The organism is Nonomuraea sp. NPDC049709 (assembly GCF_040674815.1).
Lineage (GTDB): Bacteria > Actinomycetota > Actinomycetes > Streptosporangiales > Streptosporangiaceae > Nonomuraea.
In genome coordinates, this window is the sequence record NZ_JBFANM010000018.1 from 56488 (window position 1) to 169377 (window position 112890).

109 protein-coding genes and 1 pseudogene (2 of these 110 cut by a window edge) are annotated in these 112890 nt (G+C 70.9%); 47 read left to right on the top strand and 63 right to left on the bottom strand.

The annotated features are described in order from the left end of the window. Window positions 1–671, top strand: partial view of an alpha/beta fold hydrolase gene (locus tag AB0J69_RS19715; protein WP_364118765.1) — the 3' portion only. The gene continues 790 nt to the left of window position 1, outside the view; the window shows 671 of its 1461 coding nt (coding positions 791–1461); its start codon lies beyond the left edge, outside the window; its stop codon occupies window positions 669–671. A gap of 343 nt (window positions 672–1014) precedes the next feature. Here AB0J69_RS19715 and AB0J69_RS19720 read toward each other — a convergent pair whose 3' ends face one another. Next, window positions 1015–1458: a MarR family transcriptional regulator gene (locus tag AB0J69_RS19720; protein WP_364118767.1), complete on the bottom strand. Its 444-nt coding sequence runs from the start codon at window positions 1456–1458 to the stop codon at window positions 1015–1017. Between the two features lie 64 nt (window positions 1459–1522). On the opposite strand from AB0J69_RS19720, the gene AB0J69_RS19725 reads away from it, so the two are divergent. After that, complete coding sequence (locus AB0J69_RS19725) at window positions 1523–2401, top strand: MBL fold metallo-hydrolase (RefSeq protein ID WP_364118769.1); 879 nt, start codon at window positions 1523–1525, stop codon at window positions 2399–2401. Window positions 2402–2648: 247 nt separating this feature from the next. Continuing rightward, complete coding sequence (locus tag AB0J69_RS19730) at window positions 2649–2951, top strand: hypothetical protein (RefSeq protein WP_364118771.1); 303 nt, start codon at window positions 2649–2651, stop codon at window positions 2949–2951. 143 nt (window positions 2952–3094) lie between these two features. Here AB0J69_RS19730 and AB0J69_RS19735 read toward each other — a convergent pair whose 3' ends face one another. The 4 genes from AB0J69_RS19735 to AB0J69_RS19750 all read right to left on the bottom strand — a co-directional run bounded on the left by AB0J69_RS19735 (window position 3095) and on the right by AB0J69_RS19750 (window position 8022). Next, window positions 3095–4852: an ABC transporter ATP-binding protein gene (locus AB0J69_RS19735; protein ID WP_364118773.1), complete on the bottom strand. Its 1758-nt coding sequence runs from the start codon at window positions 4850–4852 to the stop codon at window positions 3095–3097. Between the two features lie 7 nt (window positions 4853–4859). Next, window positions 4860–5069: a hypothetical protein gene (locus tag AB0J69_RS19740; RefSeq protein ID WP_364118774.1), complete on the bottom strand. Its 210-nt coding sequence runs from the start codon at window positions 5067–5069 to the stop codon at window positions 4860–4862. Window positions 5070–5100: 31 nt separating this feature from the next. Continuing rightward, window positions 5101–6789, bottom strand: coding sequence for an ABC transporter ATP-binding protein (locus tag AB0J69_RS19745; RefSeq protein ID WP_364118776.1), 1689 nt, complete (start codon window positions 6787–6789; stop codon window positions 5101–5103). Between the two features lie 66 nt (window positions 6790–6855). Next, a complete protein-coding gene (locus AB0J69_RS19750; protein WP_364118778.1) occupies window positions 6856–8022 on the bottom strand; it encodes an MFS transporter in 1167 nt (388 codons plus the stop codon). A gap of 45 nt (window positions 8023–8067) precedes the next feature. Between AB0J69_RS19750 and AB0J69_RS19755 the strand changes: the two genes are divergently transcribed. From AB0J69_RS19755 to AB0J69_RS19780, 6 genes are all read left to right on the top strand, one after another. Next, window positions 8068–11559 (top strand): nitrate reductase subunit alpha, encoded by a 3492-nt coding sequence (locus AB0J69_RS19755; RefSeq protein WP_364118780.1) that lies wholly within the window; start codon window positions 8068–8070, stop codon window positions 11557–11559. Next, a complete protein-coding gene (gene narH / locus AB0J69_RS19760; RefSeq protein ID WP_364118782.1) occupies window positions 11559–13160 on the top strand; it encodes a nitrate reductase subunit beta in 1602 nt (533 codons plus the stop codon). Before AB0J69_RS19755 ends, narH begins: the two co-directional genes overlap by 1 nt. Beyond that, the gene (narJ, locus tag AB0J69_RS19765; RefSeq protein ID WP_364118783.1) at window positions 13157–13711 is read left to right on the top strand and encodes a nitrate reductase molybdenum cofactor assembly chaperone; all 555 of its coding nucleotides are present in this window, start codon (window positions 13157–13159) and stop codon (window positions 13709–13711) included. The genes narH and narJ overlap by 4 nt, the downstream gene beginning before the upstream one ends. Then, entirely contained in the window at window positions 13708–14439 is a 732-nt protein-coding gene (gene narI / locus AB0J69_RS19770; RefSeq protein ID WP_364118784.1) for a respiratory nitrate reductase subunit gamma, read from the top strand. Before narJ ends, narI begins: the two co-directional genes overlap by 4 nt. Beyond that, window positions 14436–15056, top strand: a complete 621-nt coding sequence (locus tag AB0J69_RS19775) for a phosphotransferase (RefSeq protein ID WP_364118787.1) — start codon at window positions 14436–14438, stop codon at window positions 15054–15056. The genes narI and AB0J69_RS19775 overlap by 4 nt, the downstream gene beginning before the upstream one ends. A gap of 169 nt (window positions 15057–15225) precedes the next feature. After that, window positions 15226–16029 carry an NAD(P)H-binding protein gene (locus AB0J69_RS19780; protein WP_364118789.1) on the top strand — a complete coding sequence of 268 codons (804 nt, stop codon included), beginning with the start codon at window positions 15226–15228 and terminating at the stop codon, window positions 16027–16029. A gap of 90 nt (window positions 16030–16119) precedes the next feature. On the opposite strand, the gene AB0J69_RS19785 is transcribed toward AB0J69_RS19780, so the two are convergent. From AB0J69_RS19785 to AB0J69_RS19815, 7 genes are all read right to left on the bottom strand, one after another. Further along, a complete protein-coding gene (locus AB0J69_RS19785) occupies window positions 16120–16788 on the bottom strand; it encodes a phosphotransferase (RefSeq protein ID WP_364118792.1) in 669 nt (222 codons plus the stop codon). 9 nt (window positions 16789–16797) lie between these two features. Next, on the bottom strand, window positions 16798–17334 hold the full coding sequence (locus tag AB0J69_RS19790; RefSeq protein WP_364118795.1) for a DUF305 domain-containing protein: 537 nt from the start codon (window positions 17332–17334) through the stop codon (window positions 16798–16800). A gap of 61 nt (window positions 17335–17395) precedes the next feature. After that, window positions 17396–18238: a DUF1996 domain-containing protein gene (locus tag AB0J69_RS19795; protein WP_364118797.1), complete on the bottom strand. Its 843-nt coding sequence runs from the start codon at window positions 18236–18238 to the stop codon at window positions 17396–17398. 17 nt (window positions 18239–18255) lie between these two features. Then, the gene (locus tag AB0J69_RS19800; protein ID WP_364118800.1) at window positions 18256–19965 is read right to left on the bottom strand and encodes a discoidin domain-containing protein; all 1710 of its coding nucleotides are present in this window, start codon (window positions 19963–19965) and stop codon (window positions 18256–18258) included. Between the two features lie 415 nt (window positions 19966–20380). Beyond that, window positions 20381–21568: an RtcB family protein gene (locus AB0J69_RS19805; protein WP_364118803.1), complete on the bottom strand. Its 1188-nt coding sequence runs from the start codon at window positions 21566–21568 to the stop codon at window positions 20381–20383. A 111-nt stretch (window positions 21569–21679) separates the two neighbouring features. Then, a complete protein-coding gene (locus AB0J69_RS19810) occupies window positions 21680–21832 on the bottom strand; it encodes a hypothetical protein (protein WP_364118805.1) in 153 nt (50 codons plus the stop codon). After that, complete coding sequence (locus AB0J69_RS19815) at window positions 21829–22035, bottom strand: hypothetical protein (RefSeq protein WP_364118808.1); 207 nt, start codon at window positions 22033–22035, stop codon at window positions 21829–21831. Before AB0J69_RS19815 ends, AB0J69_RS19810 begins: the two co-directional genes overlap by 4 nt. 139 nt (window positions 22036–22174) lie before the next feature. Here AB0J69_RS19815 and AB0J69_RS19820 point away from each other — a divergent pair, with 139 nt between their 5' ends. Continuing rightward, on the top strand, window positions 22175–22423 hold the full coding sequence (locus AB0J69_RS19820) for a hypothetical protein (protein ID WP_364118810.1): 249 nt from the start codon (window positions 22175–22177) through the stop codon (window positions 22421–22423). Continuing rightward, window positions 22420–22827: a hypothetical protein gene (locus AB0J69_RS19825; RefSeq protein WP_364118813.1), complete on the top strand. Its 408-nt coding sequence runs from the start codon at window positions 22420–22422 to the stop codon at window positions 22825–22827. Before AB0J69_RS19820 ends, AB0J69_RS19825 begins: the two co-directional genes overlap by 4 nt. Here the strand turns inward: AB0J69_RS19825 and AB0J69_RS19830 are convergent, their stop codons facing one another. From AB0J69_RS19830 to AB0J69_RS19840, 3 genes are all read right to left on the bottom strand, one after another. Then, complete coding sequence (locus AB0J69_RS19830; RefSeq protein WP_364118816.1) at window positions 22828–24009, bottom strand: CU044_5270 family protein; 1182 nt, start codon at window positions 24007–24009, stop codon at window positions 22828–22830. It lies immediately after the preceding gene. Then, a complete protein-coding gene (locus tag AB0J69_RS19835) occupies window positions 24006–24623 on the bottom strand; it encodes a sigma-70 family RNA polymerase sigma factor (RefSeq protein ID WP_364118820.1) in 618 nt (205 codons plus the stop codon). The genes AB0J69_RS19830 and AB0J69_RS19835 overlap by 4 nt, the downstream gene beginning before the upstream one ends. 72 nt (window positions 24624–24695) lie before the next feature. Then, window positions 24696–26162, bottom strand: a complete 1467-nt coding sequence (locus tag AB0J69_RS19840; RefSeq protein ID WP_364118823.1) for an ATP-binding protein — start codon at window positions 26160–26162, stop codon at window positions 24696–24698. Window positions 26163–26518: 356 nt separating this feature from the next. Between AB0J69_RS19840 and AB0J69_RS19845 the strand changes: the two genes are divergently transcribed. Next, complete coding sequence (locus AB0J69_RS19845) at window positions 26519–27046, top strand: NUDIX domain-containing protein (protein WP_364118825.1); 528 nt, start codon at window positions 26519–26521, stop codon at window positions 27044–27046. Between the two features lie 109 nt (window positions 27047–27155). Here the strand turns inward: AB0J69_RS19845 and AB0J69_RS19850 are convergent, their stop codons facing one another. Genes AB0J69_RS19850 through AB0J69_RS19860 form a run of 3 tightly spaced genes read right to left on the bottom strand, consistent with a single transcriptional unit; the run spans window position 27156 to window position 30573 of the window. Then, the gene (locus tag AB0J69_RS19850; RefSeq protein WP_364118828.1) at window positions 27156–27896 is read right to left on the bottom strand and encodes a succinate dehydrogenase/fumarate reductase iron-sulfur subunit; all 741 of its coding nucleotides are present in this window, start codon (window positions 27894–27896) and stop codon (window positions 27156–27158) included. Further along, window positions 27893–29818, bottom strand: coding sequence for a fumarate reductase/succinate dehydrogenase flavoprotein subunit (locus AB0J69_RS19855; protein ID WP_364118831.1), 1926 nt, complete (start codon window positions 29816–29818; stop codon window positions 27893–27895). The genes AB0J69_RS19850 and AB0J69_RS19855 overlap by 4 nt, the downstream gene beginning before the upstream one ends. Then, on the bottom strand, window positions 29815–30573 hold the full coding sequence (locus tag AB0J69_RS19860) for a succinate dehydrogenase cytochrome b subunit (RefSeq protein WP_364118834.1): 759 nt from the start codon (window positions 30571–30573) through the stop codon (window positions 29815–29817). The genes AB0J69_RS19855 and AB0J69_RS19860 overlap by 4 nt, the downstream gene beginning before the upstream one ends. Window positions 30574–30706: 133 nt before the next feature. On the opposite strand from AB0J69_RS19860, the gene AB0J69_RS19865 reads away from it, so the two are divergent. The 7 genes from AB0J69_RS19865 (at window position 30707) to AB0J69_RS19895 (ending at window position 38034) form a co-directional block, all read left to right on the top strand. After that, the gene (locus AB0J69_RS19865; protein ID WP_364118836.1) at window positions 30707–31636 is read left to right on the top strand and encodes a LysR substrate-binding domain-containing protein; all 930 of its coding nucleotides are present in this window, start codon (window positions 30707–30709) and stop codon (window positions 31634–31636) included. A 30-nt stretch (window positions 31637–31666) separates the two neighbouring features. Continuing rightward, on the top strand, window positions 31667–32803 hold the full coding sequence (locus AB0J69_RS19870; RefSeq protein WP_364118839.1) for a fused response regulator/phosphatase: 1137 nt from the start codon (window positions 31667–31669) through the stop codon (window positions 32801–32803). Then, window positions 32800–33942 (top strand): ATP-binding protein, encoded by a 1143-nt coding sequence (locus AB0J69_RS19875; RefSeq protein ID WP_364118842.1) that lies wholly within the window; start codon window positions 32800–32802, stop codon window positions 33940–33942. Before AB0J69_RS19870 ends, AB0J69_RS19875 begins: the two co-directional genes overlap by 4 nt. After that, window positions 33939–34388, top strand: a complete 450-nt coding sequence (locus AB0J69_RS19880; protein ID WP_364118844.1) for a response regulator — start codon at window positions 33939–33941, stop codon at window positions 34386–34388. Before AB0J69_RS19875 ends, AB0J69_RS19880 begins: the two co-directional genes overlap by 4 nt. A 191-nt stretch (window positions 34389–34579) precedes the next feature. Further along, entirely contained in the window at window positions 34580–35365 is a 786-nt protein-coding gene (locus AB0J69_RS19885; RefSeq protein ID WP_364118847.1) for a hypothetical protein, read from the top strand. Between the two features lie 12 nt (window positions 35366–35377). Next, window positions 35378–37279: a fumarate reductase/succinate dehydrogenase flavoprotein subunit gene (locus tag AB0J69_RS19890; RefSeq protein ID WP_364118850.1), complete on the top strand. Its 1902-nt coding sequence runs from the start codon at window positions 35378–35380 to the stop codon at window positions 37277–37279. Beyond that, the gene (locus tag AB0J69_RS19895) at window positions 37276–38034 is read left to right on the top strand and encodes a succinate dehydrogenase/fumarate reductase iron-sulfur subunit (protein ID WP_364118853.1); all 759 of its coding nucleotides are present in this window, start codon (window positions 37276–37278) and stop codon (window positions 38032–38034) included. Before AB0J69_RS19890 ends, AB0J69_RS19895 begins: the two co-directional genes overlap by 4 nt. Before the next feature lie 55 nt (window positions 38035–38089). Here AB0J69_RS19895 and AB0J69_RS19900 read toward each other — a convergent pair whose 3' ends face one another. The 11 genes from AB0J69_RS19900 to AB0J69_RS19950 all read right to left on the bottom strand — a co-directional run bounded on the left by AB0J69_RS19900 (window position 38090) and on the right by AB0J69_RS19950 (window position 53313). Further along, window positions 38090–39424 carry a hypothetical protein gene (locus tag AB0J69_RS19900; RefSeq protein ID WP_364118856.1) on the bottom strand — a complete coding sequence of 445 codons (1335 nt, stop codon included), beginning with the start codon at window positions 39422–39424 and terminating at the stop codon, window positions 38090–38092. 98 nt (window positions 39425–39522) lie between these two features. Then, on the bottom strand, window positions 39523–40887 hold the full coding sequence (locus tag AB0J69_RS19905) for a hypothetical protein (protein WP_364118859.1): 1365 nt from the start codon (window positions 40885–40887) through the stop codon (window positions 39523–39525). A 64-nt stretch (window positions 40888–40951) separates the two neighbouring features. Further along, entirely contained in the window at window positions 40952–41347 is a 396-nt protein-coding gene (locus tag AB0J69_RS19910) for a (deoxy)nucleoside triphosphate pyrophosphohydrolase (RefSeq protein ID WP_364119075.1), read from the bottom strand. 5 nt (window positions 41348–41352) lie between these two features. Further along, window positions 41353–42447, bottom strand: a complete 1095-nt coding sequence (locus tag AB0J69_RS19915) for an NlpC/P60 family protein (RefSeq protein WP_364118862.1) — start codon at window positions 42445–42447, stop codon at window positions 41353–41355. Next, entirely contained in the window at window positions 42444–43070 is a 627-nt protein-coding gene (locus AB0J69_RS19920; protein WP_364118865.1) for a hypothetical protein, read from the bottom strand. Before AB0J69_RS19920 ends, AB0J69_RS19915 begins: the two co-directional genes overlap by 4 nt. Window positions 43071–43073: 3 nt before the next feature. Then, a complete protein-coding gene (locus AB0J69_RS19925; protein ID WP_364118868.1) occupies window positions 43074–45392 on the bottom strand; it encodes a type IV secretion system protein in 2319 nt (772 codons plus the stop codon). Then, window positions 45389–47866, bottom strand: a complete 2478-nt coding sequence (locus AB0J69_RS19930; protein ID WP_364118871.1) for an ATP-binding protein — start codon at window positions 47864–47866, stop codon at window positions 45389–45391. Before AB0J69_RS19930 ends, AB0J69_RS19925 begins: the two co-directional genes overlap by 4 nt. A gap of 47 nt (window positions 47867–47913) precedes the next feature. Continuing rightward, entirely contained in the window at window positions 47914–51288 is a 3375-nt protein-coding gene (locus tag AB0J69_RS19935) for a TcpE family conjugal transfer membrane protein (RefSeq protein WP_364118874.1), read from the bottom strand. 54 nt (window positions 51289–51342) lie between these two features. Next, the gene (locus AB0J69_RS19940; RefSeq protein WP_245642445.1) at window positions 51343–51588 is read right to left on the bottom strand and encodes a hypothetical protein; all 246 of its coding nucleotides are present in this window, start codon (window positions 51586–51588) and stop codon (window positions 51343–51345) included. A gap of 81 nt (window positions 51589–51669) precedes the next feature. Next, entirely contained in the window at window positions 51670–52437 is a 768-nt protein-coding gene (locus AB0J69_RS19945; protein WP_364118877.1) for a conjugal transfer protein, read from the bottom strand. A 576-nt stretch (window positions 52438–53013) separates the two neighbouring features. Next, window positions 53014–53313, bottom strand: coding sequence for a hypothetical protein (locus AB0J69_RS19950; protein WP_364118879.1), 300 nt, complete (start codon window positions 53311–53313; stop codon window positions 53014–53016). Window positions 53314–53507: 194 nt separating this feature from the next. Here AB0J69_RS19950 and AB0J69_RS19955 point away from each other — a divergent pair, with 194 nt between their 5' ends. Continuing rightward, the gene (locus AB0J69_RS19955; RefSeq protein ID WP_364118882.1) at window positions 53508–53771 is read left to right on the top strand and encodes a hypothetical protein; all 264 of its coding nucleotides are present in this window, start codon (window positions 53508–53510) and stop codon (window positions 53769–53771) included. Between the two features lie 70 nt (window positions 53772–53841). Here AB0J69_RS19955 and ychF read toward each other — a convergent pair whose 3' ends face one another. Together ychF and AB0J69_RS19965 are read right to left on the bottom strand one after the other, a co-directional pair. Then, window positions 53842–54918, bottom strand: a complete 1077-nt coding sequence (gene ychF, locus AB0J69_RS19960; protein ID WP_364118885.1) for a redox-regulated ATPase YchF — start codon at window positions 54916–54918, stop codon at window positions 53842–53844. Between the two features lie 11 nt (window positions 54919–54929). Then, window positions 54930–55658 carry a hypothetical protein gene (locus AB0J69_RS19965; protein ID WP_364118888.1) on the bottom strand — a complete coding sequence of 243 codons (729 nt, stop codon included), beginning with the start codon at window positions 55656–55658 and terminating at the stop codon, window positions 54930–54932. A gap of 87 nt (window positions 55659–55745) precedes the next feature. Between AB0J69_RS19965 and rmuC the strand changes: the two genes are divergently transcribed. Continuing rightward, on the top strand, window positions 55746–57011 hold the full coding sequence (gene rmuC / locus AB0J69_RS19970) for a DNA recombination protein RmuC (RefSeq protein ID WP_364119078.1): 1266 nt from the start codon (window positions 55746–55748) through the stop codon (window positions 57009–57011). A gap of 14 nt (window positions 57012–57025) precedes the next feature. Continuing rightward, window positions 57026–57538 carry a DUF6542 domain-containing protein gene (locus tag AB0J69_RS19975; RefSeq protein ID WP_364118890.1) on the top strand — a complete coding sequence of 171 codons (513 nt, stop codon included), beginning with the start codon at window positions 57026–57028 and terminating at the stop codon, window positions 57536–57538. On the opposite strand, the gene AB0J69_RS19980 is transcribed toward AB0J69_RS19975, so the two are convergent. After that, a complete protein-coding gene (locus AB0J69_RS19980) occupies window positions 57535–58500 on the bottom strand; it encodes a 4-hydroxy-3-methylbut-2-enyl diphosphate reductase (protein WP_364118893.1) in 966 nt (321 codons plus the stop codon). The two genes, AB0J69_RS19975 and AB0J69_RS19980, sit on opposite strands and share 4 nt — an antisense overlap. A gap of 140 nt (window positions 58501–58640) precedes the next feature. Between AB0J69_RS19980 and AB0J69_RS19985 the strand changes: the two genes are divergently transcribed. Genes AB0J69_RS19985 through AB0J69_RS19995 form a run of 3 tightly spaced genes read left to right on the top strand, consistent with a single transcriptional unit; the run spans window position 58641 to window position 61044 of the window. Next, window positions 58641–59411, top strand: a complete 771-nt coding sequence (locus AB0J69_RS19985) for a hypothetical protein (protein WP_364118896.1) — start codon at window positions 58641–58643, stop codon at window positions 59409–59411. A gap of 27 nt (window positions 59412–59438) precedes the next feature. Further along, the gene (gene xseA, locus AB0J69_RS19990) at window positions 59439–60662 is read left to right on the top strand and encodes an exodeoxyribonuclease VII large subunit (protein WP_364118899.1); all 1224 of its coding nucleotides are present in this window, start codon (window positions 59439–59441) and stop codon (window positions 60660–60662) included. Window positions 60663–60687: 25 nt separating this feature from the next. Continuing rightward, window positions 60688–61044 (top strand): VOC family protein, encoded by a 357-nt coding sequence (locus AB0J69_RS19995; RefSeq protein WP_364118902.1) that lies wholly within the window; start codon window positions 60688–60690, stop codon window positions 61042–61044. Here AB0J69_RS19995 and AB0J69_RS20000 read toward each other — a convergent pair. Continuing rightward, the gene (locus tag AB0J69_RS20000) at window positions 61041–61640 is read right to left on the bottom strand and encodes a TetR/AcrR family transcriptional regulator (RefSeq protein WP_364118905.1); all 600 of its coding nucleotides are present in this window, start codon (window positions 61638–61640) and stop codon (window positions 61041–61043) included. The genes AB0J69_RS19995 and AB0J69_RS20000 overlap by 4 nt on opposite strands. Before the next feature lie 82 nt (window positions 61641–61722). Between AB0J69_RS20000 and AB0J69_RS20005 the strand changes: the two genes are divergently transcribed. Continuing rightward, window positions 61723–62136, top strand: a complete 414-nt coding sequence (locus AB0J69_RS20005; RefSeq protein WP_364118908.1) for a nitroreductase family deazaflavin-dependent oxidoreductase — start codon at window positions 61723–61725, stop codon at window positions 62134–62136. Window positions 62137–62180: 44 nt separating this feature from the next. On the opposite strand, the gene AB0J69_RS20010 is transcribed toward AB0J69_RS20005, so the two are convergent. The 3 genes from AB0J69_RS20010 to AB0J69_RS20020 form a co-directional block, all read right to left on the bottom strand. After that, on the bottom strand, window positions 62181–62411 hold the full coding sequence (locus AB0J69_RS20010; RefSeq protein WP_364118911.1) for an exodeoxyribonuclease VII small subunit: 231 nt from the start codon (window positions 62409–62411) through the stop codon (window positions 62181–62183). 198 nt (window positions 62412–62609) lie between these two features. Beyond that, window positions 62610–63140 (bottom strand): DUF4245 domain-containing protein, encoded by a 531-nt coding sequence (locus AB0J69_RS20015; protein ID WP_364118914.1) that lies wholly within the window; start codon window positions 63138–63140, stop codon window positions 62610–62612. Window positions 63141–63151: 11 nt separating this feature from the next. Further along, window positions 63152–63760 carry a TetR/AcrR family transcriptional regulator gene (locus tag AB0J69_RS20020; RefSeq protein ID WP_364118917.1) on the bottom strand — a complete coding sequence of 203 codons (609 nt, stop codon included), beginning with the start codon at window positions 63758–63760 and terminating at the stop codon, window positions 63152–63154. A 171-nt stretch (window positions 63761–63931) separates the two neighbouring features. On the opposite strand from AB0J69_RS20020, the gene glpX reads away from it, so the two are divergent. Further along, window positions 63932–64966, top strand: a complete 1035-nt coding sequence (glpX, locus tag AB0J69_RS20025; RefSeq protein WP_364118920.1) for a class II fructose-bisphosphatase — start codon at window positions 63932–63934, stop codon at window positions 64964–64966. Window positions 64967–65006: 40 nt separating this feature from the next. Here glpX and AB0J69_RS20030 read toward each other — a convergent pair whose 3' ends face one another. Further along, complete coding sequence (locus AB0J69_RS20030; RefSeq protein WP_364118923.1) at window positions 65007–65657, bottom strand: DUF1707 domain-containing protein; 651 nt, start codon at window positions 65655–65657, stop codon at window positions 65007–65009. Between the two features lie 54 nt (window positions 65658–65711). After that, window positions 65712–65894: pseudogene (locus AB0J69_RS20035) on the bottom strand (TetR/AcrR family transcriptional regulator C-terminal ligand-binding domain-containing protein); the annotation flags it as partial. A gap of 182 nt (window positions 65895–66076) precedes the next feature. Between AB0J69_RS20035 and AB0J69_RS20040 the strand changes: the two are divergent. Next, window positions 66077–66745, top strand: a complete 669-nt coding sequence (locus AB0J69_RS20040; RefSeq protein WP_364118926.1) for a DUF998 domain-containing protein — start codon at window positions 66077–66079, stop codon at window positions 66743–66745. On the opposite strand, the gene AB0J69_RS20045 is transcribed toward AB0J69_RS20040, so the two are convergent. Further along, window positions 66746–67336, bottom strand: a complete 591-nt coding sequence (locus tag AB0J69_RS20045; RefSeq protein ID WP_364118928.1) for a TetR/AcrR family transcriptional regulator — start codon at window positions 67334–67336, stop codon at window positions 66746–66748. Window positions 67337–67430: 94 nt separating this feature from the next. Here AB0J69_RS20045 and AB0J69_RS20050 point away from each other — a divergent pair, with 94 nt between their 5' ends. After that, on the top strand, window positions 67431–68603 hold the full coding sequence (locus AB0J69_RS20050; RefSeq protein WP_364118931.1) for an MFS transporter: 1173 nt from the start codon (window positions 67431–67433) through the stop codon (window positions 68601–68603). A 54-nt stretch (window positions 68604–68657) separates the two neighbouring features. Here the strand turns inward: AB0J69_RS20050 and AB0J69_RS20055 are convergent, their stop codons facing one another. The 3 genes from AB0J69_RS20055 to AB0J69_RS20065 are packed head-to-tail and all read right to left on the bottom strand — an operon-like array spanning window position 68658 to window position 71956. Further along, entirely contained in the window at window positions 68658–69521 is an 864-nt protein-coding gene (locus AB0J69_RS20055; protein ID WP_364118934.1) for a deoxyribose-phosphate aldolase, read from the bottom strand. 33 nt (window positions 69522–69554) lie between these two features. Then, entirely contained in the window at window positions 69555–70493 is a 939-nt protein-coding gene (locus AB0J69_RS20060; protein ID WP_364118937.1) for a Gfo/Idh/MocA family oxidoreductase, read from the bottom strand. 50 nt (window positions 70494–70543) lie between these two features. After that, a complete protein-coding gene (locus AB0J69_RS20065; RefSeq protein WP_364118940.1) occupies window positions 70544–71956 on the bottom strand; it encodes a PLP-dependent aminotransferase family protein in 1413 nt (470 codons plus the stop codon). 236 nt (window positions 71957–72192) lie between these two features. Here AB0J69_RS20065 and AB0J69_RS20070 point away from each other — a divergent pair, with 236 nt between their 5' ends. Together AB0J69_RS20070 and AB0J69_RS20075 are read left to right on the top strand one after the other, a co-directional pair. Then, window positions 72193–72900: a DMT family transporter gene (locus tag AB0J69_RS20070; protein ID WP_364118943.1), complete on the top strand. Its 708-nt coding sequence runs from the start codon at window positions 72193–72195 to the stop codon at window positions 72898–72900. A 62-nt stretch (window positions 72901–72962) separates the two neighbouring features. Continuing rightward, a complete protein-coding gene (locus AB0J69_RS20075) occupies window positions 72963–74615 on the top strand; it encodes a fumarate hydratase (RefSeq protein ID WP_364118945.1) in 1653 nt (550 codons plus the stop codon). 350 nt (window positions 74616–74965) lie between these two features. On the opposite strand, the gene AB0J69_RS20080 is transcribed toward AB0J69_RS20075, so the two are convergent. Together AB0J69_RS20080 and AB0J69_RS20085 are read right to left on the bottom strand one after the other, a co-directional pair. Next, on the bottom strand, window positions 74966–75472 hold the full coding sequence (locus AB0J69_RS20080; RefSeq protein WP_364118948.1) for an N-acetyltransferase: 507 nt from the start codon (window positions 75470–75472) through the stop codon (window positions 74966–74968). Further along, window positions 75469–75657, bottom strand: coding sequence for a DUF5999 family protein (locus AB0J69_RS20085; protein ID WP_253757104.1), 189 nt, complete (start codon window positions 75655–75657; stop codon window positions 75469–75471). The genes AB0J69_RS20080 and AB0J69_RS20085 overlap by 4 nt, the downstream gene beginning before the upstream one ends. A gap of 615 nt (window positions 75658–76272) precedes the next feature. On the opposite strand from AB0J69_RS20085, the gene AB0J69_RS20090 reads away from it, so the two are divergent. From AB0J69_RS20090 to AB0J69_RS20100, 3 genes are all read left to right on the top strand, one after another. Continuing rightward, complete coding sequence (locus AB0J69_RS20090) at window positions 76273–76881, top strand: superoxide dismutase (protein ID WP_364118951.1); 609 nt, start codon at window positions 76273–76275, stop codon at window positions 76879–76881. A gap of 70 nt (window positions 76882–76951) precedes the next feature. Continuing rightward, window positions 76952–78061: a serine/threonine-protein kinase gene (locus tag AB0J69_RS20095; protein WP_364118954.1), complete on the top strand. Its 1110-nt coding sequence runs from the start codon at window positions 76952–76954 to the stop codon at window positions 78059–78061. A 35-nt stretch (window positions 78062–78096) separates the two neighbouring features. Next, entirely contained in the window at window positions 78097–80016 is a 1920-nt protein-coding gene (locus AB0J69_RS20100; RefSeq protein ID WP_364118957.1) for a protein kinase, read from the top strand. A gap of 83 nt (window positions 80017–80099) precedes the next feature. On the opposite strand, the gene AB0J69_RS20105 is transcribed toward AB0J69_RS20100, so the two are convergent. Next, window positions 80100–80357 carry a hypothetical protein gene (locus AB0J69_RS20105; RefSeq protein ID WP_364118960.1) on the bottom strand — a complete coding sequence of 86 codons (258 nt, stop codon included), beginning with the start codon at window positions 80355–80357 and terminating at the stop codon, window positions 80100–80102. Between the two features lie 471 nt (window positions 80358–80828). Here AB0J69_RS20105 and AB0J69_RS20110 point away from each other — a divergent pair, with 471 nt between their 5' ends. Continuing rightward, window positions 80829–82214 carry a class II fumarate hydratase gene (locus AB0J69_RS20110; RefSeq protein WP_364118962.1) on the top strand — a complete coding sequence of 462 codons (1386 nt, stop codon included), beginning with the start codon at window positions 80829–80831 and terminating at the stop codon, window positions 82212–82214. A gap of 3 nt (window positions 82215–82217) precedes the next feature. On the opposite strand, the gene trpD is transcribed toward AB0J69_RS20110, so the two are convergent. Then, a complete protein-coding gene (gene trpD, locus AB0J69_RS20115; protein WP_364118965.1) occupies window positions 82218–83267 on the bottom strand; it encodes an anthranilate phosphoribosyltransferase in 1050 nt (349 codons plus the stop codon). Window positions 83268–83507: 240 nt separating this feature from the next. On the opposite strand from trpD, the gene AB0J69_RS20120 reads away from it, so the two are divergent. Genes AB0J69_RS20120 through AB0J69_RS20140 form a run of 5 tightly spaced genes read left to right on the top strand, consistent with a single transcriptional unit; the run spans window position 83508 to window position 89599 of the window. Next, complete coding sequence (locus AB0J69_RS20120) at window positions 83508–84260, top strand: 3-hydroxybutyrate dehydrogenase (RefSeq protein ID WP_364118968.1); 753 nt, start codon at window positions 83508–83510, stop codon at window positions 84258–84260. Further along, window positions 84260–86152, top strand: a complete 1893-nt coding sequence (locus tag AB0J69_RS20125; protein ID WP_364118971.1) for a GAF domain-containing protein — start codon at window positions 84260–84262, stop codon at window positions 86150–86152. Before AB0J69_RS20120 ends, AB0J69_RS20125 begins: the two co-directional genes overlap by 1 nt. Before the next feature lie 31 nt (window positions 86153–86183). Then, on the top strand, window positions 86184–87458 hold the full coding sequence (locus tag AB0J69_RS20130) for an MFS transporter (protein WP_364118974.1): 1275 nt from the start codon (window positions 86184–86186) through the stop codon (window positions 87456–87458). After that, window positions 87455–88453, top strand: coding sequence for an alpha/beta hydrolase (locus AB0J69_RS20135; RefSeq protein ID WP_364118977.1), 999 nt, complete (start codon window positions 87455–87457; stop codon window positions 88451–88453). The genes AB0J69_RS20130 and AB0J69_RS20135 overlap by 4 nt, the downstream gene beginning before the upstream one ends. Next, window positions 88454–89599 (top strand): tannase/feruloyl esterase family alpha/beta hydrolase, encoded by a 1146-nt coding sequence (locus tag AB0J69_RS20140; protein ID WP_364118980.1) that lies wholly within the window; start codon window positions 88454–88456, stop codon window positions 89597–89599. Here the strand turns inward: AB0J69_RS20140 and AB0J69_RS20145 are convergent. Together AB0J69_RS20145 and AB0J69_RS20150 are read right to left on the bottom strand one after the other, a co-directional pair. Continuing rightward, on the bottom strand, window positions 89589–91586 hold the full coding sequence (locus tag AB0J69_RS20145) for a glycosyltransferase (protein ID WP_364118983.1): 1998 nt from the start codon (window positions 91584–91586) through the stop codon (window positions 89589–89591). The genes AB0J69_RS20140 and AB0J69_RS20145 overlap by 11 nt on opposite strands. 70 nt (window positions 91587–91656) lie before the next feature. Then, window positions 91657–92262, bottom strand: a complete 606-nt coding sequence (locus AB0J69_RS20150; RefSeq protein WP_364119081.1) for a lytic transglycosylase domain-containing protein — start codon at window positions 92260–92262, stop codon at window positions 91657–91659. A gap of 374 nt (window positions 92263–92636) precedes the next feature. Between AB0J69_RS20150 and AB0J69_RS20155 the strand changes: the two genes are divergently transcribed. The 3 genes from AB0J69_RS20155 to AB0J69_RS20165 are packed head-to-tail and all read left to right on the top strand — an operon-like array spanning window position 92637 to window position 95223. Further along, entirely contained in the window at window positions 92637–93311 is a 675-nt protein-coding gene (locus AB0J69_RS20155) for a response regulator transcription factor (protein ID WP_364118986.1), read from the top strand. After that, on the top strand, window positions 93308–94720 hold the full coding sequence (locus AB0J69_RS20160; RefSeq protein ID WP_364118989.1) for a HAMP domain-containing sensor histidine kinase: 1413 nt from the start codon (window positions 93308–93310) through the stop codon (window positions 94718–94720). Before AB0J69_RS20155 ends, AB0J69_RS20160 begins: the two co-directional genes overlap by 4 nt. After that, window positions 94717–95223, top strand: coding sequence for a hypothetical protein (locus AB0J69_RS20165; protein WP_364118992.1), 507 nt, complete (start codon window positions 94717–94719; stop codon window positions 95221–95223). Before AB0J69_RS20160 ends, AB0J69_RS20165 begins: the two co-directional genes overlap by 4 nt. Here AB0J69_RS20165 and AB0J69_RS20170 read toward each other — a convergent pair whose 3' ends face one another. The 13 genes from AB0J69_RS20170 to AB0J69_RS20230 all read right to left on the bottom strand — a co-directional run bounded on the left by AB0J69_RS20170 (window position 95224) and on the right by AB0J69_RS20230 (window position 107430). Further along, a complete protein-coding gene (locus AB0J69_RS20170) occupies window positions 95224–96492 on the bottom strand; it encodes a PhoH family protein (RefSeq protein WP_364119084.1) in 1269 nt (422 codons plus the stop codon). It abuts the gene before it with no gap. Between the two features lie 260 nt (window positions 96493–96752). Further along, on the bottom strand, window positions 96753–97514 hold the full coding sequence (locus tag AB0J69_RS20175) for an isoprenyl transferase (RefSeq protein ID WP_364118995.1): 762 nt from the start codon (window positions 97512–97514) through the stop codon (window positions 96753–96755). Between the two features lie 55 nt (window positions 97515–97569). Continuing rightward, the gene (locus AB0J69_RS20180) at window positions 97570–98118 is read right to left on the bottom strand and encodes a hypothetical protein (RefSeq protein WP_364118998.1); all 549 of its coding nucleotides are present in this window, start codon (window positions 98116–98118) and stop codon (window positions 97570–97572) included. Window positions 98119–98156: 38 nt separating this feature from the next. Beyond that, entirely contained in the window at window positions 98157–99038 is an 882-nt protein-coding gene (locus tag AB0J69_RS20185; protein ID WP_364119000.1) for a hypothetical protein, read from the bottom strand. Window positions 99039–99063: 25 nt separating this feature from the next. Then, window positions 99064–99537: a hypothetical protein gene (locus tag AB0J69_RS20190; RefSeq protein ID WP_364119002.1), complete on the bottom strand. Its 474-nt coding sequence runs from the start codon at window positions 99535–99537 to the stop codon at window positions 99064–99066. After that, window positions 99534–100349, bottom strand: a complete 816-nt coding sequence (locus AB0J69_RS20195) for a DUF692 domain-containing protein (protein WP_364119005.1) — start codon at window positions 100347–100349, stop codon at window positions 99534–99536. The genes AB0J69_RS20190 and AB0J69_RS20195 overlap by 4 nt, the downstream gene beginning before the upstream one ends. 1 nt (window position 100350) lies before the next feature. Then, the gene (locus AB0J69_RS20200; RefSeq protein ID WP_364119008.1) at window positions 100351–101250 is read right to left on the bottom strand and encodes a TIGR04222 domain-containing membrane protein; all 900 of its coding nucleotides are present in this window, start codon (window positions 101248–101250) and stop codon (window positions 100351–100353) included. A gap of 114 nt (window positions 101251–101364) precedes the next feature. Further along, a complete protein-coding gene (locus tag AB0J69_RS20205; RefSeq protein WP_364119011.1) occupies window positions 101365–102336 on the bottom strand; it encodes a TIGR04222 domain-containing membrane protein in 972 nt (323 codons plus the stop codon). A 74-nt stretch (window positions 102337–102410) separates the two neighbouring features. After that, complete coding sequence (locus AB0J69_RS20210) at window positions 102411–104276, bottom strand: phosphoenolpyruvate carboxykinase (GTP) (RefSeq protein WP_364119014.1); 1866 nt, start codon at window positions 104274–104276, stop codon at window positions 102411–102413. Window positions 104277–104525: 249 nt separating this feature from the next. Beyond that, window positions 104526–105047, bottom strand: a complete 522-nt coding sequence (locus AB0J69_RS20215) for a hypothetical protein (RefSeq protein WP_364119017.1) — start codon at window positions 105045–105047, stop codon at window positions 104526–104528. Window positions 105048–105118: 71 nt separating this feature from the next. After that, the gene (locus AB0J69_RS20220; RefSeq protein WP_364119019.1) at window positions 105119–106279 is read right to left on the bottom strand and encodes a C40 family peptidase; all 1161 of its coding nucleotides are present in this window, start codon (window positions 106277–106279) and stop codon (window positions 105119–105121) included. A gap of 122 nt (window positions 106280–106401) precedes the next feature. After that, window positions 106402–106902 (bottom strand): transcription elongation factor GreA, encoded by a 501-nt coding sequence (gene greA / locus AB0J69_RS20225; RefSeq protein WP_364119022.1) that lies wholly within the window; start codon window positions 106900–106902, stop codon window positions 106402–106404. A 108-nt stretch (window positions 106903–107010) separates the two neighbouring features. Beyond that, window positions 107011–107430 carry a DUF4307 domain-containing protein gene (locus AB0J69_RS20230; RefSeq protein ID WP_364119025.1) on the bottom strand — a complete coding sequence of 140 codons (420 nt, stop codon included), beginning with the start codon at window positions 107428–107430 and terminating at the stop codon, window positions 107011–107013. A 133-nt stretch (window positions 107431–107563) separates the two neighbouring features. On the opposite strand from AB0J69_RS20230, the gene mca reads away from it, so the two are divergent. The 3 genes from mca to AB0J69_RS20245 all read left to right on the top strand — a co-directional run bounded on the left by mca (window position 107564) and on the right by AB0J69_RS20245 (window position 109004). Further along, window positions 107564–108448 (top strand): mycothiol conjugate amidase Mca, encoded by an 885-nt coding sequence (gene mca / locus AB0J69_RS20235; RefSeq protein WP_364119027.1) that lies wholly within the window; start codon window positions 107564–107566, stop codon window positions 108446–108448. A 70-nt stretch (window positions 108449–108518) separates the two neighbouring features. Further along, complete coding sequence (locus AB0J69_RS20240; RefSeq protein ID WP_364119030.1) at window positions 108519–108719, top strand: hypothetical protein; 201 nt, start codon at window positions 108519–108521, stop codon at window positions 108717–108719. Continuing rightward, a complete protein-coding gene (locus tag AB0J69_RS20245; RefSeq protein WP_364119033.1) occupies window positions 108720–109004 on the top strand; it encodes a GNAT family N-acetyltransferase in 285 nt (94 codons plus the stop codon). A 12-nt stretch (window positions 109005–109016) separates the two neighbouring features. Here the strand turns inward: AB0J69_RS20245 and AB0J69_RS20250 are convergent, their stop codons facing one another. Continuing rightward, complete coding sequence (locus AB0J69_RS20250) at window positions 109017–110162, bottom strand: hypothetical protein (protein WP_364119086.1); 1146 nt, start codon at window positions 110160–110162, stop codon at window positions 109017–109019. A gap of 107 nt (window positions 110163–110269) precedes the next feature. Between AB0J69_RS20250 and AB0J69_RS20255 the strand changes: the two genes are divergently transcribed. Further along, the gene (locus AB0J69_RS20255; protein ID WP_364119036.1) at window positions 110270–112264 is read left to right on the top strand and encodes a thioredoxin domain-containing protein; all 1995 of its coding nucleotides are present in this window, start codon (window positions 110270–110272) and stop codon (window positions 112262–112264) included. 51 nt (window positions 112265–112315) lie between these two features. Here AB0J69_RS20255 and AB0J69_RS20260 read toward each other — a convergent pair whose 3' ends face one another. Next, window positions 112316–112890, bottom strand: the final stretch of a protein-coding gene (locus tag AB0J69_RS20260; protein ID WP_364119038.1) for a transglycosylase domain-containing protein. 1465 nt of this gene lie beyond the right edge of the window; the window shows 575 of its 2040 coding nt (coding positions 1466–2040); its start codon lies off the right edge, out of view; its stop codon occupies window positions 112316–112318.

The window sequence follows — 112890 nt, forward strand, 5'->3', positions numbered from 1 at the left end:
TCAACGACCAGATGATGCGGCGCTTCTTCACCTGGTGTACCTCCCACGCCTGCGCGGACGTGCCAGCCCTCTGGCGTGCGCTCGTCGCCCGAGCCGACCGCACCCCGATTCCCACCACAACAGAAAACGTCGCCTACAAGGCCCGCGACCTCCAGTCCTTCGCACTGGCCCTCGCCCGCCAGGGCGCCCCGGCCTGGCCCAAGTTGGCCGGCGCGATCCGCAAGGCGAGCAAGGGCGACGCCTCCGACTTCGTCCCTGCTCGTGGCGGCCGCTACCCCGACCAGGCCACCGGCGTGACGGAATGCACCGACTGGCCCCGCTTCGCCAACCGCAAGGAAATGACCGCGTTCATCAGCCGCCTGCGCAAGATCGCCCCCAACACGGGCACCGCCAACACCATCGCCGCGGGAACCCTCAACTGCATCGGCTGGCCCGTTCCGGTAACCAACCCACCCGCCGCCCTCCCCAAAGACCTGCCCCCCATGCTCGGAGCAGGCGCGTGGGGCGAGTCGGATGCGGTGGCCCGCGTGCTGTCCCAGGTGCCGGGCAGCGTCACCATCCACCACGACGGCCCCGGACACACCCTGTACGGAGTCAACACCTGCGCCCGCAACCACATCAACCGCTACTTCACCGACCGCACCCTGCCAGAACCAAAAACCCGATGCTGACGCCCCGCAGGCTCACCCACTGACCCCACAATCCACACCACCGGGTGCCGGAACCGGCCTACCACCACCGACACCTCCAGTACCGAACTGGCCTACCACCACCCACACCACCAGTACCGAACTAACCCACCACCACTCACACCACCAGTACCGAACTGACCCACCAACACCCACACCACCAGCATCGGAACCGGCCCATCAACCCCCGCACCACCTGTGCTGGGACCACCGAACCCCCACCATCACCAAACGTGCACTGAGAGCGGACGTGCCGCTATTAGGACCGGCGGACCGTGCCGGTATTGGACTGATTGACCTTGAGCCATCGGCGGGCCACAGCACCTCAATGCAATGCGCGCTGGAGCAACTCCTGCAGAGTGGTCTGCTCCTGCGGGGTGAGCCCGGCCATCGGCGAGCCCTCCGTGAGCTTCTCGATCAACCGCGCACGGAGTTCGACCCCTTCGGGGGTCAGGACGAGTTGCTTGGCCCGGCGATCGGTCGGGTGCGGCCGGCGTTCGACGATGCCCTGCTCCTCCAACCGGTCAACCACGAACGTGGCGTTGGACGGCTCGCATCCCATCCGATCGGCCAGATCACGCATGGTCAACGGCCCGGTGAGCTCGCGCAGCGCGGTCGCCTGGGGTGCGGTCAGGTCCAGCGCCGCCGCCCGTTCCCGGACGTGTCCCTCGATCTGTCTGGACAATGCGCTGACCAGCCCACACAGGTTCCGCTCGGCGATGGCCTGGGCCTCCGCTTCGGCAAGAGAACCCTCGAACGACGACGTCATACAGCCAGATTACCTCAAGTCATTATATTTGCAGCTTGAATAGTTCTATCTGTAAGTTCCTCGCATGAGCACCTACGAAGAGCGCCTGAACCGCCCGTCCCCCATCCGGTCGCTCCAGCTGGGAGACCTCAAACTCAGCTACGTGCCCGATGGGGTGGTGAGGCTGAAGCCGTACGGGTGGCTGCCCGCCGCGACCGAGCGAGACTGGGAGGACAACGCCGCCTTCCTCGACGACGGAGGAAACCTGGTGGCCACGATCGGCGGGCTGCTCGTCGAGCACGGCGAGAGAGCCCTGATGATCGACGTCGGTGTGGGGCCCGTGTCGCTGCCCGACGACCCAGGCAATCCGCTGATCGGCGCCCTGCGCGGGGGCGACCTGCTGGACAGCCTCGCCAAACTCGGCCGCCGCCCGGGGGACATCGAAGCAGTGGCCTTCACCCACCTGCACATCGACCATGTGGGCTGGGGCTACCACCCGGCGCCGGACAACGACCGGCCCGCCTTCACCGGGGCCGACTACCTGTTCTCCGAGCCCGAATGGTCACAACGTCATTTGAGCACCGCACACGGCACGACCGAGGAGATGCTCGCCACGCTGGCCACCCGGGCGCGCACGGTCACAAACGGCGAGGAGATCTTCCCGGGGGTGCGCCTGCTACTCACCCCAGGCCACACGATCGGTCACGCGAGCTACACGATCGAGTCCGGCGGCCGGCGCCTGATCGCATTCGGCGACGCCCTCCACTCCGCCGTCCAGATCCGCCACCCGGAGTGGTCGGCCGGCTCAGACCTGGACTCCGTCGAATCAGCCGTGCACCGGCGCCGGCTGGTCCAGGAACTGCAGGAACCGAACACGCTCGGCTTCGGCGTGCACTTCGCCGACGTGGCGTTCGGCCGCGTGGACACCACCGCCGACGGCCCGACGTGGCACCCCGTCGCCTGACCGCCCCACACCATCCATGGCCTGACCACCGCACCCCAATGGCGTGCCCTCCCCACCCATGGCCTGACCGCTCTACCCCACACCGTGGCCCGGCCACTCCAACCCCACTCCATGGCCTGACCACTCCAACCCCACCCCGCCGCAACCCCGGTCCCGCACACCGTGCACCGCTCGGCAACCGGACGCCCGGCCCGACCGGGTTCCGTCAGCGAGCGGCCCACCCCCCAGAGCACACCGCCCGCCCACCGTGCCCAACCGGCCGGAACCTAACCAGCCGGTGCTCGACCCGGAGCCCGAGCGGCCGGTGCTCGACCCGGAGCCCGAGCGGCCGGTGCTCGACCCGGAGCCCGACCGGGTTCCGTCAGCGAGCGGGCCCCGACCGACCGGTGCCGGGCCCGGTACCCGATCGACCGGTGCCTGCTCGATCAGAGGCGGGCGAGGGCCGACTCCTGGGCTGGCCGAGGAGGCGGGCGAGGGCCGGCTCCTGGGCTGGCCGGGCGGGATCGGGCGGGCGCCGGAGGGGCACCAAGGGCATCCCCAAGGGCGCTGATGACGGGAACCCGCTGGTGCCGTCCCCCCGGCTCAGGGTACGCCCGTGGCGGAGGTGGACGGGGGTGGGACAGGAGCCAGTGGGGGCTGAGGTAGCAGGAGCGGGTGGATGGGGGTGGGCCAGGAGTGGGTGACGGTGAGGTGTCAGGAGCGGGTGGGGGTCGGGGTGCCGTGCCAGCTGCTCCAGAGGGCCGCGTACGAGCCCCCCTCCGCCACCAGGTCCTCATGCGACCCCAGCTCGGTGATCCGCCCGTCCTCCACCACGGCCACCCGGTCGGCGTCGTGTGCCGTGTACAGGCGGTGCGCGATGGCGATCACCGTCCGGCCCTCCAGGACGGCGGCCAGTGAGCGTTCCAGGTGCCGGGCGGCCCGGGGGTCGATGAGCGAGGTGGCCTCGTCGAGCACCAGGGTGTGGGGGTCGGCGAGCACCAGGCGGGCGAGGGCGAGTTGCTGGGCCTGCGCGGGCGACACCGCGAGCCCGCCCGACCCCACCTCGGTCTCCAGCCCCGAGGGCAGCCCCCGCACCCAGTCCAGTGCGTCCACCGCCTCCAGCGCCTTCAGGACGGCGGCGTCGGAGGCGTCGGGACGGGCGATCAGCAGGTTGTCCCGCAGCGACCCCTTGAACACGTGGTGCTCCTGGGTGACCAGCGCGACGTGCCCGCGCAGGTCGTCCAGCGGCAGGTCCACCAGGGGCACCCCGCCCACGGTCACCGCGCCGGTACGCGGCCCGTGGATCCCGGCCAGCAACCGCCCCAGCGTGGACTTCCCGGCCCCCGACGGCCCCACCATGGCCAGCCGCTCACCGGGCTGGACGGTCAGCGACACGCCGTGCAGCACGTCCCGCCCCTCCCGGTACGCGTACCGGACCCCGGACGCCTCCAGCAGTTCCCCCGTGGGCCGCTCCGAAGAGGCCACCCGATCGTCGGGTACGTTGGCCACCCCCAGCAGCCGGGCCATCGAAGCCCCGCCCACCTGCAACTCGTCGATCCACATCAGGAACCGGTCCAGCGGGTCGATGAGCTGCTGCGCATAGAGCGTGGCGGTGGCCACCTGGGCGAGCGTCACCCAGTCGCTGGCGTAGAACAGCCCGCCGACCAGCAGCGCGGCCACCACCGGGATCACGTAGCCCAGCTCGACGGCGGGATACCACCGGGTGCGGAGGCCGAGGGTGTACCGCTCGGCCGCGAACGACCGCGCGATGTCCCCGTCCGTACGCGCCCGCCGCCGCTCCCGCAGCCCCAGCGCCTCCACGGCCCGGGCACCCTCGACGGTCTCGGCCAGGCCCTCGGTCACGTCGGCGTAGGCGGCGTTCTCGCGGAGGTAGCCGTCACGCGCCCGCCGCAGGTACCGGCGGGTGGAGATGTAGATCACCGGCCCCGCCGCCAGCATCGGCAGCATGAGCAGCGGGCTGACCAGCAGCATCGCGCCGATCGTGATCACGAAGGTGACCATGGCGATCAGCGTCTCGGGCACGGCGTGCCGCACGGTGCGAGAGAGCGCGTCCACGTCGCGGGAGGTCCTGGTGATGAGGTCACCGGACCCGGCCCGCTCGACGGTGGAAAGCGGCAGGCCGAGCACCCGGTCCACGAACTCCTCGCGCAGCTCGGCGAGCACCTTCTCGCCCAGCCTGGCCGAGGCCAGCACGGCGTACCGCATGAGAACGCCCTGCAGCAGCAGGAACCCGCCGATGGCGGCGGCCACGACGGCGACGTTGACCTCGGCGCCGTACTGGACGTTCTGGACCAGTTCGCCGAGCTGCCACGGCACGACCAGCCCGGCGACGGCGGCCAGGCCGTGCAGGAGCAGGGTGAAGGCGAGCCGGCGCGGATATTTCAGGGTCAGCCGTCTGGCGTAGGCACGCACTTGTTTCCGGTCGGCGACCGGCAGGATCTCACGGGCCATGGCTCTCTCAGTCCTCCGCCGAACAGTCAGAGGCGGTCACCACGAAGCCCACCGCCGGGAAGTCAGGGGCGATCTGGAAGAAAGCCGCCCCCGGAAAGTCAGGGGCGATCTGGAAGAAAGCCGCCCCCGGAAAGTCAGGGGCGGCCTCGACGAAACCCACCCCCGGAAGGTCAGGGGTCACGACGGAACCGCCCACCGCGAGGGCGTCGCAGGTCATCAGGTCGGTCCTCACCGCGCAGGTCATCACGTCAGTCCTCCCCGCGCGTCACGGTCGCCGCGTATTCGGGCGAACTGTCCAGCAACTGCCGATGCGTCCCCTCCGCCAGCACCCGCCCGCCCTCGACATAGATCACATGCTCGGCCCGATCGAGCACCAACGGGCTGGTCGTGCAGATCATGGTGGTCTGCCCGGCGCGGGCCTTGGCCAGCCGCTCGGCGATGCGGGCCTCGCTGTGGGCGTCGACGGCGCTGGTCGGCTCGACCAGGATGAGCACCTCCGGGTCGGCCAGCAGCGCCCTGGCCAGGCGCAGCCGCTGCTGCTGCCCGCCGGAGAACTCCCGCCCCGCCTCGGCCACCTGGGCGTCGAGCCCCTCGGGCAGGGCCTCGACGATGTCGGTGGCGCAGGCGGCGTGCAGGGCGTCGCGGATCTGGTCGCCGTCGGCCTTCCCGCGTACGTCCAGCTCGTCGCGGAGCCGGCCGTTGAACAGCCGGGCGCCGTTGTCGGCGACCACGATCCGGGAGCGGACCTGGTCGAGCGGCAGCGTCCGCAACTCCTCGGCGCCGAAGGTGACGTCGCCGTCGGCGTAGCGGCCGAGCCGGTCGGCGATGGCGATGGCCTCTTCGGGGGTGCCGGCGGCGACGGCGGTGAGCGAGCCGGGTTGGAGCGTGACACCGCTGTACGAGTCGCGCAGCACCCCGCCCTCGCTGCTCCCCGTGCCGCCGGTGATCTCGGGCTCGATGGACAGGATCCGGATCACCCGTCCGGCCGCGACATGGCCCTTGGTGAGCTTGTCGGCGGCCTCGGTGAGCGTGCGCATGGGCCCGATGAGGAACACCGCGTACAGGTAGAAGGCGACGAGCTGCCCGGTGGGGATCTCACCGGCGACGGCGAAGGTGGCACCGACGCCGGTGACGATCGCGATGAGCAGCCCCGGCAGCACGATCTGGGCGCCTTCGAGCACCGACTCGACCCCGGCGACCCGCACCCCGGCCCGGCGCACGCGTTGCGACTCGTCACGGTAGCGCTCGGAGAACACCTGCTCCCCGCCGATCCCGCGCAGCACCCGCAGCCCGGCCACGATGTCGGCGGCCCTGGTGGACAGCTCGCCGGACAGCTCGCGCTGCGTGCGCTGCCGTCCGTGCAGCGGCCGCAGCAGCGGGCCGACGGCGAGGGCCATGAGCGGCACCCCGAACAGCACCAGCAGTCCGAGCGGCAGCGAGGTGGAGATGAGGATCACGGTGACGGTGACGATGGCCACGATCGCGCCGGTGCTGCGCAGCAGGATGTCCATGGAGCTGCCGATGTGGGCGATGTCGGAGTTGCCGACGCTGACGACCTCGCCGGTCGAGAGCCGTTTCGGCAGCGTGGCGCCGAGCCTGGTGGCCTGGCGGGTGGTGAGCTGCACGGTGCGGTAGGCGGCGGCCAGCCAGTTGTAGACGGCCATCCGGTGCCGCATGACCCCGGTGAACGCCTGGATCAGGCCGAGCCCGAACAGGATCGCCGCCCACAGCCACAGCGCCCCGGTGTCCTTGGCGGTGACGGCCTCGATGCCCTTCCCCAGCACGGCCGGCATCAGGGCCTGCACCAGCCACCACAGGGTGGCGAAGCCGATGCCCGCGAGAAGGGATGACGCCTGCCGCCCCGCGTTCCACCACAGGAAACGAAGAGGGCTGCGTATGTCGGGCACGCCGGGATCGGCTTCAGGAAGGGAGCGCATAGCCTGACAACCTTGACAAGGCACCCCCCGGCCCGGCAAACCATTTTCGCTGAACACGGGCCACCCCTACAGCGTGCGGAATGCCCGCAGCGTGTACACCAGCGCCGCCGCCGCCGTCACCGCCAGCAACAGGTAACCAATCGTGTACGCCCCGGTGGCCGTGTACACCGCCCCCATCACCAGCGGCGGGAAATACCCCCCGAGCCCGCCGGCCGCCCCCACCAGCCCGGTCACCGTCCCCACCCTGGACGCCTCGACCAGCCGGGCCACCAGCGCGAACACCCCACCCGTACCCAGCCCCAGGAAGAACGCCATGAGCACGAAGCTCACCCCGGCGGGCACCTCGACCGGCGGCTTGAGCGCCAGCACGAGCGCCAGCAGCACGGTGCCGCCGAACGAGATCAGCAGCACCCTGACCGCCCCGATCCGGTCGGAGAGCGTGCCGCCGAGCGGCCTGGACAGCACCGCCGCGATCGAGAACCCGGCCGTGCGCAGCCCGGCGTCGGTCTGGACGAAGTGGTAGACGTTCTGCAGCAGCGTCGGCAGGTACGTGGAGAAGGCCACGAACCCGCCGAACGCCACCGCGTACAGGAAGGCGCACTGCCAGGTCGCCCTGATCTTCGTGGCCTCCCGCATCCTGGGCAGGGCGGGGGAGGTCGCGGGCGACCACGCCGGCGAGTCCCGGCTGCCGCCCATCATGATCACACCCATCAGCGCCAGCATCGCCGCCATGAGGATGTGCGCGGCCGGCCGCCCGAACTCCTCGACCACGCGCGGCGTGAAGAACGCCGACAGCGCCGTGCCGCCCATGCCCGCCCCGAACACGCCGGTGGCGAAACCCCGCCGGGCGGGCTCGTACCAGGCGTTCACGAACGGGATCCCGATCGCGAACGACGTGCCGGGGATGCCCAGCAGGAACCCCCAGAACAGCAGCCAGCCGTACGAGTCCGACCAGCCGACGAACAGGACCGGCACGATCGACACGAAACAGATGATCGCGAACATGCGCCGCCCGCCGAGCCTGTCGGCCAGCACCCCCACCGGGATCCGCCCCAGCGAGCCGACCAGTACCGGGATCGCCACCAGCAGCGATGTCTGCGTCGGCGACAGGCCCAGTTGCCTGCTGTAGCTCCCTGACAGAGGCCCGATGAGGTTCCAGGCCCAGAACGTCACGGCGAACGCCGCCGTGGCCAGAGCCAGGTTCCGCACCTGACCTTTACGAAGCTCAGACATACACCCTGTGTAACAGAGGGTCACCTTCTGTGATGAAGTGGGGGTATGAGCGCCGAGGACGTCCTGCTGAAGACCGGCCGCTTCCTGCGCAGATCGACGACCACCGGCGACCTGCACACCCTTTTCCTGAAGGGCGGCACGGAAGGCGACGCCTTCTACCGTGACCGCTGGAGCCACGACAAGGTGGTCCGCTCCACGCACGGCGTGAACTGCACGGGCTCGTGCTCGTGGAAGGTGTACGTCAAGGACGGCATCATCACGTGGGAGACCCAGGAGACCGACTATCCGAGCGTGGGCCCCGACCGCCCCGAGTACGAGCCGCGCGGCTGCCCGCGCGGCGCCGCCTTCTCCTGGTACACCTACTCGCCGACCCGGATCCGCTACCCGTACGCGCGGGGTGTCCTGGTCGAGATGTACGCGGAGGCGAAGGAACGCCTCGGCGACCCGGTGGCCGCGTGGGCCGAGATCACCACAGATCCCGACAAGAGGGCGAAGTACCAGAGCGCCAGAGGCCACGGCGGCCTCGTCCGCGTCAGCTGGGATCTGGCCACCGAGCTGATCGCCGCCGCCCACGTCCACACCATCAGGACCTACGGCCCCGACCGGATCGCCGGGTTCTCCCCCATCCCGGCCATGTCGATGGTCTCCCACGCCACCGGCGCCAGGTTCGTGTCCCTGATCGGCGGCACGATGCTGTCCTTCTACGACTGGTACGCCGACCTCCCGGTGGCCTCCCCGCAGGTGTTCGGCGACCAGACGGACGTGCCGGAGTCGGCGGACTGGTGGGACGCCGCGTACCTGATGATGTGGGGCTCCAACGTTCCCGTCACCCGCACCCCGGACGCCCACTGGATGGCCGAGGCCCGCTACCGGGGCCAGAAGGTCGTGGTGATCTCCCCCGACTACAGCGACGCGGCCAAGTTCGCCGACGAGTTCCTCTCCGTGCGGCCCGGCACGGACGGGGCGCTGGCCATGGCGATGGGGCACGTGCTGCTGAAGGAGTTCTTCGTCGACCGGGAGACCCCCTATTTCGCCGACTACGTCAAGCGCTTCACCGACCTGCCGTTCCTGGTCACGCTGGAGCGGCACGGGGACGCGTACGTGCCCGGCAGCTTCCTCACGGCCAGGGACCTGGGCTCGGAGGAGGAGGCGGCCGAGCATAAGACCGTCCTCATGGCGGAGACCGGCGAGCCCGTGGTCCCGAACGGCTCGGCCGGCTTCCGCTGGACGGACTCCGGCATGGGCCGCTGGAACCTGAACCTGGACTCGCCCCCGAAGCTCACCCTCTACGGGGCCGAGGCGGCCGAGGTCCTGCTCCCCCGCTTCGACGGCGGCCATTCGGTCCGCAGAGGCGTCCCCGTCCACCGGATCGCCGGCCGGACGGTCACGACGGTCTACGACCTCCTCCTGGCCCAGTACGGCGTGCACCGCCCCGGCCTGCCGGGCACCTGGCCCACCGGCTACGACGACCCGGCGGAGCCCTACACGCCCGCCTGGCAGGAGCCCATCACCGGTGTGCCGGCCGGACGGGCGGTGAAGATCGTCAGGGAGTTCGCCAGGACGGCGGAGGCGACCCGGGGCAGGTGCATGATCATCCTGGGCGCCGGTGCCGCCCAGTGGTTCCACGGCGACACGATCTACCGGGCCTTCCTGTCGCTCCTCGTCCTGACCGGCTGCCAGGGCCGCAACGGCGGCGGCTGGGCCCATTACGTCGGACAGGAGAAGTGCCGCCCGCTGGCCGGCTGGTCCCTGCTGGCGGGCGCCCTCGACTGGGCACGGCCACCGAGGCAGGTCCCCGGGACCATGTACTGGTACCTGCACACCGACCAGTGGCGCTACGACCACTTCGACGCCGGCGAGCTGACCAGCCCACTGGCCAGGGGCGCGTTCCGGGGCAAGCACACGGCCGACCTGGTGACGGAGTCGATCCGCAACGGCTGGATGCCGATGGCGCCCGCCTTCGACCGCAACCCCCTGGAGCTGGGCGACGCCGACGACCCCATCGCGTACACCCGGGCCGAGCTCGCGGCGGGCCGGCTCAGGCACGCGGCGGAGGACCCGGACGACCCGCGCAACTGGCCCCGCGTGCTGACCCTCTGGCGCTCGAACCTGCTGGGCTCCTCCGCCAAGGGCAACGAGTATTTCCTGCACCACCTCCTCGGTACGGCCTCCAACCTGCGGCACCCCGACCCCGACGCGCCGGTGGGCAAGCTGGACCTCCTCCTGACCCTGGACTTCCGGATGACCAGCTCCACGGTCTTCTCCGACGTCGTGCTGCCCGCCGCCACCTGGTACGAGAAGTACGACCTGTCCTCCACGGACATGCACCCGTTCGTGCACGCCTTCAACCCGGCCATCAACCCGCCCTGGGAGACGAGGACCGACTTCGCCGCCTTCCACGCCATCGCCCGCGCCTTCAGCGACCTCGCCAAGAAGCACCTGGGAGTCCGCAGGGACGTGGTGGCGCTCGCGCACCAGCACGACACCCCGGGCGAGCTCGCCGGTGACCGGGGCCCCGACCTCAAGGTGGTCGAACGCGACTACGGCGCGACGGCGGAGAAGCTGGCCGCCCTGGGCCCGCTCACGGAGAAGCTGGGCATCCCGGTCAAGGGCGTGACGTTCCTGCCCGACGAGGAGGTGACCTGGCTGGGCGAGTGCTGCGGCCTGGTGCCGCGCGGCGCGGCCAAGGGCAGGCCGGAGCTCGACACCGAGAGCAAGTCGTGCGAGACGATCCTCGCGCTGTCGGGGGTGAGCAACGGCCGGCTGGCCGTGCAGGGCTTCCGGCAGCTCGCCCGGCGCACGGGTGCGAACCTCGACGGTCTGGCGCACGAGGGGCACCGCATCGTCTTCGGCGACACCCAGGCCAGGCCCACCCACGTCGCCACCAGCCCCGAATGGTCGGGCAAGGAGTCGCACGACCGCCGCTACTCCCCCTTCACGATCAACGTCGAGCACGGCAAGCCCTGGCACACGCTGACCGGCCGCATGCACTTCTTCCTCGACCACGAGTGGATGCACGAGTACGGCGAGGCGCTCCCGGTCTACCGCCCCCCGCTGGACCTGGCCGCGCTGTACGGCGAGAGCGGCACCCTGCGCTACCTGACCCCGCACAGCAAGTGGTCGATCCACTCGGAGTACCAGGACAACCTCCTCATGCTCTCCCTCTCCAGGGGCGGCCCGACGATCTGGATGTCCACCGAGGACGCCGCCGGCCTGGGGATCGCGGACAACGACTGGGTGGAGGCGGTCAACCGCAACGGCGTGGTCGTGGCCCGGGCCGTCGTCTCACACCGCATGCCGAAGGGCACCGTCTACATGCACCACGCCCAGGACCGCCTGATCGACGTGCCGAAGTCGGAGGCCACGGGTCTCAGGGGCGGCATCCACAACGCCCTGACCAGGGTCCTCATCAAGCCCACCCACATGATCGGCGGCCACGCCCAGCTCTCGTACGCCTTCAACTACCTGGGTCCCACGGGCAACCAGCGCGATGAGATCACCACCATCCGGCGCAGATCACAGGAGGTGCGGTACTGATGAAGCCGATGGCCCAGATCGCCATGGTGATGAACCTGGACAAGTGCATCGGCTGCCACACCTGCTCGGTCACCTGCAAGCAGACGTGGACCAACCGGCCCGGTGTCGAGTACGTCTGGTTCAACAACGTCGAGACCCGCCCCGGCCAGGGCTATCCCCGGCGCTACGAGGACCAGGAGCGCTGGCGGGGCGGCTGGGAGCTGACCCGCCGGGGCGCGCTGAAGCCGAGGGCGGGAGGCCGACTGCGCAAGCTGCTGAGCATCTTCGCCAACCCCCTGATGCCCTCCATCCAGGACTATTACGAACCCTGGACCTACGACTACGAGAACCTCACCACGGCCCCGCTGTCCGGCGACGTCCCCGTGGCGCCGCCCCGGTCCCTGATCAGCGGCGAGCCGATGAAGATCGGCTGGAGCGCCAACTGGGACGACAACCTGGGCGGCGACCCGAGCCCCGACCCGGTGCTGGCGAAGGTGTCGGACCAGGTCAAGTTGGACTTCGAGCAGGCGTACATGTTCTACCTGCCGCGCATCTGCGAGCACTGCCTCAACCCGTCGTGCGTGGCCTCCTGCCCGTCGGGGGCGCTGTACAAGCGGTCCGAGGACGGCATCGTGCTGGTCGACCAGGACCGGTGCCGGGGCTGGCGCATGTGCGTGACGGGGTGCCCGTACAAGAAGGTGTACTTCAACCACAAGACCGGCAAGGCCGAGAAGTGCACGTTCTGCTACCCGCGCGTGGAGGTGGGGCTGCCCACGGTCTGCTCGGAGACCTGCGTGGGCCGCCTGCGCTACCTGGGCGTCCTGCTGTACGACGCCGACCGGGTCACCGAGGCCGCCTCGGTGACCGACGAGCACGACCTGTACGAGGCGCAGCTCGACCTCTTCATCGACCCGCACGGCCCCGAGGCAGAGACGGCCGGCCTGCCCGCCGACTGGCTGGAGGCCGCCCGCAGATCGCCCGTCTACGACCTGATCAAGAAATACCGGATAGCGCTGCCGCTGCACCCGGAGTACCGCACGCTGCCGATGGTCTGGTACGTCCCGCCGCTCTCCCCCGTCGTGGACGCCCTGTCCACCACCGGCCACGACGGCGAGGACGCGGACAACCTGTTCGCCGCCATCGAGTCGCTGCGCATCCCCATCGACTACCTGGCCGAGCTGTTCACCGCCGGGGACCCCGCGCCCGTGACCGCCGCGCTGCGCCGCCTGGCCGCGATGCGCTCGTACATGCGGGCGGTCAACCTCGGCGAGCGGCCGGTCCTGCCGGACGCCGGCCTGTCCGAGGAGGAGCTGCGCGCCATGTACCGCCTGCTGGCCCTGGCCAAGTACGACGAGCGCTACGTGATCCCGACCGCCTACGGCAACCCGCCGGGTGTCGTGGAGGAGGGCGGCTGCAGCCTCGACTACGACGGGGGGCCGGGCATGCAGGGCCCGTTCGGCGAGGCGTCCGGCAAGCCGGCCCCGATCTCGATCGAGAGCTTCCACGGCCTGAAGGAGCGCCAGACCAGCGACGAGATCACCCGCGACCGGGTGAACCTGCTCAACTGGGACGGCCGCGGCACCCCGGCGGGCCTGTTCCCACCAAGGAGGAAGAAGTCATGACCCAGGCCGTCGTCTGGCAGGCCGCCGCCCACCTGCTCGCCTATCCCGACGAGCGCTTCTGGCGCCGCCTGCCGCTCATCAAGGAGGCCGCCGAGCCGCACTTCGGCACGTTCCTCGGGCTCGTCTCCGGCCTGGGCCCCGGTGAGCTGGCCGCGCACTACGTGGACACGTTCGACCTGCAGCGGCGCTGCTGCCTCTACCTGACCTACTACACCGACGGCGACACCCGCCGCCGCGGCGAGTCGCTGGCCGCGCTGAAGAGCCGCTACCGGGCGGCGGGCTGGGAGCTGATGGACGACGAGCTGCCGGACTTCCTCCCGGTGCTGCTGGAGTTCGCCGCCGTCGACCCCTCGGGCGCCGCGCTGCTGGTGGAGCACCGGGCCGGGCTCGAACTGCTGCTCACCGCCCTGACCGAGCGCGACTCGCCGTACCGGCACGTGATCGGCACGGTGTGCGCGGCCCTGCCGCCCATCAGCGCCGCGGACCGGGCGAAGGCCGCCCGCCTGGCCGCCGCCGGGCCGCCGGCCGAGAGCGTGGGAGGCTACCTGTGACCTGGGTCGAGAGCGCGCTGTGGGTGGTCGCGCCGTACCTCACCCTGGTGATCTTCGTGGGCGGGCTGATCTGGCGTTACAAGTACGACAAGTTCGGCTGGACCACCCGCTCCTCCCAGCTCTACGAGAGCCCGCTGCTGCGCGTGGCCAGCCCGCTGTTCCACTACGGCCTGCTGTTCGTGATCGTCGGCCACGTGACTGGCCTGCTCATCCCGATCGCCTGGACCGACGCCGTCGGCGTGTCCAACGATGTCTACCACCTCAACGCGCTCATCTGGGGCGGCCTGGCCGGCGTGGTCACCCTGGTGGCGCTGGGCCTGCTCGTCTACCGCCGCCGCACCCAGGGCCCCGTGTTCCTGGCGACCACGGTCAACGACAAGGTGATGTACCTGGTGCTGGCCGGGTCCATCGTCGCGGGTGTGGTGACGACGGTGGCGGGGTTCGTGCCGAGCGAGGTCAGCTATCGCACCACGGTCGCGCCCTGGTTCCGCGGGATCTTCATCCTGCGGCCGGACGCCGAGGCGATGGCGCGCGCGAGCGATCTTTACAAGGTGCACACACTCATCGGGATGGTGCTGTTCGTACTTTTCCCGTTCAGCCGCTTGGTGCACGCGCTTTCCGCTCCGTTGGGCTATTTGTTCCGTCCTTACATCGTGTATCGGAGCCGTCCGGATGGCGTGCCGAGGCGCCCGGGAGGGGTCCGCGTACGCCAGAATCGACCCTTGTGAAGCACGGGTACACCAACAGCACATTCGGCGACGGCGCCCTGGTCGTGAAGTGCTACCAGGGTCCCGAGGCGGCGTTCAGGCTGAGCACGGAGAGCCGATACCTGCGCCGCCTGCGCGGCCGTCTCCCGGTCCCCCGCGTCCACCAGGTCACCGCCACCAGCCTGACCACCCGTTTCGTGGACGGCTCCCACGGCCAGGACCTCCTGGACGAGGGCCGGGCGGTGGAGGTGTTCACCGAGTGCGGGCGCATGCTGTCGCGCATCCACCGGCTCGGCATCGTGCACGGCGACTACGGCCCGCAGAACATGCTGTTCAACCCGGCCACGTTCGAGACCATCGCGATCCTCGACTGGGAGTGGGCCCACCCGGGCCGGCCGGTCGAGGACCTGGCCTGGCTGGAGTGGATCGTCCGCAGCCACCACCCCGAGCACGTGCCGCTGCTGTCGCACTTCTTCACCGCGTACGCCGAGCCCGTCCCCGCCTGGCCGGAACGCCAGGCGGCCATGGTGGCGCGCTGCCGCGACCTGCTCGACTTCTGCGCCCGGTGGGAGCCGGGCGGGGGCGGCGAGAAGCTCTGGCGCGAGCGCCTCGACGCCACCGCCGCCTGGACCGAATAGTCCGCGTCCCGTTCCCCTCCGCGCCCTCCCGCACCCCGGTGTCCGGCGGGTGGAGCACGTCCCGGACCGCCGGCCCGACGAGCACCCGGCCGAAGCACCACCGCTCCCGCACCGACCGCCACCCGCGCCCTTGACCGGTTCTGTCGGTGTCCTTTGCTTGACTCGGGGCATGACCGATCAGGTGATCCTCGTCCTCGGCGCCACGGGCTCCACCGGCCGTCGCGTGGCCGACCTGCTGAGAGCTGCCGGCCACCCCGTGCGCGCCGCCTCCAGGAGCGGCGAGACCAGGTTCGACTGGTCCGCGCCCGACACGTGGGAGGCCGCCGTGTCCGGCGCGTCGGCCCTCTACCTGATGGCCCCCGACGGCATCCCGGTCGATCCGGCGTTCGTGTCCCTGGCCGTGGAGCGGGGCGTCGAGCGGGTCGTGCTGCTGTCCAGCGGGAGCATCGAGACCATGGGCGACGAGCGCCTCCTGGCCGCCGAGCGCACGGTCCGCGGCTGCGGCGCCGCGTGGACGATCCTGCGGCCGAGCTGGTTCGACCAGAACTTCGACGAGGGCTTCTTCCGACCGGCGATCATGGCGGGCGAGCTGATGCTGCCGCTCGGCGACGTGGGTCAGGCATTCGTCGACGCCGGCGACATCGCGGCCGTGGCCGTGGCGGCCCTCACGGGAAAGGGCCACGAGGGGCGCTCCTACGAGGTCACCGGGCCGCGCTCACTGCCGTTCGAGGAGGCCGTGCGGATCGTCGGCCGGGCGGCCGGGCGCGAGGTGCGCTATCTGGGCGGCGACGAGGACTACATCGCGGCCAACGGCTTCTCCGGGGAGTCGATCCAAGCGGCCAAGGCGTTCGCGGCCCTGCGCGCCCTCGGCGACCAGCCGGTCGCGGAGACGGTGAGCCAGGTGACGGGCCGCCCGCCCAAGTCCTTCGAGACCTACGCCGAGGAGGCCGCCGCCGCCGGCGCCTGGCGCTGACCCGGGCCCCGGCTCGCCGCCTGACTCCTATCCCGGCCCCGGCTCACCGCCTGGCGCTGACCTCCGCTCACCTCCTGGCCCCGACCCGGCTCACCGGAGCTGCCTGACCAGCTCCACCGCCTCGCCCAGCAGCCCCACCTCGCGCTCGGTGAGCCCCTGGTCCTCGTCCCGGCGCGCCTTGACCCGGTCGAGCGGCTCGCCCACGTCCAGGTCGCCGCCCAGCTCCGCCGCCAGCGCGACGAGCGTCGACCGCGCCGTCCGCGCGAACGCGAACTCCGGGTCCACGGCCACCTGCGCGAGGATCAGCGCCGACATCGCGTTGTCCAGCGCGGGCGGCCCCTCTCCGGCGTTGCACCAGTCGATCACCACCGGGCCGCTCGCCGTCAGCATCACGTTGTCCGGATGCAGGTCCAGGTGCAGGATCCGGTCGGCGGGGTCCGACGACTCCATGGCCGGGATCTCGTGCAGCCGCCGCAGCAGCCGCGCCTGGATCGCACCGGCCTCCTCGGGTGTGAGCTCCCCGTCGACCACGGCCCGCAACATCGTCGGCCCGGACAGCCGCCCCATCACCAGGTCGGTGGCGTCGCTCTCATCGGGATAGACCTCGGGAACGGGATAACCGTGCCCGGCCACGTACGCCATGACCGCCGCCTCCCCCGCGGTGTCGACCTCCCTCCGGTAGCGGCGTAACACCCGCCCGCCCCCGATCGCGTACACGTCCGCGCTGCGCCCCGTCCCCACCAGCTCCCCGAGCTCCATGAGCCCAACCTACGCGGCGATCCGCTCCAGCTCGGCGCGTTCGGCGGCGTGCTCGCGAGCCATCGCGTCGGCCAGCTCCCGCACCTCGGCGGCGCCGCCCGAGCTCCGCTCGCCGTCGGCGACCAGCACGAGCTGATCCAGGTACGCCCGGAGCAGCTCGGTGAACCGCCGGTCGAAGCCGCGGCCCCGCGACCCCTTCAGCGCCTCCAGTTCCTCGGCTGTGGGCATGCCCGGCATGTCGTGCTGGGCGTGCGGGTTCTCGCCGGTCATCCGGGCCCGGACGAGCAGCGCGCGCAGCCGCCCGCGCCCCGCCTCATGCGCCCTGCCCAGCCGCGCCGCCAGCTCGCCCAGCGGCCGCTCGGCCGCACGCTCTGGGGCGAGCGCGAGGAGGGGCAGCGCGCGCGTGTGCAGCGCGTCGGCGAGTTGCAACCAGGCCACATCGGTCGTGCTGAACCTGGGGCCGGCGTCGGGCTCGGCGACGGGCTCGACCGGAGCCGAGCAGCCCACCAGGGCCAGGACCAGAATCGGCAGCAGGCATCGCAGCACCGGCACTCCCCGGGGCCAGGTCCGGGCGGGAGCGGCATCCCGCCCGGACGGTGGAAAGGATCTACGACGGGCGCCCGTCGGCGCCGCACTTGATGATCGGGCGGATGCAGTCCCGCACCCGGCGCTCCATCTCGGCCACCGGCCAGGCGTTGAAGAAGTCGCCGTGCATCGTGAACCCGCCTCCCGACGACAGCCGGAAGTGCGAGGGGTCACCGCTCACCGGGTAGCGGATCACCTGCCGCAACTTCGGCACCGGCACGGGATGCGTGCTCGGGCACGCCCCCGCCACCGGATAGGCCATGTGGCTCTTGTGGTCGGCGGAGTCCAGGTCCCGCCCGTTCCAGCACTGCGGGAAGTCCAGGTACGACTCCAGCATCGTCCCCGACGGGCAGTTCACGAAGTCCTTGGACGCCCCCACGTGCCCGGCGTGCAGGCAGGACCACCGGGAGATCGTCGTGCTGTCGGGCCCGGTCGCCCTGGCGTTGCCCGCCACGATCCGCAGCCCCAGCGGCAGCGGCTGGATCCTGGCGATGATGTCGTCACGCACCCCCTCGCCGAGGTAGTAGAAGGTGACGATGGCCGGCTCGACGGGCGCGCCGTCCCGGTAGAGGGTCGGCACCCAGTACGACGACGTGTCCACGGCCGGGTTGCAGTTGGTGGCGCCGTTCAGCAGGTCGTTGAGCTGGGTGTGGGCGTTGGTGACCCGGCTGCCGAAGAAGCTGTGCATGTGCGAGGCGCCGGGCAGCCCGGGGAAGACGATCGGGTCGTCGGGCAGCCGGTGGCTGAACGGGCAGTCGGCGAGGAACTCCGCGACCCGTACGGGCTCGGCCACCGCCGGGCGCGGGGCCACGGCGAACGTCGCGAGCAACACGGACAGCAGGGCGATGAGACGTGAGGCGAGCATGGCGGCTCCCTTGGTGATCATTGGTAGACCCGCACGTAGTCGACGAGCATCCGGGACGGGAACGGCGTGGCCGTGTTGGGCGGGCCCGGCCAGTCGCCGCCGACCGCGAGGTTGAGGATGAGGTAGAAGGGGTGGTCGAAGATCCAGGGGCCGCGCGTCTGCTCCACCTGGTCCTTGCTGAGCGTGAACACCGTCCGGCCGTCCAGCGTGTAGACGATGCCCTTGCTGTCCCAGTTGGCGGCCCAGACGTGGAAGTCGTCGGAGTAGTCGGCGCCGTTCGGCAGCGTGTACGGCGACCCGATGCCCCCGCCGCCGTTGTACGCGGGCGCGTGGACCGTCGAGTACGACGTCTTCACGTCCTTGCCGAGGACCTCCATGATGTCGATCTCGCCGTTGTACGGCCACGGCCGCCCGGTCAGGAAGTCCGCCCCCATCATCCAGAACGCCGGCCAGAGCCCGTTGCCCTTGGGCACCTTGATCCGGGCCTCGACCCGGCCGTAGGTGAAGTGGAACTTCGTGCCGGTGTTCATCCTGGCGGAGGTGTACTGGCAGGTGGTGCTGCCGGTCAGCGGATCGGGCGGGCAGGCGGACCCGGGTGTGGCCTGCTTGCGCGCCTCCATGACCAGGTGGCCCTGGCCGTCCATGGAGGCGTTGTCGTGGTTGGTGTAGTACTCCAGCTCGTTGTTCGGCCCCGTGCCCGGGTCCGCCCGCCACTTGGCGGCGTCGGGCTTGCTGCCGGCCGGGCCGTTGAACTCGTCGCCCCACACCAGGGCCGGCGGGTTCGCGGGATCCTTCGGCGGGGCCGGCGGGTCGGTCGGGTTGCCCCCGGTGCCGTACACCTGGAACTCCCACAGGCTGTAGCCGTAGGCGGTGGCGCGCTGGGTGCCGTACATGCGGACGTACCTGCCGGTGCCGCTCACGCTCAGCGTCTGCTTGAACCCGCTGCCGCTGGTCGTGTTGTGGACGGTCGTCCAGGTGTTCGCGTCGTTGGACACCTGGAGCTGGTACGACCTGGCGTAGGCCGGGTCCCACTGCAGGACGACCTTGCTGATCTGCGCGGTCGCGCCGAGGTCCACGTAGATCCAGCCCGGGTCCGTCCAGGCGGCGGTGGCCCACCGGCTGGCCGGGTCCAGGTCGAACGCCCTGGCCGCGGTGCACTCCCAGCAGTTGCCGTCGTGCTGGGAGCTGGAGGCGACGCCGGGCTTGTTGTAGGACAGCAGCCGCTCGCCGCCGGAGCTGCCGCCGGTCCCGTACACCTTGAACTCCCAGAGGCTGTAGCCGTACTGGGTGGCGCGCTGGGTGCCGTGGACGCGGACGTACCGGCCGCTGCCCGAGACGGTCAGGGTCTGGTTCCCGCCGGTCGCGGTGGTCGTGGGGTGGAGGGTGGTCCAGGACGTGCCGTTGGCGGACACCTGCACCTGGAAGGCGGTGGCGTACGCGGCCTCCCAGCTCAGCTCGACCTGGGTGACGGCGACGGTGGAGCCGAGGTCCACCTGGATCCACTGCGGATCGGAGAAGGCACTCGACCAGCGGGTGCCCGCGTCGCCGTCCACGGCGGCGGAGGCGGGGAAGGCGGCGTTCTCGGCGGAGGAGGCGGTGGCGGGTTTGCCCTGGGACAGCAGGGGGTCGGCGGCGCGGGCGGGCAGCACCGCCACCAGCGACATGGCGAACATGAGGGCGACGAGCGTCGCCAGGCGGCGTAAACCTGGGCTGCGGGGTGGACTCACGACGTCTCCGTCAAACTGGAGGGATGGTTCGAGGGAGCGCTCCCTGAGATGGAGACTGCTCGCGTCCCCAACCTCTGTCAAGGTCTGGGTTAACCTTTCGGAAACCTCCTCGACGCATCAGAGAGCGCTCTCTCCCTGCCGCTCTGAACCCCGCCGTTCACCCTGACCGGCCACGATGTGCGCGAGGGCGACGAAACGCCCTCACCCCTCCCCGGGGCCGAAGAAACCCCGGGCTCCACCCCGTCTTGACTCTCCCCCGCCCCGCGGTTCACCCTTCTGAGGGAGCGCTCTCTCAGCACGGAGGAGGCAGGTGAACCGTCCAACGTCGGAGGCGGCACCCGGGCCGGGTTCGACCGCGGCCCGGGCACCCCCGTACTCCTCCCGGCCGAGCTGATCGTGCGGAAGGGGCGGCTGATCAGCCCTTGATGCAGATGAGCTGCCGCAGGTGAGCGACCACCTGCACCAGATCCCGCTGCGCCGCCATCACGGACTCCAGGTCCTTGTACGCCCCCGGGATCTCGTCGATCACCCCGGGGTCCTTGCGGCACTCCACACCCGCGGTCTGCTCCTGCAGGTCCTTGACCGTGAACGTCTTCTTGGCCTTGGTCCTGCTCATCTTCCGCCCCGCGCCGTGCGAGGCCGAGTTGAAGGCCGCGCTGTTGCCCAGGCCCTTGACGATGTACGTGCCGGTGGCCATCGAGCCCGGGATGATCCCCAGCTCACCGCTGCCCGCCCGGATCGCGCCCTTCCGGGTGACCAGCACGTCGACCCCGTCGTACCGCTCCTCGGCGACGTAGTTGTGGTGGCAGGAGATGGGCTGCTCGAACGCGATGTTCGGCAGGTGACGCCGCAGCACGTCGCACACCAGGCCCATCATGAGCGCGCGGTTGCGCCGCGCGTAGTCCTGGGCCCAGAACAGGTCGCGCCGGTAGGCGTCCATCTCCGACGTCCGGCCGAGGAACACCGCCAGGTCGCGATCCACCAGCCCCTGGTTGTGCGCCAGCCCGCGGGCCACCCCGATGTGGTGCTCCGCCAGCTCCTTGCCGATGTTGCGCGAGCCCGAGTGCAGCACCACCCAGACCCAGCCCTCGTCGTCCGCGCACACCTCGAGGAAGTGGTTGCCCCCGCCGAGCGTGCCCATCTGCACCTCGGCCCGCTCGCGCCGCGCCATCACGGCCGGCGCCAGGTCGTCGAAGCGCTTCCAGAAGTCCGCCCACCCGGCCGTGTTCAGCCCCTGCACCTGGCCGGGGTCGACCGGCCGCTTGTGGTGCCCGAACCCGACCGGCACCGCCTGCTCCAGCTTCCCGCGCAGGTAGGCCAGGTTGTCCGGGAGCTGCGAAGCCTGGTACGAGGTCTTCACGGCCGTCATCCCGCACCCGATGTCCACGCCGACCGCCGCCGGCGACACCGCGTCCTTCATCGCGATGACCGAGCCCACCGTCGCGCCCTTGCCGTGGTGCACGTCCGGCATGACGGCGACACCGTGGACCCACTCCAGGTTCGCCACGTTGCGAAGCTGCTGCATCGCCTGCGGATCGACCGCCTCCGGCTCCGCCCACATCCTCAGGGGCCGCCGGGTTCCGGTCACCTCGTTGTACGTCATCCTGTATCGCCTCCCTCCCGGTCACATCCCGAACGCGATCTATAACGCCAGAATCCCCATACCCACCGCAACCGAATTAGCCCGGCCGAATTGGACATCTGTCCGGCCCGATCAGCTCCAGGCTGATCCGCCGGTCCGCGCGAAGGCACCGAGCGGCTCGGCGGGCGGGTCGTCGATGCGCGCGACGATCGGCCCGATGCCCTGCTCGACCGGCATCCCGCAGCTTCTACGCCCCATCCCGTCGTTGATCACCAGTGCCTTCATGGGTTCCGCACGAGTTCTTCGTCACGTACGGCCGTCGGCGCCCCCGCCCTGCCGGGCAGCAGCGGCACGAGGGCCAGGACGCTCACCTTGGTGGCGACGGCGATCCAGAAGACCCCGCGCAGCCCGCCGATCGGGCCGGCCGCGGTCTGCACCACGAGCGTGACCAGGGCGACGCCGAGCGCCGCGCCGAGCTGGTTGAGCATGTAGAGAGCACCGCCGTCGAGACGTTCACCCGGGCGTGGATCGTGTCCTGACCGACCCGCACCCAACCGAACACGCATGGCGCAATGCGGCCGACAAGAACCCTTGTCGATGGTAGGCAAGAGATATAGTCTGCCGGGTGTGGTGGAACGAGACGACTACGCGGCCATCCGTGATCGGATCATCCGGCTCTCCCACCTCCATGGCTTGCGCTGCGACTGGGCGGAAACGACGAAGCGACAGCGATTCCTCCTGCTATGGGATTCCGAGGGCCGCGTCGCGGCCCGGGCGATCGTCCCGCTGTACCCAGGGGAGACCCCGCACCTGGTGGACTCCCTCGAACAGGGGCTCGCTCACCTGTTCGGCGACGAATGGCTGGAGGATCGATGACCGCAGACCGCGTTGACGTCCACGTCACCATGGCCGGCAACCTGTGGCTGGCCAAGGTGGACGGCGTGGCCGGCGGCATGTCCGCCCGTACGCTCAAGGAACTGCACGGCGACGTCGCCGAGGGGCTCCCGTTCCTGTTCGCCGACCGCGCCCAGCCGCCCGCGCCGGTCTACCACTACGCCCTGCCCGGCCTGTCGGAGCAGGACCTCGACGACTTCGCCGCCCTCCAGCGCCAGGCGGCCGCGATCGCCGAGGACTACACCCGGACACTGAAGAAGCGGGTCAAGCACATGCACGAGCTGGGCCTGTCCGACGGGGACATCGGCGAGCTGCTCGGGCTGACGAAGCAGCGCATCCAGCAGATCCGGACGAACGCCAACGACGAGGCCCGCCAGAGCGGCTGATCAGGAGCTCTCCGGGCCGCTGTCGGTCCATCCGGCCTCGATCAGCACGGTGGAGTTCCAGACCGCGCCCGGCTCGAACCCGGCCTGCGGCCCGCCCGGCTTCACCACCACGTTCTCACCGGCCAAGGGCTGCCCGGTCGCCTCGTCGAAGACCAGCCGGTTCTCGTAGACCCCGCCACCCGTCGTGCTCTCCTCCACGGACACGGCCGTGCCCTGCCGCCCTTCGGCGTCGGTCACGTTCTCGGTCACCTTCACCTCGTCGAGCTCGGCCAGCATGCGGAACGCCGCCCCGCGCACCTCGGGCGTCACCGGCATGTCCATGATCAGCCCCATGCTGACCCTGAACAGCCAGGCGTCGCCCGACATCTCCTCGCTGGTGGACTCGGTCCCGTGCCCCTCGTAGGAGGCCATCAGCCACTTCTTCAGCCTGCGGGGATCGCTCGGGAGCCCCCGCAGGTCCTTCATGGTGACGTTCCGCCCGAGCCAGAACACCTTGTCGCCGTCCACCAGCGGGCTGTGGCTCGTCGTGACCTTCCCCGGAGACGTGGACAGCGGGATGGTGCCGTACTTCGCCGTTCCGCGCCCCTTGCCCGGTACGACCGCCTCGAACTCGGCCGGTGACCCCGCCTGCTCCCAGGCCTTCCGATCCTCCTCGGTGGCGGGCTCCGCGCCGAGCGACCGGCTGCGCCACCACTGCTCGCCCCCGGTGGCGCTGGGCGTCCACCCCTCGCTGCGGTCCCGCTGCACGACCAGGTAGCCGCCGCCCTCGACCGTGTACAGGTTCCTGCTCACCGACACGCTGTGCCAGTAGGCCCCGCTCCCCTCGTCCTGCCGGGCCGCCTTCTCGGCCGCCGCCAGCAGCACCTCCCGGGCGGACAACGTCACCCGGGGCGCCTTCGTACCGCTGGGGGCGGCGCTCGCCACCACGCCCTGCCCGCCGGGGGCGCGCGGCGTCGTCGGCACGGTCCCGTTCCCCGACACGACCACCACCGCCGCCGTCACGGCAGCCGCCGCTCCCGCCAGCCCCAGCCCCCACGCCGGCCGCACGGCCTTCCGCCGCCTCCGTCCTTCCCTCGACCCCGACATGGCGCGCGCCAGCTCCACGGCCCTGGTGCTCTCATCCACCGGCCGGTCACCGAGATGCGCGGGCCTGGCCGCCCGAAGTTCGTCGATGGGGTTCATGACCACTCCTCGCTGAGATTCCGCACGTGGGGCATGGACGGCGTTTCCGCGACTCTCGCGCGTTCGGCTGCTCCGGGCGGTCCGTGGGACTCCGGCCGCCGCCCGCCGCGCTGTCCCTGAGCCGCCGGCCCCGGATCCGAAGCCGCCTCCATGGCCTGCCTGAGCCGCTTGCGAGCCCGGTGCAACCGCACCCGGTACGCCGCCGACGAGCACCCGATCACCCGGGCCGCCTCCTTGGGCGACAGTCCGTGCCAGGCGACGAGGACGAGGATCTCCCGGTCGTCCTCCGGCAACGCGGCCAGCGCCCGCAGCACGCCGAGCCGCTCGGTCACCTGATCGGCCACGTCCCCCTCGGTCCAGGCCCGCAGCTCGGCGGCGAGCGCCTCTCGCCGGACCTCCGCACGCACGTTGTCACGCAGCACGTTCCTGGCGACCCCGAGCAACCACGGCAGCGCCGGCTCGGGCACGTCGTCCAGCCGCCGCCAGGCGATCGCGAACGTCTCGCTCACCACCTCGTCCGCGACCTGCCGCCCCGCGCGGCTGACCACGTAGGCCCACACGCGTTGCCGGCATTCGTCGTACATGCCGGTGAACCGGTGCGCATCATCCGTCACCGCCCAGCCCCTTCGTTCGGGATGCGTTCTTCTGACACCAGGAAGTGGTCCAGGCCCTCCTGTTGTTACGCATCAACCGAAATTTCGTGGCACTGTCACCGGCTCTTCCCGACCGACCAGTGACAGCAGATCCACCAGCAGCACGTCCCCCCTCCGCCGCGCCGCGTCGACGAGGTCCGGCTGGAAACCTTCCGTCGAGAACAGCGCCAGCACGGCCGACGCCGTGTCGTGCCCGTGTTCCGCCAACAGCTCCTTGAGCCGCTCCAGTCGCTGGAGATCCGCCATGGTCCGCCGGGTGACCGTCGCCTTGGCCTCTCCGATGACGCTGATGACCGCCCGCCCCGCCCTCTTGTCCAGGGCGACGACGTCGATCTCGTGCTTGGCCTGCCCCTTCCTGTCGTTGACCACGGTTGCCGTGACCATGCCCGCGTTCCCCCGGAGAGCCGGATCAGCCTGCCCCCGGAGCCATTCCCTGGCGCAGAGCTCGAAGTGCGGCCCCAGGATGCCCGCGACGAAGGCCGGCCGCGAACGCCGCCACGCCTCCGCCGCCTGCCCCGTGTCGACGAGATCGCGCTGCGGCACAGTGATCAGATTGTGGAAGCGCACGATGGGGTCGACCACGGTGATCACCGGGCGGCGTTCCCACAGGGGGTCGGTGTCGTACCGCAGATATCCGGCGCTCACCAGCCCGTCGATGGGCCGTGTCAGCGACGTACGCGGCTGCTCCAGCAGCCCGCCGATCTTCGCGGGACTGGTGGCCCCGTTCGCGACCGCGTTGATGATCGCGTAGTGCAACGCACTGCCGGTGAACTTGGGGTCCTCCCGCAACAGGTATTCGGCCTCGCTGCCGGAGAAGAGCGCCTGCCTCGGGTCCAGGACGGTGCCGGGCACCCAGTCGTCCACGTCTGCGACGGTCCGCGGGGGCGGGACATTGGCCAGGCTCCGGTAGCCGGGAGAACCGCCGAGGATCGCGTGCACCCGCAGGGCCGTGGCCGGGTCGTCGATCTCCCAATGCCTGGCCGTGGTCCTCACATCGAACGGTTGCAGACGCAGGTCGAGCGCCGCCCGGCCGCGCAGGGCCTTGGTGCCGGAGAGCAGTTCGTTCATCACCGACATGGCCGAACCACAGACGATCACGCGCCCGCCCGGGACGCCCTGGCCGGCCTGGGACTGGTCATACAGCAGCTGAAGCAGCCCGGGAAGCTCGGGAGAGTGAGCCATCCAGTACGGCAACTCGTCGATGACGAGGACCCCCGGCGCCTTCCCGCCACGGCCGGACGTCAATTCGATGGCCGTCGCGAGGAGAGATTCCCATCCCGCGTCGGTGATCAGCTCGCCCGGCACCCCCGCGTATCGGGCGATCTCCGCCGCCAGCCGTCGCCGCGCGGCGACCACGCCCTCCTCCGCGACTGCCGAGACGTAGAGCCCGCCGGCGGTTTCCGCGAGAGCCCGGAGCAGGAAACTCTTGCCCACCCGCCGCCGCCCCGAGACGACGCCGAGGCGAAGATGCGGGTCCGGATGCTGGATGAATTGGGTCAAGGCCGCCCACTCGGCACCCCGGGACATCACTCGCTGCGGCTTCTCCACTGGCGTCACCTAACTTGTATGTTTTCGAGCATACTAATTAGGTTTCAACTCGCCATGCCAGTCGCCCCGGCATCTTGCACTCCACTAGTATCGGTAGCGGCAATGTCACGCTGGGTGATGGCGGTCGGGGCTTCGTTCGATCTGTCAGGGCAGCCTTCCACGGGCGGAAACTCTGACGGCTGGGTCTGGTGAACGGCGCCTTGGCCGCCTTCCTCTCCTTGAGCCCCGCCACCCGGCCTGGGCCTATCGGTCAGTCCCCCACCTTGTAGCGTGGTGCCGGTCCAGGAGTCCACCCAGGGAGCAGCCGCATGCGCTGGCAGGTCCACTCGGAAGAATCGCTCTACACCGATCGCTGGCTGGATGTCCGCATGGCGGATGTGGAGCTTCCGGACGGAAGGCACCTCGATCACCGGCTCATCCGGACCGCACCGGGAGCCGGTGCGGTCGTCACCGATGAGCAGAACCGGGTGCTGCTGATCTGGCGGCATCGCTTCATCACCGACACATGGGGCTGGGAGGTCCCGATCGGGAAAGTCGAGGAGGGCGAGGAGCCGATGGAGGCCGCCGCGCGCGAGGTCGAAGAGGAGACCGGCTGGCGGCCCGGGCCCTTGCGTCCGTTGCTCTACACCCAGCCGAACAACGGCATCTCCGACTCCGAGCATCACATCTTTCGCGCTGACAGCGCTCAGCACATCGGGCCGCCCACGGACACGTGGGAGGCGGAGCGTGTGGAGTGGGTTTCGCTGAGGGAGATTCGTCGATTGATCGACAAGCGGGACATCGTGGGTGGGACCAGTATGAACGCGCTGCTGTACCTGCTCAGTGAGATGGGCTGAGCGTTCGCCGGGCGACAGCCCGGCCCGCCCCGCGCGAAGCGCTCTGCGAAGCCCTTCGCGTCCGGGGCGGGTCCAGGCCGGTGAACCACCGAGACCCCGGCCCACCTGCCTACTTGGCGTTCGCCTTCAGGTAGTCGCTGTTCATCTGCGCGATCGTGTCCAGCGGGATCCCCTTCGGGCACACCGCCGTGCACTCGCCGGTGTTCGTGCAGCCGCCGAACCCCTCCGCGTCCATCTGGTCCACCATCGCCTTGGCACGCGACAGCCGCTCCGGCTGGCCCTGGGGCAGCAGGCTCAGGTGGGTGATCTTGGCGGCGGTGAAGAGGGAGGCCGAGCCGTTCGGGCAGGCCGCGACGCAGGCGCCGCAGCCGATGCACGTCGCCGCGTCGAAGGCCGCGTCCGCGTCCTCCTTGCGTACGGGGACGCTGTGGGCGTCCGGGGCCGAGCCGGCCGGGACCGAGACGAAGCCGCCCGCCTGGATGATGCGGTCGAACGCGCTGCGGTCCACCACCAGGTCCTTGACGACCGGGAACGGGGCCGCGCGCCACGGCTCGATGGTGATCTCGGCGCCGTCCTCGAAGTGGCGCATGTGGAGCTGGCAGGTCGTGGTGGCGCGCTGCTCGCCGTGGGCGACGCCGTTGATGACCATGCCGCACATGCCGCAGATGCCCTCGCGGCAGTCGTGGTCGAAGGCGATCGGGTCGTCGCCTTCGAGGATGAGCCGCTCGTTGAGGACGTCCAGCATCTCCAGGAAGGACATGTCCGGGGAGACGTCCTCCACCTTGTACGTCACCATGCGTCCCGCGTCCGAGGGGCCGCTCTGCCGCCAAACGCGCAGGGTCAGATTCACTTGTAGCTCCGCTGGGTCATCTTGACGTACTCGTACTCGAGCGCTTCCTTGTGCACCACCGGCCCGTTCTCGCCGCCGTACTCCCACGCCGAGACGTGCGCGAAGTTCTCGTCGTCGCGCAGCGCCTCGCCGTCGGCGTCCTGGGACTCGGCGCGGAAGTGGCCGCCGCAGGACTCGGTACGGACCAGGGCGTCCAGGCACATGAGCTCGGCCAGGTCGAAGAAGTCGGCGACGCGGCCGGCCTTCTCCAGGACCTGGTTGAGCTCCTCCGCGGTGCCGCTCACCTTGACGTTCTCCCAGAACTCCGCGCGCAGCTCAGGGATGCGCTCCAGCGCCTTGCGCAGCGACTCCTCGGTGCGCTCCATGCCGCAGTAGTCCCACATGAGCTTGCCCAGCTCGCGGTGGAAGGAGTCGGGCGTACGGGTGCCGTTCACGGACAGGAGGCGGTCGATCTTGTTGCGGACCTTGATCTCGGCCTGGGCCACGGCCTCCTCGTCCACGTCACCGAAGGGACCGGCGGCCAGGTAGTCGCCGAGGGTGGTCGGAAGCACGAAATATCCGTCGGCCAGACCCTGCATCAGCGCCGACGCGCCGAGGCGGTTGGCGCCGTGGTCGGAGAAGTTGGCCTCACCGATGACGAACAGGCCGGGGATCGTGGACTGCAGGTCGTAGTCCACCCACAGCCCGCCCATCGTGTAGTGGACGGCGGGGTAGATGCGCATCGGCACGTCGTACGGGTTCTCGCCCGTGATGCGCTCGTACATCTCGAACAGGTTGCCGTACTTCTTCTCCACGGCGTCGCGGCCGAGGCGGTTGATGGCGTCCCGGAAGTCGAGGTAGACCCCGAGCCCGCCGGGGCCCACGCCGCGGCCCTCGTCGCAGACGTTCTTGGCGGCGCGGGAGGCGATGTCGCGGGGCACCAGGTTGCCGAAGGCCGGGTAGATCCGCTCCAGGTAGTAGTCGCGCTCCTCCTCCGGGATGTCCCCGGGGGCGCGGTCGTCGTTCTTGCGCAGCGGCACCCAGACGCGGCCGTCGTTGCGCAGCGACTCGGACATGAGCGTGAGCTTCGACTGGTACTCGCCCGACACCGGGATGCAGGTCGGGTGGATCTGCGTGTAGCAGGGGTTGGCGAAGTACGCCCCGCGCTCGTGGGCCCGCCAGATGGCGGTCGTGTTGCAGCCCTTGGCGTTCGTGGACAGGAAGAACACGTTGCCGTAGCCCCCGGTGGCCAGCACCACGGCATCGGCCAGGTGGCGCTCGATCTCACCGGTCACCATGTCGCGCACGATGACGCCGCGCGCCCGCCCGTCGGAGATGATCAGGTCGAGCATCTCGTGCCGGGTGTGCATCTCCACGGTCCCGGCCGCGATCTGCCGCTCCAGCGCCTGGTACGCCCCCAGCAGGAGCTGCTGGCCCGTCTGGCCGCGGGCGTAGAACGTACGCGAGACCTGGGCGCCGCCGAACGAGCGCGTGTCCAGCAGGCCGCCGTACTCCCGGGCGAACGGCACGCCCTGCGCCACGGCCTGGTCGATGATGTTCACCGAGACCTGGGCGAGGCGGTAGACGTTCGACTCGCGGGCGCGGAAGTCGCCGCCCTTCACGGTGTCGTAGAAGAGGCGGTAGATGCTGTCGCCGTCGCCGCGGTAGTTCTTGGCGGCGTTGATCCCGCCCTGCGCGGCGATGGAGTGCGCCCGGCGCGGCGTGTCCTGGTAGCAGAACGACTTGACGTTGTAGCCCAGCTCGCCCAGCGTCGCGGCGGCGGAACCGCCCGCCAGGCCCGTGCCCACCACGATCACGTTGAGCTTGCGCTTGTTCGCCGGGTTGACCAGCTTGGCGGCGAACTTGCGCTTCTCCCAGCGCTCCTCGATCGGACCGGCCGGAGCCTTGGTGTCCTGGATCTCGGGGCCTTCGGTGTACTTCACTTGACAACTCCGAACGTGATCGCGAGGGGCGGGGCCAGGAAGCCGATCACCAGGGCCGCGGAGACCAGCGTGGCCGACACGCGAAGGACCTGGTTACGGTTGCGGTTGGCCCAGCCGAGCGTCTGGAAGGCGCTCCAGATGCCGTGCCGCAGGTGCAGGCCGACCATGACGACGGCCACGAAGTAGATCAGCGTGACCCACCACCGGGACGCGTCGAACCCGGCGATCATCCGGTCGGCGGGGGCGGAGTCGAAGCCCTTGGGGTTGACGACGCCGAAGGTCAGGTCGAGCAGGTGCCAGACCACGAAGAGCACGATGGTCACGCCGCCCCATCGCATGATGTGCGTGGCGTAGCCGTTCGCCTGCGACTTCTTGGCCACGTACTTCACGGGCCTGGCCTTGCCCGCGCGGCGGGACAGCGAGATCGCGGCCCACATGTGCAGGAGGACCGCGGCCACGAGGCCGATCTCCAGGATCGTCAGCACGGTGCGGTACGGCGCGATCGGCTCCAGCAGCGTGCGCAGCGCGTGGGCGTACTCGTTGAAGGAGTCACGGCCGAAGAAGATCTTGAGGTTGCCGAGCATATGAAGGACGAGGAAGCCCACCATCACGGCGCCCGTGACGGCCATGACGACTTTCTTGCCGTTCGACGAGGTCAGGAACCCGCCGGGCTTCTTCCGCGGTGCGGCCTTCTGAGCCTTCTTGGGGGAGGTAACAGGCGCGGTGGCGGCACCGCGCTCTATCGTGGCAGTCACGCCTTCAGACGCTAGGTATCCAGCATTGATCCGTCCAAGTCATGACGGGCCTGGTTTCGATAGCTACAGGCTATGATGTGGGTAGGCGCGGCTTTATCACCGGCTTACGCCGTGCCGGTGCGAGGAAAATCACATGCAGTTGCAGCAGCTCGCGTACTTCGTGGCGGTCGCGGAGGCCAGGCACTTCACCCAGGCGGCCGAGCGCATGCGGGTCGCGCAGCCGTCGCTCAGCAAGCAGATCAAGGCGCTGGAGGACGACCTCGGCGCGCGCCTGTTCTCGCGGGCACGCGGCAACGTCACGCTGACGGCCGCCGGTGAGGCGCTGCTCCCGCTCGCCCGCCGCATCCTGGCCGACGCCGACACCGCCCGGGAGGAGGTGGCCCAGCTCGCCGGGCTGCGCCGCGGCCGGGTGCGCCTGGGGGCCACACCCTCGCTCTGCGCCGGGCTGCTGGCCGACGCGCTGGCCCGCTTCCACCGGGCGTACCCGGGGATCGAGCTGCTGGTGGAGGAGGGCGGCTCGCGGGATCTGGTCAAGGCGCTGGCCCGGGGCCAGCTCGACCTGTCGCTGATCATCATGCCGCTGCAGAGCGACGACCCCTCGCTGGTGACCGAGGAGATCCTGCGCGAGAACCTCGTGGTCGTCTCGCCCTCGCACGAGCAGATCAAGGGCCCCTACCTGCGCATCGAGGACCTGCGGGGCAGGTCGATGGTGATGTTCAGGCGCGGTTACGACCTGCGGGAGGCGACGCTGGCGGCGTGCCGGCAGGCGGGGTTCGAGCCGAGGTTCGCGGTGCAGGGCGGGGAGATGGACGCGGTGCTGCGGTTCGTGGAGGCGGGGTTGGGAGTGGCCGTGGTGCCGTCGATGGTGCTCGACGGGCGGCCCGGGCTGCTGGGCACGCCGCTCGCGCCACCGGGGCTCAGCCGTACGATCGCGCTGGCCCACCGCAAGGATGTCGACCCGACCAGGGCCGCGCAGGCGTTCCGGGAGACCTTGCTGTCCTTCGTCGTGGAAGCCGGGCACGAGGGCACGCTTCCACAAGGGGTAGAGCTCATCGCAGAATGAGCAGCAACGGCTCCAACTCCCCGAAGAGGCGTGTTGACGGCAAATCTCTCAGAAACGCTGACGCTGCTCCTCATCGAGGACGATGACGGGGACGCCTTCCTCGTCGAGGAGCTGCTCAAGCAGGCCGAGGCCCCGCCCAAGATCTTCCGGGCCCGGACCCTGCGTGAGGCCAGGGCGAAGCTGACCTCCCAGATCCAGTGCGTCCTCGTGGACCTCTCGCTGCCCGACGCCAGCCGCCTGGAGGCGCTGGAGGCGGTCCTGGCGGTGGCGCCGCACACGGCCGTGCTGGTCCTCACCGGACTCAGGGACGTCCACGTGGCTCTCTCGGCCGTGCAGTCGGGGGCGCAGGACTACCTGGTCAAGGGCGACGTGGACGCGCGGCTGCTGGCCAGGTCCATCAGCTACGCCATGGAGCGCAAACGGGCCGACCTGGCCCAGCTCAAGCTCGTCCAGGCGGAGCTGACGGCCAAGGAGACCGCCAGGCTGGAGAGCGCCCTGCTCCCCGAACCCCTCCTGCGTACGACGTCGATCGAGCACGTGACCCGCTACCTCCCCGGCAGTGGCGGCACGCTGGCCGGCGACTTCTTCGACACCGTGCAGACGCCGGACGGCTCGGTGCACCTCGTGATCGGCGACGTGTGCGGGCACGGCCCCGACGAGGCCGCGCTCGGCGTGGCGCTGCGCATCGCCTGGCGCACCCTGGTGCTGGCGGGCGAGACGAGCGACACGCTGCTGCGCACGCTCGACCTCCTGCTGCGCGCCGAGCGCCAGGCTCCCGAGATCTTCACCACGCTGTGCACGGCCACGATCACCCCCGACCTGGGGCACGCCAGGATGCGCGTGGTCGGCCACCCGCCGCCCGTGCTGGTGCGCGACGGCGTCGTGCAGGTGGTGGACGGCGCGCCGTCGGGGCCGCCGCTCGGGATCTTCCCGGACGCGGAGTGGTCGGTGATCGACGTGCCGCTGGGCGACGAGTGGTCGATGATGCTCTACACCGACGGCCTGATCGAGGCGGCCGTGGGCGGCCCCAGCGAGCTGCTCGGCGTGGACGGCCTGCTCGATCTGGTACGCGAGCACGGCGCCATCGACCTTGACCGGCTCATCAGGCATGTGGGCACACTGAGCGACGATCTTGCCGTGGTCATGGTAAGGAAGAGGAGAGCATGAGCATTCACCCGCTTCCTCCTCCGAAGGAGCCGACCGGGCTGGGCAGGCTCCCTGTCGCCCGCTGGTTCCTGCTGATCGGTGCGCTGGCCGGCATCATCTTCGTGGCCGGGGTCGTGGTCGTCATGGTGATGAGCGCCCAGACCGCCGAGCTCAACCCGGAGCCGGCGGTGGCCTCGCAGCTCGACCGGCTGATCGTGGCCCTGACCGTGCTGTTCACGCTGCTGCTCGGCTGCGCCGTCGGGCTGGCGGTCATCGTGCGCTACGCCGTGCTGAAGCCGATCGACCAGCTCACCGAGCAGGTGCGCGCGGTCGCCGGCGGCGACTTCGACCGCGACCTGCACGTCGACCGGCCGTCGGAGCTGGCCGAGCTGTCCAGCCACATCGACTCCATGCGCGCCCGCATCCTGTCGGCCTGGCGCCTGGCCACCGACCAGACCGAGGAGCTGCGCAGGTCGAACGGGGAGCTGGAGCAGTTCGCGTACGTGGCCAGCCACGACCTCCAGGAGCCGCTGCGCAAGGTGGCCAGCTTCACGCAGATGCTGGACCAGCGCTACGGCTCGCAGCTCGACGAGCGGGCCAGGCAGTACATGCACTACGCGGTCGACGGCGCCAAGCGCATGCAGCTGCTGATCAACGACCTGCTCGACTTCTCCAGGGTCGGCCGGGTCACCGGCGAGAAGGGCGTGACCGAGTCGGGCGCGGCGCTGGACCGGGCGCTGGACAACATCTCGGCCACGATCGAGGACAGCGGTGCCACCGTCACCCGGGACGACCTGCCCCGGGTCAAAGGCAACGAGATGCAGCTCACTCAGCTCTTCCAGAACCTGGTGGAGAACGCCGTCAAGTTCCGCTCCGAGGAGCCCCCGCGCATCCACATCGGGGCCAGGCGGGACGGCGACATGTGGGAGTTCAGCTGCTCGGACAACGGCATCGGGGTCGAGCCGAAGTACGCCGACCGCATTTTCCTGATCTTCCAGCGCCTCCATCCGCGCGACGTGTACCCGGGGACCGGCATCGGACTGGCCCTCTGCCGGAAGATCGTCGAATACCACGGCGGGCAGCTGTGGCTCGACGGGGAGACCGACGGCCAGGGCTCGACGTTCCGGTGGACGCTACCCGCGGCGGGAGACGAACGATGAACGGATGGCGACCGATCGAAGTGCTCCTGGTGGAGGACGACCAGGGGGACATCTTGCTCACCAAGGAGGCCTTCGACTACAACAAGGTGCGCAACCGGCTCAACGTGGTCAACGACGGCGAGCAGGCGATGGCGTTCCTGCGGCGGGAAGGCGACTTCGCCGCCGCGCCGCGGCCCGACCTGATCCTGCTCGACCTCAACCTGCCCAGGATGAGCGGCATGGAGGTGCTGCGGGAGGTGAAGGCCGACCCGGAGTTGCGCACGATCCCCGTGGTGATCCTGACGACCTCCGAGGCGGAGGAGGACATCCTCCACAGCTACCGGCTCCATGCCAACGCTTATGTGTCCAAGCCGGTGGATTTTGAGCAATTTATCCGGGTTGTCCGGCAAATCGATGATTTTTTCGTGACTGTGGTTAAGTTGCCGGTCCAGGGGCAGCGCCTCTGACGCACGTACGTGACAGGAATCACAGCTGGTCCTCGAAAAAGTGAGTGATCCCGCTCACAAATTTCGATCCTGTCGTCGTAACGTATCCCCCACCAACGCGCGCCTGAGCGATACCGCCGATGAGCGCGCCCAGCGAAACGAAACCACGGACCCCCTGCGCGAAGGGTCCGCGGGAGGTGGAGAGGTCCGCGATGACCCAGACGACGCCCGACGCTCCGGTCCGAAGGCAGCGTGCGCAAGTCAAGGTGCGCACCCTGCGAACAGACAGATGGTGGCTGGTCCCGCTCGTGACATTCCTCGGGCTCAGCTCATTCCTGGTCTACGGTGTATGGGCGATCATCGACGGCAGCTATTTCGTCGATCCCTACATCGCCCCCTTCTCATCACCCTGCCTGGCCACGTCGTGCCCCGAGGGGGCCCGACTGTTCGGGTGGGCGCCTGTCGGCGACTGGTACACCCTGTCGCCGGGGCTGCTGATCCTCGGCCTGCCCGGCGGATTCCGGCTGACCTGCTACTACTACCGCAAGTCCTACTACCGCTCGTTCTGGCTGTCCCCGCCGGCCTGCGCCGTGCAGGAGCCGCACGGCAAGTACACCGGTGAGCGGCGCTTCCCGCTGATCATCCAGAACGTCCACCGGTACTTCTTCTACGCGGCCATCGTGATCGGCCTCATCCTGGCCTACGACGCCGTCCTGGCGCTCATCCACAAGCCGCTGGGCCTGGGCACCTGGATCCTGATCCTGAACGCCGTGCTGATCAACGCCTACACGCTGTCGTGCCACTCCTGCAGGCACATCACGGCGGGCCGGCTCAACCACTTCTCCCGTCACCCGCTGCGGTACCGGGCCTGGACGTTCGTGTCCAAGCTCAACGCCAAGCACCAACCCCTCGCGTGGGCCTCGATGTTCTCGGTCATGGGCGCCGACCTGTACGTCCGCCTGGTGGCCAAGGGCATCATCGCCTTCCCGTACGCGTAAGGACAGCTTTCAGTGGAAAACACGCACAACACAGAGCGCCACGAGTACGACGTCGTCGTCATCGGCGCGGGCGGCGCCGGCCTGCGGGCCGCGATCGAGGCCCGTCAGCAGGGCAAGAGGACGGCGATCGTCTGCAAGTCGCTCTTCGGCAAGGCGCACACGGTCATGGCCGAGGGCGGCGCGGCCGCCGCGATGGGCAACGTCAACCCCGACGACAACTGGATGGTGCACTTCCGTGACACCATGCGGGGCGGCAAGTTCCTCAACAACTGGCGGATGGCCGAGCTGCACGCCAAGGAGGCTCCCGACCGGGTGTGGGAGCTGGAGGCGTGGGGCGCGCTGTTCGACCGCACCAAGGACGGCAAGATCAGCCAGCGGAACTTCGGCGGGCACGAGTACCCACGGCTCGCACACGTGGGCGACCGTACCGGGCTGGAGCTCATCCGTACGCTGCAGCAGCGCGTCGTGGCGCTCCAGCAGGAGGACTACGAGACGCACGGCGACTACGAGGCCTACATCAAGGTCTTCGCCGAGTGCACGGTCACGCGGCTGCTCAAGGACGGCGACGCGATCTCCGGGGCGTTCGGCTACTGGCGCGAGTCCGGGAACTTCATCCTCTTCGACGCCCCCGCCGTGGTCCTGGCCACCGGCGGCATCGGCAAGTCGTACGTCGTCACCTCCAACTCCTGGGAGTACACCGGCGACGGCCACGCCCTGGCCCTCCTCGCCGGCGCGAACCTGATCAACATGGAGTTCATCCAGTTCCACCCCACGGGGATGGTCTGGCCGCCGTCCGTGCGCGGCATCCTCGTCACCGAGTCCGTCCGCGGTGACGGCGGCGTGCTGCGCAACTCCGAGGGCAAGCGCTTCATGTTCGACTACATCCCCGAGGTGTTCAAGGACAAGTACGCCACCACGGAGGAAGAGGGCGACCGCTGGTACACCGACCAGGCCAACAACCGGCGCCCGCCGGAGCTGCTGCCGCGTGACGAGGTGGCCCGCGCGATCAACGCCGAGGTGAAGGCCGGTCGCGGCTCGCCCCAGGGCGGCGTCTTCCTCGACGTCTCCACCCGGCTGCCCGCCGAGGAGATCAAGAAGCGGCTGCCGTCGATGCACCACCAGTTCAAGGAGCTGGCCGACGTCGACATCACCGCCGAGCCCATGCAGGTGGGCCCGACCTGCCACTACATCATGGGCGGCGTCGAGGTGGACGCCGACAGCGGCGCGGCGGCGGTGCCCGGGCTGTTCGCGGCCGGCGAGGTGTCCGGCGGCATGCACGGCTCGAACCGGCTGGGCGGCAACTCGCTGTCCGACCTGCTCGTGTTCGGGCGCCGGGCGGGCGCCGGCGCGGCGGCGTACGTGGACGGCCTGCCCGCCAGGCCGAAGGTGCTGCCGGAGCAGGTGGAATCGGCCCGGGAAGAGGCCCTGGAGCCCCTGGGCCGCAGCGGCGAGAACCCCTACGAGGTCCACCACGAGCTCCAGCGCACGATGAACGACCTGGTCGGCATCATCCGCAAGGCCGAGGAGGTCTCCGAGGCCCTCGGCGTCGTGGAGAAGCTCAAGGAGCGCGTGCGCATGGTCGGGGCGGCCGGCTCGGCCGTCTACAACCCCGGCTGGCACCTCGCGATCGACCTGCGCAACATGGTGCTGGTCTCCGAGTGCGTGGCCCGCGCCGCGCTGCTGCGCGAGGAGAGCCGCGGCGGGCACACCCGCGACGACTTCCCCGGGATGAACCCGGACTGGCGCCGCAAGCTGCTCGTCTGCTCCACCGAAGACGGCTCCACCGTCACCGTCGAGGAGAAGGTCCAGCCGTCCATGCGCGGTGACCTGATCACCCTGTTCGACCGGGACGAGCTGAAGAAGTACCTCACCGACGAAGAGATGGCCGAGTTCGACGGGATAGCGAAGTCATGAGCTACAAGGCAAAGTTCAAGGTCTGGCGCGGTGAGGGCGGCGAGGGCGGTCTCGAGGACTTCACCGTGGAGGTGAACGAGGGCGAGGTCGTCCTCGACATCATCCACCGCCTGCAGGCCACCCAGGCGCCCGACCTGGCGGTGCGGTGGAACTGCAAGGCGGGCAAGTGCGGCTCGTGCAGCATGGAGATCAACGGCAAGCCGCGGCTGGGCTGCATGACCCGCATGTCCACCTTCGAGGAGGACGAGACCATCACGGTCACGCCGATGCGGACGTTCCCGGTCATCAAGGACCTCGTCACCGACGTCTCCTACAACTACCAGAAGGCCAGGGAGGTCCCCTCCTTCACGCCGCCGAGCGGTGTGCGGCCCGGCGAATACCGGATGAAGCAGGTCGATGTCGAGCGCTCCCAGGAGTTCCGCAAGTGCATCGAATGCTTCATGTGCAACAACGTCTGCCACGTGATCCGCGACCACGAGGAGAACAAGAGCAACTTCTCCGGTCCCCGCTTCCTCATGCGGATCGCCGAGCTGGACATGCACCCGTACGACGTGGCGGACCGCCAGGAGGCGGCCCAGCAGGAGCACGGGCTCGGCTACTGCAACATCACCAAGTGCTGCACCGAGGTCTGCCCCGAGCACATCAAGATCACTGACAACGCGCTGATCCCGATGAAGGAGCGCGTGGTCGACCGCAAGTACGACCCGCTGGTGTGGCTGGGCAACAAGATCTTCAAGCGCGGCGCCACCAAGTAGGCCGGACACGACGAAGGGCGGGGGGCTGGGAATCCAGCCCCCCGCCCTTCGTCTTTCAGCGCTTCTTCCGGCCGAACCGCTTGCGCTTGGCGTCCGGCATCTCCTTGGTCGGCTCCTGCTCCTGCCCGGCGCTCTCCTGGTCGGGCATCAGGGGCATCTGGGGAGGCAGCGGCTGGACCGCGGTCACGTCCCCGTCGGCCGGCACGTACGGCGGCGGCTCGTAGCCGTCCGGCGGACCCTCGGGCCCATGCTCGTACTCCCTGGAGGCCGCCGGCTCGAACAGCGAGCCCGGCCGCTGCTGCCACGGCTCCGAGTCGCCCGCCTCGGCGGCCGAGGCCGGGCCGAGCGGCTGCTCCACGTCGCCGTCGTACGGGCCGGCGCCGCCCGGCGGGATGTCCGTCGGGGGCTCCGCCGCCGGGATCAGCGGCTCGAACGGGTCGCGCTCGCGGGACCTGGGCGGCTCGCTGTAGGAGTCGAACTCGTCGGGGTGCAGCACCACGGGCTCCTGAGGGGGCTCCGCGGGCGGGTACGGCTCCTGCACGTACCCCTGGGGCGGGTACGGGTGGTTCGGGTCCTGGTAGCCGTACTGGGGCGGGCCGCCCGGGTAGGTCTGCACCGGCACGAAGCTGATGATGGGCGCGTACGCCGTGCCGCCCGGATAGCCGGGAGCCGGGAATGCCGCCGTGGCGTAACCCGGCCCCGCCGGATATCCGCCACCCGGAGGCATGTCCGGCCGGCCCGCGTGCGGGCCCGCCTTCCGCACGGCCGCGGCGTGGGCCATCCGGCGCAGCCGCCCCTCGAAGATGAGGACGGCGAAGAGCGCGAGCAGGACCAGCACCAGCGCGGGGATGCTGAGCTTCTGCGTCAGCGTGCGCTGGTCGAACTCCGGCGCCGCGTTACGCAGCTCCAGCGGCACCTCGTCGGAGGAGGCGGACTCCGTCTGGCTCGGCGGCGGGGAGGTGGTCGTCTCCGGCGCGATGGTCGGCATCTCGACGGACGCCTCGGTCGTGGGCGAGGTGATGGGTGTCGCCGGCGGGACCTCGGCGCTCTGCGTGGGCAGCGGCTGCGGGTTCTGCGTGGGGGTGGTCTGCGGGACGCTCGCGGGGGCCGAGGTGGTCTTCGTCGGGGTCGGCGCCTTCGAGGTCTTGGTCGGAGTCGCGGTGACGGTCTTGGTGACCGTCGTCTCCGGCTGCCCATCCTCCGGTTCGGGCGACGGCGACCCTAACGTGGTGGTGACCGTGATGGTGGTCTGCGGCGTGGTCTCGCACTCCACCTCGACGTCGCAGGGTTCGACGGGCGGGTCGAACGCCACGGAGGCGCTCGCGCTCTGCACGATGAACGGCGTCGCTCCGGCGCCCGCCAGTCCGAGCGCCAGGACGATAGCGGACACGGCTGTCGCTCGCGTGCGTGCCACCGGTGCCCTCCGCGAAGTCCCGGAACCAAGGTCAAGGGAATACTAGCCGGGTAAAAGTAACAGTAAAGACGGAATTACAACACCTTTCTACGGTTACGGCGCCGTTGTACCGTGACAACCAGCCACAGGCTCCCCATCAGCACTCCGATGCTCCCGGCGACCATGGGCAACGCTCTCGGGCCATCGATCGGGCTGACCCATCCGACAGGGTGAACGGGCCTCGCGGACACGGCCACCTCCCACGGAAGCGGCGCCTCCCCACCCGCCGCGCCGGCCTGGAACGAGGCAACCGGTCCCGGCGGCGCGACCACGGGCCCTCCGGGCGCCGGTGTGGGCCCACTCGACGCGACCCCGGTAGCGCTGGGCAGGGCGAGCGGAGCCTGCGTGGCCTGCGGCGCCGCCGTGCTGGCAGCGGCGCTTGGAGTCGCGCCGGCGAGGACCTGCGGCACGACCTCCGGCAGCGTCACCTCTTCAGCGGGAGCCTCAGCCACCGGCTTCCGCTCCTCCGCCTCGCCCCGGTTCTCCGCAGTCTCGGCCCGGCTCTTCCCGCTCTTACCGGCCTCGCCCCGGCCCCGCGCACCCTCAGCCCGGGTCCCCACAGCCTCCGCCGGGCTCTCCGCACCCTCCGCTGAGCTCTCCGCAGCCACCGCTGGACTCTCCGCAGCCACCGCTGGAGTCTTCGCGGCCTCAGCCCGGCTCTTCGTCCGCTCGGCGGGCCGCAGGAGTCGCGCGGGGCCGCTGAACGTCGCCGCGTCCCCCGTGATCGCCTGCCTGACCCGCACGGCGGTGGTCCGGCTCATGGTCGTCGGCCCCTCGCCCCCGGCGCCCCGCATCCTGGCCACCGCCGCGAGCACCACCTCCCGGGCCCCCGCAGGCGCCTTCAGCGTGACGTCCACGGCCCGCTCACCGGCGACCTCCCCGAGCGCGCACACCCGCGCCCCCGGCAGCACCGCCCCGGCCGGAACCGTGCCGGCCGGAACCGTGCCAGTCGGAACCGTGCCAGTCGGAACCGTGCCAGTCGGAGCCGTGCCGGCCGGAGCCGAGCCCTTGGCGGCGGCCAGCGCCCGCACGGCCAGCGCCCCGGCCGCGACGGCACCCGGGCTCGAAGCCCTCGTCACCGCCTCACCCGCGTCGGAAGGCGACGCCACGGCGTCCCTCGCGGGCGCACCGCTCGCCGACGGACTCGGCCCCGCCGACGGCACGCAGGACACCTCCGACAACGCCTCCACCGGATTCGCCGCCACCGCCACCCTGGCGCCGCTGGCCATCCCGTTCAGCCGCACCCGGAACCGCTGCACGTCCCCGGTCCTGACCCACTTCCCCACACCGTCGGCCCCGTTCACCCGCTCAAGGACCAGCGACACCCCGGCCGCCGCCACGGGCACGGACGGCACCGCCACCACGATCAACGTCCCGGCGACGATCCAGCCACGCCGCATCACTCCAACTCCCCCGCCGCGACAAATTACGCCTAGTAACCATTGTGTCACAGAGAGGGATGTCCTAATCCCGTTGGAGCAGATTCTCCACGGTCTTCATGATGGGCAGATCGGCTCCCAGCCACTCGACGTCGTAATAGTCGCCGGGTCCGAGCCAGCGCAGCGCCAGGTGCTCCTTGGCCTGCGGGGTGCCCGAGGCCAGGGAGCAGAGCCAGACGCGCATGACGTACCCCTCGGCCAGCGGCCAGTCCTCGCCCACGCGCTCGCCCACGGCGATCTCCACGCCGAGCTCCTCGCGGCACTCCCGGACCAGCGCCGCCTCCTCGCTCTCCCCGGGATCCACCTTGCCGCCGGGGAACTCCCAGCCGCCCGCCAGCGCGGCGGGCTGGGCGCGCTGGGCGGCGAGCACCCGGCCACCAGGGGCGACGATCACCGCGGCCACGACCACGACCGGATTCATTGAGCTCATAGGGAAGGATTCTGCAGCTTCTTGAGCTGTTCGAGCACGTCGGGGTTCTGCAGGGGACGGGTGAAGCCCACGCGGTTGGTACGCGCCTGGTAGCTCGTGACCTTGATGGGCCCGCACAGCCGGCACCGCGCTTCCAGCATCTTGCCCTTCGAGACCACCAGCCCCACGTGGCCGGGGTTGTTCGCGGAGGTGCCCGGGCCGGAGTTGAAGAACACCAGGTCACCCGGCTGCTCCTGGCCCGCTAACACCTTCACCCCGAACGGCCACTGCCCGAACGTCGTACGCGGGATCGACAGCCCCGCCGCCCGGTAGGCCGCGAAGATGACCCCCGAGCAGTCGAACGAGTCGGGCCCCGTGCCACCCCACAGGTACGGCTTGCCACGCTGCGCCAGCGCGAACTCCAGGATCTTGGCCACGACGTCGTTGGGGGCCGCCTCGACCAGCGGCTCGTCACAATCCTCCGACGCCTGCGGGGGCACCTTCACGGCGCCGGACTTGGCGTATTTCCTGGCGATCTCCTCGACCTGGTCGACGTACCACCAGGCCCGGTTGTAGACGAACAGCGCCTGCCGCACGTTCTCGGGGGCGCCGTTGCGCTTGAGCATCCTGGCGGCGCCCAGGATGGCGTCGGCCGGGTTGTAGACGTCGCCCACGCCGTCGCCGTCACCGTCGGAGGCGTACCCGTTGTACGTGGACGACATGGGGATCCTGGCCTTGCCGCCCCACGTGGAGATCAGGAACTGCATCGGCCCGGCCGCGCCCGCGTAGTTGGTGCCGCTCTTGACGCCCGGCAGGTCGGACCGGCCGTGGTCGGTCTCGCGCTTGCCCACGGCGGCCAGGATGTTCCACTGGACGCCGATCTTCTTGCCGTGCTCCTTGTACAGGTCGAGGTATTCGGCGGGGATGTCGGACGCGGCGGAGTCGGAGGCCTCCTCCACCTGGGCCGTGTCCTCGCAGTCGACGGTGGTGCCGCCGTTGCTCAGGAAGGACGGCATGGACATCAGCAACAGCGGTGACACGATGACCGCCACCAGGAGCAACATCCCGGCGAGGCCGATCACCAGGGCTAGGCGCGCTCGTGAGAGTTTCACCCGAGGGGGTCTCCCTCCTGGCCTTCGGTGGACGGCCTGATGTCGTAGATCCGCCAGTCGGACACGACCTGGCTGACGGTGACCGCGTACTCCTCGGTGACCTGCTTGTTGCCGCTCCTGGCGGTGACCTGCCTGGTCCCGGCGATCAGGAAGACGACGGAGGACTTCTCGATCTGCCTGATCTCCTTCAGCCTGGCCGTGGCCGTGGAGACGATCTGGTCGTTGCGGTTCTGCTCGACGGTGCCCGCCGAGGTCATCGTCCTGGTCAGCTCGTTGCCGAGCTCGGGGGTCGCGTACACCTTCAGCCGGCCCGCGTACGCCGCGGGGTCCTCGTCGTAGCGGAAGGTGCCGTACGCGGCGGTGAACCGTTCGGCCAGGTCCGCCGCCGCGGCGAGCTGCTCCTTCTGCATCGGCAGGTAGGAGTAGACGTCGAACGGCGCCGCGCTCGCGGTCGCCAGCGGCGTGCTCGACGCGATGGCGGAGGCGGTGGTCCGGACCGCCTGCGGCTCCGGCTCGGCCTGGTCGGACGAGTCCGGCCACATGGTCAGGTAGATGCCGACCGCGGCGATGACCACGACGATGGCGGCGAAGGCCACCCCCCGCCTGTCACCTGGCTGCGCCATGTATCAGTCCTTGTCCGGGTTGTTCGGCTTGAGCCAGAAGGGCACCGAAGGGCTGTCGCCTCCGGAGCCGCCGCCGTTGCCGCTGCTGCGCAGCCAGAGCGGCGGCGCCTCCGAGGTGCGGGAGGACGGCTCGTCGGAGCTGAAGATCCGGGGGCCGGACGAGGCGCCGCCACCGGACCGGGACCCGCCGCCGCCCGAGCGGGACGAGCCGCCGAACAGGCCGCCGCCGGAGCCACGCGAGCCGTTCGACCCCCTGGAGCCACCGGATCCGCCCGATCCGCCGCCGAACAGCCCGCCGCCCGAGCCGCGCGAGCGCGTCCCGCCGGTACGCGAGCCGCCGCCGGAGCCGCCGAAGCGCGAGCCGCGCGAACCGTTGGAGGCCGGGGTGCGCGAGCCACCGCCCGAGCCGCCCCCCGAGCCGCCACGCCGGGCCCAGCCGCCACCGGACGCGCCGCCGAACCAGCCACCGCCCGAGCCACCGGAACCGCCCCCGCCGGACGCGCCCGACGCGCCGGAAGCGGCGCCCGAGCCGCCGGTCCTGGGGCCTCCCGCCGCGGCACCCCTGGTGCGGGTGGGCGCGCCCAGGTTGAGCGGGGGCGCGGTGCCCCTGCGCGGTTCGAGCGGAGCCCGGCCAGCCGCCTTGCCGCCCTGCTGGTCGGTGTCGAGGGGCGCGGCCGTGGCCGGGAGCCGGGCACCGGAGGCGGCGCCCTCGCCCTCCTCGCCGCGCACGCGTACCTGCCCGCTCGCCGCCGCCGTGGCCGCCGCTCCCGCCGGATTGGCCGCGCCGGCCGCCCTGATGAGCGGCTCGGCCTTGCGCAGGCCCCAGCGGCCGATCCGGGCCGAGGCGACCGGCGGCAGCGCGCCCGCCGACCGCTCCAGCACCGACGAGCTCGCGGCCTCGCCGAGCATCCGCGTGGTGACCGTGTGGCCGCTCATCGAGGCGAACAGGTGCTGGAACGGGCGCCGGTAGAAGAACACCGCGATCGTCAGCAGGGCCATGAACAGCACCTGCATGCCCCATGGCATGGCCGTGGAGATGATGAGCGCGTACCCGTACACCAGGACGCTCAGCACGATCGTCAGCACGGCCTGTCTCAGCAGCGTGCCGATGAGCATCTCCACCCAGCGCATGGCGACGATCCGCCCGCTGCCCGGATGCACGCCGATCAGCAGGAAGATCGGCCCGAGGATGAGCAGCAGCAGGAAGCCCACCTTCAGCACCAGCAGCGACACCGCCACCAGGAAGATGAGCGTCCCGGCCACCAGCGCGGCGATGAACGCGCCGACGGCCACGCCGAGCCGGTTGGACCAGTCTCTGCCGGAGAAGGTGGCGTAGCGGGGGTCGTTCCTGAGCTTGTCGGCCAGCGCGGCGTACTCGGACTGGCGGGCCCCCACGTCGGGAGCCGGCTGCCCGGCCACGACCTGTGGCACCGACTGCCACTCCAGCACCTTGCGGCCCCAGTCGCGGACGATGGGCTGCGCGGGGTCGGCGGTGCCGAACTGGCCCACCAGCCACGGCTTGCAGACCAGCGTGGACCACAGGGCGTCGGCGTTCTGGTCGACCCCCGGCGTGCCGGTCTGGCCGTAGCCGCCCGCCTTGACCTGCGGGTTTGCCTCGCCGGGCGGCGGCAGGCAGGAGGCTCCGCCGGCGCCGGGCAGGCCGGAGAAGGCCGAGTTGACGACCTCGCCGGTCTTGTCGGTGATGACCTTGCCCAGGCCGGTGAAGTCGCCGGGACGGCTGAAGAACCAGACCGCCACGGTGACCGCCAGGACCATCCAGATAACGCCCTCGGCGGTCGTGGTGGCCCGCTTGCGGATCAGCCCGTACCAGGCCAGCCAGATCGCGCCCAGGATGACGATGGGGCGGAGGTAGGGCCAGTACATGGCGTTGGACAGGTTCGTGATGATGTCGTCGACGACGTCCTTGATGGACTGGAGCGGTCCTTCCGTCGCCGCCGCCTGGTACGTGGTGATCGTCAGCCGGTCGACCGCCTTGGCCGCGGTGAAGATGCCGTTGGCCCACATGTTGCCGAGCACGGCCACGTAGTCGGAGCAGGTCAGCTCGTGCGTGTGCCAGAACTGGCCGCTCATGCCGAACTGGCCGTAGTTGGTGGCCGGTGCCTGCGGGGCGGCCGCCGTGGCCGGTGCCTGGATGAGGCCGTCGACGCCACTGCCGACCATCTCGGGCGACAGCGGGCCTGACAGATCACAGGGGGCCGCGGCGACCGGCGTGGACACCGCTCCCAGCATGAGCGGCACCACCAGGACGCCGGTGACGAGCGCGAGAACCAGCGCGAGTCGTCGGGATAGCCGGATCTTCATGACCGTACCTCCTGCGCTCTGCCCACGCCCCCTTGAAGATCATCATGCCCGGCGCCGTCGGGTTTGTCGTGTGTCGGGTTCGTGTCGAGCCAGCGGAGAAGTTCCTCGGAGACCAGGTCTACTCCGATCCGGCCCGCCCTGCCATCCAGATCGCGGAATACGCATTCGCCGTTGCCCAGCGAGCGCAGCACGGCCTTGTGCTCTTCCGACGGCTCCACCCCGAGCAGGGACATGACGTGGTCCACTTCCACCCGTTCCGTGGACCTGAACGCGAAGACGGACGACAGGCAGTTGGTCACCTGCTCGTTCAGCAGGTCTCCCGCGTTCTGCGACACCAGCACGAGAGCGGTGTTGCGGGAGCGGCCCATCCGGCTGACCTCCGGCACCAGCTTGGCGCCCTCGGGCGTGGAGGTGATCGCCCACGCCTCGTCCAGGAAGATCGCCTTGGGGGCGCGCCGGTCGAGGCCGTTCATCAGCCTGCGCGCGAACTGGGACACCAGGTAGAGCAGCGCCACCGACAGCCGCTGCTCGTAGGAGTAATCCTCCCTGGTCGTGGCCACGTCGGGCAGCGTCAGGCCGCCCAGCGTGAACACCGTCGTCCAGCCCTCGCTGTCGATCTGGTCGCCGCCGGAGGGGTCGAAGCAGAGCCGGGCCAGGCGCATCTCCGACATCGAGCGCAGCACCGCGCCCAGGTTCTTCGACGCGGGGTCCTCGGACTGCTCCAGGAAGTCCACGACCTTGCCGAGCGAGGGGTCCTCGCCGTTCGACACGGCCGCCACCGCCTGGATCATCGCCGACTCGCGCTCCTCCGACATGCGGGGCAGCAGCAGCCGGAGCGTCTCGGTGGCCATGGTCTTCTTGGCCGCGATGTCGTCGCCGAACGAGAACGGGTCCAGCAGCCCCGGAGCGGCCGAGCCGAGCGGGATGACCCGCGCCCGGCGCCCCCGCTTCTCCAGCAGCTGCACCAGCGACTCCGCGTCGCCCTTCGGGTCGATCACCGCGACGGTCACGCCGCGCAGCGCCATCTGGTAGATCATCAGCAGCGCGAGCGTGGTCTTGCCGCCGCCCGGCTCGCCGGTGATCGCGATGGCGGTCGGCCGGTTGCGGGTGGCCGCCACCAGCGGGTCGAAGTGCACGATGCTGCGGGCCCTGCCGACGGTCTCGCCGATGTACGGGCCGAGCCAGCCCTCGCTGCCGTCCCCCAGCCGGTCGCCGAGGTCGACGGTGGCCGTGGCCATGCCGCCGGCGATCGTCCGCAGGGGCTGGCGCTGGGCGTAGGCGTTGACGCGTACCTTCTCGCCCGGGAGCGCCTCGCAGAACAGCGAGAACTGGTCGCCGGTCGAGTTGACCACGTCGATGCCCATGTCGCGGTAGTGCTCGACCACGGCCTCAACCCGCTGCACGCAGATCTCCTCGGTCGGGGCCGACACGATCAGGCGGTGCCAGCCGTACACGAAGGGCAGCCGCTCCTTCGTGATGCCGTGCTCCAGCATCCGGGCCGCGTCGATCTGCTCGGCCAGCGCCAGCGGCGCCTCCGCCCCGGCCTCGCGGATGTGGTGATCCATGTCGCGGGCGTGCGCCAGCTTGCGCGCCACGTCCTTCGACGCCTTGACCGGCGGGATCAGCCGCATGCGCGAGGAGACCTCCACCGGGAACGGCAGCTGGTCCGCGAAGTGCAGCCACGGCTCGCCGTCGGGGAACGGCATCAGGTCGGGGAATCGCGCGAACGACAGGTGGGCCACGTACGAGTCGCCCTGCGGCTGCACGATCCGCAACAACGACCTGCCGTTGTGGATCTCACCCTCGACCAGCGACTCGATCTCTCCCCTGCCCCAGCGCCGCCTCGGGCTCGCCGACCTCGGCGGGTCGCCGAGCGCGCCCGCGGCCGAGTGCTGGAACAACCACGCCACCTCGACGGAGGTGGCGTGACGGGCGTAGAGAGCGCTCGATGCGAGCGCTCGCCCGAGGCGTTCGGCCTGCTCGGTCCATCGCCCGATCTCGCTGTCGGGTACGTGGTCGTCCTCCATCCCCAGCGCCTTCTCGGTCTTCTGGTAGAAGCCGAAGAGCTGGGAGAGCACGCCGCTGCCGAGCTGCTTGCCACGCGGGCCGAGCCGCACGCCGAGGTAGACCTCCTTGGACCAGAAGTCCTTGGCCCAGACGTGCCGGTACATCTCCTCCAGGTAGTCGCGCCAGCCAGGCCCCTCGTCGGACGTGGCGTTCAGCGCCATCGCCCACTCCGCCGCGGGGTACGTGCGGTGCGCGACCCTCAGGTGGACCTCGGCGTCGGGCATCCTGATCGCGGCCAGCGCGATCGTGATGTTGGTGGCCAGTGCCTCGCGCTCCTCGGGCGTGACGAACTCGTAGCTGACCGTCGGGAGCCGGAAATACGCCCATGCGCAGGTGTCTGTGAGCAGGATGCGGTCGTCGAAGTAGCGGACCGCGAGGCGCTGGCGCGCTCGAGACGCCCTGCTCATGCCGCCCCCTCGGCGCATGAACGGGCCAGACCTGCTCGCTTGTTCACTTATCGCTCACCGATTCTCGTGCCCGGGGGGTCACTCGCCAACTCCTCTTCGCTCGGTCGTACGGTCTGTGCCGCGAAGCCCGCGACCACGACACCGGCGAGGGCGAGATAGGCCCGCCGCCCGGCCGCGCGCAACTGCCCGGGATCGACGACCTCCGCGCCGCCGGGCGCCAGGTCGTCCTCCCAGGGGACCCTGACGATGGCCCGGCACCTGCCTCTGGCCACCGACTCCGCCTGCTCGACGTCGGTCATGGAGCGCCTGCTGACGCCGTTGACCACCATCACCGCCCGCCTGCGCAGCTCCGCGCAGCCGTGCCCGTCGAGCCACTCGTACGTCATCGCCACCGCCTCCGACGCCTCCTCGCTCGCCGGGACCACCAGGACGAGCTGGTCCGCGTACGGCAGCAACCTGGCCGCCAGGGCGGCGGCCGGGTCGATGACGGCCAGCTTGTAGTGGCGGTCGAGCAGGCGCATGGATTCGCCGAGCCGGTGGTCGGAGAAGAAGGACCGGTCCGCCAGGCGCTGCTCGGCGCCCGCGTCGGTGTCCGCGCTGATCACCTCGAGCCCCGAGGCGGTCCGCGTGGTGTACCCCCGCATCGTGAGATAGCCGCTGACCCGGTCGAGCCCCGACAGCAACGAGGTCAGGGTCTCGGGGGTCTCCGGCTGGATCTTGCTGGTCAGGGTGCCGCCGCCGGTGTTGGCGTCGACGGCCACGACCCTGTCGTCACGGTATTGGGCGAAGGTGTGGCCGAGCATGAGCGCCGTGGTGCTCTGACCGGCGCCGCCGGTGCACCCCAGCACGACGATCCTGCGACCGCCGCTGAACACGCCCCGGGCCCTGGCCTCGTCGATCTCGGACCCGTCGGTACGCACCCCGCCCCCGCCGACGACGACCTGCGCGATACGCCGCCAGCCGCCGGAGTCCCGTCCGACGACGGACTCGACCCTCCGCACCCGACCTTCCCCGGGCCTGGGAACCGGAACGGGCGTGACGATCTCCCCGAACTCATCCGGCTCGTGCGGTGGCCGACCGACCCCCTCGGCCGCCACCTCAAGCTTCGGCGCCTCCCGCCCTTCGCCACGGTCACCCGCGCGCCCGCTGCCCACCGACGGCGTCTCGCGCCCACGCACAGCCGGGGTCGCCCCACGCTTCCCCACGGCCGGGGTCGCCTCGCGCCCGCCTACGCCCTCAGGCGCCTCGCGCTCACCCTCGACCGAAGACGCCGGCTCCTCCGCCGCCGCCACGGCCTGTTCCTCCGCCACAGCCTGCTCGGCCGCGTCGGCGTGCTCCACCGTCACAGCCTGCTCCGCCGCCACGGCACGGGACGCCCGCCGCTCGCTCACGGCGGGAGGCACCAGCGCCTCCGCCGGCGCATCGGCCGACTCGGCAGGCACCGCACGATCATGCGCAGACGCATCTCGATCTCCCGCCACCGCACGGGGACGATCATCGACCGTCGCGCCACCGCCATCGCCCGCAGCGTCGGCTCGGCGGTCACCTGCCACCGTTGCGCTGCCGTCGCCCGCTGTGGCGGCTCCGGAGTCGCCTGCCACCGCATCGTCGCCGTCGCCCGCCAGCGCCGCACCGCCGTCACCGGCCGTCATGGCGCGACCGGCGTCCGCCGCCCTGGCGCTGCCATCACCCGCAGCCGCAGCACCACCAGCACCCGCCACGGCACTGCCGTCGTCCGCCGTCGTGGTGCTACCGCTGCTCACCGTCCTGGCCGTGCCGGCGCTCGTCGCCGGTTCCGGCTCCAGAGCGGCGTCGGTCACCTGGGCCTCCGCCGCAGCGGGCGCCTGCTGCACGACGTCCTGCGGCTCGTCGCCCGAGTTGCCCGGCGTGCGGCTCGCAGCCCCCGCCTGAGCGTCTCCCGGCGGGCGCCCGTTCCCCGGCACGTCCTCGGAGGTCTGGTTTCGGCGAGTCACGGGACGGGGCAGGGGCTTGGCGTCCGGGTTGAGCGGCGGCCAGACCCGCTGCGCGCCCGACAGCACCAGCCCGGGGGCGAGCCTCGGCGGCTGCCCCTTCCTGTGCTGGTCCCTGGCGACCTCGTCCTGGGGCCGCTCCCCTTCCCGGCGCACGCCACCCTCGGCCCGCCCAGTCGTACCGGCCGGGGCGTCGGCACTCGCCGCGAGCCGCCGCAACCGCCGCAGCGCCTCGGTGTCGATGGGCTTGCCCGCGGCGGGCTTGCGGCTCTCCGTCGTCCTGATCGGCACGCTCGCCTCACGCGCGGCCAGAGCCTCGGCGCTCATCTCCCCATGCGCGGTCCCGACCTCCGGCGCACCCTGTGCCCCGGCAGCGACCTCCCGGCCCGCACGCGCCCGACCACCCGCCTCGCGATCCGCCTCCGAACGATCCGCTGCCGAACGATCCGCCGCTGCACGAGCCGTCACCTCACGACCACGCGCCTCACGACCGGCCGAATCGCGGCCATGCACCTCACGACCAGCTGTCTCGCTGACGGCCACCTCATGACCGGCGGCCGGACGACCGGCCACCTCGCGACCACCGGCCGAACGGTCGGCCGGATCGCGGGCAGGCAGTGCACGGCCGCCGATCGCCTCCCGTACGACTGCCTCATGGCCCGCGTCAACCGGCCGGACGATCTCCCTGTCGCGCACGGCGGGCTCGCGTTCGGCCGTCGCCGACCCAGGGGCCGACGCGGATGCCGGCGCCGGCGGAATCCCCGTGCCGGTCGGCTCGTCGTGGAGCGCCACCGGCTGCTCCTGACGCCGCCCAGGAGCCCTTGAGAGCCCCTCCTCGCGCCGTACCGGCCCTGCCGGGGATCCGGCAGCCTGATGACGGGTCCGTGCCCTGAGAGCGGGCGCAGCGCCGCGCCGGGCGCCCCAGCCCGTACGGGTGGGCGGCTCCGCCACGGGCGCCTGCGATGCCGCGGCCGCCGCGGCGGCGACGGCGGGACGCACCTGCCGGGGCCCGGTGATCCGCTGCCCCTCGCGCCCGCGCTGCTGCCGGCGGGCCTTGCGCGGCGCCTTCGACTTGGCCCGCACCGGCGTCGTGCGCCAGACGCGGCCGGAGAACGTGACGGCCTCGGGCTCCGACGTGGGCGCCAGGCGGTACCACGCCTTCGGCTGGCCCAGGTAGCGGAGATGGGATTCCAGCAGCTCGGTCAGCCGCTTGCCCTCGATGACGGGACGGGTGGACAACCACGTCACGATGCCCGGCGGCACCAGGAACAGCACGTGCCAGGGCATCTCCACCGGCACGCCCACCAGGACCAGCAGGAGCGACCACGGGACGAACACCCCGACGAAAACGCCGATCCAGACGATCGGCAGCGGCATCGGCAGCCGTAGGTCGTACAGCTTGTAGAGCCGCTTCTCTATCCGCCAGATGTTCGTGTACGTGGGCAGGTCCACGCGGTCCTCCTCTCCACCCGCTCGTACATGACCGCCGCGGAGCGGTCTCAACCCTTACCTGATGCCCAGTGCGCCCGCGATCGCCTTCGCCGTCACCTCGATGATGTTGGGAACGTAGAAGATCACTCCGATGGCCACGGCCAGGATCAGGAACTGCACGAACCGCGTGATCTCGCGGGTGAAGAGGAAGAAGAGCGCGACCACGGAGACGACAACGAGGAACAACGGGGCGAAGAACGCACGCAGGAAGTCGGCGAGCCCTCCGGTGTCAATGCCGGTCGACGTCGGTGTCGGCGTCATTTCGATCAAGGTGAACACTATGGTCTTCAAGGTCACTTCTCGTCCTCCCGGGGGGTACCGATCAGCAGCGCGGCCGTGCTTCTATCCAACGACCCGGCCGGCGCCGCGGATGTCGGCGACGAACCACTTGTCGCCCTGCTTTTCGACGGTCAGGCGGTAGACCTGCTCCAGCGTGCCGCCGACCGCCGTGGGGTCGGTGGTGCTGGGAGTGGGCGGGGCGTCGCCGCTCCGCACGGCCCACACCACGACCGCCTGGATCTCTCGGGTGGCACCCCCCACAGGCACCACGACTTCCTTGAGCTGTGAGAAGGCGAACGCGCCGCCGAAGCTGGGCAGGCTCTTGCCCGCGGCGACATAGCGCTGCAGCCCGGCGGCGTCGCCGGACGCGTAGTCCTTGAAGAAGCCCTCCAGCTGCGGTTTGAGCTCGGCCGCGGCCGCGTCGTCCGTCTCCGGCCGGGCGACCTGGGGGAGGTCGGCCGGGGGCGGCGCGGGCAGGATCGCCGGGCTGCCCGCCACGACGAAGCGCCCGCCGGCGTCGCCGGCGTAGTAGATCGGCACCGAGAGCATCATCCTGCGCGGACCCGACTGGAACGCCACGCGCACCACGGCGTTGTGGTCGTCGGTCGGCTCGATGTCGTACGGCTGGATCGCGACGGCCGCCATCTGGCCGTAGCCGTCCCAGCCCAACTGCGGGTCCATGCCCTCGGCCAGGAACGCCGCCAGCTTGTTCGACCTGCTGGCCGCGTCTTCCGGGTTGAAATTGAGATAGACCCCGGCGAACTGTGCGGCGAAAGCCATGCCGCGGTCTGCGGGGAACCCCTTGTCCGCCTGCACGGCGCCATTGGACATTGCAGGCTCTTGCTGGGTAAACCGCTCAAATGGGGCACGAATCCCATTCACCACGATAACCACAATAAGCGCCCAGAGAATGATGCGGCCGGTCCACACCAGCCACCGTCCGCCGCCACCCGACCAGCCGCCGCGCCGCGGCCGGCGGGGCGGCGGCGCGTCGAAGTCAGCCGTGTCCAGGGTTGCGGAAAGCCCGGGCCCGTCAGCGATCCGAGGATCGTGCTGGACGGTAGACCTACGAGCCATCACGCCTCCGCTCGCGCCGATCCCCCCGGCTGGCGCGGTGTCGTCCGTTGCCGATCCCCATCATCCGCGGTGAAGTAGTCACCCTATCCGGTCTCCGCCATTGTTCCAGGAAAGCCACGCCCATGCTGCGGCATGACCGTCCTGACGGCAAACCGGGCCCGCATGACAGGCCACAGTGCCGATTCCTGTCAATTCCCGGTGGAATCGGCTTCTGACCAGGCCAGACGCCTAAAATCGCATAGCGGGACGGCCATGGATTCCTGTCCAAAACAGGCATGGACTGTCGCGGCCTGCGGATTCGGCATGGATCGCGAGCGGAGGGGGTCCAGGTCAGGCCGGCTCTGGGTCCTGGGTGGAGCGCGCCTGGCGCCTGCTGTGCAGATCGACGACCGTGGGCCGGACCGCCCGCTCCAGCGAGCCGCGCAGATCGGCCAGCATCTCGGCGGGCTCGCGCTCCCGCATCCGCGTCGCCATCTCGTTCCGCTCGTCGACCTTCCTGCGGAGGTACGCCTCGCGGTTGACGCGCAGGCCGTACATGAGCTCGACCCTGATGAGGGCGAGCTCCTCCTCGAGGCTGATGCCGGCGAGCGTGGGCGCCGGGCGTCGTTTCCGGATGATGCGACGGATCATGAGGGCCTCCCGAGTCAGCGTGAACGCCGTGACGATTCGACGCGCGGGGGCCCAAAGTGGTTGACGCATCAGTTGTCCCCGGAACAAACGTCCAGTCGTCCCCAGGGAATCAGACCTCTAAGGGGGCTTCGCCGCCGGTCGCCGTCGGTAACCTACCGTAGCGAAGGTTCGCTCTAGGTGATTGGACTCATGACATGCGACGAATCGCCGCGGCTCTCGCGCCCGCCGCTCTGCTCACCGCGTACGCCCTCGTCGCAGCCTCTCCCGCCCTCGCCGTGCCCGCCTTGGTGCCCGCCTTGGTGCCCGCCAGGGTGCCCGCCTTGGTGCCCGCCAGGGTGCCCGCCTGGGTGCCCGCGGGCGAGTGCACCGACGACGGCGGCACCGTCACGCCGGTCGGTGAGGGCATGGCCATCTGCCTCGGCGGCACGTGGGACCAGCAGCTCGTCCACGCCAACTGAGCGGGGAACGGCAGGGCGCGGCGGAAGGAGCTCCGGCCGCGCCCTTGGCGAGCCTGCCGCGAACGCCTGCTCAGACGTTGAAGCGGAACTCCACCACGTCCCCGTCGCGCATGACGTAGTCCTTGCCCTCGACGCGGGCCTTGCCGGCCGAGCGGGCGTTGGCGATGGAACCGGCCTCGACCAGCTCCTCGAAGGAGACGACCTCGGCCTTGATGAAGCCGCGCTGGAAGTCGGTGTGGATCACTCCGGCCGCCTCGGGCGCCGTGGCGCCCTTCCGGATCGTCCAGGCCCTGGTCTCCTTCGGCCCGGCCGTCAGGTAGGTCTGCAGGCCCAGCGTCTCGAAGCCGACCCTGGCGAGCTGGCGCAGGCCCGACTCCTCCTGCCCGACCGACTGCAGCAGCTCCAGCGCCTCGTCCTCGTCGAGCTCGACCAGCTCCGACTCGATCTTGGCGTCGAGGAAGACCGCCTCGGCCGGGGCGACCAGCGTGGACAGCTGCTCCCTGAGCGCCGAGTCGATCAGCTCGTCGGCGTCGAGGTTGAACACGTACAGGAACGGCTTGGCCGTCAGCAGGTGGAGCTCGCGCAGCTCGTCGCGGTCGAGGCCGCTCTCGAAGATGGTCTTGCCGGTCTCCAGGACGGCCAGCGCGGCCTCTGTGGCCTCCAGCGCGGCCTTCTTGTCCTTGTTGTTGCGCGCCTCCTTCTGCAGGCGCGGGATGGCCTTCTCGACCGTCTGCAGGTCGGCCATGATCAGCTCGGTGTTGATGGTCTCGATGTCGCGCTTGGGGGAGATCTCGCCGTCCACGTGGGTGACGTCGGGGTCGCCGAAGACCCGGATCACCTGGCAGATCGCGTCGGTGTCGCGGATGTTGGCGAGGAACTGGTTGCCCCTGCCCTGCCCCTCCGAAGCGCCCTTGACCAGGCCCGCGATGTCGACGAACTCGACCTTGGCGGGCAGGATGCGGGCCGAGCCGAAGATCTCGGCCAGCACGGGGAGCCGGTCGTCGGGCACGCCGACGATGCCCACGTTGGGCTCGATGGTGGCGAACGGATAGTTCGCCGCGAGCGCGTTGCCGGTCTTGGTCAGCGCGTTGAAGAGCGTGGACTTACCGACGTTGGGCAGGCCGACGATGCCAATCGAGAGACTCACGGAGAGGGAGTTTACTTGCTGAGCACGTACAGACAGGTCACCGGACGGTAGCCACCGTCGGCGCGCAGGTAACGGCGCGAGCTCGGCGGGCAGTCCCCCGGCGCGGCCTCGAACGACAGCACCCTGGCCCAGGCGTGCGGGGAGTCGCAGGGCACCCTGGTGACGGCGGACCTGGCGATCACGTCGGTGGCGGGCTCGGCGACGCACGCGCCCCGGTCGAGCACCTGGCCGCCCCGGCCCAGGCAGATCACGTGGGAGTCGCCGTCGAGGGTGTCCAGGGTGCCGGCGGGGCAGCCGGTGGCGGCCGGGACGATCGCGACCGCCTTGCCGTACCAGCCGGGCCGGGCGCAGGCCCGTTCGCGGCCGTCGAGCGTGACGCAGTCGCCCGGCCTGAGCAGGCCGCCACCCCCTCCGGGGGCGCCGGGGTGCGGGTCCAGGAAGTTGCGTACGCAGGCCGTACGGCCCCCGCCGACCCGCAGGACGGCGTCGGTGTCCAGCGGGCAGTCGCCGGGCCCCGGCGGGTCGGGGGCCAGCCCCACCACCTCGGACTCCCCGTCGTTGCACTCGATCAGCGCGTAACCGCCCGTGACGCACGCGCCGGGCGACCAGCGCAGCACCGGCCGGACCCCGGCCCCGGCTCCGGACTCGTCCCCTGACCCGGCTATGACGGCGCCGGCCAGCGCGACCAGGGCGACCGCCACTGCGGCGCCGGCGGCGGCCAGCTTCGGTAGCGTGTCCATCCCAGTACTCTGAGTGACAGCCCATATGCCGCACAAGCGGAACGCCCAAGCGTGTCGGGAAGAGCCGCGCCCCGAAGTCCTGCAATCATCGATGGAGTGGACGTCGTCTCGCTTCTCATAGGTCTCGCCGTCGGGCTGGTCATCGGGTTCCTCGTGGCCAGGACGCGGGCGGCGGTGCGGGTGGCGGAGGCCGACGCGCGTGCCAGGTCGTCCGCCGAGAAGCTGGTCTACGTCGAGGAGCAGCTCACCGAGCGCTTCCAGGCCCTGTCCACGCGCGCGCTCGACGTCAACAACGTACGTTTCCTGGAGCTGGCCGAGACCAGGCTGGCGGCCAGCCGCGCCGAGGCCACCGGCGACCTGGAGCAGCGCAGGCAGGCCGTCGAACACCTGGTGGAGCCGCTGAAGGACGCGCTCGCCCGGGTCGAGGCGCAGCTTCGCGACACCGAGTCGGGCCAGCGGGCGGCGCGGGCCGAGCTGGTCAAGCAGATGGAGTTCGTCCGGCAGAGCCACGAGCAGCTCCGCTCCCAGACCACCGCCCTGGTCAGGGCCCTGCAGCGGCCCGAGGCGCGCGGCCGGTGGGGCGAGCTGCAGCTCCGCAGGGTCGCCGAGATCGCCGGCATGCAGCGCCACTGCGACTTCGACGAGCAGGTCACCGAGGGCTCCATGCGGCCCGACATGGTCGTCAGGCTGGCCGGGGGCAAGAACATCGTGGTCGACTCCAAGGTCTCGCTGGCGGCCTACCTGGAGGCCGCCGAGGCGTCGGATGAGTCGCTGGCCTCCGTCCGCCTCGACGCGCACGCCCGGCACGTGCGCGAGCACATCGACCGGCTGGCGGCCAAGGCCTACTGGCAGGGGTTCAACCCGTCGCCGGAGTTCGTGGTGCTGTTCATCCCCGGTGAGGCGTTCCTGGCGCCGGCCCTCGAACGCGATCCCGGGCTGCTGGAATACGCCATGACGCGGCGCGTGCACATCGCCACGCCCACGACGCTGATCACGATGCTGCGCACCGCGCACTACGCCTGGCAGCAGGCCGCGCTGAGCGAGAACGCGCGGGCGGTGTTCGAGCTGGGCAAGGAGCTGTACGAGCGGCTGTCGTCCCTGGGCCGCAACGTCGACTCGCTGGGCAGGGCGCTGACGCGGGCCGTGGAGGCGTACAACAAGTCGGTCGGGTCGCTCGAAAGCCGCGTCCTGGTCACCGCGCGCAAGCTGCACGATCTGGGCGTCGTCGACGGCGATCTCGACTCCCCCGAGATGCTCGAGACGCTGCCCAGACCCCTGGCCTCCCCCGAACTGCTCGAAACCTCATCTCTGATTTCCCACGCGAACGGTAAGTTGGCCAACGGGTCACAGTAAACGGGGGAGGCCGAGTGGGTGAGAAAGGCAGGCGTTCTGCCGTCAGGTTGACGGCGCGCGGCGCCATCGCGCTCGCCCTGGTGGCCACCCTGGCGGGCTATGTGCTGACGGCCGTGCTCGACGTCGACCACGTCGTGGGCGCGGCGTTCGTGCTGTCGAGCCTGCTCGGCGCCCTGCTGGTCAACCGGCGCGAGCTGCTGTCGCTGGTGGTGACGCCGCCGCTGGTGTTCTTCTGCGCCACGCTGTTCGTCGAGCTCGGGCGGGCTTTCGGGTCGGTGTCGATCGTGCAGTCGCTGGCGCTGGGGCTCTACACGTCACTGACGCGGGGCGCGCCGTGGTTGTTCGCGGGCTCGGCGATCGTGCTGGGCGTCGCGTGGCGGCGGGGGCTCCGCGACAACGTACGCGAGCTGCGCGAAGAGCTGAAGGCGGGCGCGGCGGAGGTGCCGCGCCCGCGCCAGCCGTTCGTACCCGAACCGGAGGGCTATTTCGAGCCCAAGGTCTACGGCACCCCGCGCGGGGAGGACTAGGAGACGCGCAGGTCCTTGCGCAGCTCATGAGGCAGGGCGAAGCGCATGCTCTCCTGCACCGGCTCGACCTCGCTCACATCACCGAACCCGTGCTTGGCCAGCCGCGCCAGCACCTCGTCGACCAGCTCTTCGGGCACGGAGGCACCGCTGGTCACACCGACCGTGGTGACGCCGTCGAGCCACTCGTCGCGGATGAACTCGGCGTTGTCGACCAGGTAGGACGCCTGCGCGCCGTAATCCTTGGCCACCTCGACCAGCCGCTTGGAGTTGGAGGAGTTTTCCGAGCCGACCACGATCACGAGCTCCGACTCGGCGGCGATCTCCTTGACCGCCACCTGACGGTTCTGCGTGGCGTAGCAGATGTCGTCGCTGGGCGGGTCGATCAGCGTGGGGAAGCGCTCCTTGAGCCGGGCGACGGTCTCGGTGGTCTCGTCGACCGACAGCGTGGTCTGCGACAGCCACACCAGCCGGCTCGGGTCCTTCACCTGCACCTTGTCGACCGAGTCGAGCCCGTCGACGAGCTGGATGTGGTCGGGCGCCTCACCGGAGGTGCCCTCGACCTCCTCGTGACCCTCGTGCCCGATCAGCAGGATGTCGTAGTCCTTCGCGGCGAACCGCTTCGCCTCGTTGTGCACCTTCGTGACCAGCGGGCAGGTGGCGTCGATGGTGCGCAGATGACGCTGCCTGGCCTCCTCGTGAACGGCCGGGGACACTCCATGGGCGGAGAACACGACGATCTCCCCCTCCGGCACCTCCTCGGTCTCCTCGACGAAGATGGCGCCCCTGGCCTCGAGCGTCTTGACGACGTGGGTGTTGTGAACGATCTGCTTACGTACGTAGATCGGCGCGCCGTACTGCTCCAGAGCCTTCTCGACCGCTACCACGGCTCGATCGACTCCGGCACAGTAGCCCCGTGGCTTGGCGACGAGGACTCGGCGGGAAGTGGGGGTCTGGGGCTCCATACTTTCTATGCTACGTGGAGCGGCCTTCTGGCCCGCGCGTGCGTGGTTGCCCGCGGTTTGCCAGACTAGCCGTCCAATACTGACCTCCCAGGGAGACGTACATGTCCCTTAGCGACGTGATACGCAACATCGCAAGAACCGTGACCAACAAGGACGAGCTGAAGGAGAAGGCGAAGGACCTGCCCCTGCTCGTCGTCCAGACCACGCTCAGCGCCGCGGGCCAGGCGCTGCTGCTCGTGGACCGCATGAAGAACTCCATCAAGGGCATCGGCCGCAAGGAGGAGGAGCGCGAGGAGGTCCACGACTCCCGTCCCTCCGCCGCCGAGCAGGTGGCCGTCGCCCCGGCGGAGGCCGAGGAGGACAAGCCGGAGCGCAAGGAGCCGGTCATCTTCGCGCCGCGGTCCGGCACCGCCGAGCCCAACGGCGTCGCCAAGACCAAGCCCGACCCGGTCATCTTCGCGCCGGCGGGCAAGGCCGAGCCGGTGACCGTCGCCGAGCCGGAGACGGAGGCCGCCCCCAAGGCCGAGTCCGCCACCAAGACCGACGTGGCCCCCAAGTCCGCCCCCAAGTCCGCCCCCAAGCCGGCCCCCGAGCCGGCCCCCGCTCCCGAGGCCGCCCCCAAGGCCGCGGAGCCGGTGGCCGCGCCCGAGCCGGCGCCCGCGCCCGAGCCCGCCGCAGCCACGGCGGAGCCCACCCGGGCGCCCGAGCCGGCCGCCCCCGCGGCCGTGGATCTGGCCGAGCCGCTGCCCGGCTACTCCGAGCTCACCGTCGCCTCGCTGCGCGCCAGGATGCGCGGCAAGTCCGCCGAGCAGATCGGCGACTACCTGGCGTACGAGCGGGCGACGACGGCGCGGCCCGAGGTCATCCGGATGTTCGAGAACCGCCTCGCCAAGCTCCAGGCCGGGGAATAAGTCACACCGAACCCGTAGTCTTCCGCCATGACCTCGAAGACCACGCCCGAGTCTCCTCTGCCGATCCGCACGGTCCTGCAGATGGTGGGCGGCTGGATCGGCAGACTCGGCACGGTCTGGGTCGAGGGCCAGATCACCGACCTGAGCGCGCGTGGCGGCACGGTGTACATGACCCTGCGCGACCCCGTCGCCAACGTGTCCGCCAGGGTCACAGCCCCGCGTGGCGTCTACGAGGCGACCGAGCCGCGGCCGTCCGACGGCGCGAGGGTCGTGGTGCACGTCAAGCCCGACTTCTGGGTCAACAGGGGCTCGTTCGCCTTCACCGCGCTGGAGATGCGCCCGGTCGGCGTGGGCGAGCTGCTGGTCCGGCTGGAGCGGCTCAGGAAGCTGCTGGCCGCCGAGGGGCTGTTCAACGCCGACAGGAAGCGGCGGCTGCCGTTCCTGCCGGGCACGATCGGGCTCATCTGCGGCCGCGACTCGGCGGCCGAGCGCGACGTGCTGGAGAACTCCCGCCGGCGCTGGCCCGCCGTGCGGTTCAAGGTCGAGGAAGTGGCCGTGCAGGGGCCGTACGCGGTGGCCGAGGTCACCGAGGCGCTGCGCAAGCTCGACGCCGACTCCGCGGTGGAGGTGATCGTCGTCGCCCGCGGCGGCGGCTCGCTGGAGGACCTGCTGCCGTTCTCCGACGAGACGCTCGTCCGCGCGGTGGCCGCCTGCCGCACCCCCGTGGTGAGCGCGATCGGCCACGAGCAGGACAGCCCGCTGCTCGACCTGGTGGCCGACGTGCGCGCGTCCACCCCCACCGACGCGGCCAAGAAGGTCGTGCCCGACGTGGGCGAGCAGCTCACGCTGGTGCGCCAGCTCCGCGACCGGGGCCGCAGGGTGCTCAGCGGCTGGCTCGACCGGGAGATGTCCTGGCTGACGTCCGTGCGTTCGCGGCCCTCGCTCGCCGATCCCGTACGCGAGCTGGAGCGCCGGGCCGAGCAGGCCGAGGCGCTGCGCGACCGGGCCAGGCGCTCGTTGTCCGGCTCCCTCGACCGCGCCGCCGACGACCTCGCCCACCTGCGCGCCCGCCTCGTCTCCCTGTCCCCGGCGGCCACGCTGGAGCGCGGCTACGCCATCGTGCAACATCCCTCCGGCGAGGTCGTACGCCTGGCGAAGGACGTCTCCCCCGGCACCGTGCTGACGATCCGCCTGACCGACGACCGCCTGACCGTGCGCGCGGAGGAGCCGGGCGAAACCGGGGGCGAGTGACCGGCCCGAGGTCTACCGTCGGCCCATGAGAGGACTCACGCAGGTCGCCCAGCACGCCGACGACCTCGACAGGGCCACCGCCTTCTACCGCGACGTGCTGGGCCTGCGGCACATCGCCACCTACCGGCCGCCCGGGCTGGCCTTCTTCGACCTCGACGGCGTGCGCCTGCTGATCGAGAAGAGCGCCCCCTCGGCCGTGCTCTACCTCGCCTCCGACGACCTCGAGGCGGACGTGGCCCGCTTACGGGCCAACGAGGTCGCGATCGTCGAGGAGCCGCATCTGATCTTCACCGACGACGGCACGTTCGGCACGCCGGGCAAGGAGATCCGGATGGCCGCGTTCCGGGACTCCGAGGGCAACCTGCTCTGCCTCATGACCTAACCGGTGACGGCCCCGGCCAGGGCGGTGAGGCCGGACTTGATCTCCTCGACCGTCATGCCGCGCTCCTCCCGCTGGAAGGCGATCAGGCAGGCGTTGACCGGCGCGAGGAGGGCGTCGGCCAGGTAGCGGGCGTCGACCTCCGGGCAGGCCTGCGCGATCAGGGTGGCCAGGTGGATGTGGTGCACGCGGTACGGCCCGGTGAACCGGTTCGTCTTGCCGCCCTTCTCCAGCACCAGGAACAACTCCTGCTGCGCCACGATCCGATCGATCAGCGCGTGCAGGAAGGCGACGATCCGCTCGCCCGCGGGGGCGCCGGGGCCGAGCGGCGGCGGCCCGGCGAAGAAGGCGGACTGGAACTGCCGCTCCCGCTCGTCGATCAGGGCCAGGACCAGCCCCGCGCGGTCGCCGAAGCGCCGGTAGACCGTGCCGACGCCGACACCGGCGACGCGGGCGACCTCGTCGAGTGACAGGCCCTCGGCGCCGCTCTCGGCGATCATCTTCGCCGCCACCTCGATGATCTTCTGCCGGTTCCGTGCGGCATCGGCCCGTTCCGGCTGGGGCTGCCCGATGACGGGCAGGGATCGACGTCCACGCACGCCGCCGAGCATATCGCTGGTAAACGGAGAACTCTCCGATTAGACTCCAACCGGAGAGTTCTCCGATTTCGAGGAGCCGAGAATGCCCAACGAGTTCAACCAGCAGATCATCGACGAGTTCCGGGCCAACGAGGGCCGGGTCGGCGGCATGTTCGAGGGCTCCCCGCTGGTGCTGCTGACGACCACGGGAGCCAGGAGCGGCAAGCCCACCACCACACCGGTGATGTATCTGGCGGACGGCGACCGTTACGTGATCATCGCTTCCAACGCCGGCGCCGACAACCACCCCGCGTGGTACCACAACCTGCGCGCCACTCCCGAGGCGAAGGTCGAGGTGGGGACGGAGGAGTTCGGGGTCAAGGCCGAGTTCATCGAGGGCGAGGAGCGCGATGAGCTCTACGCCCGGATGGTGGCGCTGGCCCCCGGATTCGCCGAGTACGAGGCCAAGACCACCCGTCGCATCCCGGTGGTGGCCCTGCTCAGAACGGCCGCCTGACCGCCCCTCCGGGACCTGGCACGCCGCCGGAGGAACCGAGGGGCCTAGAAGGGCGCGTCGTCGGAGGTGTTGGGCTCGGAGCGGCGGGCCATGGCGGCGGCCAGCTTGACCCTGGCCCCCTGGAGCCACTCCTCGCAGACGGCCGCCAGCTTCTCCCCGCGCTCCCAGAGCTCGATCGACTGCTCCAGGGTGAGCCCGCCGGTCTCCAGGCGGCGCACCACCTCGGTCAGCTCCTCGCGGGCCTGCTCGTATGAGGGTGCCTTCTCGTCTGCCACGCCAACCACCCTAGACGCGCCGGCCGACAACCTCAGCCTCCGGACGCGCGCCCCAGCCGTCCGGAGCACGTCCGGGGGCACCTCCGGAGCACGTCCGGGGGCACCTCCGGAGCGCGCCTCCGGAGGCGCGCCCCAGCTCTTCGGCCGCCGCTGGAGCGGTGGCCGCCAGCATTACGTCCGCTGCTGGAGCGGTGGCCGTCAGCCCTTCGGGCGCTGCTGGAGCCGGCCCGCCAGCTCGCCCAGCTCGGTCCAGTCGGCCGTGCCGGTGACGACCAGCGTCACGTCGGGGAGCACGCGCACCAGCGAGCGCTGGTTCTTGTCCTCGCGGAAGCGCTGCTCCCAGGCGACCCCGCCGACCTGCAGCGTGCCCGTGGCCTTGTCGGTGTTGGCCATGCGGCTGGCGAACCCGGCCGCCGGCTGCTCGTTGCTCTGCACGAACATCGCGTGCTCCCGCTTGGCGGTGGCGAACCCGAGGTAGAGGACCTGCGCGCCGTTCTCGCCCTTGGCGATCCGGTTGCTGTTGGGCACCCAGTCGGCCGGGTCGCCCTTGGGGGCCCACACGCCGTACGGCACCGAGTGGCCGAAGTTCGCGACGGTGATCGAGTAGTCGAGCCGCGGGATGTGCTCATCCCGGCTCTGCGGGGTGACCAGCAGGAACAGCCCGGCCCCCGCGAGGCACACGAACAGGGCTACCGCGTAGCCGTACAGACCTTGGGTGAACCGTCGCACAGTTGGCGAGGTTACCCGCTGGAGGGACCGGTCGCCGAAGCGGCCGGGCGGATCTGGCCGATGATGGCGAGCACCTCCTCGGCCAGGCCGCGATCGCCCGAGAGCACGACCTCGGACACGGCCGCCGCCAGCGCCCCCGTGATCACCACGACGAGCGCCTTCTCGTCCTCGAACAGCGCCGCGTTGCGCTGCGCCCACTTGCGCAGCCGGTCACGCATGATCACCTCGAAGCCGGGCGGCCCGTCGCCGCGCAGGAACAGCGCGGCGACCTCGCGCTCCTCCAGGCAGCCGTCGAGGTAGGCGCGGGCGGCGCTGACGAACACGTGCATCGGGTCGCTCTCGCCGGAGGCGCGGGCCGCCCGGGCGGCGAGCTTGGTCCGCTGCGTCTGCCTGGCCTGGAACTCCTCCCACAGCGTGAGGTAGAGATCGGCCTTGCCGGAGAAGTGGTGGTAGAGGCTCCCCACGCTCGCGTCGGCCCTGGCCACCACGTCCGTCACGCCCGCCTCGGCGAATCCCTTGGAGATGAAGACCTCCTGGGCCGCGGCCAGAAGGGAGCTGCGCGTGGCGGCCCCACGCTCGGACGTACGCGGCTGGGCGACCACGTTCTCCACATCGCTCATACGGGATCTCCTCCACGGCGGGGCGCCACGCTCCATGTTGGAGGCAAGATCCTTGGCGCGCACAGCGTATAGCGCAAAATCCGTTCTTCCCCTAGCAGATTATCCCCCTCTGGCCGGGAAGAGACCGGCAACTACGATCGACGTAGATGTCCCACAAGGAGGCCAGCCATCATGTCCGACCAGACTTCCGTGCCGCCGGCGCTCGCGACGAGCGAGCACGCCCCCGATCGCAACCTTGCGCTGGAGCTCGTCCGCGTCACGGAGGCGGCCGCGATGGCGGCGGCCAGGTGGGTCGGCCGGGGTGACAAGAACGGCGCGGACGGCGCGGCGGTGAACGCCATGCGCCAGTTGATCAGCACGGTCTCGATGAACGGCGTGGTCGTCATCGGCGAGGGCGAGAAGGACCACGCCCCGATGTTGTACAACGGCGAGCAGGTCGGCGACGGCAGCGGCCCCGACTGCGACGTCGCGGTGGACCCCATTGACGGCACCCGGCTGACGGCGCTCGGCATGCCCGACGCGGTGTCGGTGATCGCGGTGAGCGAGCGCGGCTCGATGTACGACCCGTCGGCCGTGTTCTACATGGAGAAGCTCGTCACCGGTCCGGAGGCGGCCGACGCGGTGGACATCGAGGCCCCCGTGGCGGTGAACATCAACGCGGTGGCCCGGGCCAAGCACTGCTCGCCGTCCGACGTGACCGTGGTCGTGCTCGACCGGCCCCGGCACGAGCGGCTGGTCAAGGAGATCAGGGAGACGGGCGCGCGCATCAAGTTCATCACCGACGGCGACGTGGCCGGCGCGATCATGGCGGCCCGCGCTGGCACCGGCATCGACCTGATGCTGGGCATCGGCGGCACGCCCGAGGGCATCGTGGCCGCGTGCGCGCTCAAGTGCCTGGGCGGCGTGATCCAGGGCAGGCTGTGGCCGCGCGACGACGCCGAGCGCGCGAAGGCCGTCGACGCCGGGCACGACCTCGGGCAGGTGCTCACCACGAACGACCTGGTCAGGTCCGACGACGTGTTCTTCGCGGCGACCGGCATCACGCAGGGCGAGCTCATGCAGGGTGTACGGTTCCGCGCCGGATCGGCGATGACGCAGTCGCTGGTGATGCGCGGCCGGTCGGGCACGATCCGCAAGATCGAGAGCGAGCACCAGCTCTGGAAGCTGCGCGCGTACAGCGCGATCAACTTCGACACGGCCGGCTGAGCCGCCGCCCGGCCGGCAGGGGAGAGCCGGGAACCGGGGATCAGCGGCGGCGCTTGCGGCGGGGTGGCTCCTTGACCTTGACCTCGCCCGCGAAGTTCGTGGTGCGCACCTCCACCACGGGCGCCCCCGGCTCGGTCGGCTGCTTGGTCAGGCGGACCGTCTTGTCCTTGGCCACCCTGATCACCTCCAGCCCCTCCGGCACGCGGATCTCCAGCCCGCCGAAGACCAGGGTGGCGTTGATGATGATCCGCCGGTTCTGCAGGATCGCGTCGCTGAAGTCCAGCTTGGTCGTGCCGAACATGGCCGTCACACCGAGCTCGGCCGGCACCACCCAGCGGCCCCCGCGCTGCTCCTTCTTGAAGATGGCCGAGACCGGCCGGCCGTCCAGGTTGAGCGGCTGCTGCTCGGCGGGCAGCAGGTCGGTGGTCAGCGCGGCCAGCTCACCGAGCGTGCGCGCGGCGTAGAGCACCCCGAGCCGCTCCTCCAGCTCCTCCAGCGTGATCCGCCCGTCGGCGTGCGCGTCCTGCAGCACCTGGGCGATGCGTTCGCGGTCGGCGTCGGACGCGCGCAGCTCGTGCGGCTGCGGTATGTCGTTCGGCGCCGGAGGGCGGCGGGCTTGCACCCACTCCTCCGCCAGCCGCTCCCCGACTTCCTGCAGCTTCGGCAACCACGATCCCGCGCGTTCGTTCACACTTCTGACGATATCCGGCGCTCGCCCTGTTCGCTCGTGCCGAATGGGCCGATGTCAGCGGATTCTGGCCAGCAGTCCGGCGATCTCCTCCGCGAGTTCCGCGTTCACCTCGGCGTGGCGGTCGAGCAACCGGTACCACATCGCGCCGAAGACGAGGCCGACGGCCGGTTCCGGGTCCACGTCCGCGGGCAGGGCGCCGCGTGCCAGCACGGAGCGGAGGGCGGAGCGGAGGGCGGAGCGGAGCGGCTCGGCGCGGCCCGATGATCCTGGCGCGCAGCTCGGCGGCCGGCTCCGGCCTTGCGGCGGCTCAGCGACGACCTCATCCGGCGCGCGCTGACCTGAACGCCCTGTTTTCTAAGGATTTTCTTAGGAATCCATCCCCGCGCACGGCCGTTATTCCCGGCAAAGGGGAGGTGTGCGTGCATCAACCGGCGCGATGGGGTCTCGGCGCGGCAGGCGCGGGCGTAGCGGTGATCCTCGGCCTGGAGCTGTCGAGTCTCGACGAGATGAACCCGCTCAGGCGGACCATCAGCGAGCACGGCCTCGGGCCCGACGGCTGGCTCTTCGGCCTCGGGGTGGGCCTGCTGGCGGCGGGCTCGGTCGCCATCGGGGTGTCGCTGGCCCGCAAGAGGCTGGCCGGGATCTTCGGCACGCTCGCGCTCATGGGGTGGAGCGTCGGGCTGTTCCTGACCGCCTGGTTCGAGAAGCACGACTGGTCGGTCGGGCCGAGCACGAGCGGCAGCATCCACCGGGTGGGCAGCTTCGTGGCCTTCCTGTGCCTGCCGCTGGCGGCGGTCGTCATCGCCCGGCCGTGGCGGCACCGGGAGCGGTCCCGGGCCACGCTGCTGGCGTTCGGGTTCGGGATCTGCTCGGTGTTGTGGGTGGTGGGCATCGGCGCGGTGATGCTGGTCGGGGCCGGCAACGGGCTGCCGTGGTATCGGGTCATGCCGCTCGGGCTGGTCGAGCGCGGCCTGGCCGTCACCGAGGTCGCGGCGCTGCTGGCGCTCGGCGTGTGGGCGGCCGCGCGCCGGCTGAACGTGGCGGAGCCGGCGCGCGAGGACGCCCCCGCCGAGCAGCTCGCCGGATAGCTAGGGCCGCAGCAGGGCGATCAGGTCATCGACGTATCCCCTGAAGACGGCCGCCATGTCCACCCGCTCCGGATCGATGAGCCACTGCGTCTGCAGGCCGTCCATCATCGCGATCAGCCGGTCGGCGTGCGCCTCGGCATCGAGCCCGGCCCTGAGCTCGCCGCGCTCGGCGCCCCTGCGCAGCGCCGCCGCCACGTTCGCGCGCAGCCGCCGGTAGCGGCGCCTGGCCCAGTCGTGCCCGGGGTGGCCGGGGGTCACGGCCTCGCCGCTGATCACGGAGAAGAGCTGCACCAGGCCCGGCACGCGGGAGTTGTGCTCCACCACGCCGACCAGGGCCCGCAGCGCGTCGATCCCGCCCTCCGGCGCGAGGTCGAACTTGCGTATGTCGAGCTCGTCCCGGTAGTCCAGCACCGCGATGAGCAGCAGCTCCTTGGTCCTGAAGTGGTGCAGCAGCCCGGCCTGGGACAGCTCGGCGCGCTCGGCGATGCGGGCCAGGGACGCGCCGCGGTAGCCGTTCTCGGCGAACTCCAGCAGCGCGGTGGCCAGGATGCGCTCCCTGCGCGCCGCGCCGGACGCGTAGCCCCGTTTCACTCCCGGCAGCCTATCCGGGTGCTGGCGGAGGGCGTCTGGCAGCCGCTAACCTGACCGCGCCTCACGTTTGATTCCCCCCGATCAGGAGGCCGCCGTGCCGTCCTTGCGTGATCGCCAGACCCGGGTCGCCGCCTTCTTCGTCTTCGGCGTGCAGGGCCTGTCCTTTGCCACGCTGCTCATCCAGGTCGCGAACCTGCAGGCCAGGCACGAGCTCGACGAGGGCACCCTCACGTTGCTGCTGCTGATCGTGCCCGTGTTCGCGGGCGTCGGCAGCGTGGCGGCGGGCGCGTTCGCCGCCCGGCTGGGGAGCAGGCTGCTGCTGCGCGTCGCGCAGCCGGTGGTGGCCGTCGCCGTGGTCCTCGCCGGCCTCGCGCCGAACGTGCCGCTGCTGGTGCCGGCGCTGCTGCTGTTCGGGGTGGCGGTGGGCGCGGTGGACGCGGGCATGAACATGCAGGGCGTGGCGGTCGAGCGCAGGTACGGCGTCCAGGTGCTGAACGGGTTCCACTGCGTGTGGAGCGTGTTCAGCATGGTCGGCGCGCTGTGGGCCTCGGCGGCGGCCGACCTGCCGCTCCCGGTGGTCATGGCCGTCCCCATGGTCTTCGCCGTGGCCGGCTCGCTCTACGCCGGGCCGAAGTTGTGCTCGCCGAAGGAGGAGAAGGTCGAGACGGCGACCGTGACCGCGGGCAGGTTCCCGTGGCGGCCGATCCTCCCGCTCTGCCTGGCCATGGGCTTCCTGTACGTCGGCGACGCCGCCGTATCCAACTTCAACACGGTGTTCATGAAGGACGTGCTGACGGCCGGCCCGAGGGTGATCCCGCTGGCCTACGTCGCATACCAGGCGACCACCCTGGCCGTCAGGCTCGGCGGCGACTTCGCCGTCCGGCGGTACGGCCCCGCGGTCATCGTCAGGATCGGCGGCCTGATCGCCACCCTCGGCTTCCTGGGCGTCGTCCTGGCCCCCAACCAGTTCCTGGGCATCGTCGCGTTCGGCCTGACCGGGGTGGGGCTGTCGGTGGTGGCGCCGCAGTCGTTCTCGGCGGCCGGCCGGCTGGACCCGGCGGGCACCGGCGTGGCCATCGCCAGGGTGAACCTCTTCAACTACGTCGGCTTCATCGTGGGCGCGGCCCTGGTGGGCGGCATCGCGGACGCCGCGGGCATGCGGATCGCGTTCGCCGCGCCGCTGGTGCTGGCCGCCGCGATCATCGTGCTGGCCCCGGGCTTCGCGCCGAAGCGGGCGGCGGCCACCACTGATCAGGCGACCACCTGAGCAGGCGAGCTCCACCCGATCAGGCGACCACCTGAGCAGGCGGGCTCCACCTGATCAGGCGGGCTCCAGCAGGGCGACCGCCGCGTCCACGGCCGCCGCCACGTCGTCGTCCGGCGGGTAGAGCAGGGCCCGCCCCGCCACCAGCCCGCACACCCCGGGCAGCCGCAGCGCCTTGCGCCACGCGGTATGGGCCACGTCGGGCGTGTCGCCAGGATCGCCGCCGAGCAGCAGGACCGGCAGCGTGGTGGCATGCAGGACACGCTCCATGTCGGCCACCACCGGGATCTTCAGCCAGGTGCGCGCCGAGGTGGCCCCCAGCCCCTGGGCCACGTTGACGGCCCGGATCACGCCGTCGGGCGACAGATCGTGACCCGCCCGGCTCGACCAGAACGGCTCCACCATCGCCACCAGCCCGTCGCCGGCCAGCTCGGTGATCGCCCGGCCGCAGGACTCCAGCGTCGCGGCGGTGCCGGGCTCGTCGAGCGCGATCCGGCAGAGCATCTTGCCCCCGTCCAGCCGCATCCGGGCGATGGCCCCGGGGTCGTACGCCGTGAACCGGTCGTCGAACTCGAACACCGCCCCCTGCAACCCGCCCCGGTTCATCGAGCCGATGACGATGAGGTCGTCGAGCGCCCCGAGCAGCAGCAGGTCCTCGACCACGTCGGGGGTGGCCAGCAGGCCGTCCACGCCGGGGCGGCGCAGCGCGACCATCAGCCGGTCGAGCAGCTCGACCCGGCTCCCCATGGCCAGCGGCCGGCCGCCCACGCCCAGCGCGCCCCGGGCCGGATGGTCGGCTGCGATGATCATGAGCTGGCCGCGGGGGCCGAACAGCGGGCGGCGCCGCCGTACCGCCGCCGCCTCCGCGATGCGCTCGGGAAACCTCGCCCTGACCTGGCGCAGCTCGCGATAGTCAGCCACCCTGCGGCGCTCCGTCCAGGCATGTGCGAACCCTCATCGCCGTACCTCCGCGACCTCGACGGGACGGTGCTCGCGCAGGGACAGGTCGGCGGCCTCGGCCACGTACAGGGCCTCCAGCGCGTCCTCGATCGAGCACGGGCTCCGGTCGCTGGTCAGGAAGGCGTCGATCTCGTCGCGGTAGGCGGTCTCGAAGCGGGTGACGAAGTCCGGCCAGGGCTCGTCGGGGCTGGGCTCGTCCTCCGTCGTGTGGAGGGGGGCGCGCGAGCTGAGGCCGACCGCCTGCGTGCGTTCGGTGCCCGCCAGCTCCATGCGCACGTCGTACCCGCCGCCGTTGTAGCGCGAGCCCTGCAGGGTGGCCAGCGTGCCGTCGTCCAGCGTCAGGAGCGCGGCGCTGGTGTCCACGTCGCCCGCCGCCGCGAAGAACGCGGCGCCCCGGTTGGCGCCCTTCGCGTAGACCGACACCACCTCGCGGCCGGTCACCCAGCGCAGGATGTCGAAGTCGTGGATGTGGCAGTCGCGGAAGATGCCGCCGGACAGCGGGATGTACTCGGCGGGCGGCGGGGCCGGATCGGCCGTCACCAGGTGCACGCGGTGCAGCTCGCCCAGCTCCCCCGCGCGCAGCGCCGTCGCCGCCGCCACGTAGCCGGGGTCGAACCTGCGCTGGAACCCGATCTGCACCCGGTTGCCGGCGCTCGACTCCAGCACCTTCACGGTGTCGGCCACCGTGCCGGCCACCGGTTTCTCGCAGAAGGCCGGGATGCCCCGCTCGCACGCCTTGACGATGAGCTCCGCGTGGGTGCTGGTCGGCGTGGCGATCACCACGGCGTCCGCCTCGAACGCGTCCCCGGGCCTCCCGTACGGCGACGTACGTACGGGATCGGCCACGATCAGCTCGTCCACCAGGGGATGCGCGGCCAGGGTCGCGGCGTGGAAGGCTCCGATCCGGCCCAGACCCAGCAGTCCCACACGCATGGCGCCTCCAATTCGGGATCCGGCTTTCTTTCTAAGCGAGCATTTCTCCCTCAGTCAACAATTTGTCCTGACATTCGGACCTTTAAGCCTCGGACAGCCTCGGCGGCCTTGTGCGCGGGCAGCCGCGCGAACCCCACCACCACGGCCGGCGGCCCCGCCGCGTCCCGCATCGGCCCCACCGGCTCGGCGGACAGGCCCAGCTCCTGCGCGACCCGGACCGTACGCGACTCGTCCCACCGCCCCGGCAGCTCCAGGTACACGTGCAGCCCCGCCTCGATCCCCTTGACCCGGACCTCCGGCAACTCCTCGGCCAGCGCCTGGACCAGGGCGTCCCGGCGGCGACGGTATTCCCTGCGCATGCGCCGCAGATGCTTGTCGTAGCCGCCGGTGCGCAGGAAATGGGCCAGCGCGTACTGCTCGATGACCGGGGAGCCCAGGTCCAGCTCGCCCCGCGCCCTGCGGACCGCCTCGGCCAGGTCGGGCGGCGCCGCCACCCAGCCCAGCCGCAGGCCGGGCGCCAGCGCCTTGCTCACGCTGCCCGAGAGGATCACCCGGTCGGGCGCCAGCCCCTGCAGGCAGCCGACGGGGTCGCGGTCGAAGCGGAACTCGGCGTCGTAGTCGTCCTCCAGGATCGCGCGGTTGCCCGCGTAGACCCACTCCATCAGCGCGGCCCGGCGCGGCGGGGAGAGCACCACCCCGGTCGGGAACTGGTGTGCGGGCGTCACCAGGACGGCGTCCCCGCTCAGCTTGCGCACGTCCAGCCCCTGCTCGTCCACCGGCACCGGCACGAGGTGCGCGCCCGCCCGCCGCAGCAGCGGCACCTGGCGGTGGCTGGTCGGGTCCTCGACGGCCAGCCGGAGCGGGCGCTGCTGCGTGAGCACGTGCAGGACCAGGCTCAGCCCCTGCGCCACGCCGCCGACGATGACGAGGTTCTCCGGGCGCACATCGGCGGCCCTGACCCGCCTGAGGTAGCCGGCCAGCTCTTCGCGCAGCTCAGGCACGCCGCCGGGGTCCCCGTAATCGAGGGCGTCGGAAGGTACGGTGGTCAGGACGTGCCTGACGGCCGCCAGCCAGCGTTCACGGGGGAAGTGGCTGAGGTCCGGGGAGGTGGGGCGATGACCGTAGTACGGAGCGCACACAGGGGTGTTCGGCGACCGGCGGGCCGGCTTGGGCCGGACCGGCACCGGGTTGCGCGGCCTGGAGTTGGCCCGGGCGGCGTTCTTGGGGGTGACCTGGGTGCCCACGCCCACCCTGGAGACCAGGAACCCCTCGGCGACGAGCTGCTCGTACGCCTCCACGACGACGCCCCTGGAGACCTGGAGGTCGGTGGCGAGGTCGCGGGTGGCGGGCAGGCGAGTGCCGGGGGTGAGCCGCCCGCCCCGGATGGAGTCGCGCAGCTCAGACGCGATCTGCCCGGCGATTCCCCCCTTATCGCGATTTATCTTGATATGGAGGTCAGCCATATTGGTCCTGTCTTCTGGCGGGACATTGGACTGTTTGCGGGAACCATTGTCTCCCTAGCATCCTTCGCATGAGAAGCGGAATCGTGGGGGCCGCCGCGGCCATGTTCCTCGTCGGAACGCTGGCCGGCGTCGCTGGGCTCGTTGACTCGTATCCCGTATACGGCGGACAGGCTGTTCGGTATCTCGTCGCTTCGGTCATCCTGCTTGTCATAACGCGAGCGCTGGGTCTGCGGTTCGTGCGACTTGCGCCGCGCGACCTGCTCTGCCTGGCCGGGCTGACGCTGCTCGGCCTGGTCGTCTTCAACGTGGCCGTGGTGGAGTCCACCCGCGCCTCCGGTCCCGCGCTGGTCGGGACCGTGCTGGGCACCGTGCCGCTGGCGCTCGCGCTGGCCGGCGGGCGGCCCGCACCCCGGCTGCTGCTCGGCGCCGGCGTGGTGGTGACCGGGGCGACGCTGGCCACCGGACTCGGCAGCGGCACGACCGAGAGCCTGCTGTGGGCCCTCGCGGCGCTCGTCGGCGAGGTGAGCTTCTCCCTGCTGGCCATCCCGCTGCTGCCGAAGCTGGGGCCGATCAGGGTCTCGGCGTACTCGACGGCGCTGGCCGTGCCCATGCTGGCCGTGGTGGGGCTGGTCACCGAGGGTGCGGGCATGTTCAGGACACCGGCGGTCCCGGAGGTGCTCGGGTTCACGTACCTGGCGATCGTGGTCACGGTGATCGCGTTCTTCCTCTGGTACAGCTCGCTGCCCAAGCTGGGCCCGGGCCGGGCCGGGCTGTTCGCGGGGCTCATCCCGGTGGCGGCCATCGTCACGGGGGCGGTGCTCGGGGTCGCGATGCCGACCGCGTACGACCTGCTGGGCGCCGGACTCGTCGTCGTCGGCATCCTGGTCGGCCTCAGCGCCGAACGCTCGAGCGCGAAGGCGGCCGTCAGACCGTCCGAGGCCTGACGGGGTCGGTCCACCGGTCACTCCCGAGGCGCGTAATCTCTTGGAGGACCGAAAGGATGGACATGGGCGAGTTCGACTACACCGACCTGCTTCCGCTTGGAGCCGACGAGACGGAATACCGGCTGATCACATCGGAGGGGGTGCGGAAGGTCGAAGCGGCTGGGCGTACGTTTCTCGAGGTCGAGCCGGAGGCGCTGCGGCTGCTGACCGAGACGGCCGTCCATGACATCTCCCACTACCTGCGCGCCTCGCACCTCGCCCAGCTCCGGAAGATCGTCGACGACCCCGAGTCCAGCGGCAACGACCGCTTCGTCGCCCTCGACCTGCTGAAGAACGCCTCCATCTCGGCCGGCGGCGTGCTGCCGATGTGCCAGGACACCGGCACCGCCATCGTCATGGGCAAGCGCGGGCGCCACGTGCTGACCGACGGGCTCGACGCCGAGCACATCTCGCGCGGCGTGTACGACGCCTACACCAAGCTCAACCTCCGCTACTCCCAGATGGCCCCGCTCACCATGTGGGAGGAGAAGAACACCGGCAGCAACCTGCCGGCCCAGGTCGAGCTGTACGCCGAGGACCCCCACGGGCACCCCGACGAGTACAAACTGCTGTTCATGGCCAAGGGCGGCGGCTCGGCCAACAAGTCGTTCCTGTACCAGGAGACCAAGGCCGTGCTCAACGAGAAGCGCATGCTGGCCTTCCTGGAGGAGAAGATCCGCTCGCTGGGCACCGCGGCCTGCCCGCCGTACCACCTGGCCATCGTCGTGGGCGGCACCTCCGCCGAATACGCGCTCAAGACCGCCAAATACGCCAGCGCCCGCTACCTCGACTCCATCCCCACCGAGGGGTCGGCGTCCGGGCACGGCTTCAGGGACCTGGAGATGGAGGCCAAGGTCTTCGAGCTGACGCAGAAGCTGGGCATCGGGGCGCAGTTCGGCGGCAAATACTTCTGCCACGACGTACGCGTCATCCGCCTCCCCCGGCACGGCGCCTCCTGCCCGGTGGCCATCGCGGTGTCCTGCTCGGCCGACCGCCAGGCGCTGGCCAAGATCACTCCCGAGGGCGTGTTCCTGGAGAAGCTGGAGACCGACCCGGCCCGCTTCCTGCCCGAGACGACCGACGAACACCTCTCGGACGACGTCATCCAGGTCGACCTCAACCGGCCCATGCCCGAGATCCTCGCCCAGCTGACGAAATATCCCGTCAAAACCCGCCTCTCCCTCACCGGCCCTCTTGTCGTCGCCCGCGACATCGCCCACGCCAAGATCGCCGAGCTCCTCGACAACGGCGGCGAGATGCCGCAATACCTCAAGGACCACGCCGTCTACTACGCCGGACCCGCCAAGACCCCCGAGGGCTACGCCTCCGGCTCCTTCGGCCCGACGACGGCCGGGCGCATGGACTCGTACGTCGGGCGCTTCCAGGCGGCGGGTGGCTCGATGGTGATGCTGGCCAAGGGCAACCGCTCCAAGCAGGTCACGGAGGCGTGTCAGCAGCACGGCGGCTTCTACCTGGGCTCCATCGGCGGCCCCGCGGCCCGGCTGGCGCAGGACTGCATCAAGAAGGTGGAGGTGCTCGAATACCCCGAGCTGGGGATGGAAGCGGTGTGGAAGATCGAGGTCGTGGACTTTCCCGCGTTCATCGTCGTGGACGACAAGGGTGACGACTTCTTCACCGACAGGACCGGCCCGGTCCTGTCGATCGGCCGCCGCTGACCTCCCGCTCTCCAGGAGAGCCTGCGCACCCGACACCCCTGCGCCCGTCCCTGCTGCCATCCCGGGCTGACACCCCCGCGTGAACGGCCGGGTCGGCGCGCGCCTGCCCGGCTGCTTCTGCCCGCTGGCCCGGCTGCTTCTGCCCGCCGGCCCGGCCATGCCTCCGTGCGTCCGCACGGAGGCGGCGGTCGGGTGACACGAACACGCCTCACAGGCGAGCGGAGGCAACCGAGCAGACGCGAACGCGGGCCAAGCCCGTGAACGGCAGCCGGCCGGACGCCCAAAGGCGGGCGGCCCCGAGGGCGCGGAAGCCGCGGCGGCGGGGGCGGGTCGGCGGGAAGCCGGACGGGTCAGAGGGCGAAGGGGGCCGGGTAGGTGATCGTGCCGCTCGGCACCGGCCGCGCCCCGGCGAGCGCCAGCGCCATCATCGCCTCATCAGGCACGTCGAAGGGTGCCCGGATCGAGTAGGAGGAGGCCCGGACGAAGCCGAACCGAGGGTAGTAGGCGGGGTGCCCGGCAACGAGCACCAGGGACTCGCCACGGTCGCGGGCGGCGTCGAGCCCGGCGATGATCGCCGCGGAGCCGGCGCCCTGCCGCTGGTGGGCGGGCAGCACGGCGCAGGGGGCGAGGGCCAGGGCGGGAGCCCCGTCGACGTGGCAGCGGGTGAAGAGCGCGTGCCCGGCCACGACCCCGTCGTGCTCGGCCACGATGGACAGGCCGGGCAACCAGGCGGGGTCCTTGCGAAGTGCGTCGACCAGGTCGGCCTCGAGCGAGGTCGCGAACGCCGCGAGGTTGATCCCGCGGATCGCCGGCACGTCTCGCTCCTCCTCCGGCCTGGTGACCCAAGAGATGCTCACGCGGCCACCGGGGCCCGGTGCGGTGCCACCACGCTGCCGTCGGGCAGCAGCAGACCGGTGTCATCGAACAGCACGACGCCGTTGCAAAGGAGGCTCCAGCCCTGGTCGGGGTGGGCCGAGATCACGTGCGACCTCTCACGGTCGAGGGAGTCGGCACTTGGGCAAGCGGGGTAGTGACTGCACATCGCGCACCTCTCAGATTGCGCTCCGGATTGCTGGGTCTCAAAAGGGCAGCTGGCGCCCTGACGGCGTGCGAAGGTCCAGTGCGGCTCTGGTCGACTTCTTCGGTCGGCGACGAACCTGGATCTGGCGCATCTTCATCACGTCCTTAGCGGTCTGTCTTCGGTAGTGGACCTCGGCGGATGCTTTCAGTCTGACGTTCGGGACCGACAGTTTCCGGTCTGCTTCCGGCTGTCCGGCAGGAGCTCGCCTTCTTCCTTGCCTTAACCATGCCCCCGCCCCCTTACGGCACCCTTACAACTCGCTGACGCCGCCCCGTGGGTTCCTGTCAGTCAGACTGCCGTACGCCTGAAAGTCCCCTACCTGGCATCATGCACAAAAATCCGGCAAGTCGTTGTGCCGATCGACACAGAGGCCCGGTGAGCTGCGCAAACGCTCCAGGGAAAGCCGGGCGGGAACGCCTGCGCGGGCGGGGGTAAGCCGCCCGCGCGGCGGGACCAATCTGACCCTCGACAGACTGCCAAGAGAAGACCTAGGCCGCAAGTCCGATGCAGTTGCGAATGACTTGCAATAGTGTCCCTTTCGAGATCAGCGAGATCGACGAAGGAGGAGACGGCCGCATGGGGGACTACACACTTCCCGACATGCCGTACGACTACGCGGCGCTCGAACCCGCCATCACCGGCGAGATCCTGGAGCTGCACCACGCCAGGCACCACGCCGCCTACGTCAAAGGCGCCAACGACACGCTCGAACGTCTCGCCGAGGCCCGCGACAAGGGTGAGTTCTCGAACCTGGTGGGCCTGGAGAAGACGTTCGCCTTCAACCTGTCCGGGCACGTGCTGCACTCGATCTTCTGGGAGAACCTGTCACCGGACGGCGGCGACCGCCCGGACGGGCCTCTCAGGGACGCGATCGACCAGCACTTCGGCACGTTCGACGCGTTCCGGCGGCAGCTCACCGCCGCCACCGCGTCCGTGCAGGGCTCCGGATGGGGCGTGCTGGCCTGGGAGCCGCTGAGCCGCAGGCTCGTCGTCGAGCAGGTCTACGACCACCACGGCAACGTGGGGCTGAACACCACGCCGCTGCTCGTGTTCGACGCATGGGAGCATGCGTACTACCTTCAGTATCGCAACGTCCGCCCGGACTACGTCGAGAAACTGTGGGGCCTCATCAACTGGGATGATGTGGCCCGGAGGTTTGCTGACGTGACGAGTCAGGCGGGTTGACTTAAGTTCGCAACAAATTATCGGCCCCGCCTCTACTGGTCGGTTTACACAAATAGGTAAGCTGCCTGGCATGCGTGCGCCCTCCGGTTACCTACTCGCCGCGCGCTATCGGCTCATGGAGCCGGTTGGTCGCGGCGGCATGGGCACCGTTTGGCGGGCACATGACGAGCTGCTCGACCGGGACGTGGCGGTCAAGGAAGTTCGGCTGCCCACCGTGCTCGACGAGGAGTTGCGTGCCGAGCTGTGCGCGCGCACCGAGCGCGAGGGCCGGGCGACCGCGATGGTCGCGCATCCCTCGGTCATCACCGTGTTCGACGTGGTCACCGAGGACGACCGGCCGTGGATCGTGATGGAGCTGCTCCGGGCGAAGTCCCTGGAGCAGCTCATCCAGGAGCAAGGACCGCTCCATCCCCGCAGGGCCGCCGAGATCGGCCGGCAGATCCTGGGCGCGCTGCGCGCCGTGCACGCCAAGGGGATCCTGCACCGCGACGTGAAGCCGAGCAACGTGCTGGTGACAGAGGACCGGGCGGTGCTCACCGACTTCGGACTGGCCGCGCTCGAGGGTGACGTTTCCATCACCCAGGCGGGCATCGTTCTCGGGTCCGCGGGATACATCGCTCCAGAGCGGGTGCTCGGCTCGAAGGCCAGCCCGGCGGGCGACCTGTGGTCGCTCGGCGCGACCCTCTACACCGCCGTCGAGGGCCGGGGTCTGCACGGCAGGCGTACGGCCGCCGCCGCGCTCGCGGCCCTGACCAGTGGCGAGCCGATCCCGATGACCAAGGCGGGGCCGCTGGCTCCCGTGCTTGACGCGCTGCTCAGGATCGACCCGGCGACCAGGCTCGACTCCGTACGCGCCTCGCTCATGCTGGCCCGGGTGGCCGCGGGCGGCTCGGCCGAGGAGCCCCTCACCCCGAGCAGGCCCGCGCGTCCCACGTCGCCGACCTCCCAGCCCCCTTTCGTACGCAGGCCCGCGCATCGCGGGCTGCACAGGGCGGATCCTCCGGCGGCCACCCTCAACGTGCCCTCGCCGCGGCAGGAACGTAAACCAGGCGAGGGAGTGCACAGGAAGCGGGTTGAACCACGGCCAGCTCCGTCCGCTTATGCCCGTTTCAAAGCTACGGTGATAAAGTTGTGCCTTCCTCGGCGGTTCTGGCCAAGAGAACTTCGCAAGCGAGGGTAAAGCACTTCCCAAGCGAGAATCGATATCTTCTTCTCATGCCGGAACAGCAGACACGCCTGCTCGCGGAGCGCTACGAGCTCATCACCCCGCTCGGCCGGGGCACGATGGGGACCGTGTGGCGCGCCCGCGACCGCGCGCTCGGGCGCGAGGTGGCGGTCAAGGAAATCCGCCAGGACCCGGGTCTCACCGAGGAACAGCGGGCCGAGCTGCGCGAACGCATGGTGCGCGAGGGCCGCATCGCCTCCCGCATCAACCACCCGTCCGTGGCCTCCATCCATGACGTGCTGATCCAGGACAACAGCCCGTGGATCATCATGGAGCTCATCGAAGCCCGCTCGCTGGAGCAGGTGATCGAGGAGGAGGGGCCGCTGCCGCCACGGCTCGTGGCGGAGATCGGCGTGGACCTGCTCGGGGCGCTGCGCGCCGCGCACGCCCAGGGCATCACCCACCGCGACGTCAAGCCCGGCAACGTGCTCATCACCGAGAACGGGCGCGTGGTGCTGACGGACTTCGGCATCGCCAAGGCCGAGGGCGACTCGCGGCTGACGAAGACGGGCATGGTGATCGGCTCCCCCGGCTACACGGCCCCGGAACGTGCCAGGGGCGACTACACCGGCCCCGAGTCGGACGTCTGGTCTCTCGGGGCGACTCTGTACTTCGCCGTCGAAGGGCGTCCCGCCTACGAGCGGTCCACGATCGCGGAGACGCTGGCGGCGCTGCTCACCGAGAGCGCCGACCCGCCCACGCAGGCGGGGCAGCTTCGACCCGTGCTGAACGGGCTGCTCAACAAGGACTACCGGCAGCGGCTCGGCGCTGCCAAGGCGGAGACCCTGCTACGCATGGTCGCCGACACCCCGACGAGCGAGATGCCGGTGCTCACGGCCGAGGCTCTTATGGCTCAGGAGGCCGCTTTGCCCGACCCGTTCGCCGCTCCGCAACCCACCACCCCTGGAGACCAGGGACCCGCCGGCCGCCCGACCGGCCCCCAGATTCCCACCGGACAGGGCGCAGGTGCTCAAGGCCCTGCCGGTCAACGGGCAGCCGCCCAGGGCGGACCCGCTCAAGGCCCCGCCGGCCGAGGCCGCCCCCAGACCGCAGGTCCGCAGGCCACGAGCCCGCACGCCGCGGGCATGGGCGCCGCGGCGTCCGGCGCGCCGCATCCCGGAGCGCCGGGATCGCAAGGGCCTGGCGGACGCGGCGGCCCAGCAGGCTCCGGAATGCAGGGCCCCGGAACGCAGGGGCCCGGAGTACAGGGGCCTGGCACCCAGGGGTACGGCGCGCAGGGGCCGACCGGCCCCAACAGCCCCGGCGGCGGGCAGCAGCCCGGGCAGCGGCCGGCCGGAGGCCAGGGTCAGACACCCCCCTCGGGGCCCCAGGGGCCGTCCCGCGGGCCGAACGCGCCCACCGTGCCACAGTCCACCCCGGGCCGTCCCCCGCAGGGCCGGCAGCCCTTCTCGGCGCAGGCGCCGGGCAGTCCCGGCGGCGCCGGCGGCGCCGGCCAGGGCGGCGGCCCGCGCGCCAACCCGCCGGCTCCGGAAGGCGACTACGACCCGGAGCGTACGGTCAGCATCTCCCGGCCCAAGGGCCCGTTCCCGTCGGGGCCGGAGCAGGGCGACGGCCGGCCACCGCAGCATCCGGGTGACGAGGGCTCCGTCGCCACGACCCGCATCCCGTCGCCCAAGAACGGACCGCCGGGCCAGCAGGTCTACCCGCTGCCCGCGCCGCCGACGGGCGGCCAGCAGCCGCCCCGGCACCAGCCGATGCCGCAGGGGCCTCAGGGCCCGCAGCAGGTGCCGCACGAGAGCCAGGGGCTGGGCACGGACCTGTTCGCCATCGCCGGGCAGCCGGAGCAGAAGCCCGCGGGCAACCGCAACGGCATGCTGGTGCTGATGGCGGTGGCCGCGGCGGCCGCCGTGGTGATCGCCGTCCTCATCGTGGCCCTCTTCTCCAGCTGATCAGTCCGCCCCGGACCAGCGGCAGGCACGGAGCAGGGCCGCGCCGGGCGTCCGGTGCGACCCTGCCTGGCCTGGTCGTCGCGCTAGTTGTTGATGTTGGTGTTCGTGTTGCTGATGTTGATGTTGCCGCTCCCGTTGCCGCCGCCTCCGTGGCCACGGGCGCGGCACTTGGCGGGCTTCTTGTGGAATTTGCAGGGGTGCAGCGGATAGGCGACTGTCTGCGTGGTGGTCTTCTGGGCCGACGTGTCGGCGGCGGCGGACTGTGCGGCGACCGCGACGGGCGCGACCAGCGCTGAGGCCGCCAGCGCACCGGCGGCGAGAACGTTGTTGACCTTGATCATGGAAGATCGCCTCTTGCTGGTTTCCCAGGATTTGGCGTCCGAAAAAATGCCAGTACGGACGTTGGGTTAAGACCCACGCTAGGAACCAGCGGTGGCGAAGGTGATCTGATGGAGGCAAAAGTCGGGGCTGGCCATGATTGCCGTGGCATACGCGGCCAGAATGCACGGAAATCGTTTAACTACGCTGCGCTACGACCGTAATATCCGTCATGCCCTGCGCTAAAGGGCGGCTTAAGGGCCGGCGGCCCCGCCGGAGGCGCCTCGCGAGATGTATCGCACAGGCGCCCGGTCCGGCAAAGCCGCTCGACCCGCGGCCCCGCACCCGTGGCGCGCGCCCGGCGTACGAGCCGGCCCCGGCAAGGTGATGCGGAGGTAGACCAAGGCGCCGCTGAGCTGGCGATCCGCTGACCTGGAATCCCCGGCGGCGCCGGTTTCGAGCCCGGCGCGAGATGGTGGGTCAGACTGGAAGTCATGAGCGAGTTCAGGATCGAACATGACTCGATGGGCGAGGTACGCGTGCCCTCGGGCGCCAAGTGGCGCGCGCAGACCCAGCGGGCAGTGGAGAACTTCCCGGTGTCGGGCCGGCCTCTGGAGCCGTCCCACATCGCCGCCCTCGGCCTGATCAAGGCGGTGGCCGCAGAGGTCAACGGCGAGCTGGGCCTGATCGACAAGGACATGGCGGAGGCGATCGCGCAGGCCGCCGCCGACGTGGCGGAGAACGAGCACGACGCCCACTTCCCGATCGACGTCTTCCAGACCGGCTCCGGCACCTCGTCCAACATGAACGCCAACGAGGTGATCGCGACGCTGGCCGAGGAGCGGCTGGGCCGGCCCGTGCATCCCAACGACCACGTGAACGCCTCCCAGTCGTCCAACGACGTCTTCCCGACCTCGATCCACGTGGCGGCGGCGACCGAGGTGACCTACCACCTGCTGCCCTCGTTGAGGCACCTGGCGGAGGCGCTGCGGGAGAAGGCGATCGAGTTCGACGGTGTGGTGAAGTCGGGGCGCACCCACCTGATGGACGCCACGCCCGTGACCCTGGGCCAGGAGTTCGGCGGGTACGCCACGCAGATCGAGCACGGCGTCGTACGCGTCACGGCGGCGCTGGAGCACGTCCTGGAGCTGCCCCTGGGCGGCACCGCCGTGGGCACGGGCATCAACACGCCGCAGGGGTTCGCCCAGGAGGCGATCGGCAAGCTGCGCGAGGCGACCGGCATCCCGTTCCTGGAGGCCAGGGACCACTTCGAGGCCCAGAGCGCGCAGGACTCCATCGTCGAGCTGTCCGGGCAGCTCAAGGTGGTGGCGGTGTCGCTCACCAAGATCGTCAATGACCTGCGCTGGATGGGCTCGGGGCCGCGGGCCGGGCTCGGCGAGATCAACCTGCCCGACCTGCAGCCGGGCTCGTCCATCATGCCCGGCAAGGTCAACCCGGTGATCCCCGAGGCCACGGCCATGGTCGCGGCCCAGGTGATCGGCAACGACGCGGCGATCACGTTCGCCGGGGCGTCCGGCTCCTTCGAGCTGAACGTGCAGCTGCCGGTGATCGCGCGCAACATCCTGGAGTCGATCCGGCTGCTGGCGAACGTCTCGCGCCTGCTCGCCGACCGCTGCGTCTCCGGGATCACGGCGAACGTCGAGCGCCTGCGCGAGTACGCCGAGTCGTCCCCGTCGATCGTCACCCCGCTGAACCGGTACGTGGGCTACGAGGAGGCCGCGAAGATCGCCAAGCAGGCCCTGGCGGAGCGCAAGACCATCCGCGAGGTCGTCATCGAGCGCGGCCACGTGGCCGCGGGCACCCTGACGGAGGAGCAGCTCGACGCCGCGCTCGACGTACTGACGATGACCAGACCGTAAGGGTCACACCTGGCCCGAGGCCGTCCTCGTGGCGTGGGCCCAGCGGGTGAGCAGCGACAGGGCGGCGCCCGAGTCGACGGCGTCCGCGGTCCGCTTGTGCGCCGCGGCCAGGACGGACGTGAGCTCGGCCGCCGGCGGCGTGCCGTCGGCGGCCACCACGGCGGCGGCCGCGTTGAGCAGGACGACGTCGCGCACCGGGCCCCGCTCGCCGGAGAGCACCGCCCGCGCCACGTCCGCGTTGTGCCGCGCGTCGCCGCCGCGCAGGTCGTCGGGGTGGGCGCGCGGGATCGACAGGTCGAGGGGATCGAAGGCGATACGCGTCACGACGCCCCGGCGTACGACCCAGATCGTCGAGGGCCCGCAGGTCGTCAGCTCGTCGAGCCCGTCGTCACCCCGGAAGACGAGCGCGGAGCAGCCGCGCTCGGCCAGGACGCCCGCGATGACCGGGGCCATGCCCGGATGGAAGACCCCGACCGCCTGGGCGGGCGGGAGCGCGGGATTGGTGAGCGGGCCGAGGAAGTTGAAGACCGTGGGGACGCCGAGCTCGCGCCGCGGCCCCGAGGTCCGTCTCAGCGCCGGGTTGAAGACGGGCGCGAAGCAGAACGTGATCCCGACCTCGTCCGCCACCCGGACCACGGCGGCGGGCGGCAGGTCGACGACCACGCCGAGCTCTTCGAGCACGTCCGCCGCCCCCGCCATGGAGGACGCGGCCCGGCCGCCGTGCTTGACCACCTTGGCGCCCGCGGCGGCGGCCACGACGGCGGCCATGGTGGAGATGTTCACGGTGTTGGCCCGGTCGCCGCCGGTGCCGACCAGGTCCACGGGGTCGCCCTGGACCCGGATGGCCGACGATCTGGCCAGCATGCCGTCGGCCAGCCCGGACACCTCCGCCACGCTCTCGCCCTTGGCCCGCAGGGCGATGGCGAACGCGGCGATCTGGGCGTCCGTCGCGCGCCCTGACATGATCTCGCCCATGGCCCAGGCGGCCTGGCGGGAGGTCAACGACACGCCGTCGAGCAGCGCGGTGAGGAGCCGCGGCCAGGTGGTGGTCATGAAAGTCCCCTTCTCGTCAGTGCTCGACGGGGGGACACCCACCAGAACGGTGACGGCCGCCTCGTCGAGGCGGCCGTGTGCGTATGCGCCGGAGGTCCGCCTAGGAGGCGGGCCACCACTGGGACGAATACGCGATCATGCGCCCAACATAGCAGATGCCCTTGATCCACATATGGCGGCACGCATCTATGTCGCCCGCACCCATGCGGCGCGGCGCGGCCACCGCCTAAGGTGCGGGGTATGGCGAACGAGCTGACGGGGCGGACCGCGCTGGTGACGGGGGCCGGGGGCGGCATCGGGGCGGCGTGCGCCCGGCGGCTGGCCGCGGCGGGGGCCAGGGTGCTGGTCGTCGACATGCGGGCCGAGCCCGCCGGGAAGGTGGCCGCCGAGATCGGCGGCACGGCCGTGGTGGCCGATCTGAGCGACCCGGGTTTCGCGGCGGCGCTGCCGGACGAGCCCGTCGACATCGTGGTGAACAACGCCGGGTTCCAGCACGTCGCGCCGATCGAGGAGTTCCCGCCCGAGGTCTTCGCCACGATGCTCAGGGTGATGGTCGAGGCGCCGTTCCTGATCGCGCGAAAGGTGCTGCCCGGCATGTACGCCAGGGGCTGGGGCAGGTTCGTGAACATCTCGTCGGTGCACGGATTGCGGGCCTCGCCGTACAAGTCGGCCTACACGACGGCCAAGCACGCGCTGGAGGGGTTCTCCAAGGTGGTGGCGCTCGAAGGGGCGCCCCACGGGGTGACCTCGACCTGCGTCTGCCCGGCGTACGTGCGGACCGGCCTGGTGGAGGCGCAGATCGCCGACCAGGCTAGAGTGCACGGCATCGCGCCGGAGGAGGTCGTGGAGAACATCATGCTGGAGCCCGCCGCGATCAAGCGGCTGATCGAGCCTGAGGAGGTGGCCGAGCTGGTCGCCTACCTGTGCGGGCCGAGCGGGGCGTTCATCACCGGGGTGTCGCTGCCGGTGGACGGCGGGTGGACCGCCCGCTGATGGCCAGACACTTCCTCGAACTGCTGGCCAGGGAGGCTTCGGCGGTCGAGTTCGAGGGGCCGATCATCCAGGCCAGGGCCGCCGGCGCCGACCCGGCCGCGATCGAGGAGCTGGAGCGGGCCAAGGTCGAGGCGCTCAAGGTGCGCGACCTGCTCAAGCGGCGTGCCCGGCGCGAGGCCGAGCTGTCGGCGCTCTACGACACGGCCGGCGACCTGGCGGCGCTGCGCGACCTCGACGCCGTGCTGGAGGCGATCGTGCACCGGGCCAGGCAGCTCCTGGCCACCGATGTCGCGTACATGACGCTGCACGACCCCGAGCGCGGTGACACGTACATGCGCGTCACGGACGGGTCGATCTCGGCCAAGTTCCGGGCGTTGCGGCTGGCCATGGGGGCGGGGCTGGGCGGGCTGGTCGCGCAGACGGCCACGCCGTACTCGACGGCCGACTACTTCGCCGACGCCAGGTTCCGGCACAAGGAGCACATCGACGAGGCCGTCAAGGAGGAGGGCCTGGTCGCCATCCTGGGCGTGCCGCTGCGGCTGGGGCAGCGGGTGATCGGCGTGCTCATGGCGGCCAACCGCAGCGCGCGGCCGTTCCACCAGGAGGAGGTGTCGCTGCTGGCCAGCCTGGCCGCGCACGCCGCCGTCGCGATCGACAACGCCAGGCTGCTGCAGGAGACCAGGAATGCGCTGGAGGAGCTCTCCCACGCCCACAGGACCGCCAGGGCGCACGGTGAGGCCGTCGAGCGGGCCGCCATGGCGCACGACAGGATGACCTCGCTGGTGTTGCGCGGCGGCGGCATCGAGGACGTGGCGGCCGTGGTGACCGACGTGCTCGGCGGGTCGCTGGCCGTGCTCGACGACCTGGGCCGGGTGATCAGCGGCGACGCGGGTGAGCTGGCCGGGCTGGACGCCGGGGTGTTCGAGGCGGCGCAGGCGTCCAGGGCGCTGGGGCGTACCGTGCGCAAGGGCGATCTGCTGATCGCGTCCGCGGACGTCGGCGGGGAGCCGCTGTGCACGCTGGTGCTGCGCAGCGACGACGCCGACGAGCGCATCCTGGAGCGGGCGGCGCTGGTGTGCGCGCTGCTGCTGCTGTTCCGCAGGAGCGTGGCCGAGGCCGAGGGGCGGGTCAGGGGCGAGCTGCTCGACGACCTGATCTCGCGGCCCGACTCCCCCGGGCTGGCCGACCGGGCCAGGCGGCTCGGGGTCGATCTGGGCGCGCCGCACGTCGTCGTGGTGGCCAAGCACGAAGGGCAGCGGGAACGCGCCGCCTTCTGGGCGTCCTCCCAGGCCGCGATGCGGCACGGGCTGGCCGCGGGGCGGGGCGACGAGGTGGTGCTGCTGCTGCCGGGCGAGAACGCGGGCGTCATGGCGCAGCGCGTGGCCGCCGAGCTGACCGCCTCGCTGCACGGCACGGCGACCGCGGGCGCGTCCGGCGTGGGCGGGCAGGGCGGGCGGGTGGTCCAGGACGTGGCCGCCGCCTACCAGGAGGCGCGGCGGTGCGCGGAGGCGCTGATCGCACTCGGGCGCGCGGGCGGCGGCGCGAGCGCGGCCGAGCTGGGGTTCGTGGGGCTGCTCGTGGGCGACGGGCGCGACGTGCGCGGGTTCGTCGACAGGGTGCTCGGCGAGGTGATCGACTATGACGCGCGCAGGGGCACCGCGCTGGCCGGCACGCTGGAGACGTACTTCGGCACGGGCGGCTCCCCCTCGCGTACGGCCGAGGCCATGCACATCCACGTGAACACCGTCACGCAGCGCCTCGACCGCATCGGCAAGCTCCTGGGCGACGGCTGGCTGGAGCCCGAGCGGGCGCTGGAGATCCAGCTCGCGCTCCGCCTGCACCGGCTCGGCCACACATCCGGCACGAAGACTGTGGGCCCGAACACCATATGAGTGACCTCGGTCACAACCTACGGTGACCGGCATGGCCACTTCCATCAAGAAGATCGTCGCCGCGAGCCTGATCGGCACCACCGTCGAGTGGTACGACTTCTTCCTGTACGGCTCGGCAGCCGCCCTCGTGTTCAACAAGCTCTTCTTCCCCGAGTCCGACCCGCTGACCGGGACGCTGCTGGCGTTCCTCACCTACGCCGTCGGATTCGTCGCCCGCCCGCTCGGCGGCCTGGTCTTCGGCCACTTCGGCGACCGGATCGGCCGCAAGACGCTGCTGGTCGTCAGCCTGGTCATGATGGGCGCGGCGACGTTCCTGATCGGCTGCCTGCCGACGTACGAGACGCTGGGGCCCGCCGCGGCGCTCGTGCTGACCTCGCTCCGGCTCGTGCAGGGCTTCGCGCTCGGCGGCGAGTGGGGCGGCGCGGTGCTGATCGTCTCCGAGCACGGCGACACGGCGCGGCGCGGCTTCTGGGCCTCCTGGCCGCAGGCCGGCGCCCCGGGCGGGAACCTCCTGGCCACCGGCGTGCTGGCGGCGCTGGCCGCCTGGCAGAGCGACGAGGCCTTCCTGTCGTGGGGCTGGCGGGTGCCGTTCCTGCTCTCGGGCGTGCTGGTGCTGATCGGGCTCTGGATCCGGCTGACGATCAGCGAGTCGCCGGTGTTCCGGGAGGCCCCGCCCGAGCCCAGGGCCCCGATCGTCGGGGTGCTGCGGTATCACTCGAAGGACGTGCTCACCGCGATCGGCGCGCGCCTGGCGGAGAACATCTCCTTCTACCTGCTGACCGTCTTCGTCATCACCTACGCCAAGCAGAACGGCATCGCCAACTCGACCGTGCTGAACGCGGTGCTGATCTCCTCCGCCATCCACTTCGTCACGATCCCGATATGGGGCGCGCTGTCCGACCGGGTCGGCCGCCGACCGATCTACCTGGCGGGCGCCGCCGGCATCGGACTGTGGATCTTCGCGTTCTTCCCGCTCGTCGACACGGGCAACTTCCTGGCGATCACCCTGGCGGTCACCGTCGGCCTGCTCTTCCACGGCATGATGTACGGCCCGCAGGCGGCCTTCTTCTCCGAACTGTTCGGCACCAGGACGCGCTACACCGGCGTCTCCATCGGCGCGCAGCTCTCGGCGATCGTGGCCGGCGCGCTGGCCCCGATCATCGCGGTCGCCCTGCTGCAGGCCTACTCGAGCAGCGTGCCCATCTCCATCTACCTTGGCCTGGCGGCGGTGCTCACCCTGATCGCGGTCTACACCGCACGCGAGACCCAGGGCCGCGACCTGGCCGAAAGGATCCACGCGCGATGAAGGTCACCACATCCAGGCTCACCCAGCACGTCCTGACCGTCGAGGGCAGGACCACCGGCGAGCCCGTGCTGTTCGTGCACGGGAACGTCTCCTCCGGCGCCTTCTGGCGCGACAGCCTGGCGGCGCTGCCCGGGGAGTACCGCCCGCTCGCGGCGGACCTGCGCGGGTTCGGCGGGACCGACCCGGCGCCCGTGGACGCCACGAGAGGGCTGCGGGACTACTCCGACGACCTGATCGAGCTGATCGGCGAGCTGGACCTGGACGGGGTCCACCTGGTCGGCTGGAGCATGGGCGGGGGCGTCGTCCTGCAGATCCTGCGCGACCGACCCGCGGCCGTCAGGAGCGTCACCCTGGTCAACCCGGTCTCCCCGTACGGCTACGGGGGCACCGAGGGCGCGGACGGCCGGCTCACGCACCCGGACGGCACGGGCGCGGGAGCCGGGGCGGCCAATCCGGACTTCCTGGCCCGGCTGCAGGCGGGCGACATGTCGGATGAGTCGCCGACGTCGCCCCGCAACGTCTTCCGCTCCTCCTACGTCAAGCACCCCGTCCCCGACGAGGACTTCTACGTCGCCGCGATGCTGACCACCCGGGTCGGCGAGGCGCACTACCCCGGTGACGCCGCCTCCTCCGACGCGTGGCCGGGCGTGGCGCCGGGGAAGACCGGCGTGCTCAACGCCCTGGCGCCCACCCACTTCCGCCTGGACGACCTCCACGAGATCGACCCCAAGCCGCCGATCCTGTGGATCAGGGGCGCCGACGACGTGATCGTCTCCGACGCGTCGCTGTTCGACCTGGCCCACCTGGGCGCGCTCGGCGTCGTGCCCGGCTCCCCCGGCACCCCGGCCCAGCCCATGGTGGCGCAGACCAGGGCGGTGCTGGAGCGCTACGGCCGCTTCCAGGAGGCCGTGCTGGACGACTGCGGCCACAGCCCGCACCTGGAGCACCCCGCCGAATTCCAGCGCCTGCTGGCCGAGCACCTGAGGAAGGCGTAGATGCTGGTCGCACTCACCCTCGTGGCGAGCTTACTGACGCCCGCCCAGCAGCTCACCGTGCCGGGCGCCGAGCGCGCCGAGATCGCCGCGCTCGACGACCTGACCACGGCGGGCACGGCGCTCACCGGGCACACCGACCCGGCCGACTGGGCCGGGCTGCACTCGGCCGCCACGGTCAACCCGACCGGCGTGCCCGGCATCCAGATCGACGGCTACTTCCCCGACACCTCCACCGGCAACGCCACGCACGGCTGGAACCACGACTCCCAGTTCGTGATCAGGCTGCCGGAGAACTGGAACGGCGGCCTGGTCGTCAGCGGCACCCCGGGCAACAGGGAGCAGTACGCCAACGACTACACGATCTCCGACTGGGTCCTGTCCAAGGGGTACGCGTTCGCCGCCACCGACAAGGGCAACGTCGGCGTGAACTTCCACGAGGACGGCCGCTCCCCCGGCGACGCCATCGCCGAGTGGAACCACCGCGTCACCCAGCTCACCGTGGCCGCCAAGGCCGTGGTCAGGCAGCGGTACGGCCGCAAGCCCGACCGTACGTTCGCCGCCGGCATCTCCAACGGCGGCTACCTGGTCAGGTGGCAGCTGGAGAACCGCGGCTGGCTCTACGACGGCGGCGTGGACTGGGAGGGCACGCTCTGGCGGGTCAAGGGCGACAACCTGCTGAACTTCCTGCCCCCGGCCCTGAAGGCGTATCCGGACGAGGCCGGGGTGCGGGCCGCCGGGTTCGCGGCGGGCTCGGAGTTCCTGTGGCCGTTCCACCGGCAGTACTACTGGGAGCTCACCCAGCAGCTCTACCAGAAGGAGCTGGACCCGTCTTACCAGGGGGCGCCCGCCGACTACGACTACGACGAGCGCCGCCCGTACGCGGCCGTGGCCAAGATCGCGCTGACCGGCCGGATCACCAAGCCGCTGATCACCCTGCACGGCACCCTGGACACGCTGCTGCCGATCTCGCGCGACTCCGACGTCTACGCGAAGATGGTCGGCCCGCACCGGCCGTTCCGCTATCACCGCGTCGAGGGTGGCAACCACCTGGACAGCCTGGTGGACGTCTACCCCGACCGGCTCAAGCCGATGCTCCCGGCCTTCAGGAGCGCCTTCCAGGAGCTGGAGGGCTGGGTCAGTCCCTGAGGTAGCGATGCCTGCCCGCGCGCGCCCAGCGCACCATGTGCCGCGCGCCGGGCAGCCGCCTGCCGAGGCGGTACAGCACGGTCTCCCGGCCCATGGGCGAGCGGCGCTCGAGACCGACGGCGGTGGCCGGGCGCACCTCGACCCGGCCCCTGCGCATCTCCAGCGCGAACCGCAGCCCGATCTCCTCCTCCGAGGAGCGCAGCGAGGTGATCCAGTCGCCGGGGCCCAGGTGCTCGACGCCCGGCATCAGCCGCTTGACCGGCACCTTGGCCACCAGCTGGCCCGCGATCCGCCCCGGCACCCCCGCCTCGACCAGCGCGGGCGCGCACACCTCGCGGCCCCGCCGCCCGGTGCTGCGCAGCACCAGCTCCAGCGCCGGACCGCCGCTCGGCGGCACGTACGGCACCGGCAGCACGACGTAAAGGTGCTTGTCGAGCTGCTTGACCATCACGCCCGGCGACACCAGCGCGATCGACTCGGAGAACGAGCGCGGCTCGATGGCCAGGCCCAGCTCGCCCTGATCGCTCCAGCACGGCACCACCAGCCGCATCCTGGGCCGCTGGGCCAGCACGCCCAGGCAGTTGAGCGGGCCCTCGGGGCGGCTGACCCGGCTCCTGGCCTGGTTGGCGCCGCTGTACATGCGGACGTGCACCTCCCACTGGCCCGGCCTGAGCGGCTCGCCGAGAGCGGCGCTGGTGATGTCCAGCCTGGTCTCGCCCTTGATCCGGATGCGGACGCGGCGGCGGCCGTCCTGGATGCGCTCGACGTGCTGGGTCAGCGGCAGGAAGTGGACGACGCCCGTCTCGGTGTGCCGCACGTAGAGCTCGACGCGGGCCCGCTCGACGGCGTCGGTGATGTCGGTGACGTCCGGTGACAGCTTCTTGGTGTCCAACGAGCGCGGCGGGATCCAGTGCAGGCGGTCGCCGTCCACGCGGTACCTGTCCGGTGAGCCGTCGCCGGCCCGGATCTCCACGGTCAGCCCGAGCACCAGGACGTGGGCGTCCCAGCGCACCTCGGTGAGGTCGGCGCGCAGGCCCGCGCGCCTGACGGAGTTCGCCAGCAGCACGATCTGGTCCAGGCGGCCCATGCGCACGTACGCGGCCACCACGCGGAGCTGGACCGGCAGGTGGCGGTCGAGCCGCTCGGGGAAGCGCTGGGCCATGAGCTCCTGGACGACGCGGAAGTGCATGCCCCGGTCGACGGAGGAGTCGGCGAACTTGGCGGTCACCAGCGGGCGCAGGACGGCGTAGCGGAGCCAGTAGGCGTACATGCGGTCCCGCTGGCGGCCCTCGCCCACGTACGTGTCGATGTCGTCGAGCAGCGCGTGCAGCTCCTTGACGATCGCCCGCGGATCCTCCTCCATGGGCGGGCGCTCCCCGAGGTGGCAGCAGACGTGCTCGGCCAGCACCGCGATGACCTTGGCCTGCAAATAGGCCCGCAGCACGAACGCCTGCTCGCCCATCCGGCCGCCGGGCACGGAGAAGCCCAGCTCGTGCTCCTCCAGGAAGGCGCGGCGGTAGAGCTGCTGCGGGACCAGCAGAGTGAGCAGCCGGTCGCGCAGGATGTCGGCGCGTGCAGAGCTGCGCTCGAACGCCGTCATCGGCGGGCCGTAGTCGCGGATCAGCCGGCCGACCAGCACGTCCGCGTCGGTCTCCACGGCACGCTCATGCATGTGCACGAGCGCGTCCCGCTCCAGGCGGTCGCCCGGGTCCAGGAAGTAGACGTAGTCGCCGGCGGCCGCCGCGAGCCCCACGTTGCGGCCGCGCATCGGTGAACCCGTGTACGGCAGGTGCAGCGCTCGGACGTTCGTCCGGACCGCGGCGATGGTGTCCAGGCGCTCGGCGATCCCGTCCGTGGACCCGTCGTCCACGAAGATCACTTCGTATTCGTCCGCGGGCATCGTCTGCTCCAGCGCGGAGCGGATGCACGCGTCGGCGGTGTCACCCGGATTGTGGACATTGATGATCACACTGACCTTCACACCCATGCGGCCAGCGTGCGCCCGTATACAGGATCGGGCGTGACGGCTTGCCGATTAGAGGCGGAAAGTTGACCCGTTAATACCAACCCACGGACTGTGAGTGGCCCCAGGCGCCGCAGGGGCTGCCGTAGCGGCCCTTGATGTAGCCCAGGCCCCACTTGATCTGGGTGGCGGCGTTGGTCTGCCAGTCGGCGCCCGCGCTGGCCATCTTGCTGCCGGGCAGGGACTGCGGGATGCCGTACGCGCCGGAGTAGCGGTTCATGGCGCGCTCGTTCCAGCCGCTCTCCTTGTGCCAGAGCCGCTCCAGGCAGCCCCACTGGTCCGCGCCGAACCCGAACGAGGCCATCATGGCCTTGGCCGTGGCCTTGTTGCTGCCCGGCGAGGGGTCGCTGCCCGGCGGGAAGTTCTGGGCGGGGAAGCCGTCGCCCGCGGGGGCCTGCTTGGGCACGACCCAGTCGAGACCCTTGCCCGCCGCGCCCGAGCGGCCCTTCTTGAGCTGGTCGGCCCGGTACGCCTGCTCGGCCTCGGCCTTGAGCAGGTCGTTCTCGGGGTCGGGCGCGTAGAGGTCGCCGCTGGCGAGCTTGCCCAGGTCCTCCAGGGAGAAGGCGTCCTTGGGCGGCTCGTTCGCGTTCTCGACGGCTCTGTAGGCGACGAAACCACCGCCGCCGAAGACGATCACCAGGGAGAGCACGGTGATGATGATGCGCTTGGGAGTGAAGCGCGCAGGCCGGCGCGCCGAGGGGAGATCTTCCTTCGGGGGGCGCTCACTCAACTGCGGACCGGGGCTCACGATGCATGAGCTTGCCCTGTCATAGGGGGTGGTCCGCAACCGAAACGCGGGAATCCCTTGGCGTAAATTTCACCAACCACCAGGTTAGGTGGGAGTTTCCGAAATATTGTGACTTTAGTCACACCAGAAACGGCCCCCCTTCGGGCGCCCGTGACCGAAGGGAAGCCGCTTTCAGGGTCGCCTGCCTTCTTCGGGATCAGATCCGCGCCATGTCACAGTTCGGTGACACAACCCGGATATTCGGGACATGGAATAATAATGTGCGCGTGGCTGGCATCCTCCTTGTTGAAGACGACCCCTCGGTCCGTACGGCTCTCGAGCTGGCGCTGACCCGGCAGGGGCATTCCGTCACGTCGTACGCGACGGGTGAGGAGGCTCTCGACCACATCAGAGCCCGCCGCCCGGAGATCGCGATCCTCGACGTCATGCTCCCGGGAATCGACGGGGTCGAGGTGTGCCGTCGCGTACGCAAGCTCGACCAGCTCCCGGTCATCCTGCTCACCGCCAGGGGCGACGACCTGGACGTCGTGGTGGGGCTGGAGGCCGGCGCCGACGACTACGTGGTCAAGCCGGTCGAGCCCCGGGTCCTGGACGCCCGCATCCGCGCCGTGCTGCGCCGGGCCGAGTCCGCCGCCTCCGACCGCATCACCTTCGGCGACCTCGTGATCGACCGGGGCGCGCTCAAGGTCACGCTGTCGGGCAAGGAGATCCACCTGACCCCGACCGAGCTGCGGCTGCTGCTGGAGCTCGTACGGCACCCCGGCCAGGTGCTCAACCGCCGCTACCTGCTGCGCGTGGTCTGGGACCACACGCACATCGCCGACTCCCGCCTGGTGGACGCCTGCGTGCAGCGCATCCGGGCCAAGATCGAGCCCAAGCCGGCCGAGCCCGTCTTCATCCACACCGTGCGCGGCTTCGGCTACCGGTTCAGCCCTCCGTGATCCCGCTTCCCACGGGGCTGCGCGCCCGCCTGGTCATCACGTTCACCCTCGTCGCCGTCGCCGCCGCGCTGGTGGTCGCCACGATCGGCTTCGAGCTGGCCAAGGCCGCGCTCGTCACCAGGGCCGAGACCACCTCCCTCGACCTGGTGACCAGGGAGCTCGGCAGCGTCACGTTCCCGGTCGGCAAGCTCAGGCCCGGCGAGGCCGCGCCGACGTCGAAGGAGCTCGACCGCCTGGCCCACGCGCTCAGCGGCCCCGGCCGCAGCGTGCTGGTCGAGTACCACGGCCTGATCGCGGCCGAGGGCCCCCTGTCGATGAGCGACGTGCCCAACGAGCTGTACGGCCGGGCCAAGCAGAGCGTCGTCACCCAGCGCAAGATCATCCACAACGAGCTGTTCCTCATCGTCGGCGCCGAGGTGTACCGCGCCAACTCGGGCGGGGCGGAGGCCACCGGGCTGCGGGCGTTCGTCTTCTTCCCCATGCAGGACGACAAGCGCCAGCTCGCCACGCTCAGGGCCACGCTCACCCAGGCCGGCGTGGGCATCGTGCTGATCGCCCTGGTCGTGGCGCTGCTGTCGGCCAGGCAGGTGCTCCTGCCGGTACGCCGGCTGAGCGCCGCCGCCCAGGCGCTCGGCCAGGGCCGGCTGGACACCCGCCTGCCCGTGCACGGCCAGGACGAGCTGGCCGGGCTCACCGCCAGGTTCAACGACGCGGCCGCGGCGCTGGAGCTGAGCGTGGCCGAGCTGCGCTCGCTGGAGGCGATGTCGCGCAGGTTCGTGGCCGACGTCTCGCACGAGCTGCGCACGCCGCTGACCGCGATGACCGCCGTGGCCGACATGCTCTCGGACGAGGCCGACCACCTGCCGGACGCGCCCGCGCAGGCCGTGCGGCTGGTGCTCAGGGAGATCGACCGCCTCCGCGAGCTGGTCGAGCACCTCATCGAGATCAGCCGCTTCGACGCGGGCACCGCCACGCTCAACCTCGAACCGGTGAACGTGGCCGACGCCATCCAGGACTGCCTGGAGGTGCGCGGCTGGAGCGACGAGGTGACGGTGAAGGCGTCCCAGGGCCTGACCGCCGCCCTCGACGCCAGCAGGTTCGACGTCATCGTGGCCAACCTCGTCGGCAACGCGCTCAAGCACGGCCTGCCTCCGGTGGTGGTCAGCGCCAGGGCCACCGAGAACGGCCTGGAGGTGAAGGTGCGCGACCACGGCAGGGGGATCCCGCACGAGGCCCTGGCGCACGTCTTCGACCGCTTCTTCAAGGCGGGCGCCGGCCGGGAGCGCAGCCAGGGCAGCGGCCTGGGCCTGGCCATCGCCCGCGCGAACGTCCTCCTCCACGGCGGCACGATCTCCGTACGCCCCCAGAACCCCGGAACCCTCTTCACGGTCTGGCTCCCGCACGCATGAAGACGCCCCTACGCGCCCTCGCCATCGCCGCCCTGCTGGCCCTCACGGCCTGCGGCATCTCACCCACGGACGTGCAGGACCGGGGCAACGCGCCCACCATCAGGATCCCGCCGCCGTCCAAGACGATCTTCCTGATCAGGAACGGCGAGCTCACCCTGGAGCCGGCCGACGTCGACACCGACACCGTGGCCAGCCTGCTCGGGGCGCTCTTCGAGGCCTCCACGCAACCGCTCGGGGACCGGGACACGGCGCTGCGCGGGTTCACGTACCTGAGGATCAAGAACTCGATCAACCCGCCGCAGCGCGACGAGATCCAGCTCCCGCGCACCTCGACGCTGACCGTCTACATCAGCGGCGAGGGCACGCTGACCAAGCTCGGCAAGGCGCAGATCGTCTGCACCGCCCAGCAGGACGCGGCGTTCGAGCTGGTCAAGATCGTCCGGGAGAACGAGAACTCCCCCTCCAGGACGGAGGGGGAGTTCACCTGCGGCGAGCTGAAATGATCACATGGTGATGTCCTCGAGCATCTCCGTCACCAGTGCGGCGATCGGCGAGCGCTCCGACCTGGTCAGCGTGACGTGGGCGAACAGCGGGTGGCCCTTCAGCTTCTCCACCACCGCCACCACGCCGTCATGCCGGCCGACCCGCAGGTTGTCGCGCTGGGCCACGTCGTGGGTGAGCACCACCCGCGAGTTGGCGCCGATCCGGCTCAGCACCGTCAGCAGCACCCCGCGCTCCAGCGACTGGGCCTCGTCCACGATCACGAACGCGTCGTGGAGCGAGCGGCCCCGGATGTGCGTCAGCGGGAGCACCTCCAGCATGCCCCGGTCGAGCACCTCCTCGATCACCTCGGGAGAGGTGATCGCGCCGAGCGTGTCGTAGACCGCCTGCGCCCAGGGGCCCATCTTCTCGCCCTCGCTGCCGGGCAGGTAGCCGAGCTCCTGGCCGCCGACGGCGTAGATGGGGCGGAAGACGATCACCTTGCGGTGCTGGCGGCGCTCCAGGACCGCCTCCAGACCCGCGCAGAGCGCCAGCGCCGACTTGCCCGTGCCGGCCCGGCCACCGAGCGAGACGATGCCGACCTCCGGGTCCATCAGCAGGTCGAGCGCGATGCGCTGCTCGGCCGAGCGGCCGTGCAGGCCGAAGACCTCCCGGTCGCCGCGGACCAGGCGGACCGACTTGTCGGGCTGCACCCGGCCCAGCGCCGAGCCCTTGGCCGACAGCAGCCGGAGGCCGGTGTGCGTGGGGAGCTCTCTGGCCTCCTCCAGGTCGGCGGTGCCCTTGTCGAAGAGCGTCTCGACGTCTTCGGTGGTCACCTGGACCTCGGCCATCCCCGTCCAGCCGGACTCGTGGACCAGCTCGGCGCGGTATTCCTCGGCGGACAGCCCGATCGAGGCCGCCTTGACCCGCAGCGGCAGGTCTTTGGACACCAGCACGACGTCGCAGCCCTCGGCGGCCAGCGAGCGGGCCACGGTCAGGATGCGCGTGTCGTTGTCACCGAGGCGGAAGCCCACGGGCAGAATGGACGGATCGCTGTGGTTGAGCTCGACCCTGATCGTGCCGTCCCCGGTCGGCATCGGCTCGTCCAGTCTGCCGTACTGGACCCTTAGCTCGTCGAGGTAGCGCAGAGCCTTCCTCGCGAAGTAGCCGAGCTCCGGATGATGCCGCTTGCCTTCCAGCTCCGTGATGACCACGATCGGAAGGACCACGTCGTGCTCGGCGAACCGGGTCATCGCGGCCGGGTCGGCCAGCAGAACCGAGGTGTCCAGCACGTACGTGCGCTTGGCCGACTGGTGAGTAGGGTTGCTCGAGGACACTGCCACACGTTCTCCCCCGGGCGCCCCTTGGTGCGGGCGCCCTGCAGACGAGGTGGGAATCGGACCGGACCCGCGTCCCCGACCGCGAGCTGCCGTCGGTGTGCCGGAATCCGGCCCCCCTCGGCAGATGTTGGTGCAAAGGCGGGACCTCTCCGAAATGTCCGACCTGTGACCGGACACTTCCAACGTTACGTCCTGGATACCCGAATGTCGGGTCAGGAACCGTAACGTCGGTTTCTCGCAGCGTAATCACGCAGCGCCCGCAGGAAGTCGACCCTGCGGAAGTCAGGCCAGTAGGCCTCGTGGAAGTAGAACTCCGAATGAGCGCTCTGCCAGAGCATGAAGCCCGACAGACGCTGCTCGCCCGAGGTCCGGATGAGGAGGTCCGGATCGGGCTGGCCGCGAGTGTAAAGATGCTCCGCGATGTGCTCCACATCGAGCACCTCGACCAGGTCCTCGATGCTCGCTCCCCTGCTCGCTTGCTCCTGGAGCAGTGAGCGCACCGCATCGGCAATCTCACGTCTTCCTCCATACCCAACTGCAACGTTCACAATCAGGCCTGGACGGTGTGATGAAGCTTCTTTTGCATTTTTTAGGACATTGGCCGTGCGATCCGGCAGCAGGTCGAGCGCGCCGACCGGGCTGATCCGCCAGCCCTCGTCCACCAGCTCCTGCGTCACGTCCTCGATGATGCGCAGCAGCGGCTCCAGCTCTTCCCTCGGCCGGTTGAGGTTGTCGTTGGACAGCATCCATACCGTGACGACCTCGACGCCCGTCTCACGGCACCATCCGAGCAGCTCGGAGATCTTGTCCGCGCCCTTGCGGTGGCCCGACGCCACGTCGCGCATGCCCATGGCGCGCGCCCAGCGGCGGTTGCCGTCGATGATGACCCCGACGTGCCGGGGAACGCTGTCCTTCGACAGCTTGGTCTCCAGCCGGTGTTCATACAGCCGGTAGACCAGATCGCGCAGGCCCACGGAGTGCCTCCCCAGCGGTGCTGTGCCTTTGGTCGGTTGACCCAACAGGCAATTATCACCGCGAATCGCCCGTGCCTGCCCCCTCCACCGGATTCCTCGCCAGATCTCTACCTTCTAGACACACTTCCGCCTCATCCACGAGCTCGCGCACGAACACCGCCAACTCCGAGGACTTCAGCACCGCCCGCATGCCCACGCCCGTGGCACCCCACGCCTCCACGTAGGCCCGCCTCGTGAGCCGCCACTCGCCCGGCCCCGGCTGCCACACGGGGATGGTCCTGAGCTGGCAGCGCAGCTCCCCGCCGCCCACCAGACCGGCCCTGGTGCGATAGCGGAAGGAGAACAGCTCGCTCTCCGGCTCCTCGTCGGGGAAGCGGTCGTCGGGGTCGGTCCAGTGCCTGGCCGCTCCCCTGCCCTGGCGGGCCTCGTCGACGCCGCGCGCCAGGCGGGCCAGCAGCCAGCCGCAGCGCTCCCCCACGCTGCCGTACGGCGTGCCGTCGCGATGCAGCTCAAGGGTGATCTCGTACGGCGTGCCGAGGCTGTCCGTGCACGCCACCGGCGTGACGGTCAGATATGACCCGTCAACGCAGCGCAGTCCCCCCATCCCCTCACCGTTTCCGGCCGAATGTCCCCTAAACCCGGCTATGCAGGCGACTGCCAGGCATGTTCCCGCCAGCCCGGCGGCTGGTGCCACTCCGTCCAGCCGTGGCCCCTGCGCCCGTCCTCGGTCTCGAACGCGCACATCGCCCTGGGGAACTCGGCGACCGCGCCCTCAGGAGAGGTCAGCGTCACGGGGGCGAAGGCGATCGGGCGCACCGTGGTGGTCATTCCGGGGAAGCGCAGCACGGTCTCCCTCGGCCGGTCCCCGTCGAACGAGGTGGCCGCCGAGAAGCCCGCCACGTGCTCGACCTCGCCGCCCGGGGGCGCCTGGAACGCCGGCCAGGGCAGCTCCAGGCCGAGGTTGGCCCGCATGCCGTGCAGGTAGGTGCCGTCCTCCAGGTGGGCGCTGCTCCACAACCAGGAGATGGACCACCAGTCGCGCACGCCCCAGCTGTGGTCGCGCTCGCCGTGGCCGCGGAAGGGGGTGCCGCCGATCGTGCCGGTGACCTCGCAGGGGATCTCGTAGCGGGGGGTGATCGCGTAGCCGTAGACGCCTCCCGCCGTCCGCCATTCGAGGTCGAAGGCCAGGTCCGCGGAGTCCAGGCGGACGCGTACGGTCCGGAGCGGGTTGGTCGTGCGGTGGGAGGCCGTGTAACCGGCGCCCGCCACCGTCAGGTCCGCGTCCGGCAGCGGAGCGTCGTGATCGAGGTGCGTGACGGTCCCGTCCCTCGTCACGACGCAGGCCCAGTACCAGGCCCGCTTCCAGTTGGGGTAGAGGCCGAGGCGGACGTAGCCGCCCACCTCGCCGTCCTCGGAGACGAAGTCGTAGTACCAGGACTCGTTCCACAGCGGCTCGCCGCCGGGCTCGTGGTGCCGCTCGTCCTCCTGGCCCAGGGGCCACTCGCCCATGTTGACGATCCGCATGCCGCCTCCCAAGCGCTTGCTGCGATCAGCTTAAGCCAGGGAGGCGGGACCACCAGCGGCGCTTCGGGGGCGGTTCGTCGGGCATCCGGCCGCGCAGGCGCAGCCAGGCGGCGAAGTCGCCGGCGTCGGTGCGGTAGTCGGGCGGCGGGGTGGCCCGGGCACGCGCGTACGCGGCGAACTCGGCCGCCAGATCGGAGCCCGCGGCGGCGGCCGCGTCCGGCCGGATCCTGGCCACGATGCCGCGGCGCTTGGCGACCAGGCCGGCCGCCTGCGCCCGCATCCGCTCCGGGTCGAACCCCTCGGGCAGCTCCGCCCCCGCGACCAGCGCCGCCACGACCCGGCCCTGCGCCTCGGCGAGCGCGGCCCGCCCGACGTCGTCCGTCGTCGCCCGAGCCTCGGGGACGCTGCCCTCCGTCGCCGCCCGAGCCCCTGCGACGCTGTCACCCCCTGGGACGCGGTCGCCCGTCGCCGAGCCGGCCCCCGGCAGCTCGGGCGTCATCGCACGTCCCCGGCCAGAGCCATCGCGGCCCTGATCCGGGACAGCTCGCTCGCCAGCACGTCGTCGCTCGGATAGTCGTCGTCCCACTCCAGCAGCACGCCCGGCGGCGCGGTGCGGGCGCACAGCTCGGTGAGCAGGTCGAGGACGGCCTGTGGCGCGGCCGTGGTGTGCGTGTCGTGCCAGATGCCGTGGTGCTCGTACCCGCCGGCGACGTGGACGTACGCCAGCCGCTCCAGGGGCAGCACGTCGAGCGCCGCCACGGCCGGCAGGCCCAGGTTGACCTGGTTGGTGTAGAGGTTGGCCACGTCGATCAGCAGCCCCACGCCCGTGCGCTCCACCAGCTCGGCCAGGAACTCGGCCTCGGTCAGCTCGTCGTCCGGCCAGCCGAAGATGGCGGCGACGTTCTCCAGGGCCAGGGGGACGGGCAGCGCGTCCTGGGCGCGGCGTACGTTCTCGGTGACGACCCGCAGGGACTCGCGCGTGCGCGGCACCGGCAGCAGGTGCCCGGCCTCCAGGCCGCCGCCGCGGACGAACGCCAGGTGCTCGCTGACCAGCGGCGCGCCCAGGGCCTGGGCGCAGGCGGCCAGATGGGCGAGCAGGGCCGGGGAGGGCTCCTCGGCGCCGCCGATGCCCAGCGACACCCCGTGCGGGATCACCGGCAGGCCCCGGGCCCGCAGCACGCGTAACGACTCGGGCAGGTGAGCGGGCTTGATGTTCTCGGCGACCACTTCGAGGAAGTCGACCCCGGCCATCCGCTCGATGGTCAGGTCCAGCTCCGACCGCCAGCCGATGCCCACTCCCAGTCCGCCCATCTCAGCCTCCTCCGCCACATCCACCGCCGCCGCAACCACTGCTGCCGCCGCAGCCGGACGACCCGCTCCCGCAGCCCGATGTGCCGGAGCCTCCGCCGCCGCAACTGGACGAGCCACCCGCAGCGTACGAGGTCCCGCTCCGGCGGCCGCGCCGGACCTCCCGCCTGCTGAGCTCCAGCCGCAGGCCGGGGTCGCGCAACTCGCCGAGACCGTAGAGCGCGAGCGGGACGGGCCCCTGGGCGACGCCCCGGGCGTTGGCCTGCCTGGCCGCGTCGAGGGCCGCCAGGCCGGAGGCGGTCAGCGTGGCCCTCATGGAGCGCCGGTGGTGGCCGAGGACGATCTCGGCGGCCACCCCCGTGCCCGCGAAGACGAGCAGGGCGACGCCCCCGTGGAAGCTCGCGTCCAGGAGGACCCGAAGCACCTCCACCGCCGCACCGGCGAACGCCAGCACCGACAGCGCCCGCAGCCGCCGGCTCAGCCTCCTGACCTGGGCGAAGGCGCTGTCCTCCATGAGCAGCCCCTGCGCCGTGAGGTGCTGCTTGATCGCCTCCATCGCCAGGCTCCTGACGACCTCGATCCGGAGTGACATCACGGGCAGGCCCGAGCGGTCGGCCACCACGCCCAGCACGGCCTCCTCGACGGGCTCCCGCGTGACGACGCCCGTGGTGACCTGGTGCACCCGGCCGCCGCGCGACACGCGGATCGCGCCGGAGTCCGCCAGCAGCGCGATGGCGGTGTCCGCCACCCGCTGCGGGCCGCCCACCAGGTACGCCAGGTCGTAGTGGCCGAGGTCGCGAAGGCGGGTTCCCACCGCGTCGGCCCGGATGACGGCGTGCCCGCGCTGGATGGCGGAGGTGGTGAGGGCGGTGTACGCCCCGACGGCCACCGAAACGATGAGCATGAACAGGTCCATGTGAGGCCCCCCGCTCGTGCGGCCGGGTCCACCCGGCCTGTCGGAAAGACACCTTGAGGCCAGCGTAAAGTTTCCGTCGCGAGGAACCGAGGTTTTGCGCCTTTAGCTGCTGCTGGATCCGCAGCTCGACCCGCCGCCGCAGCTGGATCCGCCCCCGGAGCTCGATCCTCCGCCACAGCTCGACGAGCCGCCGCCGAAGTCGAGGCCGCCGTAGGAGTCGGTGCCGTACGTGGCGCCGTCGCCGCCGCTGTGGCTGCCGCAGGAGCCCGCGCAGTCGGCCGCCGGGTCACCGACCGACAGCTCGTCGCAGAGGGTCTGGTCGCCGGCGTCCTGCAGGCCGTAGAGCGCCACGGGGATCCCGACCGCGAAGGCGAGCGAGCTCGGGTCGCGTACGCCCCTGGGGTGGGCCTCGCGGGCCGAGGTCAGCACGGCGCGTCCCTCCCGGGTGACGACGCCGCGCAGCCGCCGCCGGTGCCTGTACAGCGCCATGAGGCCGCCGACCACGGCGGCACCGGAGATGAGCAGGGCGCCGACGAACACCGGCTCCCTCCCGGCCACTCCCAGCCCCGACAGCACGAACAGCAGCACGAGGAAGCCGACGGCCACGCCGAGTGCGATCTTGACCTGGTCCCTGCGCCGCCACGCCGTGCCGTACGCGCCCTCCGGCACGATCAGCCCCCGCCGTTCGAGCCCGGCAGCCAGCCCGGTGACCGCGGGATGCCTCTCCAGCGCCCGCCGCAGCTCGCTCGCCCGGTAGCCGCCCGGCCGGGCCGCCAGCGCGTCGAGCACGGCCTGCTCGAGGGGCTCCGGCGAGGGCCACGCCCCGCGGACCGGGGTGACCTGAGAGCCCCGCGACACGCGAACGGCGCCGGCCGTCGCGAGGACGGCCAGCGCCGTGTTGACGGCCCGCCGGGGCCCGCCGGAGAGGTAGGCCAGCTCGTAGTGGGTCAACTGGTGCGAGGCGCCGCTCGGCTCGGTCTCGCTGACGCGGCGGCGCTCCCGCTCGACCCGCTGCTCCGCCGAGCTGACCAGGAAGAACACGCCGATGGCGGCAAGGAGCAGGATGACGTCCACGTGCGGCCCTCCTTGGCGGTACGGCAGTCCGTCAAGTTAGACGGCTCCGGCCGTACCGCACAAGGGAGTTCCGCTCAGCCGAGCCGGTCGAGCAGGGCGTTGTACTCGTCCCACAGCTCCTTCGGCAGGTGGCTGCCGAACTTGTCGAAGTGGTCGGGGATCAGCGCCGCCTCCTCACGCCACACGTCCCGGTCGACGGTGAGCAGCGTGCGCAGGTCCTCCTCCGACAGGTCCAGGCCCTCGGTGTCGAGGTCGGCCGGCAGCAGGCCGATCGGCGTGGGCACGGCCTTGGCCTCGCCGTTGAGCCGCTCCACGATCCACTTGAGCACGCGGCTGTTCTCGCCGAAGCCCGGCCAGACGAACTTGCCGTCGGCGTTCTTGCGGAACCAGTTGACGTAGTAGATCCGGGGCAGCTCGGCACCCTTGCGGCGGCCGATCTCCAGCCAGTGGCCGAAGTAGTCGCCCATGTTGTAGCCGCAGAACGGCAGCATGGCGAAGGGGTCGTGGCGCAGCTCGCCGACCTTGCCCTCGGCGGCGGCGGTCTTCTCGGAGGCGACGTTGGCTCCGAGGAAGACGCCGTGCTCCCAGCTCAGCGACTCCGTCACCAGAGGTACGGCGGTGGCGCGGCGACCGCCGAACAAGATCGCTGAGATGGGCACGCCCTTGGGGTCCTGCCATTCGGGTGCGATGGTCGGGCACTGCTCGGCCGGGGTGGTGAAGCGGGCGTTCGGGTGGGCGGCGGGCTCGTCGCTGTCGGGCGTCCAGGAGCGGCCCTTCCAGTCGGTCAGGTGCGCCGGGGGCTCCTCCGTGAGGCCCTCCCACCACACGTCGCCGTCGTCGGTGAGCGCGACGTTGGTGAAGATGCTGTTGCCCCAGAGTGTCCTGATCGCGTTGGCGTTGGTCACCTGGCCGGTGCCGGGGGCGACGCCGAAGAAGCCGGCCTCCGGGTTGATCGCGTAGAGGCGGCCGTCCTTGCCGAAGCGCATCCAGGCGATGTCGTCGCCGATCGTCTCCACCTTCCAGCCCGGGATCGTCGGCTGGAGCATGGCGAGGTTGGTCTTGCCGCAGGCGCTCGGGAAGGCGGCGGCGATGTAGCGGGTCTCCCCCGTGGGCGGCGTGAGCTTGAGGATGAGCATGTGCTCGGCCAGCCAGCCCTCGTCGCGGGCCATGACGCTGGCGATGCGCAGGGCGTAGCACTTCTTGCCGAGCAGGGCGTTGCCGCCGTAGCCGGAGCCGTAGGACCAGATCTCGCGGGTCTCGGGGAAGTGGCTGATGTACTTGGTCGAGCTGCACGGCCAGGGCATGTCCACCTGGCCCGGCTCGAGCGGCGCCCCGACGGAGTGGACGGCCCTGACGAAGTCGCTGTGCTCATGGTCGCGCTTGCTGCGGCCTCCGTTGGCTCGTCCCTCGCTCTCTCCGGCCTTTCGCGCCGCTCCGCGTTCCTCGATCAGGCGCAGCGCCCGGTCGCCCATCCGGGTCATGATGCGCATGGAGACGGCCACGTACGCGGAGTCGGTGATCTCGACGCCCAGCTGCGAGATCTCGCCGCCCAGCGGGCCCATGCAGAACGGCACGACGTACATGGTCCGGCCGCGCATGCAGCCCTTGAACAGCTCCCCGAAGGTGCGGCGCATCTCGTCCGGGGCGATCCAGTTGTTGGTCGGCCCCGCGTCCTCCGCGCGCTCGGAGCAGATGAAGGTACGGTCCTCGACCCGCGCCACGTCGGTGGGGTCGGACTTGGCGTAGAAGCTGTTGGGCCTGGCGGCCAGGCGCGTGAGCGTGCCCTGCTCGACGAGGAGGTTGGTCAGGCGTGTCCACTCCTCCTCCGACCCGTCGCACCACTCGATGCGATCCGGCTGGGTCAGGGCTGCGATCTCGTTCACCCACGCGGCCAATTCACTATTGCTGGTGGGTGCGGTTACTTCCACGGAAACGGACACGACGGTGACTCCTCCACTCTCTCAGGGCCCAGTCATCATTAACGACGAAGCGGCCGTAAAGCCAATTGGCATAGACCTGTTGGCCAGGCCGTCGCCGCAGGCAGCGGCCCTGACGATTGGGGGAGCCTACCCATGCGGAGCGGATTTAAAAGAGGTAATTCCGAGCAGTGGTCCAGTCCAATTGCGCTGGTCTAAACCAATTTCCCGATTGGTTTAGTCCATTCGCCGGGCCGTTTCCGCTGGGAGATCTCAGGAATTGACGTCGGGCCCGGCGGAGCGAACTCGGTCGACATGCTGGAGCGCGTCGCGCAGCTCGGCGAGCCAGGTGTCGGTGTTCTTGCCGACCAGGCGCACGCACCAGGCCAGCGCGTCGCTGCGGCTCCTGGCCACGCCGGCGGCCACGAGGGTGTCGAGGACCTGGCGTTCCGCCTGGCGCAGCCGGGTCATCACCGGCACGGACAGTGTGGTGAACATCACAGTCTCGCCGCCACAGACCACGCCCCAGGACACCTTCTGCCGGAACCTGCGCTCGGCCTCCCTGGCGATCTCGATCCGCCGCTCGCGCGTCTCTTCCCTGAACCTGCGCGCCAGCCCCTCGATCAGGGCCGCCCGCTCGGCCTCGGGCGTGTCCTCGGGAGGGTCGGGCAGGGTGCCGAGCACCGCGATCTCCTCGCGGTCCCTGACGATCTCGGGCGCGCCGGTGAACCAGCCCTCGGGCATCCGGCCCGTGAACCAGCCACGTACCTGTGCCGAAGCGTCATCTGTTGTCATGTAATCAACATTACATACTTGCAGGCCATTTGCACGCGAGGGAACACGGAACTGTGCGTAGGAGAAAGGGCTCAGCGCACCTTGGCCGCGGCGATGGGGCTGACCCTGACGACTCCGGCCAGGTTACGGGTGCTGACGGGGGCGATCTTCACCACGTCGCCGGTGCGCGGGGCGTGCAACATCTTCCCGTCGCCCCAATAAATCGCCACATGTGAGATGTAATCCGGATTTGTCGGGTCGTTGCGCCAGAAGAGTAGGTCGCCGGGCTGCGCCTGCGCGTACGGCACCTGCGGCCCCGTCACCCACTGCTGGTGCGTCACCCGGGGCATCCGCACCCCCGCCTGCCCGTAGGCCCACTGGACCAGGCCGGAGCAGTCGAACGTCTCGGGCCCCTCGGCACCCCACACGTACGGCCGGCCGAGCTTGGAGACCGCCGCCTTCAACGCCACCGTGAGCTGCGGCCCCGTCATGAACGAGCCGGCCGGCCAGTTCTGCTGCGGCACGTTCTGCTGCGTCTGGGGCAGCACCGGGTTCACCAGGGCCACCTGCGTGCCCTTGGGCAGCGCGCGCAGGATGCGCTTGCGCAGCTGGTCGGAGTTGGTCTTGGGGGCGCTGACGATGAGCGCGTTGTCGTGGGGCAGGCCGAGCGTGCGGCCGACGTCTCTCGACACGACCGCGTCCACGGCGCCGAAACCGGTGGTGGCGTACGCGCCGATCCGCAGCTGCCCCGCCGGGCCCGCCGTCACCCGGCTGTGCAGCGCGAGCCCGCCGTCGTTGCCCAGCACGAACGAGACGGCCACGTCACCGGCCGCAATGTTCTGCCACAGCGCGTCCGACGAGGCGGTCACCTTGGGCGTGTAGGCGCGGAAGGTGGACGGGTTGACGGCCAGCGTCTGCACCCGCTTGCCGTCGAGCGTGATGGAGGCCGCGTCGGCCAGCTCCATCGCCCGCACCCCCCGCAGCTTGGCGACCTTCTGCAGCAACTCGTTGGTGAAGGGCTTGCGGGTCAGCACGAACAGGTTGGGCTTGTGCAGCTTGCTCAGCGGCGCCACGGGCTGGAGCGTCCTGGCCGGCTCCTGCGGCGGCAACTGCTGCTGGGGCCGCTGATCGGCCAGGAGCGTGGGCTTCGGCGTGGCGCGCACGGCCGCGGGCTTGACGGGTGTGCCCGGCTGCGTCAGCAGCAGCACGTCGGCGGTCAGCACCGCGACGAGCGCCACCACGATGAACGGCACCAGCTTGTACGTATTGCGCCGCTTACGAGTTTTAACTAAGAAACGCAGGTCTTGCCGAATTCCCGATCCATGCGAAAACGCCGCCGGGCCAACGTGGGCCCGGCGGTCATCGTCCAGGGGGGTCAGTTGCCGATGTACGGCACAGCCTCGAGGATCTCGACGGTGTTCTGCCGTCCGTTGGGCAGGGAATAGGTCGCCTTCTCCCCGATCTTCTTGCCGTTGATCGCCGACCCGAGCGGGGACCTCGGCGAGTAGACGTCGATCGGTGCTCCGCTCTCCTCACGGGAGGCGAGCAGGAAGGTGACCTCGTCGTCGTCGCCGACGAACCTGATGGTCACGGTCATGCCGGGGCCCACCACGCCCTCGGCCTTGGGGGCCTCTCCCACCTGGGCGTTGTCGAGGATCTGCCGGAGGTGGAAGATCCGGGCCTCCATCTTGCCCTGCTCGTCCTTGGCCGCGTGGTAGCCGCCGTTCTCCTTGAGGTCACCCTCTTCACGGGCGGCCTCGATCTTCTTGGCGATGTCGACGCGCCCGGGGCCAGAGAGATACTCGTACTCCGCCTTCAGGCGGTCGTACGCCTCCTGCGTCAGCCAGGTGACGTTCTCATCGCGAGAGTCGGCCACGGGTTCTCCTTGCTTGCCTAGGGGGCCCTGAGATCACTTGAGGTTGCGTACGGTTGAATTGCGAAAGGCTAACAAGTTAACCGCTCGAACGCTTCCCCAAATGTCTCACTATACGAGATTGCAGTACTGGATGTGGACGGAAGTCGCCTGACCACTCGTGTCGAGGCTTTCCTTGAGCTGCTTACTACCCTCACCAGCCGGGATTCTTACTTCCTTGCTGCCCACTTCCGCGTGATCGACGTCCAGTGCCCTGATGCGGCAGACGGCCACCCTATCGTCCGGCTTGTACACCTCAAAGGTGATCTCCGCCCGGCTCGGGCCGTTCACCTTGAACGTCACCACCTGCGACGGCGCCTCCGAGCCGCCCGCCGTCATCGACCACATCACGTAGCCCCAGCCACCGGCGATGATGGCCACCAACACGCCGATCACCACGTGGACGACGAGCCGGCCACCTCGCTTGGGCCGGTCGGGGAAGTCGTCGGGTGTGCCGAGAACGGGTCCGTTCTCGACATCTTTGGTGACCATGGCGGAATCTCCCTGCACTCCCTCAGCGTTATCCGAGACAATTGTCGCCCGCGGGGGGTGTGCCCTCGCGACCGCCCAGCAGAAACTAACCTCTCTGGGCGACTGACCGGTCCTACTGAGGAGCATCGAGCCCGTGAGTGCACCGCTGAGGCTGATGGCCGTCCACGCCCACCCCGACGACGAGTCGAGCAAGGGCGCCGCCACGATGGCGCGTTACGTGCGAGAAGGCGTGGAAGTGCTGGTCTGTACCCTCACGGGCGGTGAGCGCGGATCTGTGCTCAACCCCAAGATGGACCGGCCCGAGATCGTGGCCAACATCGCCGAGGTGCGCCGGGCCGAGATGGCCCGGGCGCGCGAGATCCTCGGCGTCGAGCAGCGTTTCATGGGTTTCGTTGACTCCGGGCTGCCCGAGAACGAGGACGAGAAGCTGCCCGACGGCTGCTTCGCCGTGCAGACGCTGGAGGACGCCTCGGCACCGCTGGTGGCCGCCGTACGCGAGTTCAGGCCGCACGTGATCATCACCTACGACGACGACGGCGGCTACCCGCACCCCGACCACATCATGACCAACAAGGTCTCCGTCGAGGCCTTCGAGGCGGCCGGCGACCCCGACCGCTACCCCGGCACCGGCGACCCCTGGCAGCCGCTGAAGCTCTACTACCAGATGGGCTTCACCAAGGAGCGGTTCGAGGCGCTGCACGAGGCGATGACCGAGCGCGGCCTGGGCTCCCCCTACGCCGACTGGATCTCCCGCTGGGAGGACCGCCCCGCCAAGTGGCCGGTGACCACGCGGGTGCCGTGCGGCGACTACTTCCAGCTCCGCGACGACGCCCTGCTGGCGCACGCCACCCAGGTCGACCCCGACGGCTTCTGGTTCGTCTGCCCGCGCGAGCTGCAGCAGGAGATCTGGCCGACCGAGGACTACCACCTGGCGCGCTCGCTCGTGGACACCGAGCTGCCGGAGGACGACCTGTTCGCCGGCATCCACGCCGACGAGGTCGAGCCCGCCTGCCACTGAACGGGCCGCAGGTCGAAACAGGGGCCGGACCCCTGGCCGGACCATGCCCCCCTGGTGGCAGACTGGAAGTGTGACCGTTCTAGCAGCTGGTGATGTGAGCCCGGGCCTGCTCGGCTTCGTCGTCGTGGCCCTCATGGGTTTTGCCCTGTATATCCTGATCAAGTCGATGAACAAGCAGATGTCGAAGATTCAGGTGCCACACGAGGGCGAAGCCGAGGACACGGCCGGCAAGGCCGATGACAAGGCCCTCGCTGACAAGAAAGCCGATTAGATGCCGATAGAAGTGGTCGACAACTCGACGGAGAGCCGGTTCGAGATCCTCGTGGACGGCAAGGTCGCCGGGTTCGCCGACTATCTGCTGCTGCCCACCAAGATCGTGTTCACGCACACCGAGGTCCTGCCGGCTTACGAGGGGCAGGGGCTGGCGGGCAAGCTGGTCGGCCACGCCCTCCAGGCGAGCGCCGACACCGGCCTGCGCGTCGTGCCGCGCTGCCCCTACGTGGCGAAATACATCGAGCGTCACCCCGAGTTCAAGGACCTGGTCGACGCCTCCTGACCGGCGGGCCCGTCATTCGGCGGCCGACCAGGCACGTTCGAGCGCCTTCGGCAGCCCCCACCAGCCCAGCGGGGTGAGCACCTCGTCACCGTCGACGATGCCGAGATGCGCCCAGAGGGTCACCACCGACGCGAAGAGTCCCTCCGTCGCGTCCAGGTCGTCGACGTCCTGGTCGTCGACGTCGACGTCCTCCGACTCGGCGATCAGCCGCGCCATCCGCTCGGGCGAGGCCAGCACCCCCGGCCCCATCCTGACCAGCGCCGCCACCCCGGCCAGCCAGTCCGCGTGCTGGATCGCGCAGAGGTTGGCCAGCGCCGTGTCCTCCTCGCTGAGCTCCCCGTCGAGGTCGGCGAACTCCTCCAGCACGTCCGCGCCCTCCGACAGGTCCGAGACGGGCCCCGCGACGCCCGCCGCCACCGTCAGCCACAGCTCCACGTCGTCGTCGGGCAGCGGCCGGTCCTCGAACCCCGCGCAGGCCCGCAGCACGTTGGCGGGGTAGCCGGGCAGGGCCAGCAGCGCGCGCAGGCGTACCGCGGCCGCCTCCAGCTCCTCCCCGGGCAGCTCGGGCTGCTTGGGCAGGTCCGCGAGGATGCGCCGCAGCTCCGACAGCGCGAACGCCTCCTCCTCGTCCCAGGCCGCGAACAGCTCCTCGTCCTGCTCGTCGCTGACCGCGAACCCCGGCACCCGGCCGTCGGGCAGCGGCGTGCTCAGCCAGCGCTCCTGAAGCTCCTCGTACGCCCCGCGGGCCTCCTGGTCGCCCGCCGCCAGCGCGTCGGGATCGACCTCTCCCGACTCGACCCGCTCCTCCAGGTACGCGACCAGCCGCGCGAACATCTCGGCCGCCACCGGCCCGCGCTCGTCCTCCTCCGGCCAGACGAAGTAGCTGGGCGTCATGAGGATCGGCTCGGTGCCGGTGGACTCGACCCACCGCTGCACGTCACCGACCGTGGCCACCCCCGCCTCGATCGAGCTGAGGGTCGCCTTGGCGGATTCCCAGAACGCGACGGAGAGCGGGTTGCCCGCCGCCATCATGGCCCGCCGCAGGTCGGGCAGCGCCACGAGGGCCACTCCCGACGGTACGGCGAGCAGCGCGCGGGCCACGTCCCGGCGCGTGACGGCGGTCGCCGGACGGCCGGCGTGGGCGCAGACGAAGTCCATATCCACGCCCCGTAACCTACGCCGTACCGGCCGCCGGAGTCAGCCTGGGCCGACCTGCTCCCTGAACGGGAGGGCGACGCCCTCTAGGCTGGTTGGGGGAGGTCCTGATGAACCGCTTGAAAGACGCGACGAGCCCCTACCTGCTCCAGCACGCGGACAACCCCGTTGACTGGCATCCGTGGGGTGAGGAGGCGTTCGCGGAGGCCCGCAGCCGGGACGTGCCGCTGCTCATCAGCGTGGGCTATTCGGCGTGCCACTGGTGTCACGTCATGGCGCACGAGAGCTTCGAGGACCCCGGCACCGCGCGGCTGATGAACGACCACTTCGTCAACATCAAGGTCGACCGCGAGGAGCGGCCCGACGTGGACGCCGTCTACATGAGCGCCACGCAGGCCATGACCCGTCAGGGCGGCTGGCCGATGACCGTTTTCGCGACGCCCGACGGGCATCCCTTCTACTGCGGCACCTACTTCCCGCGCCCGCACTTCCAGCGCCTGCTCACCGAGGTGCACAACGTGTGGACGGGTGACCGGGAGTCCGTGCTGCAGCAGGGGTCGAAGGTGGTGCAGGCGCTCAACGAGAACACCACGCTGCCCAGCGGGCCGCTGCCGGGCGAGGAGACGCTGCGGCAGGCAGTGCGCAACCTGCGCGAGTCGTTCGACGCCGCCGACGGCGGGTTCGGCGGGGCGCCCAAGTTCCCGCCGTCGATGGTGCTGGAGTTCCTGCTGCGCTCCGGCGAACGCGAGATGAGCGGCAGGACGCTGGAGGCGATGGCCCGCGGCGGGATGTACGACCAGCTCGGCGGCGGGTTCGCCCGCTACAGCGTGGACTCGGGGTGGGTCGTCCCGCACTTCGAGAAGATGCTCTACGACAACGCCCTGCTGCTGCGCGTCTACACGCACTGGTGGAAGGCGGGCGGGGGCGACCTGGCGCGGCGGGTTGCGCTGGAGACGGCGGACTGGCTGCTGCGCGAGCTCCGTACGCCCGAGGGCGGCTTCGCCTCCGCGCTCGACGCCGACAGCGAGGGCGTGGAGGGCAAGTTCTACGTCTGGACGCCCGAGGAGCTGTACGAGGTCCTCGGCGAGGACGACGGCCGGTGGGCGGCGGAGCTGTTCGAGGTGACGGGCACCTTCGAGCACGGCACGTCCGTGCTGCAGCTCCTGCGCGACCCCGAGGACCCCGCGCGCCACGCGGACGTGCGGGCCCGGCTGCTGGCCGCCAGGGAGCGCCGGGTGCGGCCGGGGCGCGACGACAAGGTCGTGGCCTCCTGGACCGGTCTGGCCATCGCGGCCCTGGCGGAGACCGGGGTCGTCTTCGAGCGGCCCGACCTGGTGGCGGCGGCCACGGCGGCGGCGGAGCTGCTCGCCGGCACGCACATGGTGGACGGCAGGCTGCTGCGGACCTCCAGGGACGGCCGGGCGGGCACCAACGCCGGGGTGCTGGAGGACTACGCCAACCTGGCCGAGGGCCTGATCTCCCTGTACGGCGTGACCGGCGAGGCCAGGTGGCTCCGGCTGGCGGGCTCGCTGCTGGACACCGTGCTCGACCGGTTCGCCGACGGGGCGGGTGGCTTCTACGACACCGCCGACGACGCCGAGCGGCTCTTCCAGCGCCCGCAGGACCCCACGGACAACGCCACCCCCTCCGGCCAGTACGCGGCCGCCGGCGCGCTGCTCTCCTACGGCGCCCTGACCGGCTCCACGCGCCACCGGGAGGCCGCACACGCGGCCCTGGGCACCGTGTCGGTGCTGGCCACGGGGCATGCCAGGTTCGCGGGGTGGGGGCTGGCCGTGGCGCGGGCGGCACTGTCCGGGCCCGTGGAGGTGGCCGTCGTGGGCCCGGCCGACGATCCGCGCACGGCCGCGCTGCACCGGGAGGCGCTGCTCGCGGACGCGCCCGGGCTGGTCGTGGCGCTCGGCCGGGACGACGGCGGCGACCGGGGCACCGGGGATCCGCTCGTCCCGCGGGAGGCGGCCTTCCCGGCGCTGCTGGAGGGCCGCGGGCTGGTCGGCGACGCACCGGCCGCCTACGTGTGCCGGGGCTTCACCTGCCGGATGCCCGTGACGACGGTCGAGGCGCTGCGGGCCGAACTGGCCGGCTGACCGCCCGAGGCGTTGCGGGCCGGGCCGGCCGGCTGACCGCCCGCGGAGCCGTCACCCCGTGGGCCCCGTGGGCTGGCGGCTCCTGCCGCCGCCCGGGTCGCCGTCCTGCTGGACCGTCGGCTGGTCGGGCACCTGCGTGGGCGGCGGGGCGGTCTCCTCCGGCGGCCCGTCCGGCCGGTCGTTGTCGTCGGGGCCCTCCGTGACGGGCGGGTCCGTGAACGGCGGCTCGCTGAAGTCGGGCTCCGGCTGGTCCCAGTCGTCCGGGCTCTCCGGCCGCGTGTACTCGTGACCGGGCACGTCCCTGTCCTGGCCGGGCTCGGAGTAGTCGGAGGACCAGCCGTACTCCGACGGCTCCGGGAACTCCTCGACCGGCTTGCCCGCCATCGCCTCGGTCATGAACGCCCGCCAGATCTGCGCGGGCAGCTGGCCGCCGAACTGCGTGCCGTAGCCGGGGATGGTGACCGTGGCGTTGTCGTCGCGGAACATGTCCACCGCCACCGCGAGCTGCGGCGTGAAGCCGTTGAACCAGACCGACTTGGAGTCGTCGGTGGTGCCTGTCTTGCCCGCCACCGGGCGGTCGTAGAGCCGGGCGGCGGTGCCGGTGCCGTACTTGACCACCTGCTGCA

Excerpts from the sequence above, each read along its gene's own strand:
- AB0J69_RS20145 (WP_364118983.1), bottom strand. The coding sequence starts at position 91,586 with ATGGGTGTGAAGGTCAGTGTGATCATCAATGTCCACAATCCGGGTGAC.
- AB0J69_RS19805 (WP_364118803.1), bottom strand. The coding sequence starts at position 21,568 with ATGACGTACAACGAGGTGACCGGAACCCGGCGGCCCCTGAGGATGTGG.
- AB0J69_RS20185 (WP_364119000.1), bottom strand. The coding sequence starts at position 99,038 with ATGCGGATCGTCAACATGGGCGAGTGGCCCCTGGGCCAGGAGGACGAG.
- AB0J69_RS20165 (WP_364118992.1), top strand. The coding sequence starts at position 94,717 with ATGAAGACGCCCCTACGCGCCCTCGCCATCGCCGCCCTGCTGGCCCTC.
- AB0J69_RS19875 (WP_364118842.1), top strand. The coding sequence starts at position 32,800 with ATGAGCATTCACCCGCTTCCTCCTCCGAAGGAGCCGACCGGGCTGGGC.
- AB0J69_RS19995 (WP_364118902.1), top strand. The coding sequence starts at position 60,688 with ATGAGAGGACTCACGCAGGTCGCCCAGCACGCCGACGACCTCGACAGG.
- AB0J69_RS19945 (WP_364118877.1), bottom strand. The coding sequence starts at position 52,437 with ATGTCCAATGGCGCCGTGCAGGCGGACAAGGGGTTCCCCGCAGACCGC.
- AB0J69_RS19865 (WP_364118836.1), top strand. The coding sequence starts at position 30,707 with ATGCAGTTGCAGCAGCTCGCGTACTTCGTGGCGGTCGCGGAGGCCAGG.
- AB0J69_RS20095 (WP_364118954.1), top strand. The coding sequence starts at position 76,952 with ATGCGTGCGCCCTCCGGTTACCTACTCGCCGCGCGCTATCGGCTCATG.
- AB0J69_RS20110 (WP_364118962.1), top strand. The coding sequence starts at position 80,829 with ATGAGCGAGTTCAGGATCGAACATGACTCGATGGGCGAGGTACGCGTG.
- AB0J69_RS20130 (WP_364118974.1), top strand. The coding sequence starts at position 86,184 with ATGGCCACTTCCATCAAGAAGATCGTCGCCGCGAGCCTGATCGGCACC.
- AB0J69_RS20255 (WP_364119036.1), top strand. The coding sequence starts at position 110,270 with ATGAACCGCTTGAAAGACGCGACGAGCCCCTACCTGCTCCAGCACGCG.
- AB0J69_RS19910 (WP_364119075.1), bottom strand. The coding sequence starts at position 41,347 with ATGAATCCGGTCGTGGTCGTGGCCGCGGTGATCGTCGCCCCTGGTGGC.
- xseA (WP_364118899.1), top strand. The coding sequence starts at position 59,439 with ATGACCTCGAAGACCACGCCCGAGTCTCCTCTGCCGATCCGCACGGTC.
- AB0J69_RS19845 (WP_364118825.1), top strand. The coding sequence starts at position 26,519 with ATGCGCTGGCAGGTCCACTCGGAAGAATCGCTCTACACCGATCGCTGG.
- AB0J69_RS20085 (WP_253757104.1), bottom strand. The coding sequence starts at position 75,657 with ATGTGCAGTCACTACCCCGCTTGCCCAAGTGCCGACTCCCTCGACCGT.
- AB0J69_RS20195 (WP_364119005.1), bottom strand. The coding sequence starts at position 100,349 with ATGGGCGGACTGGGAGTGGGCATCGGCTGGCGGTCGGAGCTGGACCTG.
- AB0J69_RS20120 (WP_364118968.1), top strand. The coding sequence starts at position 83,508 with ATGGCGAACGAGCTGACGGGGCGGACCGCGCTGGTGACGGGGGCCGGG.
- AB0J69_RS19735 (WP_364118773.1), bottom strand. The coding sequence starts at position 4,852 with ATGGCCCGTGAGATCCTGCCGGTCGCCGACCGGAAACAAGTGCGTGCC.
- AB0J69_RS19825 (WP_364118813.1), top strand. The coding sequence starts at position 22,420 with ATGACCGCAGACCGCGTTGACGTCCACGTCACCATGGCCGGCAACCTG.
- glpX (WP_364118920.1), top strand. The coding sequence starts at position 63,932 with ATGTCCGACCAGACTTCCGTGCCGCCGGCGCTCGCGACGAGCGAGCAC.
- AB0J69_RS19920 (WP_364118865.1), bottom strand. The coding sequence starts at position 43,070 with ATGGCGCAGCCAGGTGACAGGCGGGGGGTGGCCTTCGCCGCCATCGTC.
- AB0J69_RS20065 (WP_364118940.1), bottom strand. The coding sequence starts at position 71,956 with ATGGCTGACCTCCATATCAAGATAAATCGCGATAAGGGGGGAATCGCC.
- AB0J69_RS20020 (WP_364118917.1), bottom strand. The coding sequence starts at position 63,760 with ATGAGCGATGTGGAGAACGTGGTCGCCCAGCCGCGTACGTCCGAGCGT.
- AB0J69_RS19940 (WP_245642445.1), bottom strand. The coding sequence starts at position 51,588 with ATGACGCCGACACCGACGTCGACCGGCATTGACACCGGAGGGCTCGCC.
- AB0J69_RS19955 (WP_364118882.1), top strand. The coding sequence starts at position 53,508 with ATGCGACGAATCGCCGCGGCTCTCGCGCCCGCCGCTCTGCTCACCGCG.
- AB0J69_RS20075 (WP_364118945.1), top strand. The coding sequence starts at position 72,963 with ATGGGCGAGTTCGACTACACCGACCTGCTTCCGCTTGGAGCCGACGAG.
- trpD (WP_364118965.1), bottom strand. The coding sequence starts at position 83,267 with ATGACCACCACCTGGCCGCGGCTCCTCACCGCGCTGCTCGACGGCGTG.
- AB0J69_RS20060 (WP_364118937.1), bottom strand. The coding sequence starts at position 70,493 with ATGCGTGTGGGACTGCTGGGTCTGGGCCGGATCGGAGCCTTCCACGCC.
- AB0J69_RS20140 (WP_364118980.1), top strand. The coding sequence starts at position 88,454 with ATGCTGGTCGCACTCACCCTCGTGGCGAGCTTACTGACGCCCGCCCAG.
- AB0J69_RS20125 (WP_364118971.1), top strand. The coding sequence starts at position 84,260 with ATGGCCAGACACTTCCTCGAACTGCTGGCCAGGGAGGCTTCGGCGGTC.
- AB0J69_RS19930 (WP_364118871.1), bottom strand. The coding sequence starts at position 47,866 with ATGAGCAGGGCGTCTCGAGCGCGCCAGCGCCTCGCGGTCCGCTACTTC.
- AB0J69_RS19925 (WP_364118868.1), bottom strand. The coding sequence starts at position 45,392 with ATGAAGATCCGGCTATCCCGACGACTCGCGCTGGTTCTCGCGCTCGTC.
- narH (WP_364118782.1), top strand. The coding sequence starts at position 11,559 with ATGAAGCCGATGGCCCAGATCGCCATGGTGATGAACCTGGACAAGTGC.
- AB0J69_RS19780 (WP_364118789.1), top strand. The coding sequence starts at position 15,226 with ATGACCGATCAGGTGATCCTCGTCCTCGGCGCCACGGGCTCCACCGGC.
- AB0J69_RS20245 (WP_364119033.1), top strand. The coding sequence starts at position 108,720 with ATGCCGATAGAAGTGGTCGACAACTCGACGGAGAGCCGGTTCGAGATC.
- narJ (WP_364118783.1), top strand. The coding sequence starts at position 13,157 with ATGACCCAGGCCGTCGTCTGGCAGGCCGCCGCCCACCTGCTCGCCTAT.
- AB0J69_RS20105 (WP_364118960.1), bottom strand. The coding sequence starts at position 80,357 with ATGATCAAGGTCAACAACGTTCTCGCCGCCGGTGCGCTGGCGGCCTCA.
- AB0J69_RS19880 (WP_364118844.1), top strand. The coding sequence starts at position 33,939 with ATGAACGGATGGCGACCGATCGAAGTGCTCCTGGTGGAGGACGACCAG.
- AB0J69_RS19895 (WP_364118853.1), top strand. The coding sequence starts at position 37,276 with ATGAGCTACAAGGCAAAGTTCAAGGTCTGGCGCGGTGAGGGCGGCGAG.
- AB0J69_RS19810 (WP_364118805.1), bottom strand. The coding sequence starts at position 21,832 with ATGAAGGCACTGGTGATCAACGACGGGATGGGGCGTAGAAGCTGCGGG.
- AB0J69_RS20250 (WP_364119086.1), bottom strand. The coding sequence starts at position 110,162 with ATGGACTTCGTCTGCGCCCACGCCGGCCGTCCGGCGACCGCCGTCACG.
- AB0J69_RS20005 (WP_364118908.1), top strand. The coding sequence starts at position 61,723 with ATGCCCAACGAGTTCAACCAGCAGATCATCGACGAGTTCCGGGCCAAC.
- AB0J69_RS19720 (WP_364118767.1), bottom strand. The coding sequence starts at position 1,458 with ATGACGTCGTCGTTCGAGGGTTCTCTTGCCGAAGCGGAGGCCCAGGCC.
- AB0J69_RS19885 (WP_364118847.1), top strand. The coding sequence starts at position 34,580 with ATGACCCAGACGACGCCCGACGCTCCGGTCCGAAGGCAGCGTGCGCAA.
- AB0J69_RS20200 (WP_364119008.1), bottom strand. The coding sequence starts at position 101,250 with ATGCTCATCGTTTCGGTGGCCGTCGGGGCGTACACCGCCCTCACCACC.
- AB0J69_RS20100 (WP_364118957.1), top strand. The coding sequence starts at position 78,097 with ATGCCGGAACAGCAGACACGCCTGCTCGCGGAGCGCTACGAGCTCATC.
- AB0J69_RS20190 (WP_364119002.1), bottom strand. The coding sequence starts at position 99,537 with ATGACGCCCGAGCTGCCGGGGGCCGGCTCGGCGACGGGCGACCGCGTC.
- AB0J69_RS19745 (WP_364118776.1), bottom strand. The coding sequence starts at position 6,789 with ATGCGCTCCCTTCCTGAAGCCGATCCCGGCGTGCCCGACATACGCAGC.
- AB0J69_RS19795 (WP_364118797.1), bottom strand. The coding sequence starts at position 18,238 with ATGCTCGCCTCACGTCTCATCGCCCTGCTGTCCGTGTTGCTCGCGACG.
- AB0J69_RS20180 (WP_364118998.1), bottom strand. The coding sequence starts at position 98,118 with ATGGGGGGACTGCGCTGCGTTGACGGGTCATATCTGACCGTCACGCCG.
- AB0J69_RS19750 (WP_364118778.1), bottom strand. The coding sequence starts at position 8,022 with ATGTCTGAGCTTCGTAAAGGTCAGGTGCGGAACCTGGCTCTGGCCACG.
- AB0J69_RS20215 (WP_364119017.1), bottom strand. The coding sequence starts at position 105,047 with ATGACAACAGATGACGCTTCGGCACAGGTACGTGGCTGGTTCACGGGC.
- AB0J69_RS19905 (WP_364118859.1), bottom strand. The coding sequence starts at position 40,887 with ATGCGGCGTGGCTGGATCGTCGCCGGGACGTTGATCGTGGTGGCGGTG.
- AB0J69_RS20230 (WP_364119025.1), bottom strand. The coding sequence starts at position 107,430 with ATGGTCACCAAAGATGTCGAGAACGGACCCGTTCTCGGCACACCCGAC.
- AB0J69_RS19755 (WP_364118780.1), top strand. The coding sequence starts at position 8,068 with ATGAGCGCCGAGGACGTCCTGCTGAAGACCGGCCGCTTCCTGCGCAGA.
- AB0J69_RS19725 (WP_364118769.1), top strand. The coding sequence starts at position 1,523 with ATGAGCACCTACGAAGAGCGCCTGAACCGCCCGTCCCCCATCCGGTCG.
- AB0J69_RS20135 (WP_364118977.1), top strand. The coding sequence starts at position 87,455 with ATGAAGGTCACCACATCCAGGCTCACCCAGCACGTCCTGACCGTCGAG.
- AB0J69_RS19950 (WP_364118879.1), bottom strand. The coding sequence starts at position 53,313 with ATGATCCGTCGCATCATCCGGAAACGACGCCCGGCGCCCACGCTCGCC.
- AB0J69_RS19830 (WP_364118816.1), bottom strand. The coding sequence starts at position 24,009 with ATGAACCCCATCGACGAACTTCGGGCGGCCAGGCCCGCGCATCTCGGT.
- AB0J69_RS19980 (WP_364118893.1), bottom strand. The coding sequence starts at position 58,500 with ATGGAGCCCCAGACCCCCACTTCCCGCCGAGTCCTCGTCGCCAAGCCA.
- AB0J69_RS19785 (WP_364118792.1), bottom strand. The coding sequence starts at position 16,788 with ATGGAGCTCGGGGAGCTGGTGGGGACGGGGCGCAGCGCGGACGTGTAC.
- AB0J69_RS19815 (WP_364118808.1), bottom strand. The coding sequence starts at position 22,035 with ATGCTCAACCAGCTCGGCGCGGCGCTCGGCGTCGCCCTGGTCACGCTC.
- AB0J69_RS19740 (WP_364118774.1), bottom strand. The coding sequence starts at position 5,069 with ATGACCTGCGACGCCCTCGCGGTGGGCGGTTCCGTCGTGACCCCTGAC.
- AB0J69_RS20090 (WP_364118951.1), top strand. The coding sequence starts at position 76,273 with ATGGGGGACTACACACTTCCCGACATGCCGTACGACTACGCGGCGCTC.
- AB0J69_RS19965 (WP_364118888.1), bottom strand. The coding sequence starts at position 55,658 with ATGGACACGCTACCGAAGCTGGCCGCCGCCGGCGCCGCAGTGGCGGTC.